The sequence below is a fragment of the Streptomyces kaniharaensis genome (assembly GCF_009569385.1).
Lineage (GTDB): Bacteria > Actinomycetota > Actinomycetes > Streptomycetales > Streptomycetaceae > Kitasatospora > Kitasatospora kaniharaensis.
Map to the genome: position 1 here is coordinate 55430 of NZ_WBOF01000006.1, position 111730 is coordinate 167159.

Here is a 111730-nt window from a genome sequence, read left to right on the forward strand (position 1 = left end):
GGCCCTCGGGCGCGGGACGGCCCCAGGCGGCCATCCGCTCGGCGAAGATCTCGCGGATCTCGGCCCGGTTGCGGTGGATCGCGGGCACCAGGATGTGCGAGGGCCGGTCGTCGCCCAACTGGACGATCAGTTCGGCGAGATCGGTCTCGTACGCGGTGATGCCCTCGGCGGCGAGCGCCTCGTTGAGCCCGATCTCCTGGGTGGCCATGGACTTGACCTTGACGACCTCCGTCTCACCGGTGGCGCGTACGAGCCCGGCGACGATCCGGTTGGCCTCCTCGGCGTCGGCCGCCCAGTGCACGGTGCCGCCGGCCGCCGTGACGGACTCCTCCAACTGCACCAGGTAGCGGTCGAGATGGCGCAGCGTGTGGTCCTTGATCGCCTTGCCGGCGGCGCGAAGCTCGGCCCAGTCGGAGAGTTCGGCGACGGCGCGGGCCCGCTTGTCGCGGATGGTGTGGGTGGCGTGCCGCAGGTTGGCCCGCAACTGCCCGTCCCGGACGGCCTCTGCGGCGGCCTGCGGGAAGGCGGGCATGCCGAGGAACGTGTCCGTCATGCCGGCCTCCAGGGGTCTTCCTCGGTGCTGGCGAGGATCTCGGCCAGGTGCAGCGGGCGCAGCGCCCCGCCCCGGCGGCGGAGCATGCCGCCGAGGTGCAGCAGGCACGAGTTGTCGGCGCCGCACAGGACTCGGGCGTCGGTCCGGAGCGCGTTGGCGATCTTGTCCTCGGCCATGGCCGCCGACACCGCCGCGTTCTTGACCGCGAAGGTGCCGCCGAAGCCGCAGCACTCCTCGGCCCCGGGCAGCTCCCGCAGCTCCAGCCCCCTGACGGCGTGAAGCAGCCGCAGCGGCCGGTTGCCGAGGCCGAGGACGCGCAGGCCGTGGCAGGACGGGTGGTAGGTGACGGCGTGCGGGAAGTACGCGCCGACGTCCTCGACGCCCAGCACGTCGGTGAGGAACTCGGTGAGCTCGTGCACCCGGGGCGTCAGGGCGAGGGCGGCGTCGGCGAGTTCGGTGCCCCGGCCCTCGGCGGCCGCCCTGGCGCCGATCCGGGGGTAGTTGTCGCGGACCATCGCCGCGCACGAGCCGGAGGGTGTCACGACGTGGTCGTATCCGGCGAAGGCGCGCGCCGTCCGGCGGACGAGCGGTTCGCAGGCCCGCCGGTAGCCGGTGTTGTACTGCGGCTGCCCGCAGCAGGTCTGCTCCGGCGGGAAGTCCACGTCCACGCCGAGCCGTTCCAGCAGCCGGACGGTGGCGACCGCCGTGGCGGGGAACAGCGCGTCGTTGACGCAGGTGGCGAACAGCGCGACCCGCATGGGCTCTCCTCTCGTCGGCGTGACCGGCCGGCCCGCCGTGATCGTACCGAGCGGACCGGCGTCGTCGAAGGATCTCAGGCGCCGAGCCAGAGGTCCGGCCCGAAGACCTCGTAGTGGATGTCCGCCGCCGGCACGCCCGCCGCCAGCAGTTGGCCGCGCACCGCGCGGAGGAAGGGCAGCGGCCCGCACAGGTAGGCGGTGGCGCCGGCTGGGATCCCGACGGTGGACAGGTCCACCAGCCCGGTGCGGTCGGCGGGCCAGTCGCCGAGCGGATGCTCGTAGAAGACGTGCGCGGTGGCGTTCGGCAGCTTGGCGGTGAGCTGGGCGAGGTCCGCGCGGAAGGCGTGCGAGAGCTGGTCGCGGTCGCCGTGCACGGAGACGACCTCGCGGGTGGAGCCGGTGTCGGCGAGGTGGGCGAGCATCGCGGTCATCGGGGTGTTGCCGATGCCGGCGGAGACGAGCAGCACCGGGCCGTCGCCGTGGGCGAGGGTGATGTCGCCGAGCGGGGGCGCGAGTTCGACGGTGTCGCCGGTGTCCAGGTGGTCGTGCAGGTGGCCGGAGACCTCGCCGCCCGCCTCGCGCTTGACGGTGAAGCGCAGCGCGCCGTCGGCGGCGCCGGAGAGGCTGTACTGGCGGATCTGCCGGGCGCCGTCGGGCAGTTCGGTGCGGACCGAGACGTACTGGCCGGGGCGGGAGGCGGGCACCGGGCGGCCGTCGGCGGGGCGGACCAGGTAGGTGGTGACGTCCTCGGTCTCCTGGTAGCGGGCGAGGACGGTGTACGGGCGCCAGAGGTCGGCCTGGTCGCCGTCCGGGCCGGCGGCCTCGGCGCGCAGCCGGTCCTCGACGGCGATGAGCGCGTTGGCCATCAGCCAGTAGACCTCGTCCCAGGCGGCGGCGACCTCGGGGGTGACGGCCTCGCCGAGCACGTCGACGATGGCGGCGAACAGGTGCTCGTGGACGATCCGGTACTGGTCGTTGCCGATGCCGACCGACACGTGCTTGTGGGCGATGCGGGCGAGCATCGCGTCCGGCCGCTGGTCGGGGTGGGCGATCAGGGCGCCGGCGAACGCGGCTATCGACCCGGCGAGCGCCTGCCGCTGGGTGCCGTTCGCCTGGTTGCCCCGGTTGAACAGGTCGCGCAGCAGCTCGGGGTGGGCGGCGAACAGCCGGTCGTAGAACCGCGGGGTGATGTCGCCGATGGCGGCGCCGACCACGGGCAGGGTGGCCTCGACGACCTCGGCGGACTTGGCGGACAGCATCAGGACTCGCTCCTAATTGGTATCTCAGATTCGCATTAAAGGTCGCACGCGGGGCGCGACCCCGGGGAGGGCGGATCAGTCGGCGGGTCTGGCGGAGAGGCCCAGCAGCACCGGGCCGGTCGGCGGGGCGACCAGGTCGTCGATGCAGAGCGGGTCGAGCGCGGCGAAGAAGGCCTCCTGCGCGCTCCGCAGCGCCCCGCGCAGCCGGCACGCGGCCCGCAGCGGGCACGGCGGGTCGTCCTCGCAGCCGACCACGTCGCCGACCCCCTCCAGCTTGCGCAGCAGGAGCCCGAGCGACCCGGTCCGCCCGGCGAACGTGAGCACCAGGCCACCGCCCCGCCCGCGCCGCGCCTCGACGACGCCGAGGTGCTGAAGCCGGCTGACCACCTTCGCCGCGTGGGTGTACGGCACGCCGACCGCCTCGGCCACCTCCCGGGTGGTCGGGTTGGCCTCCTCGTCGAGGACGGCCAGCCGCATGGCGATGCGGAGGGCGATGTCGGTGCTCTTCGTCAGCCTCACGTTCGACAGGCTAGCGAATGCGACTCGGGGACTCCAATTTCCTGCACACTCCGGCTTGCAACCCGTCCCGGCCTGGACCGGGCGCGGGTCTGGACGCAATTCTGGACGAAACATCCAGGCTGGACGTACAGTCCAGACATGCCCGCCGAAACCCCCGACCCCCGCGTCCAGGCCTGGTCCCCGGTCTGCCGCGCGGTGGCCCTGCTCCTCGGGCCGTACGCCGAGGTGGTGCTCCACGACGCCACCACGGACACCGTGCTCGCCATCTGGAACCCGATGACCACCCGCGCCCCCGGCGACCCGTCGCTGCTCGGCGAACTGGACGGCCTCGACCCCTCCGCCCCCGACGTCTACGGGCCCTACGAGAAGCTCCTGCCGGACGGACGGCGCCTGTCCTCCGTCAGCGCCGTCCTGCGCGACGGCGACGGACTGCCCTCGGCGGTGCTCTGCGTCAACCTCGACCGCGGCCCCCTCGAACAGGCCGCCGCCCTGCTGGCCGGCTTCGCCGCGCCCACCGCCCCCCGCCCCGAACCGCTCTTCGAGCGTGACTGGACCGAGCGGATGAACGACGTCATCGGCGGCTACGTCCGCGCCCACGGCCGCCCGCTCGAACGCCTCGGGCGCGAGGACCGGCTCGCCGTCCTGCGCGAACTCGACGAGGCCGGGGTGTTCGCGGTCCGTCGCGCCGTCCCCGCCGTCGCCACCGCGCTCAAGGTGTCCCGCTCGACCGTCTACACCCTGCTCGCCGACCTCAAGCAGGAGGCCGGCCACGTGCAGGAGAACCAGGAACCGAGATGACCAAGCTCCCCGACTTCCGCCTGGAAACCTACTTCTCCCGCTGGGAGTTCACCGCCCGCCACCACCTCACCGCCTCCGACGCCGAGACCATGTCGATGGCCGAACTCCTCGCCCTCGCCGGCCCCGAGGACCGCGAGGCCTGGGACACCCTCACCCTCGGCTACACCGAGACCTTCGGCGACGCGGCGCTGCGCCGGGCCATCGCCGGCATGTACGAGCGGGTGGACGCCGACGACGTGCTCTGCTTCGGCGGCGCCCAGGAGGGGCTCAACCTGGCTATGCAGGTGCTCCTCGAACCGGGCGACCACGCCGTGGTGATCACCCCCAACTACCAGTCCGCGGAGACCATTCCGCTCTCCCTCTGCGAGGTCAGCGGCGTCGCCCTGGACGAGCGGCAGGACTGGGCGCTCGACGTCGACGCGGTGGCAGCGGCGCTGCGCCCGAACACCCGGGTCGTCTCGGTCAACTTCCCCAACAACCCCACCGGCAAGGTGATCGACGCCGCCGACTTCGTCCGCCTCGCCGAACTCTGCGACGGGCGCGGCATCCGCCTCTTCTCCGACGAGGTCTACCGCGGTCTGGAGCGCGACCCGGCCTGCATCCTGCCGCAGGCCGCCGACCTCTCCGAGCGGGCGCTCTCGCTCAACGTCACCTCCAAGTCGCTCGGCCTGCCGGGCTTGCGGATCGGCTGGATCGCCTGCCGGGACCGGGAGTTGCGATCCCGCCTGGAGCGGGCCAAGCACTACACCACGATCTGCAACGCGGCGCCGAGCGAGATCCTGGCCCGGATCGCGATCACCGCCCGGGACCGGATTCTGGCGCGCAACCGCGGCATCATTGCCGAGAACATCCCCCGGTTCGACGCGTTCTTCGCCGAGTTCGCCGACCTCTTCGAGTGGCGCGCGCCCGACGGCGGCTGCGTCGCCTACCCGCGCTACCTCGGGGCGGACGGCGTCGAGGAGTTCTGCACGGGGCTGGTCGAGCAGGCGGGCGTCCTGCTGCTGCCGGCGAGCATGTACCACTCCGACCTGACGCCGACGCCGGCCGACCGCTTCCGGATCGGCCTCGGCCGCCGCGACCCGGGCCCTGCCCTGGAGGCCTTCGCGGACTGGCTGAAGGCGCGGAAGTAGCAGCGGGCCGGCGGCCGGGAATGGTCCCGGCGGCCGGCCCCTGGGAGTCGCCGGGGTGGCGGCGACTCAGAACGGGTGCGTACAGGTGGTGACCTGCTTGACCGCGTCCAGCGCCGGGCCGGCGGTGGCGCAGACCAGCTTCAGGTCGTTGGTGACGACGCGCTGGGTGACCGCCCTGGCGGAGCCGAACTTCACGGTGGTCGCCGAGGAGACCGTCTCCCACGGACTGCCCCACGCCTTCTGCGTCTTGACCTCGACCCGGACGAGCGTCAACTGGTTGGGGGCGGCGGAGACCTGGGCGACACCGGCGACACCGCTGGTGTTCGTCTCCTGCCAGACGCACGGCTGGTTGAGGACGGTGGCGCAGGCCACCGGGCTGTTCTCGGTCGTCACCGAAGCCGCCGTGGCCGGCCCGGCCGTCACCGCCGCTATCCCTGCCATCGTGACCATCACAGCTGCGATCCGAGCGCGCATGATTTCAACCTCCTTGGAAACAAAGGGGATCTCACTGGGTGAGACGAGTCTTGCACGGATCGTGGCCATGTCGTATGTGTGTTGCGTCACACTCATGGTGACGGTTCAACTACATGCAGCAATATCGTGGCCGAACGTTCAGCGCGTGGACAGGCTCCCGTGGCGACGGTCTGCCAGAGGGGTGCCGCTCCGTCAGGGAGTGGCGGTCCGTCGGAGAGGCGGCGGTCCGTCGGAGAGGAGTCAACGGGCCGGCGGCAGCGCCCCGGAGTCACTCGTCCGGGTGGCAAGCCGCCGCCCGGACCGATCGGACGGATACCATCGACCCGACCCACGGAGGTGGCGGCGTGGACACGGTCATCGTGCAACTTCCCGACCAGAAGGCCGAGATGAGGCCCGGCGGCAGGCCCGGACTGCTGCGGATGGGCCCGGGCGAGACGGCGGTGTTCGGGCGCGGCGAACCCGGCCGGGCCGTGGCCGTCCCGCTGTCCGACCAGGGCGTCTCCCGGCGCGCGGGCGAGATCACCGCCGCCGAGGACTACTGGCGGCTGTCCAACTTCTCCGCCACCGCCACCTACGTGGTGGAGAACCTGGAGGGCGCGGGCGAACACGTCAAGGTGGCGCCCGGGCGGCTCGGCGCGCCCGTGCCGTTCGAGTTCTCCCGGGTGCTGCTGCCCGCCCTCGGCGAGCCCGCCTCGTTCAAGGTCTTCGCCCCGCAACACGCCTACCTGGAAGGCGAGTCGGCCGGCGCCGAGGGCGAACGCACCGTCAGCCCGTTCGCCCTCGACCCGACCGCCAAGTACTTCCTCGTGCTGCTCGCCCTCTGCGAACCCCGGCTGCGCTCCCCGTCCGCCGCCACCGTGCCCGGCGCGACCGACGTGGTGGCGCGGCTGCGCGCCCTGCCGTCCTGCCGCGGGCTGACCCGCTCGGCGGTCAACTACCACATCGACTACCTGGTGTTCACCAAACTGCGGCTGCGCGAGCCCTTCGACGATGACCGCTGCGGCGGCAAGCGCGAGGAACTCGCTGCCCTGGCACTCAAGTTCGACCTCGTCCGGGAGGAGCACCTGGCCCTGCTCCCGCCCCGGCCGCCGGCCGCCCGGCCGTGACCCGTGCCGCCCGGCCCGGCGACCGGGCGAGCGACCCGCCGGCCGGCTACCTGGTCGCCGGCTACCGCACCGGCGAACTCCTCGGCGCCGGCGCCTGGGGCAGCGTCTACGCAGCCCGCGGCCCCGACGGCACCCAGGCCGCCGTCAAGCTCCTCGGCCCCGCCCGGCTCAGCCCCGGCCAGCGCCGCACCATGGCCCAGATCGCCCACAGCGAGCTGCGCTTCAGCCGCCGCGCCGACCACCCCAACCTGATCCGCACCCTCGCGGTCGCCACCGTCGACGACCCGGCCCACCCCGCACTCGACGGCGCCCTCGCCCTCGTCATGGAACGCGCCGCCCGCAGCCTCCAGGACCTCCTCGCCGCCGCCCGCCCCGGCGCACCCGTCCCCGGCGCGGAACGCATCCTCACCGAGGTCTGCGCGGGCCTGACCCACATGCACCGGGCCGGGTGGGTGCACGGCGACCTCAAACCCGCCAACGTCCTGCTGATGCCCGACGGCACCGCCAAACTCGCCGACTTCGGCCTCACCGCCGAACTCGAAGGCACCCACGCCTACGCCCCGCCGCTCGGCTCACCCGACCACGTCCCGCCCGAGTGGTGGTCCGAACGCACCGGCGCGCGCGGCGTCGCCCTGCGCCCCAGTGCAGACGTCTGGGCCTTCGGGGTGCTCGCCCACCAGCTGCTCACCGGCGGCCTGCACCCGTTCCTCGGCGCCACCGCCCGGGCCCGCTCGCTCGCCGCCCAGGCGTACGCGCGGGGCGCGGCACCGCTGCGGCTGGACGCGGCGCTGCCCAGGCGGTGGCGGGCCGCCGTCACGGCCTGTCTGGCGGCCGACCGGGAGGAGCGGGCCCGGGGGGACCTCCGCGCGCTGGTGGCGGCGGCCACGGCCCGTCCGGCCGCCCCACGGCCGCGCCGGGCGGCTATCGCGGGCCTGGCGGCCTGCGCTGCCGCCGTCCTCGCCCTGACCGGCGCCCCCGAGCCGTTCATGCCCCGGCCGACCGGACGGGCCGTGCCGGGCACGATCCCGGCCGGCTCGGACGTCCCCGCCGCCTACCGCGGCATGATCGAGGACGCCGCCCGGCGCTGCCCCGAACCCGAGATCACCCCGGCGCTGCTGGCTGCCATGCTCAAGGCCGAGAGCGGCTTCGACCCGAGCGCCGCCCGGCCCGAGACCGGCGAGTACGGCATCGCCATGTGGACGCCCGGCGTCTTCAACGCCTGGGCCAAGGCCGCAGCCCACCCCGGCCCCAAGGACTACATGGACCCGGGCGACGCGATCGCCGCCATGGGCAACTACGTCTGCTGGCTCGACCAGCAGTTGAAGCACCGTGGCATGACCCGCGGCCTGCCCGCCCTCGTCGCCGCCGCCTACCGCACCAGCGACAAGACCGTGGCCGAGGAGGGCGGCGTCCCCGCGCGGGTCCGCCCGCACGTCGACCGGGTGCTCCGGTACCTCGCCGACTATGGCGGGTGAACGGGCGCGGCGACATGCAGGGAAGCCCCTGGCCCCGCCGGAAGGTCGGCGAGGGTCAGGGGCTCCGTGGTGCCCGCTAGCGGCTCAGGAGGAGCGGCGGGTGCGGCGGGCGTAGACCAGGCCGGCGCCGCCCAGCACCAGCACGGTGCCGACGCCGGCGACCAGCAGGGTGCCGTCGCTACCGGTGCTGGCCAGCTTCTTGCCGTCCGACGCGGGGGCGCCCTTGATCGGGGTGGGGACGCTGACCTTGGCGGGCATGATCAGCGGCTTGTCCGGGTTGACCGTGGTGCCGGCCGGCGGGGTCTGCACCGGGACGGTGGCGGTCGGCGTGCTCGACGGCGCCGGGCTGCTCGGGACGGCGGTCGGGGCCCCGGTGGCCGGGGTGGTGGGCACGGCGGTGGCGGACGCGGTCGCCGAAGGCGTGGCGGGCTGCGTCGGCGGGACCGGCGGCTTCGGGGCGGCGGTCGGCGTGTCCGACGGCTTGGCGGTCGGGGTGGCGGTGGCGGACGGGGTGTGCGTCGGCGAGCTGCTGGGCAGCGCCGTCGGGCTCTTCGACGGGGTCGCGGTGGCCGTCGGCGAGGGCTCGCCGGTCGGGGCCGGCGTCTTCTTGCCGCCGCAGTCGACCTTGAACACCTTGTGCTTCGGGTTGTTCAGGTTCGGGTCGTCCTCCGGCAGCTCGCCGTCGACCAGCTGGACCGAGGCCCAGTAGAGCTTGTAGTGGCCGTCCGGCAGCTCGATGTCCTCGGTGCGGACATCGCCGTTCTCGTCGACCGGGAGGTCGCCGAACGCGACCTTCTCCTCCTTGTTGCCCTTGACCTCGGCGATCATCCAGATCACGTCCTGGCCGGGGTCGAAGCCGAAGGAGTCCAGGTAGAACGTGCAGACCTTGGGCTCGTTGCGGGTGTCCTCCTGGCCCGTGGCGGCGTCGTGGATCTTCACGGTGCCGTTGTTGCCGGGGGCGCCCTTGCCGCCGGGGGCGGCGTGGGCGGCGGGGGCGAGCAGCATCAGCGCGGCGGCGGTCGGGACGGCGACGAGCGAGCGTGCTGCGGTGGAGCGGATGTGCATGGGTGTTCCATCGGGTGTGGCAGGCCGGGACGAGCCTGCACGGTGGGGAGGGAGCCCTCGGCGGCCGGTCGGCCTTGCGGCCGGTGACGTACGACGGGAGGGGCACAAAAGTTCCCCGAGAGGGACACATGACGCAAGACCTGTTTGTGCTGTTTGCCTGAAATCAGAAGGAAAATCCGACTAGTCTGCTACAACAATCCGATCAACGGGTTGTGGTGAAGTCGTGTTCGCCGATTCGGCGCCGACCCGTCGGCAGCCCGCCGACCGGGGGCCGGTGGCTGGTATTGACCGGTCGTCGGGCCGGGACCGCGTGTCGGGCGGCGATGGCGGCGGTGGTTCTTTATCGTCGATGTCCGCCCAGTCAGCAGCCGATCAGACCCGCGGGAGTGCGCGATGCCAGGCCGAGAGCAGCAGATGCCCGAACCCGGACTCGCACCGGCCCGCACCGAGGATCGCGCGGACGTCGTCGTGGTCGGCGCCGGCCCGGCCGGCTCCACCGCCGCCTACCACCTGGCCCGCACCGGGCTGGACGTGCTGCTGCTGGAGAAGTCGGCGTTCCCCCGCGAGAAGGTCTGCGGCGACGGCCTGACCCCCCGCGTCGTCAAACAGTTGACCGACCTCGGCATCGATGTCTCCGAACCGGCCGGCTGGCTGCACAACCGCGGCCTTCGACTGGTCGCCGGCCACCGCCGGATGGAGTTCGACTGGCCCGAACTGTCCGCGTTCCCCGGCCATGGACTGGTCCGGCGGCGCGCCGACTTCGACGAACTGCTCGCCCGCCGCGCCGCCTCGGCCGGCGCCCGGCTGATCGAACGGGCCAATGTGGCGGGCCCGTTGCTCGACGAGCGGACCGGCCGGATCGCCGGCGTCACCGCCCGGCTCGGCGAGGACCGGCGGCCCGTCGTCTACCGCGCCCCCGTCGTGGTCGCCGCCGACGGCAACTCCACCCGCCTCTCGGTCGCCATGAAGCGCTACCGCCGCACCGACCGTGCGATGGGCGTCGCCTACCGGACGTACGTCACCACCCCCCGCCACGAGGACCGTTACCTGGAGGCCTGGCTCGACCTGCGCAACCCCGACGACCCGGCCCGCCGCCTCCTGCCCGGCTACGCCTGGGTGTTCGGCATGGGCGACGGCACCGCCAACGTCGGCCTCGGCGTCCTCAACACCGCCGGCATCGACCTCGACTGGCGGGACCTGCTTCGCCGCTGGTGCGCCGACCTGCCGCCCGACTACGGCTACACCCCCGACGCCGTCACCGAACCGATCCGCGGCTCCGCCCTCCCCATGGGCCTCAACCGCCAACCCCACTACGCCGACGGCCTGTTGCTGATCGGCGACGCGGGCGGCACGGTCAGCCCGGGCACCGGCGAGGGCATCGCCTACGCCATGGAGTCCGGCCGCTACGCCGCCGAGACGATCGTCCAGGCTCTCGCCCGCCGCACCGACCGCGGTCGCGAACTCGCCCTCCGCGCCTACCCGCAGGCCCTGCGCTCCGCCTACGCGGGCTACTTCGCGCTCGGCCGCCTCGCCGCCGACCTCCTCGGCCGCCCCAGGCTCCTCGGCGCCGCGGGCGCGGCGGGCCTCGGCCGCCCCGCCCTGCTGAAGGTGGCGTTCCGGCTCATGGTCAACCTGACCGAACCCAACTCGAAGGACGCCCTCGACCGGCTGCTCCACCTGATCGGACGGGTGGCACCGGGAAGGTGAGACGCCTCTCTGCCAGGTCGTGTTGACGGGTGATCAACCGATTCGCTCGCCTGGTGCCGGACCGGACAACCGCCGATCGTCGCACCCCGACGTGCGGCGACGGCAGGCCGGTCTTCGCTGCGGAATTCCGTGGCGGGGAGGCCTGAGGGCGGGATAGGAAGGGCGGGTGAGCACCATCGAGACCATCACCGATCAACGGGGCTTCCGCCCCACAGTCCTCGATCTGGGAGACGTCCTCCTGCGCCCGTGGGGCCGCGCCCTCGACCTCCCCGGCGGGACGGTCCCGGCCCTCGTGGCCGCCGCGGCCGACCCGGTGATCAGCCGCTGGAACCCGGTCCCCGCCGCCGACCCGGCCGCCGCCGAGGCCTACCTGGACCGCTGCGACACCGGCTGGGCCGAGGGCAGATCCGCCGCCTTCGCGATCACCGACGCCACGGACGGCACCCTGTGCGGCAACGTCGCCCTGCGCTGGACCGACCGCGAGGACGGGCTCGCGATGATCGGCTACTGGCTCCTCACGGCCGCGCGCGGCCGAGGCATCGCCAGCCGCGCCACCACCGCCGTCACCCACTGGGGCATCACCACCGCCGCCGCGCGCCGCATCGAAATCGCCCACGCCGTCGGCAACGACGCCTCCTGCCGCGTCGCCGAGCGCTGCGGCTTCCCCTATGAGGGCACCCTCCGGGCCTCCTACCGCTTCGCCGACGGCGAGTACCACGACGAACACCTCCACGCCCGCCTCGCCAGCGACCCGGCGTAACCCCACGACCGGCCTCCGGCCCTCTCGTAGACGACGCACAGCCACGGCCGTCGCACGTCGGGCAGCCGAGCCAGCGTGCGGAGGAGAAGGTCGCGGTCGGGCCGGAACAGGGACGGCGGGCGCAGCGGCAGCGGGTCGTCGCGCTGGACACCGTCCGGCAGACCGCCGGCGGCCGGGGCCCGCTGGTGGGCCTGCACCGGCAGCGCGATCCGGGACACGGGGGCGCTCAGCCCGGCACCGCACCCCGCACACGCGAACACCGCCATGCACTCTGCCCCCGCTCACAGCCCTGCGGAGTATCCCGCCTCGCGGGTCGAACACCAACGGGTTTTCCCGACGCCGGCGCGGGCCGCTCGAGAAGTCGACTGGGCGACTCTGCTGGCGAAGTCGCTGGGGGTGGGTGTGGGACAGTAAGTGCCTGTCGGTTGGGGTGGGTTGGCTGTTTGTAGGGGTGGTTGTGCTTCGGCCTGTGGGGGCGTATGGGATTCCGGCGGAGACTGCGGCGTTGGCTCGTAGGGTTCATCCGGGTGGGACCGATGAGATGCGGGTGCGGGACGCGCTGGGCCCGTTGTTCAGCGACGAGGACTTCACCGCGGGGGAGTTCGAGGAGATGTACGCGGACCTGGGGCGGCCCGGTATCTCGCCGGCCCTGCTGGTGATGGTCACGGTCCTGCAGTTCCTGCACAACCTCTCCGACCGGGACGCCGCGGTCGCGGTGGCCGATCGGATCTCCTGGAAGTACGCGCTGGGGCTGGAGCTGGAGTACACCGGTTTCGATGCCAGCGTGTTGTGCGAGTTCCGCGCCCGTCTGGCGTCCGGCGATCGGGCTGATGCCCTGCTGTCGCTGATGCTGGAGCGTTTGAAGGCCGCCGGCCTGGTGCGCTCGGGCGGGCGGCAGCGCACCGACTCGACTCACGTCCTGGCGTGCGTGCGCAGGCTGAACCGCATCGAGTGCCTGGGGGAGGCCCTGCGCGCGGCCCTGGAGGAGATCGCCCGCACCAGCCCCGGCCTGATCGTGCCGCTGCTCGGGCCCGGCTGGGACGAGCGCTACGGCCGCAAGGTCGAGACCAGTAGGCTCCTGCGCCGAAAGAACGCCTCGGCCGCCAGGCTCGCCGAGCAGATCGGCGCCGACGGCCAGAGCCTGATCGCCGCCATCGACGCGGATGCCACCGCCGGGTGGATGAACGACCTCCCGCAGGTCAAAATCATGCGCGAGCTGTGGGATCAGCACTTCGAGGCCACCGGCACCGGCCAACTGCGCTACCGGGACACCAGGGAACTGCCGCCGTCGGCACAGCGCATCCGCTCGCCCCACGAGATCGACGCCCGCTATAGCACCAAGGGCACGCCCGGCGCAGACAGCGTGGAGTGGACCGGCTCCAAGGGCCACCTGACCGAGTCCTGCGACGAGGACTTACCCAACCTGGTCACCGACGTCCACACCACCTGCGCCACCGAACCCGACGTCAGCGCCACCACCCCCATCCAGGACAAACTCATCGACCGGGACCTGAAGCCGGGTGAGCACCTGACGGACTCCGGCTACCCCACCGGGGCGAACATCGGCGCGTCCCTGGAGCGCGGCATCACCCTCATCGCGCCCGTCACCATTCAGACCGGCCGAGGCGCCCACAACGGCACGTTCACCCCCAAGGACTTCCACGTCGACTGGCAGGCAGGCGTCACCCGCTGTCCCGCCGGGGCCACCAGCATCTCCATGCGGCCGAAGAAGAACGGCCTGATCCGCGTTGCTTTCTCCCGCGCGCACTGCAGGCCCTGCCCCATCCGCGCCCAGTGCACCTCCTCCGCCCCCCACCTCGGCCGGAGCCTGGAGATCCATCCCGAACCGATCCACACGGCCCGGATGCGGATGCAGACCGAACAGGACAGTCCCGAATGGCGCGAGACCTACCGGGTCCGCGCCGGGATCGAAGGCACCGTCTCTCAAGCAGTCCGAGGCCCAGGTCTGCGGCGTTCCCGCTATCGGGGCCTCGCCAAAACCCACCTCCAGAACGTTCTCATCGGCATCGCGATCAACATCCGCCGACTCGGCGCCCACTACGACACCACCACCAGATCAGATCGCCGCCCCACCCGCATCCACGCGCTATGCACCCAACACGGCATCGCAACGACGGCCTGACCTAGATCAAATACTTCGCCAGCAGAGTCATCCGGCCGACTTCTCGTGCCCGAAAACGGAGGCCGGCCGGCTGCGCGCCGGGTGGGGCGGAGGCCTAACCTGGAAGGGCGCGTTCCGTGCGCGGTTTCGGCTCCGTACGCGGTCCGGCTCCGCGCCCGGCCTGGAAGGGAAGCGGTGGCCATGACAGTGGTCTCGGCGGCACTCTTCGGTACCGACTGGCGCCCCGCGCTGCCCGGTACCGCGGAGCTGCTGCGCGAGTGCGCCGCCCGGGGCTGGACGGTCGTGCTGATCGGGCAGGGCCCCGTCGGGGCACCCGCGCTCACCGTGACCGCGCCCGGGAGCGACCCCGTCCGGGCCGCCCTCCACCTGGTCGACGGCACCGCCGAGCACGCCGTGTACGTCGCCGCGAGCGTGCGCGAGGTGCTGGCCGCGCGGCGGGCCGGGGTGCCCTGCCTCGCGCTGGAGACCGGCCGGGACACCGGCGTGGAACTGCGGGCGGCGGGCGCGGCCGAGGTCCACCGCGACCCCGCCGCCCTGCTGCGGGTGCTGGACGACAGCCTGCTCGCCCGCCCCCGGGCCTTCGGGCCCGTGGGCGCGGGATCAGGCCGTCCCGGGGGCGGTTAGCGCATGGCCGTACCGGGCAACCGCCCCGGTACGGGGGCACGTCACCGGAAGTGTCGGAGGTGACCGAGATGGACGGACCCGCGTTGAGCGGATGGGAGCGGCGGCTCCTCGAGGAGATCGAGTCCGATCTGCGTCAGGACACCCGCCTCGACCGGAAGCTGAGCACGATGGGTGCCAAGCGGCCGGGCCGGGTCGGGACCGCGCTGCGCGGCGTGGCCCGCCGGGTGCCGGGCGGGGTGGTGCTCACCGCGCTCGTGATGACGGCGATCTGCCTGAGCGTGGGCCTGCGGACCCCGACCGTGGCCGTGGCCATCGCCCTCTCGGTGGTCTGGGCGGCCTCCGTGACCGTCGCCGCCGCCGCGACGGTGCTGCTGCGCCGCCGCTCCGGCGCCCGGCACCGCGACCCGCTCGAACGCCCCGAAGGGCGTGAGCGCCGGCCCTGGGACCAACCGGAGCTGTGATGAGCACCGACCTGTGGGAGTACCGCCCGGGCTCCCACCACGCCGCCGAACTGAGCCTGGCCGGCTACGAGGTCGAGGCGACCGACGGACCGCTCGGCCGGGTCGTCCAGGACGCCGGTGACCACCTGCTGGTCGACGCCGGTCCGTGGGTCCCGGGCTCCCGCGTGGTCGTCCCGGTCGGCCTGGTGGCCCGGATCGACCACCTGGAACTGACCGTCCACCTGGACTGCCCGCGCGCCCGGGTCCGTTCCGCGCCGCCGCCCGCCGCCGTCGACGTCACCGCCCAGGACCCGCGGTGAGCCATGGGCTGGCCCGCCACCACCCTCACCGGCCGCACCGTCGCCTTCCTGGTCGCGCCGTACGGTGCCGAGCAGGTCGAACTGACCTCCCCCTGGCAGGCCGTGGCCGAGGCCGGTGGCACCCCGCGTTTGCTGTCCACGGCGCCCGGTCGCGCGCAGGCCGTCCGGCACCGGGCACCGGGCGACACCTTCGCGGTGGACGACGTCGTCGCCGACGCGGACCCGGAGCGCTACGACGCCCTGGTCCTCCCCGGCGGCGTGGCGAGCCCCGACCACCTGCGGCAGGACCGGGCCGCCGTCGCCTTCGTCCACGCCTTCTGCGCCTCCGGCCGGCCGGTCGCCGCGATCTGCCACGGCCCGTGGACCCTCATCGAGGCCGACGCCGTCCGCGGCCGCACCCTCACGTCTTGGCCCAGCCTGCGCACGGACCTCGTCAACGCCGGAGCCCACTGGGTCGACGAGGAGGTCCACGTCTGCCACGACGGCCCGGGCCCGCTGATCACCAGCCGGAAGCCGGCCGACCTCCCGGTCTTCGAGGACACCCTGGTCACCGAGTTCGCGCACGCCGCCAAGCGGAAGAAGTGACGGCGACTCCGCCAACTTCCCACGCCCGCAGCTCTGTTCGTGTGAGGTGGCGGTGATCGGGTGGCCGGTGAGGGGTGGACGGTGCCGTGGGTGGGGCCGTCAGTCGCCGCGGAGGCGGACGAAGGTCGCGGTGGGCGGGCGGCCGGTGAGGGTGAGTTCGGCGCGGAGGGGCGCGGTGAGGGGGTGGATGGTGCCGTGGGTCGGGTCCTGCGCGGGCGGGGCGAGGAACGGGCGGGCGGCGTCGGCGACCCGACGGGCCTGGACGGGGGTGAGCTGCGGGGCGGTGAGGAGGACGCGGCCGTCGTCGAGTTCGACGACGAGGGCGTGTGGGCGGGCCGCGGAGCCGGTGACGGCGCGGACGAGGGCGTCGACGGTGTCGGCGCGACGGTACTTGACCCACACCCGCCCGGCGCCCTGCGGCCGGTAGGCGGAGCCCGCCGCCTTGCAGACCAGGCCCTCGACGCCGCTGGCGGCGAGGCGGTCCATCCACTCCAGCGCCTCCGCCCGGTCGGTGGTGGCCATGACGGGCTGGATCGGCGGTGGGACGTCGGCGAGGGCGGCCAGCAGGAGCCGGCGGCGGTCGGTGAGCGGCAGGCGGCGGACGTCGCGGCCGGGGAGGGCGAGCAGGTCGAAGGCGATCAGACCGAGTGCGACGTCCTCGCCCGCCCGGGCCTGCCGGGTGCGGAACAGTTCCTCGAAGGCGAACCGGCCGGCCCGCCAGGCGACGAGCTCGGCGTCGAGCACGAGCCCCTCCGGCAGCCGGGCGACGGCGGCGGCGATCGGCGGGAACTCGGGTGCGAGGTCCCGTCCGCTGCGGGACTGCAGGAAGGCGGGGCGGTCGCCACGGGCGAAGGCGACGCAGCGGAAGCCGTCCAGCTTGAGCTCGTACTGCACGCCTCCGCCGCCGAGGCCGTCCGCGGGAGGGACGGCGGTGACGGCGGCCGGGCGCATGACCTCGACGGGCGGCTGGAGCACCTGGCGGGTGCGTTCGGGCGCCGGCGCGGCGGAAAGGGGCCCGGAGGGGAGGGGCCCGGAGGGGAGGGGCCCGGAGGGGAGGGGCCGGGCGTGTTCGGGGTCGAGGAGCGGGGCCAGGAGGTCGCCGTGGGCGGTGATCCGGTCGGGGACGTCGGCGAGGGTGAAGACGAGGTCGCCCTCGGTGTCGGCCCCGGCGAGTTCCTCCCAGGTGAGTGGGGTGGAGACGGTGGGCAGCGGGCGGGCGCGGAGGGTGTAGGGGGCGGCGGTGGTCTTCTTGGCGTTGTTCTGGGACCAGTCGACGAAGACGCGGCCGGAGCGGCGGGCCTTGGCCATGGTGTGGACGACGAGGTCGGGGCGGTCGGCCTCCAGCGCGGCGGCGAGTGCCTTGGCGTAGGCGGAGACGCGGGCGCTCGGGGTGGGTTCGAGCGGGACGAGCAGGTGGAGGCCCTTGGAGCCGGAGGTCTTGACCCAGGCGGTGAGCCCGTCGGCGGCGAGGCGTTCGCGCAGCAGGCCGGCGACCGTCCGGCAGGTGAGGACGGTGGCGCCCTCGCCGGGGTCGAGGTCGAGGACCAGCCGGTCGGCGATCCCGGGCGCGGCCGCGTGCCACTGCGGTACGTGCAGTTCGAGGCAGCCGAGGTTGGCGGCCCAGAGGAGGGCGGCGCCATCGTCGAGGACGACCTGCTGCAGGTCGCCGCTGCTGCTGGGCACCTCGACGGTGCGGATCCAGCGGGGGGTGCCGGCGGGCGGGTTCTTGGCGATGAACACCTCGGCCTCGACGCCGTCCGGGCAGCGCAGGAACGACACCGGGCGGTCGCGCAGGTGGGGGAGGAGGGCGGTGTGGACGGCCGCGTAGTAGCCGAGGACCTCGCCCTTCAGCGTGCCGGTCCGCGGGTAGTAGACCTTGTCGAGGTGGGAGAGCGCGAGGGTGCGCCCGTCCACCACCATCTGCGGCATCGGCCGCCTCCGGAGCCCGTGGGTGGCCCCCGCCTGCCAGTCTGCCCGGGCGGCGGGGCGGGCGCGAGCAGTGCGCCCGTCGGGCCCCGCGCGGGGGCGGACCCCTGACCTGCGGGGACGCGGTCTCAGTCCTGGGCTGCCGGGGGCCGCGGGGCGCCCGGGTAGGTGCCGAAGTACCAGCGGTTGCCCTCCGGGTCGGCGGCGGCGAAGTCGCGCGAGCCGTAGTCGGTCTCGGTCAGTTCGGTGGTGATCCGGGCGCCGGCGGCGACGGCCCGCGCGTGTACGCCGTCCGGGTCCGCCGTGACGACGTAGGCGGTGAAGGTGCCTGGGCGGCCCGGCCGGGCCTCGGCGCCCTCGGGCGTCTCGCGTTCCGAGCCAAGCATCACGCCGCCGCCCTCCGGCCAGGCCAGTTCGGCGTGCGCGACGAAGTCGCCTTCGCCGTACGTGACGATCTCCTGGAAGCCGAAGGCCTCGACCAGGAAGCGGATCAGGGCGCGCGCATCGGCGGCGCGCAGGGTGGGCCAGACCTGCGGCGCGGGTGTTCCGGTCTCCACGGCTGCCTCCTCGGGAGCGGGTGGTGACGGCCGGCCGCCGTCACGCCTCCCACTCTGTGGCCGGCCCACCCGCCCCGCCTTGGACGTTTCGGAACTGCGCCTCCTCCGGTCCCTCCGCCGCCAGCCACGCGGTCGGCGCCGACCCGGCCAGCGCGCGGAACTCCCGTGCCAGATGCGCCTGGTCGAAGTACCCGCAGCGGGCCGCCAGCTCCGCCAGCCGGGGCGGCGGCGCGGATCCGGCCAGCAGGCGGCGGGCCCGGTCGAAGCGGATCACCCGGGCGGCGGCCTTGGGCGTGAGCCCGGTCTCGCGGCGGAAGCGCTCCTGCAGGTGCCGTGCGCTCCACCCGGTCTCCCGGGCCAGCGCCGCCACCGGCAGCCCGCCGCCGCTGCGCCGCAGCGCCTGCCAGGCCCAGCCGACCTCCGGCGGCACCTGCCCGGACGGCCGAGCGGCCCGCAGCAGCGCCCCGTCCAGCAGCGTGAACCGCTCGGCCCAACCCGGCTCGGCCTGCAACTGCTCCCGCAGCCGCCGGCCGGGCCGCCCGAGGACGTCCTCGGCCGGCACGTCGATCCCGGCCAGCTCCCCGGCCGGTAGCCCGAACAGCGCCCGGGCGGCCAGCGGGTGCACGGCGATCTGCACGCCCGACTGCCGCCCGTCGTGGGTGATCAGCGCCGGGGCGGTGTGCAGGCCGCCGAGCAGGGTCGGGTACGTGCCGGGCGGCTGCGCCGGGTCGGGGTGACCGGCGATCACCAGCGGCTCGTCCAGGGTGAGGATGAAGGTCAGGTAAGGGGACGGCAGACCGCGGTGCACGGCGGGCGCGACGCCGCGCTGGCGGTACCCGGCGTACCAGGCGACGTAGGGGCGCAGCGCCGTCGCGGGCCGGGCCCGGACGGCCTCGTCGACCACGCCTTCGCGGGCCGCGCCGGCGGCTTCGGTCGTCACACTCCCAGTATCGGCGGCCGGGGTCGCGGGCGGGCGGGATGTTGCCTATGGTGATCGCACGGTCACACCGCGAGTGCGCGGTGCCGTTGGGGGGAGCGACCGGGGGGAATCATTCACGAAGGAGTCCCCGTGACCACTGCCCGAGACATCATGCACACCGGCGCCCAGTGCATCGGCGCCCACCAGACACTCGCCGAGGCCGCGATGATGATGCGCGACAAGAACGTCGGCGCGCTCCCGATCTGTGGCGACGACCAGAAGCTGAAGGGCATCATCACCGACCGCGACATCGTGGTGCGATGTCTCGCGGAGGGCAAGAACCCGGCCACGATGACGGCCATGGAGCTTGCCGGCCACCTGCACTGCGTGCGCGCCGACGACGACATGGAGATGGTGCTGCGGAAGATGGAGCAGCACCAGATCCGGCGCATCCCGGTGATCGACGGGGAGCGGCTGGTCGGCATGATCAGCGAGGCCGACCTGGCGATGGGCCACCGCAACGGCCAGCGGCTGACGGACCAGCAGATCATCGACTTCATGGACAGCGTCTACATGAAGGCCTGACCGGGCCGGGCGGTACCGGCGGCGGGCCCCGTGCGAACGAGCGCACGGCGGCCCGCCGTTGCCGTGCGGCACGGCTCGGCGGCGCGGTGTCCGTGACCGGCCGGTCCCCCCGTACCGGCCGGGCGCTCCGAGTGTCGCCGACGGCGGGGCGGGCGTCTTGTACAAATGCGCAGCCGCGTCCGGTCGCTGCCGTCCGGCTACCCCGGTGCGCCCGGGCTCAGGACGGCGCTGGTCACCCGCCCGGCGACCCGGTCGGTGGGCTCGGGCAGGGCGGCGGCGATGCGGCGCGAGGCGAGGAACGCACGCGGGGAGCAGCCCACCATCGCGCGGAAGGCCCGGTCGAGGTGCGACTGGTCGTAGTACCCGCAGAGCGCGGCGAGCCCGGCGGCGTCCGGCCGGCCCCCGTGCGAACCGTCCTGCCGCGCCAGGGCGGTGAGCGTGCGCTGGAGCCGGAGGATGGTGGCGGCCTGCTTGGGCGCCACGCCGAGGTGTTGGCGGAAGCGCAGCTCCAGCCGCCGCCGGCTCCACCCGGTGCCCTCGACGAGCGTGTGCACGGGCGCCAGGCCGTGGGTGCGGCGCAGTTCGTGCCAGGTCCAGGCGACGGACGGCTCCCAGGCCGGGCCGTCGGCGATCCGCACGGTGAACCAGTCGTCCAGCAGGGCGAATCGGGCGGGCCAGGTCGGTGTCTCGGCGAGCCGGGCGGACAGCGAGCGCAGCCGCGGGCCGAGGACGTCCCCGGGTTCGGCCCACTGCCCGCCCAGTTCGCCGGCCAGTGGTCCGAACACCCGGTAGGCGCCCTGCGGGGTGAGCGAGACCGCCAACCCGTGCAACAGGCCGGCGTGTTCGGCGATCGTCGCGGTGCGGCGCAGCCCGGCGGCGACGGAACCGAAGGACGCGGCGGGCCGTGCCGGGTCGACCGCGTCTGCGAGCCGCATCGAGCCCTCGAAGGTGAGCGCGAGGGTGACGACGTCGGTCGGCACCTCCAGCCGCCGCCGGGGCCGGAGCAGCAGCATCCGGTAGCCGCGGTAGCCGAGGACGTACGGGCGCAGGGGCGGGGCGGGGGTGCCGAAGGCCATCCCCGTCGTGCCGTGGGTGTGCTGGTCGGTCAACTCGACTCCCGTGGCCGGGGGGTGAGTGGAAGGCGCACGGCCATCGTACGGGTACGGCCGGATTTCGTGGCCCGTCTCGGCACGTGACTACTTCTTTCTCGTCACGCGAGATGGCGGCACAATGGCGGCATGGGAAAGCAGTATGAGCACATCGACGGCCGCCTGCGGGAGTTCATCGAGCGTCAGCCCGTCTACTTCGTCGCCACCGCGCCGATCTCCGCCGACGGGCACGTCAACGTGTCGCCGAAGGGCCGCGCCGGGACCCTCGTCGTGATCGACGAACTCACCCTGGCCTACCTGGACTTCGGCGGCTCGACCGCGGAGACCATCGCCCACCTGCGGGAGAACGGCCGGATCACGCTGATGTGGTGCGCCTTCGACGGCCCGCCGACCGTCGTCCGGGTCCACGGCCGCGGCGAGCCGGTGTTCCGCGACGACCCGCGGTTCGCCGCCCTGCTGGCCCGCTTCGCACCGGACGCCGACGGGCCGGGCCTGCGCTCGATCGTCCTGGTCATGGCCGAACGGGTCAGCGACTCCTGCGGGTTCGCCGTCCCGCTGATGGACTACCGCGCCGACCGGGACCTGCACGCGCAGTACTTCGGCCGCAAGAGCGACGAGGAGTTCAACACCTACTGCGAGGGCAAGCCGTACGTCGGCACCAGCATCGACGGCCTGCCCGCCCTCCCGCTGCCGCTCCCGGCCCGCCCCGCCTGAGCAGGACGGCGGCGCCTCCGCCGCCTCGTAGCCGCCCCTCAGCTCCGGGCGATCATCAGCTTCTCGGGATCGGGGAACGGCACGAACCCCGCCCGGGCGTACACCTCGTGGGCGTCCGCCGTCGACAGCAGGATGCGCTTGAGCGCGTACGGCCGCAGGTGCTCCACCACGGCCGTGGCCAGCCAGGTGCCCAGCCCGCGCCCCCGGTGTGCGCGGTCGACGTACACGTCGCAGAGCCACGCGAAGGTCGCGAGGTCCGTCACGACCCGTGCGAACGCGACCTGCTCGCCGCCGTCCGCCGCGTACACCGCGAACGGCAGCGACGCCCGCAGGGACTGCTCGACCACCTCCCGGCTGCGCCCCAGCGCCCAGAACGCGTCCGTGGAGAGCCAGTGGTGCACCCGGTCGAGGTCGATCCGGGCGGGGTCGGTGTCGAGCTCGTAGCCGTCGCGCTTCCGAAGGATCATGCGTCGGATGGTAGCGAGGGGGCGGCCCAGCCTTCACCGAAGGGATGTTGGATGGAAATCCGCTCAACGGGCGGGCGGGGGCAGAGGTACCGTTTGGTGAGCATCTGTCAACACCGCTAGGGGGAAGCGTCATGGTGACGGGGCGGCAGCAGTTGCAGCGGGGGTACTTCCTGCGCGAGGCCGCCGCGCTGCAGCGGGCCAACACCGGAGGGAGCCGGCGGTTGGACCGGATCGCGTTCGCGGAGGGTGAGCCGGTGGTGGTGGTCGGTACGCCGGGGGCCACGGTGCGGTTGCCGGTCGGGGCCTCGCGGGACGAGCTGTATGCGGCGCTGGCGGAGGACGGGGGATGGACCGTGCCAGACCGTCGGGCGTCGGCCTGGCTGCCGGCGACGGCTCCCGCGCCGCCGCTGGCCGTGTACGCCGATCTGCTGGACGACCTCGGGGATCTCGTCTTCACGCTCACCACGTATCCGGCCGATGTCGGGCGGCCGGAGGTGGCGGCCCGGCTCGACGCCGTGCGCCTGGTCGGCGGGGCGACGGCCGTGGTCGAGGTGTCCGCGCTCGGTGGCAGCCACCGGGTCCGCATCCCGCTGGACTCGGGCGTCCCGCTGGTGGCGGTGCCGTTGGCGATCGCCGAGCGGCTGCTGGCGGCGGGCGAGGGGCTGGGGACGGACTGGGACTACCCGGTGGAGCAGCGGTAGGGCGCCCGGGGTGCGCGAAGGGCCGCCCCACCCGTTTCCGGGTACGACGGCCTCGCGGAGCGGGTGGGCCTTACTTGGTCAGGCCGGCCTTGACGGAGCAGACGGGCCAGGCGCCGGGGCCCTGGGCGGCGAGGACCTTCTCGCCGACGGAGATCTGCTGGTCCTTGGTGGCCAGGTCGGCGCGCGGGGCGAAGGAGGTGCCGCCGAAGGCCGCCCAGGTGCTGGAGGTGAACTGCAGGCCGCCGTAGAAGCCGTTGCCGGAGTTGATGGCCCAGTTGCCGGTGGCCTCACAGGCCGCGACCTTGTCCCAGACCGAAGCCGGCGCGGCGGAGGCGCTGGTGGCCGTGACGAGGCCGGCCACCGGCAGGGCGGTGAGCGCCCCGGCCATCAGAGCCATCCGGACGCGGTTGCGGCGCTTCGGGGTGGCGGTGGTGGTGGCAGCGGCGGTCTCGTTACGGAAGGTCATGGGGTTCCTTTCGGAGGGGTCTGCGAGCGCGCGGAACCAGGCCCTCGGAAGGCCGTCGGTTTCGGGGACACGCGCTCGCGTGGTCCGGGCACCGGTCCTGCTCCGGGGCGGTGAGGCCCGCCGGAGCGGCTTGCTCGGTGCAACGGGTTCGAAGGTACGGGGGCGGTTGTGGCGGGTTCAAGGGTTGGCGCGTTTAGGCATGTCAGAGGGCGGTTACCAGCCGTAAGGATCAAGGAATTGGGTTGATTTCGCCCGTTTTGCACCTATTTACGAGATCAAACAGTCCTTGGAAGTGGCCTGCGTCACCCCGGATGCGGTGTGAGCCCACCCACATCGTCGACCGGGAGTGACGGCCCACCCGCGCCCCGTGCCGGAACGGCCCGGCCACAGGCCGTCCGGCGTGGCCCGCACCACAGCCCTCACCCGGAGTGCCCCGTCTCCTCACTCCGGGTGGCGGGCATAGCCTCGGGGCATGAGCAACGAGAGCGATGCGGAGGCCCTCGGCGGCGCCGAGGAGCCCGCGCCGGCGGTCGCCCCCGCAGGGTTCGAGCTGGGGACGGACGGACCGAAGGTGATCCTGGCCGGGCTGGACGGCTCGGACTCCTCCTGGCGTGCGACCTCCTACGCCGCCGGACTGGCCCGGCGGCAGGGCGCCGTGCTGGCGGTGGCCTACGTGCAGCCCGTCCTCGGCGCGGCCACGGCGCTCGCGGGGGCGGCGGTGGAGGAGACCACCCAGGAGATCGCCGACGAACTGCTGTCGGCCCTGCGCGAGGCCGAGCACCGGGTGAAGGAGGTGTGGCGGGTGGAGTGGCGCTTCCTCACCATGCGCGGCGACCCGTACGGCGGGCTCGCCCGGCTCGCGGACGAACTGCGGGCCGACGCCGTCGTCGTCGGCGCCTCCGAGCAGGCCGGGCACCGGGTGATCGGCTCGGTGGCGGTCCGCCTGGTGAAGGCAGGGCGCTGGCCGGTGACCGTCGTGCCGTAGCGGCCCGCGTGGGCCGACCGCTCCGAGCAGCGGCGCCGCGCGGCGATAGGGTGCATGACCATGACGGACACGCCGGTCACGCACCCCCGCCAGCCCGCCGAGCCGGCCCATCCGTCCGGCAACGACCTGCACCTCGACCTGCCCGCCACCGGCGGGCGCCGCGCGGCCCTGATGGCGGCCCTGCGCGAGGCGATCCGCAGCGGGCGGCTGGCACCCGGCACCAGGCTGCCGCCGTACCGCTCGCTCGCCGCCGACCTCGGCCTCGCCCGCAACACCGCCGCCGAGGCCTACGCCGAACTCGTCGCCGAAGGCTGGCTGACGGCCCGGCAGGGCTCCGGCACCACCGTCGCCGAGCGCGCCGAACCGGCGCCGACCGCCCGGGCCCGCCGGCCGTCCGCCCGCCCCGGCCCCGTCCACGACCTGCGGCAGGGCCAGCCGGACGCCGCCTCCTTCCCACGCTCGGCCTGGCTGGCCGCCGGGCGCCGGGCCCTCACCGCGGCGCCCAACGAGGCGTTCGGGCCCGGCGATCCGCAGGGGCGCCGCGAGCTGCGGACCGTCCTCGCCGACTACCTCGCCCGCGCCCGCGGGGTGCGCACCGACCCGGACCGGATCGTCGTCTGCTCCGGATTCGCCCACGCGCTGCGGCTGTTGTTCGACGGCGCGGGCGCCGTCCTGCCCGCCGAGGCGAACGGGCCACTGGCCGTCGAGGGGTACGGGCTGGCCTTCCACCGCTCGCTGCTGGCCGCCGCCGGAGTCACGACCGTGCCGCTGCCGCTGGACGAAAACGGCGCCCGGATAGGGGAGTTGACGGACAGGCCGGACGTCCGGACGGTGCTGCTCACCCCCGCCCACCAGTTCCCGACCGGCGGGCCGCTGCACGCCGCCCGGCGCGCCGCCGTCGTCGACTGGGCGCGCGGGCGCGGCGGGCTGGTCCTGGAGGACGACTACGACGGCGAGTTCCGCTACGACCGCCAGCCCGTCGGAGCCGTTCAGGGCCTGGACCCGGAGCGGGTGGTCTACCTCGGCACGGCCAGCAAGAGCCTGTCGCCGGCGCTGCGGCTCGGCTGGATGGTGCTGCCCGACCACCTGGTCGACCGGGTGCTCGCCGCCAAGGGCGAACGCGAGGCCTGGGCCAGCGCGTTGGACCAGCTGACCCTCGCCGAGTTCATCGACTCCGGCGGCTACGACCGGCACGTGCGCCGGATGCGACGCCGCTACCGGGACCGCCGGGACCGGCTGGTGGCCGCGCTCGCCGCGAGCGCCCCGCACGTCGCGGTCTCGGGCATCGCGGCAGGCCTGCACGCGGTGCTGCGGCTCGCCCCCGGCACCGAGCGCTCCGTGCTGAAGGCCGCCGCCTACCGGGGCCTGGCCGTGGACGGGCTCGCCGACTACCGGCACCCGGCGCTCGCGGCGGGCGCCGTGCCCGCCCCCGACGGCCTGGTGGTCGGCTACGCGACCCCGCCCGACCACGCCTACCCGGCGGCGCTCGCCGCGCTCTGCGACATCCTGCCGCCGCCGGCCTGATCGTCGGCCTGAACGGGTTCGAGTGAGCGGCGCGCAGGATACGGCCTCGGGCGGCGCCGTGGTGGCGGAACGCGGACACAATGGCCCGCCGCGTCCGCCCGCCGCTCGTCACCCGGTACGGGCCGGGGCGGAGGGGTGCAACGGAAGCGGTACCGCCCCCTACGCTCCATGGTCATGCGCAGAACACACCTGAGGCGTTCCGCTCTCGCCGCGATACCGGCCGTCGCCGCCGGTCTGCTCCTCTCCGCCGCACCCGCCCAGGCGGCCGCCCCGCTGCCGTTCACGGCCGTCGTCGACCGGGGGACGGCCACGCCGGGCAGCTCGTTCACGCTCACGCTGACGCTCAGCAACCCGTACGACACCCCGATCCAGTTCGTCTACCAGAGCGTGCAGCCGACGTACTCGACGCTGCAGGAGAAGGGCCTCAAGTTCGCGGCGAGCGCCTGCGGCACCCAGACCAGCGGGTGCAGTGAGAACGTCCACGGTGGCATCGCCCGCTACAACGTGCCGCTCGCCCCCGGGGCGACCAGCAGCTTCACCGTGACCTACACCGTCGCTCCGGACTCCGCGTGCGGCGCGACCAGCCGGATCGACCTCTACACCTACCTGTACTACGAGTACAACAGTGGCTTGGCCAACAACTCCGGCATCGTCAACCTTCCCGGTACGGCAGTCCCCTGCGTCTGACGCCGGTTCCGTCAAGACCGTCCCCCGTTCTCCGTTCCCCCTTCTCCTGAATCACCGGACAGCTCCTGTTCTCCCGTCAGGTGCCGGCCGCCCCCGTACCGGTACCTGACGGGCTGTCCGTGCAACCCCTCTCGCCCGCGTCTGTCGGTGCCGGATGGCAGGCTGGGCCCATGGCCGAACCATCGCTCACCGACGCCGCCGACGACGGGCACCTGCCGATCCCATACGACCTTTACGCCGCCATCCGGAAGCGGGCGGACGAACGGACCGCCCCGCTCGTGGACGGGCTGATCCGCTCATCGCTCGCCCTGGCCCCGGCCCTCGCGCTGACCCCGGACACCGCCGATGAGTCCGTGGAGGGCCCTGTCGCCGGGCGGCTCGGCGGCCTGCCCGCACTGGCCGACGGCGTCGAGTGGCCCGAGTACGCCGGGCACCCGATGCAGCTGGTCGCCCAACTCGACTGCGCCGGGCTGGCCGGGGCCCACGCGGGCGGGGACGGCGGCCGGTGGCCGCTGCCGGCGGACGGGCTGCTGCTGTTCTTCCACGACGACCGCTTCTCCGACTTCGCCGGCCGGGGCTGCCGCGTGCTGCACGTCCCCGAGGGAGCGCCGCTGCGGCCCGCACCCGCCGGCCGGGACGACTTCCCGCCGCTGCCGGCCGTCCCCGTCCGGGCGCGATGGGTGCTGTCCGCGCCGTCCTACCAGGACCGCGAGCTGGAGGACCTCTTCCCGGACGACTTCATGATCGCCCTCGATCTCTCCTCCGACTTCCGCGACCACCTCCCCCGCCCCGACGTCCGGGTGCTCGGCTGGTGCGACACCGACACCGGGCGGCACGAGGGCCACCGGCCGCTGCTCCAGGTCGAGGGCTCGGCGGCCGACGCGGACTGGGGCGAGGCCGTGAACGTCTCCTTCTGGATCACCGACGAGGACCTGGCGGCCGGCCGCTTCGATCGCGTCCGGCAGGGCGTCGAGGTGGCCTGAGCCACCCGGCAGGCGGGATTCCGGTAACGCGACCTAGGCTGCTGGGAGAGGCCCGCCCGAAAGCGGCACGGCCCCGGAGCGGCACGCCCCGAGAACGGTACGGACGGTCATGGCGGCACAGGCGTCCAGTCGAGCGGAGCCCCCGGTCGGGGAACTGCTCCGCTCGCTGCGCGCGCATCCGTCCCGGATGCCCGAGCAACTGGCGGTCTTCGCCGTCCGGCACCGGGGGCCGCGGGCGGCCCGGCGGATCGCCGATCTCCGCGCCGGCCACCCGGAGGCCACGCCCGGCGAACTGGTGGAACTGGCGGTGGGCCGGGCCCGCCGGGTCGGGGCCGGCGAGGGCTCCTTCGTCGGAGGGCCCTTCGTCTGGCTGGTGCCGTTCGCGTTCTGTACCGCGCTGCTCGAACAGGGCCAGCTGATGCTGGAGATCGCCGCCCTGGCCGGGAAGGATCCCACGGCCTCGGCCCGGACCGCCGAAGTCCTGGTGCTGCAGGGCGCCCACCCGGACGTCACGGCGGCCGAGCGGGCGCTGGCCCGCGATCCCCGGGCGGAGCCGTCGGCCGGCCGGTGGCGCGGGTTCTGGTACCTGATCCGCCGGATGGCCCGGCTGCTGGGCATCACCGGCGAGGACGAGGTCCCACCGCCCGGCCGCTGGCGGACGGCCGGGTCCTGGGCGCTCCTCGGGCTCACCTTCCTGGTCGGCACCGTCGCGCCGCTGGTGTGGCTGCCCTACATGGGGGTGTCGTACGGCAAGGCCACCAACCGGCTGGCCGACCGCGCCGTCGCCTTCCACTTCGGCCCGGCGCAGCGGCCCCGCCAGACCCGGCGGGGCATCGACCCGGGTGTCCTCGCCGCCGGCCTGCGGGCGCTGCTCTCCGTCCTGCTGCCCGTGGCCGCGGTACTGGGGATCCTGCTGGCCGACGTCCGTGCCGGCGGCAGCACGTGGCCGGTGGTGGTGCTCGTCCTGGCCGCGCTCTCCACGGTCGTCGGCGGTCTGTGGTATCGCCGCCATCGCCGCCGTGGCAACGGGAAACCGGAGGAGTGAACCGACGTCTCCCAGGTGATCGGCGCGGACCGGCGCGATCCTGTTCAGATTCACCCTATCGGGGGGTAGTCGGCCACCGCGCGGGTCCGGCCGGGCGCCGGTGATCTAGGGTTCCGGGTGGGCCGCCGGGAGACGGTGCCCCCGCTCGCGAGACTTCGCCAACACCCCCACCAGTAGGCGTATCTGATGATCCGTCATGGCATTTGCCAGGGCGGTTCGGTCCGACCCGACCGCGTGATCTGACCCGATGAATGGAGATCCCTGCCGATGCCCGTGGACACCAGCCCGGAGACACAGCAGGCTCAGCAGCAGTCCCTCGCCACAGCCGCTGCCCGCAACCTCGCCACCACCACCAAGTCCGCCCCGCAGATGCAGGAGATCACCTCCCGCTGGCTGCTCAGGGTGCTCCCCTGGGTCGAGGCCCACGGTGGTGCGTACCGGGTGAACCGGCGGCTCACCTACACCGTCGGCAACGGCGTGGTCGAGTTCGTCAAGACCGGCTCCGAGGTCCGCGTCATCCCCCGCGAGCTGGGCGAACTCGCCCTGCTGCGCGGCTACGAGGACGACGAGGTGCTCACCGCGCTCGCCGACCGCTGCCGCCAGCGCGACTTCGGCCCCGGCGAGGTGCTCGTCACCCAGGGCGAGGCGGCCGACCGGATCTTCCTGATCGCCCACGGCAAGATCAACAAGGTCGGCACCGGCAAGTACGGCGACGAGACCGTGGTCGGTGTGCTCGGCGACGGCGACCGCTTCGGCGACGACGCCATCCTCAACCCGGACGGCGTCTGGGAGTACACCGCGAAGACCGCCACCGCCGGTGTCGTCCTCACGCTGAGCCGCCGCGACTTCGAGCAGATCCGCGACAACGCGCCGAGCCTGCAGGAGCACCTGCAGGAGTTCATGGCCCTGCCGCAGCAGGCCCAGAACGAGCGCGGCGAGGCCGAGATCGCCATGTCGGCCGGCCACCACGGCGAGTTCGAACTGCCCGGCGCCTTCGTGGACTACGAGCTGAAGCCGCGCGAGTACGAGCTGAGCGTCGCGCAGACCATCCTCAAGGTCCACACCCGCGTCGCGGACCTCTACAACCAGCCGATGAACCAGATCGAGCACCAGCTGCGGCTGACCATCGAGGCCCTGCGCGAGCGCCAGGAGCACGAGCTCGTCAACAACCCCGAGTTCGGGCTGCTCCACAACGCCGACTTCGACCAGCGGATCCAGACCCACTCCGGCCCGCCCACCCCGGACGACCTGGACGAACTGCTCAACCGCCGCCGCGACCCCGACTACCTGCTGGCCCACCCGCGCGCCATCGCCGCGATCGGCCGCGAGCTCAACGCTCGCGGGCTCTACCCGCACCACGTCGACCTCGGCGGGCAGCAGGTGCCGGCCTGGCGCGGGGTGCCGATCCTGCCGTGCAGCAAGATCCCGATCACCAAGGAGAACACGAGCTCGATCCTCGTGATCCGTACGGGCGAGGACAACCAGGGCGTCATCGGCCTGCACCAGACCGGCATCCCGGACGAGTACCAGCCCTCGCTCTCGGTCCGCTTCATGGGCATCGACGAGAAGGCGATCATCTCCTACCTCGTCAGCGCCTACTACTCGGCCGCGATCCTGGTGCCGGACGCGGTCGGCGTCCTGGAGAACGTCGAGATCGCGCACGGCCGCCACTGACCGCCGCGCCGCCCCCTGGGCGGCCGAATTTTGCTCCCTGATCCGGCCGGGACCGTAACCGGCCCACCCGAAGATCGTTTGACCTGGCGACGGACGGCCCGCCCGCGGAGGCGGGCCGTCCGCCTGACCGGGGCCGGGTTCGGCCGACTCATTCCGACGACCGTGATTCCTTTCGACGATGCGCTTTCCCGACGATCCGAGAGGTGTGTGGAGCCCATGCCGCAGCCCCGGCAGCCCCGACGGATACCGGTGGACGGCGGAGGGAGCGCCGTACCCGGGCGACGGGTGCGAGTGGCCGGTGTGGCGGTCGGTGCGGTCGCCATGTGCGCGCTGCTGAGCGGCGCGTCCGCGTCCGGCACCGAGCACCACGGCGGGGGGCGCCCGCACGGGCCGGTCATCCACACCTGCGTCTGCACCGACACGCACGTCGAGGTGGCGGTCGGACCGCACGGGACGGACGTGGGCGTCGGGGTGGACGTCCAAGTCGGCGTCAACGTCCACCCGAAGGGCGAGGACGGCGGCGACGACGAGCACGGCCACCACGGCGGGCAGCATCACCAACCGCACCCCTGCCCGACCCCGACCCCGAGCCCCAGCCCGACGCAGACCCCCACGCGCACACCGAGCCCGACACCCCCGCCGAGCCCGTCGCCGACCCACACGCCCTCGCCGACGCCGCCACAGCCGAGCCCGACGCCGGAGCCCACCCCGATGCCCGCGTCACCGGCACCCCCGCCGCCGTCGCCCGCGCCGACGCCGGCCGCGCAGCCCCCCGCGCCGGCCGTACCGAACCCGACCAAGCCACCCGCGCCCCGGACGGCTGCGCCGGATCCCGACCCGGCGGACCCGAGCCCGGCCGCACCGAGCCCGGTCCCGCCGAGCCCCGCGTGGCCGACCCCGGCGCCGAAGGCCGCCTACCACGTGCCGGCGGTCAAGCGCATGGCCGCCCCACCGCACCACCGGGGCAACTCGCCCACCACCACGATGCTGCTGGTCACCGTGCCCGCGGTGATCGCGCTGGCGGCGCTGCGCCCGAGTCGCGGCCAGGGCCGCGGCCGCTCCAGCGGGACCTGACGGCCGCTCCCGCGGGCCGGTTCCCCGATTCCGAATCGGCCCGACCCCGACATCCCCCGTCACCAAGCCAAGCCAGAGAAGGGAGTCCCCATGTCCGAATGGGTGGCGTTGGCCATCGCCATGGCGGCGGCCTGTGCCGTCGTCGTGGTGGTGGTGCTGCTGCGGCATCGCCGGGTGGGCACCGTGAAGAACGCCGACGAGACCCCGGACGTCATCGAGTACATCACGATGATGATCGGCGTGGTCTACGCGATCGTCCTCGGCCTCGCCATCGCGGGCGTCTGGGAGGCGCGCGGTGCCGCCCAGGACGACGTGCTCCGCGAGGCCCAGTCGCTCCAGGAGGTGAGCGAGCGGGCGGTGGTCTACCCGGTGGATGTCCGCGACAAGGTCCGCGCCGACGTGGACGCCTACGTCTCGTACGTCGTCGACACCGAGTGGACGTACATGCGCGAGCACGGCGAGATCTCCGACAAGGGCACCCAACTGCTCGACCAGGTACGCGCGGACGTCGCCACCCGGGCGCCCGCGTCCGAGCTGGAGGCGCAGAACTACCAGTCCGTCATGGACCGGATCGGCCAGGCCGACGACGCCCGTAGCGCGCGCGGCCAGAACGCCGGTCCGACCATGCCCGGGGTGGTCTGGTTCGGCCTGATCTCCGGCGCGGTGGTCACCATCGGCATGCTGTTCGCGCTCCAGATCCGGCGTACGCCGAGGGAGTTGATCCTGGCGGGGTGCTTCAGTGCGCTGATCGCCTTCCTCCTCTTCATGATCTGGGACTTCGACGATCCCTTCGGGCGCAGCGTCTCGGTCACCACCCAGCCGTTCACCGACCTGTTCCCCCAACTCGGCCTCGACGGCAAGGACTGAGGGCGAGGGACTGAGCGCGCGGGGCCGAGGGGCCGTGCGGATCGACAGCCGATCCGCGCGGCCCTCTCCGCGTATCCGGCCGACCGTCAGCGCGGACCGCCGTCCATCACCGCTCCCCGTCCGGGCGTCCGCCCGCTGGACCGCCCCCGGTCACCGAACTCGCGGCCCGGTAGGTTGACCGTTACGGAGCAGGCCCCGAACGGAGGACTCGCCATGGACAGCCAGGACTGGGACGACCGCTACGCCGCGAGCGAGCTGGTGTGGGGCGCCGAGCCCAACATGTGGGTGGTCCGCGAACTCACCGGCCGCACCCCCGGCCGCGCCCTCGACGTCGCCGCAGGCGAGGGCCGCAACGCGATCTGGCTGGCCGCCCAGGGCTGGGAGGTCACCGGGTTCGACTTCTCCGCCGTCGCCGTCGAACGCGCCGAACGGCTCACCGCCGAGCTGCCCGACGAGGTCGCCGACCGGCTCACCTGGCGGCACGACGACGCCCGCACCTTCGAGCCCCCGGCCACCGGCTACGACCTCGTCCTGGTCGCCTACCTCCAGGTGCCCGCGCGGGACCGTCGCACCGCGCTGCGCCACGCGGCCGACGCGCTCGCCCCCGGCGGCACCCTGCTGGTGATCGGGCACGACCTCCACAACCTCACCGAGGGCATCGGTGGCCCGCAGGACCCGCGCGTGCTGTACACCCCGGACGACGTGCTCGCCGACCTCGCGGGCCTCGGCCTGACGACCGTCCGCGCGGAGCGCGTCCACCGCCTGGTCGGCGGTGAACCCGGGCACCGGGGCGGGGGCGGCGGTACGGCCGTGGACCTGCTGGTCCGGCTGGAGCGGGGCGCCGGGTGACCGCCTCCGTCTCCCGTCGCGCCGTGCTCGCCGGCCTGACCGCGGCCGTGCCGCTGGTGCTCACCGGCTGCTCGTCGAAGAAGTCGGCCAAGGCAGCGAACGCGAGTGCCGCCCGGGCGAGCGACCCGGGCGGCGACGCCTTTGTGATGATCGTCCGGCACGGCGAGAAGCCGGACGGCGGCCACCCCGGTCTGGACGGGAACGGCGGCCACGACGGCAAGTCCCTGACCGAGCGCGGCTGGGCCCGGGCCAAGGCGCTGCCGCAGCTGTTCGACCCGCCCGCCGTCGGGCTCCGGCGGCCCGCACGGATCTTCGCCGCCGCCGACGAGGGCCCGCTCGCCGGGGCGCACCGGATGCGGCAGACCGTCACCCCGCTGGCGGCGAAGCTCGGGCTGACCGTCGACACGGCGTACGCCGAGTCGCAGGAGACCGCGCTGGCGGGGGCCGTCCTGGCGGGTGCCCAGCCGGTGCTGGTCAGCTGGGAGCACTCGCGGATCCCGCGGATCGTCGAGGCGCTCGGCGCGGCCGACAACGGTGTGCCGACCGCCTGGCCGGACCGCTTCGATCTGGTCTGGGTGCTCGCCCGGACCGGCGGTGGCGCCTGGACGTTCCAGGAGGTCCGCCAGCACCTGCTGGACGGCGACTCCTGACGGTAGGCCGCAGCGGCCGAGGCAGCGCGCGTCCATCTCTCATCACCGCCTGAGTGTTCATCAACTAGGTTGTGGTGCATGAGGATTCGTACGCTGATCGCCGCGTCGGCCACCGCGGTGGTGCTGGTCGCCGGATGCAGCAGTTCCGGTTCGGACGACGGGCCGGACCCGGACGAGAACCGGCCCACCGGCGCGGGGTCGACCGGCGGGTCCCAGGCGGGGGAGCGCCGCGCCGACGGGGCCGAGCTGCTGTACCGTGCGGACGGCAGGAGGAGCGCGCAGAACCCGGCGTTCGCTCCGGACGGCGGTTCGATGCTGATGACCGAGTTCACCGAGGGCTACAACAAGGGCCCCGCCGCCCTCGGGGTGCTGCCGCTGGAGGGCGACCGCAAGCCGAGGAAGGTGCTGGAGGACCCTGACAAGGCCGCGGTCAACCTCCCCGGCACCAGCTGGAACGCCGCCGCTGGCGCCTTCACCTTCGCCACCGACCGGGACTCCGCCCACGACGAGGTCTGGACGATGAAGCCGGGCGGCAGTCCCGAGCGGGTGACCAGCCACGACGACAACAGCGGCTTCAACGAGCCGAGCTTCTCCCCGGACGGCGAGTGGATCGTATTCCAGCAGAGCTGGGAGCCGGAGCACGCCTCCGTGCACGGAGACGGCGCCGAGCAGGACTCGATCTCCCCGGGCGGCGAGTCGAACCCCGCCTCGCTCTGGCGGATCCCCGCGCCCGGGCTCTGACCCCGGGTGGCTACCGGACGGACACCGTGACGACGGAGTACTGGACGACGGTCAGCGGCACGCTGACCGTCGCCCCGATGACGGTGTACGGCACCGGCTTGGGCGCCGGGTCGGTGCCGTCCGGCGTGGCGACGATGGCGACGGTGACGGCGGTGACGGTGGCGCCGGCCGGCAGGGCGTAGGAGAGCGTGCAGTTGGCGGGCGTGGTGCGGAAGGCGGCCGGGGTTTCTCCGAAGTTGGTGAAGTTCACCAGGTGGACGACGGTGTCGCTGCCCAGCCGGCGGGCCTCCAGGAAGATCCGCCGGTCCCCGGCCAGCGTGACGGCCGGCGGCGCGGTCCGGCGGACGGGCGTGAGCAGTTGGTCGGCCGAGGCCTGGTCGGTGTTGCGGAGGTAGCCGAGCCCGGGCAGAGCCCGGAGGTACCAGCAGGTGCCGGCGCCGTACGCGTTCTGCCGGCTCGCCGGGAGCGGGTCGGCCTTCTTCAGGCCGAGCACGTCCGAGAGCGCGAACTCGCCGCGCCGGGCGCCAAGTTCGTCGAGCGCGGTCGGTGCCGGACCGGTGATCACGATCGTCCCGCCGGCCGCCACGTAGCCGCGCAGGACGGCCGCCTCCGCGTCCGAGACCGCCTGGAGGTTGGGCAGCAGCACCACCTTGAACCGCGCCAGGTCGGCGGCCACGAGGCCGGGGCTGGTGATCGCGTCGAACGGGATGTGCGCGTAGACCAGCGCCTTGACGGTCCCGCGGAACTCGCCGAGGTACGGCATCGTGGCGCAGCTCATCGCCGGTTCGCCGCCGCTCCACCAGTCCTTGATCCCGGCCGGGGGAGTGGCGTTGACGTACATCCCGTTGCCCTCGGTCGGGCCGACGTAGTCCCGGGAGGGGCTGGAGTGGCAGACGCCGACCTCGGCGAGCGAGCCGGCGTCGAAGATCCGCGCCTGGTTGGCTTTGACGAAGCCGTACACGCGGGTGCGCATCGCCGCGTCCACGCCGTCGTTCTTGTAGGGGGTCTTCACCTCGTACGGGTTGCAGCCGGTGGCGATCAGCTGGGAGAGCACCAGGGAGGCGTCGTCCGGGTTGCCAGCCGTAGGCGTCATGGGAAGTCTGTCCTGGTCGACGGACAGCGGCGACCGGTTTCGGGGCGCGGGACATCACCGGCGCAGCCGGAGGACGCGCCGGTGATGTCCTGAGGCGGGGCGGCGCCTTGCCGCGTGCGGCCCTCAGTGCCGGGTCGGGGTGGCCGAGGGGGAGACGGTGGCGCTCGGGGTCGCGCTGGCGGTCGCGCTGGGGGTGGCCGTGGGCGTCGCGGTGGCGCAGCCGGGGGCGGTGGGGGTGGCCGTCGGGGTGGCGGTCGGAGTGCCGGTGGGCGTGGCGCTCGGGGTGGCGGTCGGGGACGGCGTGCCCGTCGGGGTGGCGGTCGCCGTGGGCGTGCCCGTGGCCGTCGCGGTGGGGCTCGGGCAGGCGGTGGGGGTGCCGGTCGGAGTGGCCGTGGGCGTCGCGGTCGGAGTCGCGGTGGCCGTCGGGGACGGAGTGCCCGTCGGGGTGGCGGACGGCGAGGGCGAGCCGGTGGGCGTCGGCGTGGCCGAGGGCGACGGCGCCGCGGTCGGGCTCGGGCTCGGGGTCGTGGTCGGTGCCGGGCTCGGGGCGGTCGTCGGCTGCGGGGACGGGGCCGGCGTGGTGGGCGTGGTCGGCTGTGCGCTCGGCGAGGGCTGCGGCTGGACCGGGGTCGGCCTGCCGGCCGTGGTGCCCGTGGCGGAGGTGCCGGTGCCGGTGGTGATCCCGGTGGGCGTGTCCGGGAAGGAGAGCGGCGGGAGCAGCGGGGCCGGGCGGTCCGGGGAGGTAGTCACGGTGCCGCTGCCGTAGTGGGCCATCCAGTTCTTGACGGTCCGCAGGTACTCGTCCGAGTTGTTGTAGCTGAGGATCGCCCGGTCGAGCTGCGCCGGGTCGGAGAGGTCGCGGCCGTTCGCGCACAGGTAGCGGCCGGCGGCCTCGGCGGCGTCGAAGATGTTGTTGGGGTCGGCCTTGCCCTTGCCGGTGGTGTCGACGCCCCAGGTCGCCCAGGTGGAGGGGATGAACTGCATCGGCCCGACGGCGCGGTCCCAGCGGGAGTCGCCGTCGTAGAGACCGCCGTCGGTGTCCGGTATCGCGGCGAAGCCGTTGCCGTCCAGCACCGGGCCGAGGATGGGGCGGAAGGTCGTGCCGTTGGCGTCGACCTGGCCGCCGTCGGCCTGGCCGGACTCGACCTGGCCGATCCCGGCGAGCAGCTGCCAGGGCAGGTGGCAGCCCGGCGAGCGGGTCGCGAGCGAGGCCTCGGCCTGGCGGTAGGCGGCGAGGACGGTCGCGGGCAGGGCCGGGCCGGAGGCGGCGAACGGCCCGGCGGCGGGCGCGGCCGGCTGGGCACCGGGCGGCTGCGGGAGTGGGACGGTGCCGCCGCCGTCGGCCGGCAGGCCGGTGCCGGTGTTCGGCGCGCCGGTCGGGGTGAGCGTGGTGCCGTCGCCGGCCTCCGTCGCCACGGTGTCGGCTGCGGCGTCGGCCGCGGCGGCCGGGGCCAGCCCGAAGCCCGTCACCTGCGAGCCGGTCAGGGCCGCCAGCGCGGTGAACGCCGCCGCCGCGCCCGTGACCCGCTTGCCCAGCCGCACCTTTCGCCCGCTGTCCGCGCTGCCGAACCTCGCCGCCATGCCGTGCCCCTCCCCGTCGCCGTTCGAACGTCCCGAGAACGAACGGACCGTCATCATCGTGCCTGCCTATGGAGGACGAATCCCCCCGCCGGGATGATTAGTATCACGACGATCCGACAGGACTGAGGTGGCCGTGAGGTGGCCTGCGACCCACCGAGAAGTTGACGCATCGTTGCTCTTGTCGTCGTGGGAAGTTGGCGCGCCCGTCGGCTTGACCTGCGCGGATCGCGGACACCGGGGCCGTCCCCCTACCAGGACGGATGCGTCGGCACCAGGCTACGGCCCCAACTGGGCCCTGGACGGGTGATGTTCGGATGAAAGCGGGCATTCCGGGATGCTCGGCGCGGCATGCTGTGCCGCGTGACCGCGTGGATGGAGGCCCGGATTGTGAGCGCGAACCTGCCGGAGACCGTCGCCAAGGGGCCGGTGGTCCTGCCGGCACCCGCGAGAGTGGTCGACGACCTGGCCCGTGACCTCACCCAGGCGGCGGCCGCCGTCCGGGCGGTGTCGCGGGTCTGCCGCAGCGGTGGTGACGTCGCCGTGGCCGCGTACACCGCCGTGGTGTGTACCGGCCGTTCGGCGGCGCGGGCGCTGGAGGAGGCGGCCGCGTGGTGCCGCCAGGCCCCCGAGGCCGAGGTGCACTCGCTCGCCTGGGCCCGTGTGCCGGGGCACCGGGAGGACCTTCACGAGTACCGCGTCACCCTGGCCGTCAGCTTCCCCGACGACGAGACGGGCGAGCACTGCGGGGACACGCACCTCGCTTCGCGGTGACGCCGTAGGATCATCCGCATGGGTCTTGGGGATACGAGCGATCTGACGAACGGTTCCTCTGGTCATCCTTCCGGTGGCAGCGCCGTCGATGCCTCCGAGCCGCGTGAACTCTCCCGCGCCGCCGCCGTCGCGGCCACCGTGCTGGCGATCGTGTGCGGATCGGCCGTCGTGCTGGCGATGTTCCACTGGCTGGGCTGGAGCGTCCCGGGGGTCGGCTGGCTGGTCGCCAAGGGCGGGATCAAGCTCGCCGTCGGCGGATTCGCCGGGCTCGCCGCCGCCTTCGCCTGGCTCCGCACCCGACTGGGCACACGCCGCGACGCCGGCTGACCGCACCCTCGTGGCGGGTGCGGTCAGCCGGCACCGGATCCGTCAACTCGCCTTCGGGGACTGGCAGGTGAGGTCGTGCTCGGGCGCGCGGTCGTCCAACAGGTAGCGCTCGACGACGTCGGTGACGCACGTGTTGGCCGAGGGGTACTGGCCGTGGTCGCCATTGCCGGCGACGGTGACCAGCCGCGAGCCGCGCAGCGCGCGGTGGGCGCCGAGCGCGGCCTCGTAGTACGTGGCCGGGTCGTGCACCGAGTTCAGCATCAGGACCGTCGGCAGGTGGGCGCCGGTCACCTTGACCTTCGGCGCGGGGGCCGTCGGCCAGGCCGCGCAGACCGCGCTGAAGGCCAGCGTCCGGGCGCCGACCAGCGGCCAGCGCGCGGTGTTCTCGGCGCCGCGCTCGATCCAGGTGTCCATGTCCCGGGTCCACGGGGTGTCGGCGCAGGTCACCGAGAAGTACTCGGCGAGGAACTCCGGGCTGAGGTAATGGCCGAAGACCTTACCGGCGAGGGTCCTGGCCGCCGGATCGGCGCCCTGCCAGTTGTCGACCGCGGTCAGTGCCTGCGCGAGGATCGGGAAGTTGGCCTCCCCGTAGATCGCCCCGATCGCGCCGTTGTCCAGCTGGTTGGGGCCGATGGTCAGGGTGCCCGCGGTGATCGGGTCGTCGTGCAGCGCGGCGCGGCGCTGCTCCCAGTGCGCGTGGACCTCCTCCGGGGTCGAGCCCCAGTGGTAGGTGCTGTCACGGGCTGCGAGCCAGGGCACGAAATCCTCGTCGAAGCGGCGCTGGAAGCTCATCGGCTGGCCCAGCTCGAACTGCTCCCAGGTGCCCTCGAAGCCGATGTTGCTGTCCAGCACCATCCGCTCGACCCGGTGCGGGAAGAGCGTCCCGTAGTAGGCGCCGATCATCGAGGCGTAGGAGGGGCCGTAGTAGCTGATCTTCTTCTCGCCGAGCAGCGCGCGGAACAGGTCGATGTCGTGGGCCGTCTGCTCGGTGGTCAGGTAGGGCAGCAGGTCGCCGCTGCGCTCCTGGCAACCGGCGGCCAGCTTCTGCGCGTTGGCGACGACGCGGTCGATCGCCTCCGGGGACTGGTCGCGGTAGTCGCCGGCCAGGAACTCCTGGAACTCCTCGGGCGTCTGGCACACCGCCCGGGTGCTCTCGCCCACCCCGCGCTGGTCGAAGCTCACGATGTCGTACGCGGCGGCGACCTTGGGGGCGCCGTTGGCCAGGTTCATCGGCCGCATCAGACCCGTCCCGCCCGGCCCGCCGGCGGCCATCAGCAGCGTGCCCTTCCGCTTGGCGGGGTCACCGGCCCGGTGCCGGGAGACGGCGATGGTCAGGTCGGCCCCGGTGCCCGGGTGGTGCCAGTCGCGGGGGACGGCCATGGTGGCGCAGTCCAGGGCCGGCTGCCCGGTGCACGGCTGCCAGCCGAGGGTCTGGTGGGTGTAGCGGGCCGGTGCGGCCTCGGCGTCGCCGGGGTTGCGGGCGTCGTTCGGTGCGGCACTCGCCGTGGCCGGCAGGGCGAGGCCGGCCAGGACTGCGGCGGCGACGGCGAGGGCGGCACGACGGGTGCGGGTTGCTGATGTCTTCACGGGAAAGATCCTGTCCGAGCCGGGCCTGACGATCGATCATGCACGCTTCCGTTTCCGGGGTGGTGCTGGCTACACCCCGACCCGGGCGGCCGCACCCGGTCAGCAGGCGGCGACAGTCCGGCGTGGCGCGGTCGTGGGGAGACGTCAACGGCCCCGGTAGGGTGTGCGGGTGAGTTCTCATCTGGTTGTCGGATACGGGCCCGCGGGGGCGGCCACCGCTCGGCTGCTGGCCGAGCAGGGGCACGAGGTACGGGTGGTCACCCGGTCGGGCCGTGCCCCCGAGCCCGGCATCGAGCACCTCGCGCTGGACGCGGCGGTCCCCGAGCGGCTGACCGAGGCCGCGCGCGGCGCCACCGCGATTCACGGCTGCGCCGCGCCGCCCCTCCATCGCTGGGCCACGGCGTGGCCGCCGCTCGCCTCCTCGCTGTTCGCCGCCGCTGAGGCGACCGGCGCGGTGCTCGTCCTGCTGGGCAACCTCTACGGCTACGGCCCGGTGGACGGCCCCCTCACCGAGGACCTGCCGCTCGCCGCCACCGGCACCAAGGGCCGGGTACGGGCGGCGATCTGGGAGCAGGCACGCGCCCTCCACGAGGCCGGCCGGATCCGGGTGGTCGAGGTCCGCGCCTGCGACTTCTTCGGCCCCGGGGTGACCGACGGCGGCCACCTCGCCGCGCGCGTCGTACCGCGCATCCTGGCCGGCAGGTCCGTCTCGGTGCTCGGCGACCCGGACGCGCCGCACAGCTGGACGTACCTCCCCGACGTGGCCGGCGCCCTGGTCGAGACCGCGGCCGACGAACGCGCCTGGGGCCGGGCCTGGCACGTGCCCACGGCCCCCGCCCGGTCCGTCCGGCAGATGGTCGACGGGCTCGCCGCCGAGGCGAAGACCGGCCCGATCACGGTACGACGGCTGCCTCCGGCGGTGCTGGGCCTGGCGGGGCTGTTCAGCCCGCTGCTCCGCGAACTGCGCGAGGTCCGCTACCAGTTCGACCGCCCGTTCGTGCTGGACGCCTCCGCGTACGAGGCCGCCTTCACGCTGCGTGCCACCCCGGTCGAGGAGCAGTTCCGGGCCACCGTGGAGTGGTGGCGCGCCAGGGTCTGAGGGTGGGTGTCGAACCGCCTTCGGTGGTGCGGGCTTCGGTACGCTGACGGACCGTACCCGTCGTCCTGTTCCCGTCGTCCTGTTCCCGTCGTCCCGGCTCCGGGAGGCCCGATGCTTTCGCTCCGGCGCACCGCCCCGCTCGTGGCGGTGCTCGCGGTCCTGGCCGCCGCGCTCGTGCCGGTCGCGGCCGGTTCGGCGGCGGCACCGGCGGGGCGGCGCCCGTCCGGCCCGGTGGGGAGGACCGCCGCCATGCCCAGCACCGATTCCCGTCTGCTCGCCGGCCGCCGGATCGTCTACTCCTACCCAGGGCCGACCCCGCCGCCGGCCGTGCTCCAGGCTATCCGGGAAGGCCGGGCGGCCGGGGTCATCCTGTTCGGCGAGAACGCCACCAGCCCCGATCAACTGGCGGACGCCGTCGGCCGGTTGCGGCAGGCAGCGGCCGAGTCGCCGGTGCCGGAGCCGCTGCTGCTGATGACCGACCAGGAGGGCGGCAAGGTCCGCCGGCTCCCCGGCGCCCCCGAACTCTCCGCCCGTGCCACCGCGGCCTCGCCCGACCCCGTCGCAGAGGCGAGCCGTTCGGGAGCCGGCGCGGGGCGGAACCTCGCGGACGCGGGCCTCAACGTCAACCTCGCACCCGTGGTCGACGTCTACGACACCCCCGGCAACTTCATCGACCACCACGAGCGCTCGTACGGACAGGACCCGTTCGTGGTGGGGGAGTTGGGCAGCGCCTTCCTGGCCGCGCAGCAGGGCCTCGGCGTCGCCGCCACCGCGAAGCACTTCCCCGGTCTCGGCTCCGCCGCCCGTGACGAGAACACCGACGAACGCCCGGTCACCCTCCCCGTCCCGCTCGCCGACCTGCGTGCCCGCGGCGAGGAGCCCTACCGGGCGGCCATCGCCGCGGGCGTCCGCCTGGTCATGGCCTCCTGGGCGGTCTACCCGGCGCTCGACCCCGAGCGCCCGGCCGGCCTCTCGCCCACCGTCGTCCAGGGCGAACTCCGCAGCCGCCTCGGCTTCCGGGGCGTCACTGTCACCGACGCCCTGGAGGCGGGCGCGCTGGCCCCGTACGGCGACACCGGCACCCGCGCCGTCGCCGCGGCCGACGCGGGCATGGACCTGCTCCTCTGCTCCGCCCGCGATCCGCAGCAGGCCGAGGACGCGGCTGCCGCCGTGGCCGCCGCCCTCGACTCCGGCCGCCTCGACCGGGCCGCCTTCGACGCCGCCCTCGCCCGCATCACCGCCCTGCGGGCCTCGCTCGGCTGAAGCCGATCCGTCGGGCCCCGCCCGACGGCGCCGTCTGCGGAGCGACTCAGCCGCTGAGCAGGGTGCGGAGGTCGACGATGCGGTAGCCGCGGCTCCGGGCGCCGTCGATGATCGCCGGGAGAGCCTCGGCGTCGAGGCACTGGCCGCCGCCCTCTTCGGTGGCGCCGACGTGGAGCTGGAGGATGGCGCCGGGGGTGAGGGCGGCGAGGGCGCGCTCGGTGGCGCGGGCGGCGGTCATCCCGTGCGCGGGGCCGAGGTAGCCGTTGGTGTCGGTGGTGAACTCGAGGTCGGCGAACCCGAGTTCGTTGACGGTGGCGGTCGCCTCGGGCGTTGTCTCGCTGTACGGGAAGCGGAAGAACGGGAGCGGGTCCGTGCCGGCCGCGCGACGGATGGCCGTGTCGGCGCGCTGGACTTCGCCGCGGGCCTGTTGCCGCGTGAGTCCGGCGAACTGCGGGTGGCTGTAGGAGTGGTTGCCGAGGCCGTGTCCGGCGGCGGCGATGGTGCGGACGGCGCCCGGGTTCCGGTCGGCGAAGTCGCCGGTGGGGAAGAAGGCGGCGGGGGCGGCGCGGTCGCGCAGGACGGCGAGGACGGTCTCGAGGCCGGTCTCGTCCCAGGCGGCGTTGAAGGTCAGCGCGACGACCCGCTCGTCGGTGGGGATGCGGCGGATCTCGGCGCCGAGCAGGGACGCGGGCGGCGGGCCGGCGGCGACCAGGGCGAGGAGGGTCGCGGCAGCGGCGAGGAGGCGCTTCATACCGGGTCCAACGACCCGCTCGCCGTCTGGGATGCGTTTGCGCCATTGCAGGTCTGCTTTCGGCCTGGCGCCTCTTTCGAAGGCAGAACCGAGGTCATGGCATGGGAATCGCATGGCAAAGTGTCGTCATGCCACATGTGAAATGGCATATGTGGCACGGTGTATTTCCATGTGCCCACTTGTCCCGTTTGCTCTCGTCCCTTCCGGGAGGAAGTCATGAATCGAACTGCGCTGGCCGTGGCGGCTGCTGCCGCCCTGCTCGCGGCGCCCGCCACGGCGGTCGCCGCACCGGTCGCCGCCGCACCGGCCGCCGCCACTAAAACGACGACCTGCGGCGCCTCCGGCCTCCAGGCCGGTCTGATGACCAAGGTCTGCGCCGACGTCACCGGTGACGACGTCCAGCTCTGGGGGCAGATCTCCCTGGCCGGTCCGCCGAGCCCGGGCACCCCGTGGCCGCCGCGGCCCGAGGAGCTGATCACGAGCCTGTCCGCCGACGTCGTCGGCGGCAACGCGCTCGGCGCGGTGCGCGGGGGCACCGTGTTCACGGTCAGCGCCGTGCGTGTCGGCGGGGTCGGCGGCAAGGTCGCGTGCGGTTCGACCGTGCACGCGAGCTTCAGCGTGTCGTCCTTTTCCCGCTTTTCCGCCCCGGTGACGGTGGACGTCCCCGTAGTCTGCTGACGGAAACGCCATAGTGACGGCCGAGCCCGGGAGCTGGCAGCTTCCCGGGCTCGGCCCTTGCTCGCCACGGGGCGAGGGTGCCGTCACGCCCGGGCACCTGTGGACGCTACCCGGGGCTGTGACGACTTGAAGAAATCTTCATCTGCGATGATGATGCTTGCCGGTCGTGCGGTCCCTGCGCACCCGGCCGCCCACCAGCCGCAGACGAGGGAGAGAGCGGACGATGCCGGTCCCGTTGTACCAGGCCAAGGCGGAGTTCTTCCGCACCCTCGGGCACCCGGTCCGGATCCGGGTGCTGGAGCTGCTCCAGGACGGCCCCCGGCCGGTGCGCGAGCTGCTGGCGGAGATCGAGGTCGAGCCGTCGAACCTCTCCCAGCAGCTCGCGGTGCTGCGCCGCACCCAGCTGGTCACGGCCACCCGCGAGGGCAACACCGTGGTGTACGCGCTCAGCACCCCGGACGTGGCCGAGCTCCTGCGGGCCGCCCGCCGGATCCTGACCGAGCTGATCACCGACCAGGGCGCGCTGCTCACCGAACTGCGCGGGCCCGGCGCCCGCTGAACGGGCCGCTGAGCCGCACGCCCCACCGCATCCCGGCCACCCCCGCCCGCACCACCCGAGGAGAACCCCTGCCATGAGCGAGAACGCCGGCGACAGCACGCGCGAGGAGAAGAGCCGCCGCAAGGCCATGCTCATCCGGGCGGGGGTCTACATCTTCGCCACGCACCTGTTCGCCGGCTTCGTGCTCCTGCTGTTCGCGCTCGGCGACCGCAAATGAGCCGGGTGCCCGCGCGCTACCGGTAGCGTTCGCTGGTACTGGTCCAGGCCTGGACGCCGTCGACCAGTTCCCGGGTGCCGTCGAGGTACCACCGGCCGGCCGGGTGGCGGCCGAGCAGGTCGCGGCGGAGCGCCTCGCTCTCCGTGCACAGCTGCGCGATCCGGGCCCGGACCGCCTCGGCGGCCCGGCTGCGGGTGCAGCCGCTCGCGTGTTCCAGGGCGAGCACGGTGTTGAACGCGGCGGTGCCCTGGCGTTCCTCGCGGTCCAGCGAGTACAGGTCGTTGATCAGGGTGGCGGCGTCGGCGGTGTGGGCGCGCAGGCGGCGCAGGTCGGGGTCGGCGTGCAGTGCGGCGGGCGCGTCGGCACCGTGGACGCGTTCCAGTATGTTCATGAACGGGTAGAGGCAGCTGCCGTGGCGGCGCAGCAGCATCGTTTCGGCAAGGCCGAGGTGAGGGACGGTGCCGTGGGCGCGGTGCTGCGCCTCGGCGGGGAAGGTGGACAGGCAGGCCTGCCACTCGCGGGCGGCCCGGGCTCGCCAGGCGGGGGACGCGGCGGCGGTCTGGCGGTCCCACAGTTCACGCCAGGCCGTGGTGAGTTGGTCCTCGCCGGCGCTCGGCGCGGTTCCGTCCACGACGGCGATCAGCGGCTCCACGACGGCCCGGGCCTCGGCGGGGAGGCACCCGGGCGAGCCGTCGAAGCGGTCGTCGAGGATGGTGTACCAGCCGAGCATGTCCACCAGCAGGTCGAGGTCGGCGCCCCGGGTGCGGGGGAAGGCGCGGCCGATCAACTCGGGCAGGGCGTAGGCCTGGTAGCGGGGCAGCTCGGGCCGGGTGAGCAGACCGTGGCCGACCGCCCACTCGGCGTGCCGGACGGCGGTCGTGGCCAGGTCGCTCTGCGGGCGCGGGAGTCGGGGCGCGGAGACCGGACCCGTCTCACGCGCCCGTGGCCGGTGATCCTCGCGCGGGGCCAGCCGGACTTGCAGGCCCTGTGCCTGGACGGTCGTCCACACCACCTCGCGCGCCCGCGCCCCGGGGACGGCCACCGGCCGCCAGCGGCGCAGGATCGCCGCCGCCGCGACGGTCAGCTCGGCCCAGGCGAACGCCTCGCCGATGCACTTGTGCTTGCCCGCCCCGAACGGCAGGAAGGACTGCCGCCCGGCGCCGCCGTCCTGCCACCGCTCGGGGCAAAAGCGCAGCGGGTCGGGGTAGCGCACCGGGTCGCGGTGCAGCGCGGTGAGGCTGTAGAGCAGCTCGGTGCCGGCGGGGATCCGGTAGGGGCCGAGCTCGACCGGCACCTGGGCGGTGCGCATCAGGAAGGCGTTGGGCGCGTGCAGCCGCACCACCTCCCGCGTGACGCTGTGGGTGTAGCGGAGCCGGGCCAGGGCCTCCGGGGTCGGGACGGTGCCGGCGGGCAGGTGCTCGTCGAGTTCGGCGAGCATGCGGGCCTCGACCTGCGGGTGGCGCAGGAGTTCGTCGATGAGCCAGGTGAGCGTGGTGGAGACGGTCTCGGTGCCGGCGCCGAACATGGTGATCGCCTCGGACCGGACGTCCGCCTCGGTGAGCGGGCGGCCGGTGGCCGGGTCGGTGGCGGCACGCAGCAGGGCGGGCAGCGTGCCGACCGGAGCGTCCTGCCCCGCGTACCCGTCGACGGCCCGGTCGACGGCCCGGTCGACGGCCTGGTCGACGACGTCGTTGAGCACCCGGACGGCGGCGTCGAACCGGCGGTTGACCGGCAGCGGCAGCCGGGCCAGCGCCGGGTGCGGATAGAGGGACTGGACGATCTGGCCCTTCACCAGGTCCGGCAGCGCCCGGTGGAAGGCGAGCGCGGCCTCCTCGCCGAGCCGGGCGCCGAAGAGCGAACGGGTGACGATCTCCAGCGCGAGGTGGTTCATCTCCCTGGCCACGTCGAGGAGCCGGCCCGGCTGCCAGCGTGCGGCCCGTTCCTCGGTGACCTGGTGCATGACGGCCAGGTACCCGGCCATCCGGTCCGGGCCGAAGGCGGGCTGGATCACCCGGCGGCGGTCGCGGTGGGCCTGGCCCTCGGACATCAGCAGGCCGTCGCCGAAGGCCGTCCTGAGGGTGTCCTGGACGGCTCCGCGCGGACAGTCGTAGGCGCGTGCGACGAGCAGGGTGTGGACGAGCGAGGCGTCGGTGACGACGCAGACGGTCCGCGGTCCGAGGCGGACGCGGACCACGCCGCCGTGGCGGGCTAGCGAGCCGAGGAAGCCGAGCGGGTCGCGCAGCAGGGCCACGGCGTGGCCGAGGCCGGGGAGCGCGCCGGGGGCGAGCGGGGGGACGGCCGCGGCGGCTGCGGGTGGGGCGTTCCTCGGGCAGGCGGTGGGTTGAGCGGTGCCGTCCGGTCGCGCGGTCTCGGGCGGTTGCGCGCTGTCGGGCGTTTGCGGGGACACGGGCGGACTCGGGGGCGCGGCCGTCGCCAGCGTCTCGGTCGTCATGACAACTACCTCTCACAGATGGGCCGGTGCGGCGGTACCGCGGGATGCGCCGCCGCGCCGGCCGGTACGTGGGGGACCGGTTAGCGCGGAACCCCACATGCGCCCTTCCCAGAGGGCGCACGCCATGGGCAACGCGCCGGTTGGACGAGCGTTGCGCCGCGCGCGGGTGGATCACCCGAACGGCCGATCGACGGCCCTCGTCCGCCCGACCGCGCCACGGGCCCCGTCCACTGACCCGACGTGCGGGAACGCGGAGTCAAGGGTCTGCCGGAAGCAGGGTCTTTCGGCCCTCGCCGCTGGGCGCCGGGAGGTCCAGCATGGTCCCGGAGAAGGAGGTTCCCTGATGACCCGTCTGCGCCACCGGCCCGCCCTCGACGTGCGCGTGGAGATCCGCGGCGAGCTACCGCACGAGGACGCCGAGTACGTTCGGGCTCAGGCGCTCGATCTGGTCGCCGGGCTCGGCCCCGGCACGCGCTCCGCCCGGGTCCGGCTCACCCGGGTTCGCGACCGGGCGGTCACCCGGCCCGCCCTGGCACAGGCCGTCGCGGAGCTGGACGGCGCCGGGCCGGTCCGGGTGCAGCTCGCCGCCGTCACCGCCCGCGAGGCCGTCGACCTGGTGCTCGGCACCCTGGCCGGGCGGGCCGCCAGGCTGCTGGAGCAGGGCGACATCGGCTTCGCCGCCGTCCACGAGAGCGCCTACCGCCCGCAGTACACCGTTCGCCCGCTCGCCGAACGGCGGATCGCCCGGTGCAAACCGGTCGTCCTCGGCCGCCGCACGACCGAGCAGGCCGCGCGCGAGATGCTGGCGCTGGACTTCGGGTTCCACCTCTTCGCCGACACCGACACCGGCCAGGACAGCCTGATCCACCGCTACCCGCCGGGCGGCGGCCTCGGCCTGCTGCGGGCGGTCCGGGCGGTCGGCCCCTGCGGTGCCGCCACCCTCCCGATCAGCGAGCACCCCGATCCGGCCCACCGCCTCGACCTTGCCGAGGCGGCCCGGCAGCTCTGGCTCACCGGAGGACCGTTCGTCTTCCACACCGACCCTGCCGACGGCCGCGGTCGGGTGCTGTACCGCCGCTACGACGGCCACTACGGCCTGATCACGCCGGTGGCGGACGGCGGCTGAGGGCAGGAAACCCGACGACACCGGTCCGACGCCACGAGACGGGAACCGCGACCCATGGACTGCGACGACGAAGTGATGCTGACCGTCCGGATCAGCGCCGCCGAGCGGGCACTGCTGCGCACCCTGGCGCGCGGCCACGGCGGTGACGTCTCCGACGTGGCGGTGGACGGCCTGCTGGACGTCATCCCCGCCCTGTACGGCGAGGCCGCCACGCTCCGGCTGCGCCGCGTCCTGGCCCGGCCCGCGCCCTGCGCCGTGACGCTGTGGCTGCCCGCGCCGGTCGCCGACCTGCTGCCGCTGCTGGGGGCGCAGGTGTCCGGAGCCGGCGGCCCGGCGACCGGCCCGGCGAGCGCCGCGCTGTCCGCGGCCCTGCGCCTCTGGCTCGCGGGGGACCAGGCCGCGCTGGCCGCCGCGCTGGCCCGGCTGCACCAGGGCCGCGGCGCCCGCCCGGTGGCTCGCCCGGCGCTGGCCGCGGCCTGACGGTCCGTCCGCTCCTGGCATGTTCGGGGCGGGAAATCGCCTGGTCAGAGTACTGTTCAGGGCCGCTCGGCAGGTCTAGCATTCCGGTCACGGCCGCCGGGTTCCACGCCCCTCGGACCCCGGCCGGGGTGGCCGCTGCCACCCCCTGCCGGGGAGCGCATACCCCCCGAATGCGCTCCCCGGCTTCGTCGTTTCCGGAGTCGTTCCAGCGCGCCCGGGTGGCCGCTGCCGGTCCGTCACGAAGGCTCCGGCGCGAACCCGGAAAAATTCCGAAAGAAGTTTCTGTTATTCACTCACGTCCCATCCGCTCTCCTGAGTGTCGGAAGGCCCAGGCGCTGTCACCACAGGGCGCGGGCCGTCGCACGAGGAAAGGAACGCGATGGGACACCGGAGCACGGAACGCCGTCGGCGGAGGCGGAGTCGGTTCACCCGCAGGACGACGCTGGTCGCCGTGGCGGTGGCGGCCGGGCTGGTCGCGGGCGCGCTCGGCATCAAGACGGCGCTCGACCCGGCGGCGAGCCACACCAGTGTCACGGCCGCGGCGAACGGTTCGGTGGACGGTGTGGGCGTGGTCGCCGACGACGGCAGCGGTTCGGGCGAGACCGGGACCGCCGAGGGCGGCAGCAAGCCGGCCGCCCCGAAGCGGGACGAGAAGGCGACTCCGATCAAGGAGATACCCAAGGACCAGCCCGACCGCGGGATGGTCTACGCCGGTCTGAACCTGCCGAGCAACGACCGCTGCGCCGGCTCGCTGGAGGTGTCCGGCGTCTCGCTGTGCAGCCACGGCCCGGACGCGCCGCCCAAGGACGTGGACATCCACAAGGACATCCCGCCGGTGTCCGCCGCGGCCGCCCCGGCCCCCGTGCTCACCCCCGCCGCGAACGCCCAGCCCCCGGCCGCCGCCGACCTGGTGAAGGGTGCGGCGCCCGTCATCGACGCCGGGCAGAAGGCGCTGCTCGCCGACGCCGCGGGCGCCCCGCAGCAGAACACGGCCGGTGCCGCGCCCGCCGGATCGTCCGTCGTCTGTGAGGGCGACGGCAGCAGCGGCAACCGCGTCCAGGTGGTGTACGTGCACACCCCGGGCAACGACCGCTACGCCCAGTACCTGGCCTCGTTCAAGAAGTGGGCGGCCGACGTCGACGTCATCTACAACGAGAGCGCCAAGGAGACGGGCGGCGCCCGGCACGTCCGGTTCGTCACCGAACCCGACTGCAGCGTCTCGGTGCTGAACGTGCAGGTCTCCGACTCCGAGATCGCGGAGTTCAGCGCGAGCAACAGCGCGCTGGCCGCGCAGGGGTTCAACCGCAAGGACCGCAAGTACATGATGTTCACCGATGCCAAGGTGTACTGCGGCATCGGCACCTTCGCCGGTGACGAGCGCCCCGGCCAGGACAACATCAGCAACTTCGGCCCCTCGTACGGCCGGACCGACTCCGGCTGCTGGAGCGGCTCCACCGCCGCGCACGAACTCGGCCACAACCTCGGCGCGGTGAACAACAGCGCGCCCAACTCCAGCAAGGCCGGCCACTGCGTCGACGAGTGGGACCTCATGTGCTACTCGGACGCGCCGTACTACCCGCAGATGAAGACCGTCTGCCCCGACCGTTCGCACGACGACCGGCTCGACTGCAACCACGACGACTACTACAACACCAACCCGGCACCCGGCAGCTACCTGACCACGCACTGGAACGTCGCCAACAACCGCTTCCTGATCGCGGGCAACGGCCCGAACCCGAACCCGACCCCCACCCCGACGTCCACGCCGACGTCCACGAAGAGCCCCACCTCCACCCCGACGCCGAGCACGAGCCCGACCTCGACCCCCTCGCCCACCCACACGCCGTCGCCGACCCCGACGCCGACCGGCAGCCCCACCGCCACCCCGACCGGGTCCCCGTCGCCGACCGCGACCCCGACCTCCGGGACCACCGGTCCTGACGTGACGGTCAGCCAGGTGACGCAGAACTCGGCCATGCTGAGCTGGCCGGCCACCCCGGCCGCCGCCGGCTACGACGTCCTGCTGAACGGCCAGAGCGTCGGCACCGTCCACGCGACCGTGGTCGGCCTGGTCCGCCTCGCGCCCGGCACGTCCTACAGCGTGGCCGTCGCCGCCCGTGACAACGCCGGCAAGGTCTCCAAGCCCGGCCGCACCGTCACCTTCAAGACCGCCGCCGACGGCGGCCGCCCGCAGCCCGGCACCCACTACACCATGGTGAACGGCCTCACCGGCCAGGCCGCCGACCTGTGGGGCAGCTCGATGAACAACGGCACCGTCGCGATCGCCTACCAGCGCACCGGCTACGCCAACCAGAAGTGGGTGTTCGACGACGCGGGTGACGGCACCGTCCGGATCAAGTCCGTCCGCTCCGACAAGTGCCTGCAGCTGGGCGGCGATCCGGTCGCCGGCCAGTACGTCGCGCAGCAGCCGTGCTCCGGCGCCGCCACCCAGAAGTGGCAGCTGACCGCCAACGGCGGCGGGTACAGTCTCACCGCGGCCGGCACCTCGCTGGTGCTCGGGGTCAGCGACCGCTGGTACTACGGTGGTTGGCTGCTGGAGCTCCAGCAGTCGAACAACCAGCCGTACCAGAACTGGACGCTGCAGAAGACCTCCTGATTCCCCCCTCGGGGCCGGGTGCGGTCGCCACCACTCAGGCGGCGACCGCACCCGGCCCCACCGGCATTCCCGCACCCACCCACCCCCCGGAGGTTCACGCCATGCGTACCCGCCCCCTCCTCGCCTCCGTCGCGCTCGCCGCGGCGGCCGTCCTGCCCGCCGCCGCACCGGCCGCCGCCCACGGGGACACCGTCCACCTGGAGATCTCGGGCGCGCAGAACGGTCACGTCACCACCGTCGCCACCTTCGAGAACGACCGTGATCCGGTCACCAAGGAGTTCGCCGGCACGCTCTCCGCGACCTCCGCCGACGGGCGCACGGTCGGACCGTGGCCGATGGTCGCCGTCCCCGAGCACCCCGGGACGTACACCACCCGCGAGACCCTGCCCGCCGGGCACTGGCGGATCACCGTCGACTGCGCGTTCCCCTCCCTCGGGCACGGCGAGCGCGAACTCGACGTCGATGCGGCGGTCATCTCCGACCCCACGTCCGCCATGCCCTCCGTCACGGCGACTCCCGTCGGGCCTCCCATCGTCACTCCCACCGTTACTCCCACCGGGAGTTCCACGGCGGGGCCCGCGGTCCCTCCGAGCGCCACGCCCACCGGCGCCTCACCGACCGTCAGGAGCACCACCCCCGCCTCCTCCTCCGCACCCGACGCAACCCAGGAGGCCGCCCACGAGACGACCTCCGACGCGACCACCTGGGCCGCCGTCGGCACCGCCGCCGCGGCCGTGCTCCTCGTCGTCGCCGGCTTCTGGCTCCGCCGCCGCAACCGTCGTTGACCGCGGGACGGTGGAACCATCGGCTGCGAACCACCGTCCCTGCTCTCGAAACCGGTCGCCACCAGGGGCCGGACGAGTGCAGGGAGCGTCGCGTATGAAGAAGGTCCTCATCACGGGCGGTGCGGGCTACATCGGCAGCACGGTGGCATCCACGCTGCTCGACGAGGGGGTCACCCCGGTCGTCCTGGACGACCTCTCCAAGGGCCGCGCCGAGTTCGTCGAGGACCGGATCTTCTACCAGGGCGACATCGCCGACGCCGCCCTCCTCGACCGGATCTTCGACGAACACCCGGACATCGACGCCACCCTGCACTGCGCCGCCCGGATCGTCGTCCCGGAATCCGTCTCCAAACCGCTGTACTACTACCGGGAGAACGTCGCCAAGACCATCGAGCTGCTGGACTCCCTCCAGCGCAACCGCTGCACCCGCGTGGTCTTCAGCAGCTCGGCCTCCATCTACGCCCCCACCCCCGACGGCCGCGTCGACGAGACCTGCCCGGTGGAGGCCAACAGCCCGTACGCGCGCACCAAGCAGATGATGGAGGAGATCCTCCGGGACTGGACGCGCGGCGAGGGCGCCGAGGAACAGCGCGCCATCGCCCTGCGGTACTTCAACCCGATCGGCGCCGACCCGCAGCTGCGCACCGGCCTCCAGGACCTCAATCCCAGCCACGCCCTCGGCAAGCTGATCGAGGCCCACGGCGACGGCACCCCGTTCACCGTCACCGGCGTCGACTGGGCGACCCGCGACGGCTCCGGCATCCGCGACTACATCCACGTCCAGGACGTCGCCGACGCCCACGTCGCGGCCCTCCTGCGCTTCGACGACGTGATCGCCCCGGCCGCCGCGGACCGCTACCGGATCGTCAACGTCGGTACGGGCGACGGCACCACCGTCCGCGAACTGGTCACCGCCTTCGAACAGGTCGTCGGCACCCGCCTCGACGTCCGCGAGGCCGGCCCCCGCCCCGGCGACGTGCTCGGCTGCTACGCCTCCGTCGACACCGCCCGCGAGCTCCTCGGCTGGGCCCCGCGCCGCACCATCGCCGAGGCCGTCGCCGACGCCCTCGCCTGGCGCGCCAAGTGGTCCGCCCACCTGGCCTCCGCCTGACCCGCACACCATCGAGGCCCGCACGTCCGGAGGGACGTGCGGGCCTCGTGGCGTCACCGGACGGGTGCTACTTCACCGCGGCGCCGGACTTCTGCCAGTTGTCGTGCAGGCGGTCGAGGTAGGACTGGGCCTGGGAGCCGGGTTTGGCGCCGCGGGCGAAGGCGAGCATGTTGCCGGCACCCGTGTTGTAGCCGAGGGCGAGGAGTTCGTCGCGGGTGAGGGTGGTGGCGGGCTTGGCAGGGAGCTGGTCCGCGAGGTCGCGCAGGTGCCAGGCGGCGGCCTGGACGGCGAGGTTGCGGTCGTCGGGGAGTTCCTCCCAGCGGCGGGAGGCGAAGTCGCGGCCCTGCTTGGTGTCGTCGAAGGCGGCGCGGTGCATGTTGGCGATGCCGAAGGAGGCGTCGGGTTTGCTGCGTTGCCAGGCCCGTTCGAGCTCGGGGTCGTGCGGCTTGTACGACTCGTTGTACAGGATCGCCATGAGCAACTGCGGGCTGATCCCGGCCTGGGCGGCGTGGTCGCGGACGGGCGCCGCGTAGTCGGCGGGGTCGTAGTGCCCGGACGGAGCCGACGGAGCCGACGGGGTCGCCGAGGTCGCCGGGGACGCCGGGGTCGCGGAGGCGGCGGACGCGGCCGCAGAGGGGGAGGCTGCGGAGGTCGCCGTACCCGAGTGGCCGCCGCCGCGAATCACGCCCCAGCCGGCCGCCGCGAGGAGGCCGACGGCGAGCCAGCGCCCCCAGCGCGGTCCGTTCCGTTCTTCGCTCACTGCTGGGGGTTCCTCCCTGTTCGCCCGGAACTTCGTTCGGTGCTCGTACTGGCGGACGTGCTCCGTCCTGCCGCCGATCATGCCGCCGACCGTGCCCGGACCTCGTCCGATCACGTCGCCGTGCTCGCGGGCGAGGCCGGTGGCCTTGCACGCGAGACTGCTCAGACTCTCCAACATGGTGACGCTCCGCGCCTCTGACGCGTTCCTGTTGGTGTGCCGACGTGGCGGGGATCATGGCCGTCCTGACGGCGGCTCACCGGGCGGTCCGCCGATGCCGAAGCGCGGCGGATGACTTTTGCCGGGGCGGGTTTGTATGCTCCAGCCCGTCTTCTACATCGCTGTAGAAGTCGGAAGCCGTCGCCAGGACGGTTCCCGTCCGGGTACCCGGAGCGGCGGCGCGCTCGCGCCGTCGCAGGGACGATCGAGGGAAGTGCGCATGGCCGGGCAGCGGGCGAGAACGCCGTACCAGGAGGCGGGCCCGCGCCCCGCCGAGCCCGCCGCCCCCGCCCAGCGGTCGTCCGCCGACGCGGGCGAGCCGGTCGCCGCGCGCGGGATGCGGGCCCGGCGGGTGGGTGCCGCCTCCCGGCGCAGGCAGCAGGCGCAGCGGCGCAGTGGCGTGCCGACGGTGCTGGCGGCGGTCGGCCTGCCGGTGCTCGGCGCCGTCGCGGACGAACTGGGCGGCCCGGGCGTCGGCCGGTACTTCGCGATCGCGGCCGTGCTGGGCACGGCGCTGGCCGCGGCGCTGTGCGGCCGGGCGGGCCGTTGGTGGGTGGTGACCGCCGCGCCGCTCGTGGTGCTGGTCACCGCGGCCGGGACCGAGTACCTGTGGAACGGTGACAAGTACCAGGGCAGGAAGCTCGGCACCGGCGCGCTGCGCTGGGTCGTGGGGGCGTTCCCGGTGATGGCGGCGGCGGTGGGGGCCGCGCTGCTGGTGGTCGTGGTCAAGGCCGTGCTCGATCGCCGCGGGCTGCCGGAGAGCCGGGCCGACCGCGGTGGCACCACCGACCGAAGGAGCCGTCGTGGCTGACCGCATGAGCGAGTTCGTCGTCGAGAAGCGCGGACGGGCGAGTGCCCTCGCCGCGTGCCGGGTGTACCCCAGGCCGGTGACCGGGGGAGAGGTGGTCGCATGAGGACCCGCGGGCGCGCCCCGCGCACCGGCCCCGACCCGCTGGCCGTCGCCGGCCGCACGATCGCCTGTGCCGTGTCGGTCGCCGTGCTCGGTGCCAGCGGCTTCACCTGGTACGAGTACCGCAGCCTCGACGACGGCATGACCAAGTCCGGCGCGCTGGGCGAGGCCAAGAAGAACGCCCCGCCGCACCTCGACAAGTCGGTGAACCTGCTCCTGATCGGCCTCGACAGCCGCAAGGACATGGACGGCAACGACCTGCCCAAGCAGTTCGTCGAGGACGAACTGCACGCCGGCTCCAGCGAGATCGGCGGGTACAACACCAACGCGCTGATCGTCCTGCACATCCCGGCCAACGGCGGCAAGGTGACCGCGCTGTCCGTCCCGCGCGACGACTACGTGCAGACCGTCGGCGCGGACGGCAGGATGCACAAGATCAAGGAGGCGTACGGGATCGCCAAGGAGACCGCCGAGCAGAAACTCTCGAGCAAGGGCCTTTCCAAGGCGGAGCTGGAGCGGCAGAGCCGCGAGGCCGGGCGCTCGGCCACCATCCAGACCGTGCAGAGCTTCCTCGGCATCCCGATCGACCACTTCGCGGAGGTGAACCTGATCGGCTTCTACGACATCGCCAAGGCGGTCGAGCCGATCCAGGTCTGCCTCAACCACCCGGTCGACGATCCGATCATCGCCCGCACGGCGAACCACGAGGGCGGCGGCACCGGTCTCAAGCTCCCCGCCGGGGTCAGCTCGCTCGACGCGGCCAAGGCGCTCTCGTTCGTCCGCCAGCGCCACCACCTCACCAACGGCGACCTCGACCGCACCCACCGCCAGCAGGCGTTCATCTCCTCGGTGGAGTACAAGCTCAAGCAGCAGGGCATCTTCAACGACCTCGGGCAGATGCAGAAGCTGTTCGGGGTGGTGAAGAAGGACGTCGTCATCGACGACGAGTGGAACATCCTCGACTTCGCCCAGCAGGCGCCCAACCTCACCGGCGGCAACGTCGAGTTCAACACCCTGCCGATCGCCGGGTTCAGGACCATCGGCGGGCAGGAGGTCAACACCGTCAACCCGGACCTGATCAAGAAGATCGTCCGGCAGCTGTTCAGCCGCGACCCGGCGCCCGTCCCGGCCGCACCCGCCGACGGCGGCGACTCCGCGGCCCCGTCGCCCAGTGCCTCGCCCGGTACGGCGGCGCCCACGCCGGCGAAGGACAAGGCGACCGTGGACGTGCTCGCCGTGGCGGCGGCCGGCCCCGGCGCGGCGGCCGACGAGTCCAAGGCGCTCACCGAACTCGGCTACCCCGCGGGCCGGGTGGGCGACGCGGCAGGCCGGGCGAAGAACACGACGGTGACGTACGGCAGCGGTGCCAGGGCCGACGCCCAGGCGATCGCCGCCCGCTACGGCGTCACCGCGACCCCCGCGTCCGGCCTGGCCGCCGGGCGGGTCGTGGTCACCCTCGGCAGCAGCCACGCCGGCACCCCCACCGCCACACCCTCGGCGACACCCTCCGCCTCCCCGACCGGCGACGCCGCCACCGACCCGGTCGCCAACCTGCCGATGCAGGGGCCGGCGGTCAAGGCGGGCGGCATTCCCTGCGTGGACTGAGCCCGCGGCGGACGGGCCGGTGCTCCGGCCCGAGGACACCGCCGCCCCGCCGTCCTGGGGCGCCTTGCTGCCACCGGCTGCAACGGCCGGTGGCAGCAAGGCGTGGAGTGTCAGGTCACGGTGGCGGTCGATGTGGTCGTGCACGGCGGCAGCGTGGACGGCGCGGTGGTCGCACAGGTCGCCGTCGGTGTCACCTTCGTGGCGGCGGACGACGTCACGGTTGCGGTGCTGGTGGTGGCCGTCGTCGTGGTGGGCGTGCCCGTGGACGAGGACGACGAGGCGGTCGAGGACGGTGGGCTCGACTTGGTCGCGGGGGAGGACGACGGCTTGCTCGAAGTACTCGTCGATCCCGAGGTCGTCGCCGACGTGGACCCGGAGCTCGTCGTGCCCGAGGTCGACGTCGAGGACGAGGCGGACGGCGTGCCCGGCATCATCGGCGCGGCCGGCGGTATCCCGGGCGCCAGCGGGCCCTTGGGTGGCTCGACCGTCCGGTCGACCACCTCGATCCGCCCGGTCAACCGGGCGAACCAGCCGCCCGTCTCGACGTTGACCAGGATGAGCTCGGTCACCGGCTGCGGCGCCGGCACCACGATGATCAGTGTGGACGGCTGGAAGCCGGTCCAGGCCTTCCCGGTGTACGTGGCGTTCGTCACCAGCGTCGGCGGCTTCAGCGGGTTGCCGCAGGAGCAGCGCACCCGGGGCACTCCCTGCGCGTCCACCAGCACGGCGGTGCCGGCCTGGAGCACGGACTGGTACTCGGTGACGGCGCCGCTCTTGTAGCCGTGGTTGGTCACCCGGGTGTCCACCCGCAGGTAGGCCGTGGTGAGCGAGTGCAGGTAGGCCGGGATCGCGGACTGGTCGATGCCCGCGGCGGAGGCCCAGGCTTTGCCGGCGGCGCCGGCGGAGACCATCGCGGTCAGCCGTGCGGTGTCGCAGGCGGGCTTGGACTTCGTCCCGGCGTAGAGCCCGCTGGACGACCCCTGAACGCTGTGCAGCGCCGGGGCCGAGGTGGTGGTGTGTTTGGGCTGCTGTGGCTGCGAGGTCGTCGGGGCGGCGCTCACCGCGGTGGTCTCCACCGACTGGGTGAACGGGTCCGGGCCGGGATCGGTGGGCGTCTGCAGGGCGACCTCGTTGGCGGCCGGCACCATCTCGTTGTGGCCGCCCTGACCGTTCACGATGAGCACGGTGGCCAGCACGGCCACCGCCACGGTGCCCGCGGCCAGCGCGATCCCGCGCCCCGAACGCCACCACGGCCGGTGCTGCGCACCGCCGGGGCCACCCGAGGGCGGGCCGCCCGGGCCGGACGGCGGGCCGGATGGGCCCGACGGTGGCGGGGGGACGGACGGCGGGCCGGACGCGCCACCGCCCGACGGGCGACCGGCCAGCGGGCCGGACGGGGGACCGTGGGGCGGCTCGCTCGGCGGGCCGGACGGGGGCGGTTGGGAACTCATCGAGGCTCCGTTTCACAGGCGGCCGGCGCGGACAGTCGGCCCGGGAAGCTCCTGCCACTGGCTTCATTTCTCCCCCGAGGCCCAGCCCGTCGCAACAGCAGGTGAGGGGAACGTCGCCGAGCGTGCCCGCCGGGTGTCGGTCACTCTGGAAACCGAACGACTCCGGGAGGCGACATGCAGCAGGCCAGAACCGGCCCGCCCGGCGCCGCGCGCGGCTGGCTGGACGCGCTCGCCGTGGTGGTGGCCGGGTTCGCCGCGATGGCGGTGGTGGCCGCGCTCGGCCTCTGGGCGGCCGGCGCCGACGACCTGCCGGACGGCGGCTTCCCGGCCGTCCTGGCCGCCACACTGGCGCTCGCCGTCGGCGGATCCGTCCAACTCGACGGCGGTGCCGGGCACTTCGCCCAGGTGGACGCCGGCATCACCGCGATGCCGCTGTCCGTCGGTCTGGTCGGCGCGGTGGTGATGGCCGAGGTGTTCCTCCGCCAGCTGCGCTTCCGGGCGGTGGCCGCCGGTGGCGAACTGCTCGGCCGGATCGGCCGCACGGTGGCGATCTGGCTGCTCGCCCTCGTGCTGCTCACCATCGGCGCCCGGCACACCTTCGAAGTCCCGCTCGGCAACGACCTCGTCCAGTCCATCGGCGGCGCGCTCGGCCTGACACCCGAGGTCGGTTTTCACGCGGACGGGCCCAGCACGATCGGGATCGGGCTGGCCTGGCTGCTGGCCGTGCTCGCGGGCACCTTCGCGGTGTCCCGCCGGGCGCCGCTGCCGGGCACCCTGGTGCCGTACCAGCAGGCCGTGCGCCCCGCCGCGTTCGCGCTCTGGCTGGTGCTGCTCGCCTGCGTGGCGATCGGCGTGGTGGCGGCCGTGCTGACCGCGCTCGTCCACGGCAACGCCCGGCACACGATGGCCGTCGTGCTGCTGGCGCTGCCCGACCTGGCCTGGCTGGCGTTCGGGGTCGGGCTCGGCGCCGAGTGGCACGGCCGGCTCACCGGGGCGGTCGGCCTGCCGGTGCCCAAGCCGCTGTCCGAGGTGCTGCGCGCCCCGGACGGGCAGCAGGCCACGGTGAGCCTCGGCACCCTCGCCGAGCACGACCCGCGCGCTTGGTGGCTGCTGCCGATCGCCGCCGTCCTGCTGCTCGCCGCCGGGTTCCTCGCCGCGTACCGCTCGCCGCGGACGGTCCCGCTCTGGCAGCACGCCGTCCGGCTCGCGCTCGCCGCCGCCGTGACCATCGCGCTGATCGGCGCGTGGACCCGGGTGAGCGCCGACTACGGGCTGTCCGTGCTCGGCGTCGGCGTCGACCAGGGCGGGCTCGGCGGCCTGCTCGGCGCCGTCCTCGGCGGTGCCAACCCGCTGGCCGGCCTCGGCAGCGGCAGCCTCACCCTGCGCCTGGACCTGTGGACGGCCGTGCCGCTGGCGGCCGGCTGGGGGCTGCTCGTGGGCGGGCTGGGCGCACTGCTCGCCGCCCGGGTCGGGCGCCGGGGCGAGGTGAGGACGGAGCCGCCGGCCGACATCCCGATGCGCCGGTGAGCGGATGGCCGCGGCGCGGACTCAGAACGCCCGGGCGATCAGCGCGACCGCCGGGGGCACCGCCTGCCCGAGGGCGCCGCGCCACAGCTTCGGTTCCGAGACGAAGAGCACGACCCCGCCGGCGATCATGAACGCGGCGATGTACGTGATCACGGCGCGCCCGGAGATCACGTGCCCGGTGTGCAGCAGAGTCAGGCCCGCTACCAGGCCCAGCGCCAGGAACAAGTTGTAGAACCCGACGTTGAAGCGCCACAGCCGGACCTCCGGCGCGTCCGCCGTGCTGCCGGTGAGCAGGAAGCGCACCCGTGGGTGCCCGTACAGGAAGCTCTCCAGCGGCCACACCACGAGGTGGATCGCGGCGGCGATCATCACGAAGACCTGGCTGACGGCGTTCATGGCGGGCGGCTCCCTTCGGACGGGTCGGACGGGCGGACGGCGGTCCTCACCGCGGCGGCGGGTGGACGACCGGCGCGGCCCAGGCGGGCGGCTCGGGTACGGGGGCCGGTGCGGCGGCGAAGGCCGGTGCCACCGGGACGACCTGGGTTGGCGGCCCGCCCTCGCTCCACGGTTCGGGCGCCGGGGCCCGGGCGGGCGCGACGGCGATGGCGGCGCGCAGCTCGGCGACGAACTGCAGGCAGGACGCGTACCGCTCCTGGGGCGCCTTGGCGAGCGCCTGGGCGACCACGGCCTCGACGGCGGGCGGCAGGTCGGGCCGGTGGCCGCGCAGCGCGGGCGGCGGGTCGTTCAGGTGTGCCCAGAGCAGTGCGAGGTCGCTCTCGCGGCGGAACGGCGGCGTACCGGCCAGCATCTCGAACACCACGCAGCCCAGGCTGTACTGGTCGCAGCGCCCGTCCAGCGGGTGGCCGGAGATCTGCTCGGGCGCCGCGTAGTCGAGCGTCCCGACGATCTGGCCGACGCTGGTCAGCCCGCTGAGCGACAGCGACTTCTTGGTGAGCCCGAAGTCCGCCAGGTACAGGTGCTCGGGGTGCTCGCTGTCGGTGCCGGCGGCCACCAGCACGTTGCCGGGCTTGACGTCCCGGTGGACCAGGCCGTGGTCGTGCGCGGCGTCCAGGGCGGAGGCGATCTGCAGGGCCAGCCGGGCGGCCCGCTCGACCGGGAAGGGGCCGCCCCGGTTGATCAGGGTGCGCAGGTCGCCGCCCTGGACGAAGCGCATGGCGATGAACAGGATGCCGTCGTGCTCCCCGGCCTCGAACACCGGGATGATGTGCGGGTGGTCGATCGCGGCGGCGGCCTCGGACTCGTGCATGAACCGCTGCCGGAACACCTCGTTGCGGGCCAGTTCGGGTGCCAGCAGCTTGACCGCGACGGTCCGGCCGAGCCGCAGGTCCTTCGCCCGGTAGACGACGGCCATGCCGCCGCGGCCGATCTCGCCCTCCAGCCGGTAGCCCGCGACCTTCCGCCCGACCATGCCGGAGGGCAGGCTGGGGGCGGGGCGCGGGTCTGACGGGATCACGGTTCACCCGTCCGGGTGGGGGCGTACGGGCTGTGCGCCGGTGTGGCCGAGGGGGCCGGCGACGCCCGGTCGGTGGCCGCGTAGGTCTGGAGCTGGAGCCCGTCGCAGTAGCACCAGCGGTCGTGCACCGGGTCGAACACCCAGAGCGCCTCGCCGTCGACGACCAGGCCGACCCGCAGACCGCGGGCTTGGTCCCGGAAGGACTCCAGGTCCAGGGCGCCCGTCGCGAGGCTCTCCAGCATCGACCGGTACTGGGCCAGCACGCCCTCGACGTCGGCGAGGGCCGGGCGCGGGTCGGCGGTGCGAGCGGGCGGGGCGCCGGCGGCGGGCGGGACGTCCGGGAGGGCGATCAGCAGGCGGCCGTCCACCCAGGCGGTCCAGCCGTTGGAGCAGAGGACCTGCGCCCAGTCGCCCTGGCGGGCGATGAGCCGCACCGGGAGCAGGGCGTCCAGCCGGACGGAGGGCCGGGCCGGGTCCGGCGCCGCCCAGGTGGCCATCCCGACCGCCGGGGCGACGTGGGTGGGGCGGAACGCGAACTCGAACTCGTCCATGGGCGGCTACATTTCCTCCGCCGCGCGAGCCGGAGCCGGGGGCGCGGCTGCGTGCGGCACTCGCACCACAGGTCGGTTTCCACTCTACCGGCGGGGGCCGGGCCCTTCCCGGCTTCGCCGCCGCGCGTGACGGCGGTGCTACCTGCGCATGATGGCGGGCTCGTGCCGCCGCAGCAGGGCCAGCACGATCAGCCCGTACGCCAGCGAGAGCACGGGCAGCACGGCCATGCCGAACAGCCATCCGGGCCGTTCGTGGCGGAACAACGGATCCGCCGTGAGGGCGGTCGGGAAGGACAGGTTGCGCAGGTCGACCGTGCGGGCCATCGCCGACAGGCCCCAGCGGGAGGGCACCAGCCAGGCGACCTGCTCCAGGCCGGGCACGCCGTGCAGCTTGAGCATCAGGCCGCTGAAGACGATCTGGACCACCGAGAGGAGCACCAGCAGCGGCATGGTGGCCTCCTCCTTGTCCACCAGCGCCGAGACCACCAGCCCGAGCATCATCGCCGAGAACGCGAGCAGCCCCACCGCGATGATCAGCTCGGGGAGCTGCGGCATCACGATGCCGCTCGTCACCGGCGGCGGGGCGCCGGGCGGCACCTTGGGGGAGATCTTCACCCCGGCCAGGCCGACGACGGTGAGCAGTGCGGCCTGACCGACCGTGATCGCGCCGAGCACCACCACCTTGGAGATCAGGTACGCCGAGCGGGACAGCCCGACCACCCGTTCCCGCTGGTAGATCGCCCGCTCCTTGACGAGCTCGCGGACCGAGTTGGCCGAGCCGGTGAGCAGGCCGCCGATGCAGAGCGTGAGGAGGACGTTGATGGCGTTGTCCTGGGAGACCCGCGAGCCGGCGATCACCCGGCACATCAGGCCGATGACGAACGGCAGCACCAGCATGACGGTGAGGAACAGCCGGTCGGCGGCGAGCACCGAGGTGTACCGGCGGACCAGCGTGCCCAGTTGGGAGAGCCAGCTCTGCGGCTTCTCGGGCCCGATGGACGGGGTCGCCGGCCGCGGCGTGGTCACCGACGGCACCGCCCCGGCCGCCACGTACCGCTGGTACTGCGGTGAGGCCCGGAACCGCTGCTGCCAGGCCTCGTGGTCCTCGCTCTCGAATGCCTCGAAGGCCTCCGGCCACTCCTCGAAGCCGAAGAACGACAGCGCCTCGCCCGGCGGCCCGTAGTAGGCGGTCCGGCCGCCGGGGGCGAGCACCAGCAGGCGGTCGCACACGCTCAGGCTCAGCACGCTGTGGGTGACCACGACGACCGTGCGGCCGTCGTCGGCCAGCCCGCGCAGCATGTGCATCACCGAGCGCTCCATGCCCGGGTCCAGGCCGGAGGTCGGTTCGTCGAGGAAGAGCAGCGAGGGCTTGGTCAGCAGCTCCAGGGCGACGCTGACCCGCTTGCGCTGGCCGCCGGAGAGGCTGGCGATCACCTGCTCGGCCCGGTTGTCCAGGCCCAGTTCGTGGATCACCTCGGCCACCCTGGCCTCCCGCTCGTGCGCGGCGGTGTCCCCGGGGAAGCGTAATTCGGCGGCGTAGGCGAGGGCGCGGCGGACGGTGAGCTGGGTGTGCAGGGTGTCGTCCTGCGGCACCAGGCCGATCCGGCGGCGCAGTTCGGCGTAGTCCCGGTAGAGGTCGCGCCCGTCGTAGAGCACCGTGCCCTCGTCGGCGGGGCGCAGCCCGGTGAGCGCGTTGAGGAGGGTGGACTTGCCCGCGCCGCTCGGGCCGGCCACCGCGAGCAGCGCCTTCTCGGCGAGCGGGAAGCCGACGCCGTCCAGCAGCACCCGGTGGTCCGGGCCGACCCGGACGACCAGGTTCTGCACGTCGAGCGAGATCTCGCCGGTGTCGGTGTACTCGACGAGCTGGCCGTCGGCGAGGCAGAGTGCGGAGTGGCCGATGCCGATGATGTCGGCGGGGCCGACCGGTGCCCGCTGCACCGGGCGGCCGTTGAGGTAGGTGCCGTTGTGGCTTTCCAGGTCGACGATCTCGTGGCCGCCGCCGGGCAGTTCGCGCAGTTCGGCGTGGTACCGGGAGACGACCAGGTCGTCCAGGACGAGGTCGTTGTCGTGCGAGCGGCCGATCCGTACCGTGTGGGCGGGCAGCTGGATCACGGCGCTGGGGCTGCGGAAGGTGCCGGAGCTCTGCGGGGCGATCAGGGACGGGCGTTCGCCGGGTGTGGGCGGCGGCACGCCGGCGAAGGTCGCGGACGGGCCGTCGGCCGGGTTGCCAAAGCGCAGCCGGGTGCCGGGGCCGACGTCCTCGCTGCTGATCCGGCGGCCCTCGTCGTAGGTGCCGTTGGTGCTGCCGACGTCCTCCACCAGCCAGTGGTCGCCGATCGTGTGGAGGACCGCGTGGTGCCAGGAGACCCGGGGGTCGTCCAGGACGATCTCGCTGGTCGGGTCGCGGCCGACGTGGTAGGACCGGCCCGGGTCGATCAGCTGCGAGTCGGTGTCGGTGACCAGCACGAGGGGCGGCGCGATGGCAGCGCCCGAGCGCTCTCCCATGCTCGGCAGTCTATCGCCGGGGGCGTGGAGCGGCCTGTTGCGAGGGCGGGATTGGACTGGACCACTTGACCGGTGCGGTACTGCCGTCCGGCCTGCCCGCACACCACCCCAGCCGACCACGCGGGTGGGGGTGTGTGGAACACCGCGCGCCCCCTGTCAGCCGCATGCGCCCCGTCCGTCGGCGGGTGCGGCTCCTGCCGGAGGCTTACTGGTCGCCCCCTCGGTCGGGCAGTTCGCGCACCCCGAGCCGCCGGGCCAGCCGCTCCCGGGCGTGGCGCAGGTTGGAGTGCACCGTCGCCACCGGCCGGTCCAGGTACGCCCCGATCACCTTGACGTGCAGGCCGAGCAGATAGCGCAGGATGACCACGTCCCGCTGGCGGTCCGGCAGTTCGAGGATCGCCGCGTACAGCCGCACCTCGTCCGCCTCGTTGTGCAGCAGCCCGTTCGCCACCTGCTTGAACGCCCCGATCACCGCCGCGAAGGTGACCGCCTCGACCACCACCGGCTCCTCGCCCGCCACGAAGTCGGCGACGTGCCGGTTCGCCAGCCGCCAGGCGTAGGCGGCCGGTTCCTCGAACCGCAGCACCTGCGGCCAGCACCGCGCCAGGTCCTCCTTGACCGCCTTCACTACCAGCGCGACGTCGGCACGGTTGCCTATCCGGGTGAGCGCGAGCGCGTGCCAGGCGGGTTCGTGCGTCTCGCAGAACGCCGAATACGCCAGCTCCATCCGGACGTTGGCGGCCTCGCCCGGCACCGCGACGGAACCGCGGGCACCCTTGTCGATCGTCATCGAGCCTGCTTTCCGTGGCACCGGCTGCTCGCCGGGCCACCCGAGGGTCGGGCTGTGTGCGCCCATCCTCATTCCATCAGCCCTGTCACTCCAGGCTGCAAACCGAATACAGATTGTCATCTCATGGGATTGAGGGGCTGGTTCGGGGGAGTTGGCCTTGATCGGCGGGTGCTGCGGCCCGCTATCGGTCACGGCGCGCGACGCCGAGCGGGCGATGAGCCGATGGGCCCAGCCCCGGGCGGACCGTGCGCGGGCGCCTCCCCGGGCACAGACTGGTGGTGGATCGATGCTGCCCCGAGGCTGGAGAGGCATGCTGCTCGGACTCACCACGGCGCTGGTCGCGACCGTGTGCTTCGGCGTCGCGGCGGTGTTCCAGGCGCGTGGCGCCAGGTCGGCGCCGCGGGCGAACCGGGTGCGGGCGCGGTTGCTGGCGGCGCTGGTGCGGTCGTGGCAGTTCGTGCTCGGCACCCTGCTGGACATCGTCGGGTTCGCGCTGAGCATCGTCGCGCTGCGCAGCCTCCCCCTCTTCCTGGTGCAGGCCGTCACCAACGCCAGCCTCGCCGTGACCGCCCTGGCCGCCGTCTGGCTAATGGGCGCCCGGCTGCGCCGGAGCGACGTGGCCGGGATCGTCGCGGTCGTCGTCGGCCTGACGCTGCTGGCGCTCGGCTCGGGCAAGGAGGGTCAGGACTCCGCCGCGAGCGCGTTCCATTGGGCGCTGCTCGCGACCACCGTCGTCATGCTGCTGCTCACCCTCGTGCTCGTCCGCCGGAGCTGGAATGCCGCGGCGGCGGGCCTGGGCCTTCTCGCGGGGGTGGGGTTCGGGGTCACCAGCCTCGCCGTACGGGTACTGGACGTGCAGAGCCTTGCGCACCTGCTCGCCGACCCGGCCACCTATGCGCTCGTCCTCGGCGGCCTCGGCGGCTATCTCGCGTACGCCCTGGCGTTGCAGCGCGGCACCGTGACCGCCGCTACCGCCGCCGGGACGGTCATGGAAACCTTCGGCCCGGCGCTGGTCGGGGTGACGGTGCTCGGGGACGCCGCCCGCCCGGGCTTCGAGTGGTGTGCGCTGACGGGCTTCGCGGTGGCCGTCGGCGGCACGTTCCTGCTGTCCCGGTTCGGTGAGCTGGAGGGGGAGTCGGCGGAGGCGGTGGTCGCCGGGGCGGGTGGCGAGGCGGAGCCGCCGTCCCGCCCCGGTAGCCCGGACGACGCCGCCGTGCGAAGGTGACTTGCCGGACAAAACGGACGGCAGTTACGTGGCACGGCAGAGCGGCAGGTGCGCGATGGCGGAGGAAGCCCACCGACGACCCCGAAGCGAGGGGCCGTCAGAACGCCCCGTCGCGCTCATCACCGGCGCGTCCTCCGGCATCGGCCGGGCCACTGCGGCCCGCCTCGCCGGCGCCGGCTGGGAGGTGCTGCTGTCCGGCACCGACCGCACCCGGTTGGACGAGCTGGCCGCCCGCACCGGCGGCCGCGCCCTGCCCGAGGACCTGAGCAAGCCGGACGGCCCGGCCCGCCTCGCCGAGGCCGCCCTCGCGGCCGCCGGCCGGGTGGACGCCCTGGTGGCGAGCGCGGGCCTGGGCTGGCGCGGCCCGTACGCGGACACGCCCTCCGACATCCTGGACCGGATGATCGAGGTGAACCTCGCGGCCCCGCTGCGGCTGGTCCGCCTCCTCCTGCCCGGCATGCTGGAGCGCCGCCACGGGCGGATCGTGCTGCTGGGCTCGATCGCCGGCCAGGTGGGCGTGCGCGACGAGTCGGGCTACGCGGCCACCAAGGGCGGGCTGGCGATGTTCGCGGAAAGCCTCTGGTACGAGCTGCGCGGCACCGGCGTGGGGGTGCGGCTGGTGCTGCCGGGGCCGGTGGACACGCCGTTCTTCGACCGCCGCGGCACCCCGTACCAGCGCGAGCGACCCCGCCCGGTGTCGGCGGAGCGCGTCGCGGAGACCGTCGTGGCGACGATCCACACGGAGCGCGACCGCCTGTTCGTGCCGCAGTGGCTGGGCGTCCCGGCGCGGATCCACGGCGCGGCGCCGGGCGTGTTCCGGCGCATGGCGTCCCGCTTCGGGTGAACCGGACGGGCCCGCTGCTGCTGGTCGCCGGCGCCGAGTTCCTGCACCTGGCGCCGGCTGCCGTCCGCCTCCCGGTGCTGCGTCGCACGGTGGCACGCCGGACCGCGGGCCACGGCACCGACCCGGGCCACGTCGCCCTGACCTTCGACGACGGGCCGGACCCGCGCAGCACCCCGTACGTCCTCGACGCGCTGGACGAACTCGGCGCCCGCGCCACCTTCTTCCTGCTCGGCGCGATGCTGGAGCGCGCCCCCGCCCTCGGCCGGGAGCTGGTCGCCCGCGGGCACGAGGTGGCCGTGCACGGCTGGCACCACCGGCGGCAGTGGTACCCGGCACCGGTCCGCGACCTGCGCGAACTGCGCCGTGCCACCGAGGCGGTGGCCGAGCTGTGCGGGGCCCGCCCGCTCTGGTACCGGCCGCCCTACGGGGTGCTGACGGCCGGCCCGGCGCTGGCCGCCCGCCGCCTCGGCCTGCGCCCGGTGCTCTGGACCGCCTGGGGCCGGGACTGGACGGCTGACGCCACCGGCGACTCCGTCTTCTCCACGGCCCGCCCCGGCCTGACCGGCGGCGCGACCCTCCTCCTCCACGACTCCGACTGCACCTCGGCCCCGGGCTCCTGGCGCGCCACCCTCGCCGCCCTCCCGCTCATCGCCGCCCACTGCCGCACCCGCGCCCTCACCCTCGGCCCCCTCCGCGACCACGCCGTCCCGGGGCCGGGCTTCCCGAATTCCGGTCGAGAATCCTCGTGAGGCCGTCCACGCTCACGCCCGTGGTGCCCGCGCCGTGAACTTCCGTGACCGGAGCAGCAGTTCTTCGCAGCTCCTACTCCAGTCCGACCCGTTCCAGCGCCTCGGTGAACCCCGTCTGCCAGGCCTGCGGGTTCGCGCCCACCGAGGGCGGCGGCTCGGGTCGGGTGAGCGCGGCGAGGGCGTTGCGGACCACCTCGGCGGGGCGGGCGGAGGTGACGTCGGCGTGGCCGAGTTCCAGTTCGTGCTGGAGGTTGTCCCGCCCGTGCCCCTGGACGACGTCGAGCAGCAGGAGCCGCCGCCCGAGCGCGCGGGCCTCGCTGCACGTGTCGCCGGAGCTGGTGACCACGAGGTCGGCAGCGGCCATCAGCACCGGGATCCGCTCGGTGTACCCGAACGGGTGCAGGCGCGGTTCCCGTTCCGCGGCCCGCCGCAGCCGCCGCTCCAGTTCGCTGTTGCGCCCGGCCACGGCGAGGACGTGCGGCCCGGCGGCCGCGAGCGTGGAGGCGGCGCGGGCGAGCGGCCCGAGGCCCCACGACCCGGACATCAGCAGCACGCACTCGGCGCCGGCCGGCACGCCCAGCTCGGCGCGGGCCTCGGCCCGGCCCGGCGGCCGGTAGAACGGCCGGCGCAGCGGCGCGGGCAGCACGGCGACGTCGGCCTCGGGGCGGTAGCGGCGCACGGCGCAGGCGGCGACCTCGGAGGTGACGACGAAGAGGTCGGTCCCCTCCTGCACCCACAGCCGGTGCGGCGTGACGTCGGTGCAGAACACGAGGTGCCGGAAGTCCCGCCGCGGCAGCCGGTTGACCGCCGACGTGGCGGTGGCGAACACCGACACCACGAGCTGCGGCCGCTGCTGCGCGACCAGCCTCCGCAGAGCCGGCACCAGTCGCGCGCGGGCCGCCGCCCCGGCGAGCAGCGCGATCCGGGCACCGGGCCGCAGGGCCGAGAAGTGGAAGGCGTCGTAGACCCCGGGCAGGTCGATCAGCCGCCGGAACACCGCCTCCCCGGCCGCGCCCGAGCGCTCTCCGAGCAGGGCCATCGCGTCGACGGTGTCGGTGGTCCAGCCGCGTGCCCGCAGGGTGTCCGCGCAGGCCTGGGCCATCACGTCGTGGCCCTGGCCGAGCGAGCCGGAGATCAGCAGGGCGTGCGGCACCGGCGGCTCCGGGCGCCCGGCGTCCGGGCTCATGAACCGGTGGCGGCCCGGTACCAGTCCGCGTACCGCCCCACGCCGTCGGCGAAGTTGGTGCGCGGCGACCAGCCGAGCAGCCGCTTCGCCTGTGCCGAGGAGATCCGCCGCCCCGCGTAGTCGGCCGTCCGCGCCTCGATGTGCTCGATGGTGACGGGCCCGAGCAACTCGTCCACGGTGTCGGCGATGTCGCGCACCGAGACGCCGGTCGAGCCCTCCAGGGCGAAGGTCTGGTCCTCGGCGGCGGGGGAGAGCGCCCGGACGTGGGCGTCGGCGAGGTCCTCGACGTAGACGAAGTTGCGGCTCTGCCGGCCGTCGCCCGCGATGGTGATCGGTCGCCCGGCCAGCGCTGCCTGCACGAACCGGGCGACGACCAGCTCGTCCCGCATCCGCGGCCCGTACGGGATGCCGTAGCGCAGGATGGTGAAGTGCTGGCCGTACAGCTCGCGGTAGCTGTGCACCAGCATCTCGGCGGCGAGCTTGGTGGCCACGTAGAGGTGTCCGCTGTGCTCCAGCTCGATCGGTACGTGCTCGTCCAGCTCCTGTTCCTCGCCGTCGAGCTGGTCCTCGGCGGTGAGGGCGGCGCCGTACACCCAGACGGTGCTCGCGAGCACCGTGCGGCTGAGACCGCTGCGCCGGGCGGCCTCCAGGACGGTCTCGGTGCCGTCGATGTTGACCCGCACGGCGCGCACCGGGTCGGCGAAGACCTGTTCGACGTCGGCCATCGCGGCGAGGTGGTAGACGACCTCGCGGCCGGCCAGCGCGGAGGTGAGGCCGGGCAGGTCGAGGACGTCGATCCGGGCGTGCTCGGCGTCCGGGTTCAGGTACTTGTCGGTGAGGTCGATCGAGAGGACGTCGTGTCCGGCCGCGACCAGCCGGTCCACGACGTGTGAGCCGATGAATCCGCATCCCCCGGTGATGGCAATCCGCACGTTCTCACTCCTTGTCGGGCGCCGAACCGCTCTGTGCCGAACCGCTCTGAGCCGAACCGCTGTGTGTCAGGGCCGCTGTCCGGCGAGCCGCCGGTGGACGGCCGAGACGGCCTCGATGACCTGCTCGGCCTCGTCCTCGGTCATGTCGGAGTGCACCGGCAGGCAGATCTGCCGCGCGCAGACGTCCTCGGCGACCGGCAGCGGGCCGCGTCGGTAGGGGGCGAGCACCGGCTGGAGGTGCAGTGGCAGGTCGTACACCTCGCCGGACAGCCGCACGCCGTGCTCCTCGGCGACCGCCCGCTTGAACTCGGCGCGTTCCACGCCGGGCGGCAGCAGCGCCACGTACTTGTAGTAGTTGCTGCGGCAGCCGGCCGGTTCGAGCACCGGCTCCAGGCCGTCCAGCCCGGCCAGCGCCGCGTCGTACCGGCGGGCGACCGCGCGACGGGTCTCGATGAACTCCTTGAGCCGGCGCAGGTGCACGGCGCCGACAGCGGCGTTCAGCTCGCTCATCCGCCACGAGTAGCCGGGCCGCACGTGGTGGTTGGTGGTGAACGAGCCCTTGCCCTGGTCGCGGTAGATCCGGGCCTCGTCGCGCAGTTCGGGCGACTCGGTGAGGATCATGCCGCCCTCGCCGCTGGTGGTGACCTTGGTCGGATAGAAGGAGAACGCGCCGGCCAGGCCGAACGACCCGGCGGCGCGCCCGTCGAGGCTGCTGCCGTGGGCGTGCGCGGCGTCCTCGACCAGCGGGATGCCGCGCCGGTTGCACACGGCGCGCAGCGCCTCGGCGTCCGGGGTGATCAGCCCGCCGATGTGCACGAGAACGACGGCTGCCGTACCCGGGGTGAGGGCCGCCTCCAGGGTGTCCGGGGAGAGCGCGAGGGTCGCCCGGTCGACGTCGGCGATCACCGGACGGCCGCCCGCGTGGAGGACGGCGCCCGCGGTCGCGTAGAACGTGACGGCCGGGACGATCACGTCCCGGTCGCGAACGTCGACGCTGCGCAGGATCACCTCCAGCGCCGCCGTGCCGCTGGACACCGCGACGGCGTGAGAGGCGCCGTGTTCGGCGGCGAAGGCCTGTTCGAAGCGTTCGGTCCACGGGCCGAGGGTGAGCGCGCCGGTGGCGAGGATCTCCGCCACCGCCTCGGCGACGGCCGTGCGATCGCTCTCGTCGAACACGATGCGAGCGGCGGGAACGCCCATGGGGCACCTCCGGCAGCGGGCTGGGGTCAGCACCGATCGGGTCGGGTCGGTCCGGGCGTCGGGCAGACGGTCGGGCCAGGCACATCACGCTACTTCGCTCGCCCGCGCGCGGCCTGTCGTCACCGTCCGCACGGGTGACCCGGGCACCCGCGGGCCGTCGGCTGCGCCCGCCGGAGTATCCCGGACTGCTCCCCGCGGAGGCCGCGCGCTCCGCCGTCCGGCGAGGGCGCCTACTGCGTCCGCAGTACGGCAACTGTCTGCGCAGGGACGACGACCGAGGAGGGCCCGGCCATCGAGGATTGGCCACGCTGCGGGCGGACCGCGCCGACACCGGCACCGGCCTCGCCCGCGGCGCGCACTGCGATAGGTGTGCCCGAGCGATCGGCACGCCCGACCGGCGCAGTCCGACCGACCAGCGCGTCCTGTGACCGAGATCCGAAGGAGTCCGCTCTCCCGTGGCCACGTTCCTCTACCGCCTGGGCCGATGGGCCTTCGTCCGGCGCCGGCTGGTGACCCTGCTCTGGGTCGCCGTGCTGGCGGTCGGCGGGGTCCTCGCGGCCACGGCGCCCGCCGCACCCGACGACGGCTTCGCGATGCCCGGCACGGAGGCGCAGAAGGCCTTCGACCTGATGAACGAGCGCTTCCCCGGCGGCCACGCCGACGGCGCCTCCGCACGGCTGGTGTTCGTCGCGCCCTCCGGGCAGAAGATCACCGCCGGCCCCAACCAGCAGGCGGTCGAGCGGACGGTCGCCGAGCTCGCGCACGGCGAGCAGGTCACGGGTGCGGTCAGCCCGTTCAAGGCCGGTGCCGTCTCCAAGGACGGCACCACCGCGTACGCGACCGTCAGCTACTCCGCCAAGGCGGGCGGGCTGTCCAAGGGCGCCACCGACGCCCTGGAACAGGCCGCCCGGCACGGGCGGGACGCCGGGCTCACGGTCGAGATCGGCGGCAACGCGCTGAACGCCAAGCACGAGGCGGGCGGCCACAGCGAGGTCATCGGCATGGGGCTGTCCGCGGTCGTCCTGGTGATCACCTTCGGCTCGCTGGCCGCCGCCGGGCTGCCGTTGCTCACCGCGGTCGTCGGGGTCGGCCTCGGCATGGCCGCGATCACCGCGCTCGGCAGCACGCTCGGCCTGTCCGGCACCACCGGCACGCTCGCGATGATGCTCGGCCTCGCGGTCGGCATCGACTACGCCGTGTTCATCGTCTCCCGCTACCGCGCCGAGCTCGCCGAGGGGCACACCCCCCAGGAGGCCGCCGGGCGGGCCGTCGGCACAGCCGGCTCGGCGGTCGTGTTCGCCGGGCTCACCGTGGTGATCGCCCTCGCCGGGCTCTCCGTGGTCGGCATCCCGCTCCTCGCCAAGATGGGGCTGGCCGCCGCCGGCACCGTCGTCGTCGCCGTCCTGGTCGCGCTCACCATGGTGCCCGCGCTGCTCGGCTTCATCGGCCGCCGGGTGCTGCCCCGCAAGGCCCGCAAGGGCGGCGGCGAGCCGACGAAGGAGAACGGCGGCGCCCGCTGGGCCCGGTTCGTGCTGCGCCGTCCGCTCGCGGTGCTGCTCGTCGGTGTGATCGGCCTCGGCGTTCTCGCCGCCCCCGCGCTCGACCTGCGGCTCGGCCTGCCGGGCGACGAGTCCAAACCCGCCTCGACCACCCAGCGCCGCGCCTACGACCTCGTCTCCGAGGCCTTCGGCCCCGGTTACAACGGCCCGCTGACCGTCGTGGTGGACGCCAAGGGCGCTTCCGACCCCAAGGCCGCCGTGAGCGAGGTCGCCAAGACCGTCTCCGGCCTGCCCGGCGTCGTCACCGTCTCGCCGCCGAGGTTCAACAAGACCGGCGACACGGCCCTGCTCAACGCCATCCCGGCGACCGGCCCGAGCACCGCCGGGACCAAGGACCTCGTGCACGCCATCCGCGGCCACGCGGCCGGCCTGAAGACGGCCACCGGCGCGAGTGTGCTGGTCAGCGGCACGACGGCGATGAACGTCGACGTCTCGCAGAAGCTCAGCGACGCGCTGGTGCCCTACCTCGCCGTGGTCGTCGGCCTCGCGGTCCTCCTGCTGCTGGTGGTCTTCCGCTCCGTCCTCGTCCCGCTGAAGGCCGCGCTCGGCTTCCTGCTGTCGGTGGCCGCCGCGCTCGGCGCGGTCGTCGCGGTCTTCCAGTGGGGCTGGCTCGCCGACCTGATCGGCGTCGAGCAGACCGGTCCGGTCATGAGCCTGATGCCGATCTTCATGATCGGCGTGGTCTTCGGCCTGGCCATGGACTACGAGGTGTTCCTGGTCACCCGGATCCGCGAGGGCTTCGTCCACGGCGAGCCGCCCGGCGAGGCGATCGTCACCGGCTTCCGGCACAACGCCCGGGTGGTCACCGCCGCCGCCTTCATCATGATCGCCGTCTTCGCGGGCTTCGTCGGTTCGAGCGAACCGATGGTCAAGATGATGGGCGTGGGCCTCGCCGCCGCCGTCGCCTTCGACGCCTTCGTGGTCCGGATGACGATCGTGCCGGCCGTCCTCGCCCTGCTCGGCCGCAGGGCGTGGTGGCTGCCGCGCCGGCTCGACCGCCTGATACCGGACGTCGACGTCGAGGGCAGCAAGCTGCACACCGCCGCCCCCGAGCCGGCCCCGGTCCGGGAGTCCGTCGTGGTCTAGTCCGACCCCGTTCGACTCCCCACCGTCTACCGTTGCCGTCAGGGGCCGTCACCGATCGCACCACCCGTCGATCGCGCCGACGGCCCCTGACCCGCGACCCGGAGAGCACCACCATGACCACCACCTGGCAGCGCCTGCGCCAGCACCACCCCCGCCTGATGGACGTCATCGGGGGCACCATCCTGATCGCGGTCACCGGCCTCGGCGCCGTGATCGACCGGAGCGGTCACTTCACCGGCCTCGACCCGCTCACCAGCGCCATCGGGCTGATCTCCGCGGCCGCCGTGTTCGTCCACCACCGCCACCCCCGCGCGGTGACCGCCGTCACGCTGGTCTGTACCATGCTGCTCACCCTGACCAGCCCCCGGCTCACCGTCGCCCTGGCCGCGCCCCTGCTCTGCGCCCTCTACTTCCTCGCCGTCCGCACCGACCGCTCCACCGCCCTGCGCGCGTCCGTCGCCACCGCCGTCCTGCTCACCGGCATGGCGGTACTCGTCGAGTCCGGCGGTCTCGGCGAACGGCTCGGCGTCCTCGCCTGGGCCCTGCTCCCCGGCGCCATCGGCGACTCCATCCGCAACCGCCGCGCCCACCTCGCCGCCATCGAGGAACGCGCCGAGCGCGCCGAACGCACCCGCGAGGAGGAGGCCCGCCGCCGCGTCGCCGACGAGCGCATCCGGATCGCCCGCGACCTGCACGACGTCGTCGCCCACCACATCGCCCTCGCCAACGCCCAGGCCGGCATCGCCGTCCACCTCATGGACAGCCACCCCGCCCAGGCACGCGAGGTGCTCAGCCACATCACCGACGCCACCGGCTCCGCCCTCCAGGAGCTGCGCGCCACCGTCGGACTGCTGCGCCGCGCCGAGGAGCCGGCCCCGCTCGAACCCGCCCCCGGCCTCGACCGGCTCCCCGAGCTGATCCACGCCTTCGAACGGGCCGGCCTCCCGGTCCGGCTCACCGTCGAGGGCGAGGCCCGGCCGCTGTCGCCAGGCATCGACCTGACCGCCTACCGGATCGTCCAGGAGTCCCTGACCAACGTCGCCAAGCACGCCTGCGGCGCCGACGCCGAGGTCACCATCGGGTACCGCGACAGCCGGGTCGCCCTCACCGTCGCCAACGGCGGCTCCTCGCCGAGCGGCCGCCCCCGGCCCGTGCTGCTGCCGAGCCAGGCCCCCGGCGAGGGCGGCTTCGGCCTGATCGGCATGCGCGAGCGCGCCGGCGCCGTCGGTGGCCGGCTCACCGCCGACCACCGCCCCGGCGGCGGCTTCCTCGTCACCGCCGAACTCCCCCTGCGCACCGCCGCCCGAGACGACAAGGACCAGGCATGACCATCCGCGTACTGCTCGCCGACGACCAGGCCCTGCTGCGCGGCGCCTTCCGCGTCCTCATCGACGCCGAGGACGACATGGAGGTCGTCGGCGAGGCCGCCGACGGCCGCGAGGCGGTCGAACTCGCCCGCGCCACCAAGCCCGACGTCGTCCTCATGGACATCCGCATGCCCGGCGCCGACGGCCTCGGCGCGACGGCCGCCATCTGCGCCGACGAGGAACTGGCCGGCACCCGGGTGCTCATCCTCACCACCTTCGAGATCGACGAGTACGTGGCCCAGGCCCTGCGTGCGGGCGCCGGCGGTTTCCTCGGCAAGGGCGCCGACCCGAAGGAACTCCTCGCCGCCGTCCGCACCGTCGCCGCCGGCGACGCGCTCCTCTCGCCCGCCGCCACCCGCGCCGTCATCGACCACTTCCTCGCCCAGCCCGACCCGGCGGCCGCCACCGGCACCGCCGAACGCCTCACCGTGCTCACGGCCCGCGAGCGCGAGGTGATGTCGATGGCCGCCACCGGCCTCACCAACGAGGAGATCGCCGAGCGGATGTATGTCAGCCCGTTCACCGTCCGCACCCACGTCCACCGCGCCATGGCCAAGCTCGACGCCCGCGACCGCGCCCAACTCGTCGCCATCGCCTACCAGACCGGCCTCGTCCCGCCCGGCCGCCCGGCCTGACCGACCGGGTCTCCGGCCTGCGCGAAAACGACCCCCGAACACGTGTGCAGCGAGTAGTCTGCCGATGACTCAGAATGAGGAGGGGTTCGTGGAGACGAAGGAAACGGCGGGCGAGGTGCGGGGACTCCAGCCGTTGCCCGGGCGCACTCATGACGGATCGCAGGCGTTCGAACTGCGCTTGGCGGGACTGCTCCGGCTCGTCGGAGCCGAGGTCCCGCCCGGGCCGGATTTCGCGAACGCGGGGCGATGGGAGGTCCACAAGGCGCTCGCCGGGCGCGCTGACCTGCCGGAGGAGTACTTCGGGGCGCTGCTGGCGGCGGCGGTCTACGACCCCAACCCGAGCTTCAACCGGCGCCTCGTCGAACCGGCCCTGCTGGCGTTCGGCCGGCGCCGCGTCCGGATGGCCCTGCTCGGCTGGCTGGAGACCGGCACCGACGTCGAGCGCGCGGGCGCGGCACGGGCCTGGTACTGGACGGCCCTGACGGTCGACGACGGCAGGACCGCGATCGGCGCCGACGACGGCGCGAGCATCCGGGACGCGTGGCACGCGGCCGCGCTGCGGGAGTTCGTCACCAACGAGAACGTGGACGTGCGCCGCAGCATCCTTCCCGGACTGCCCCTCGTCCTGCGCGCCTACCCGGCCGAGCTGCACCCCCTGGTGGAGCACGCGGTGGAGATCGCCCTGGCGCACCCCGACGAGTACATCCGCCAGCGCGCCGAGACCCAGGTGAGCCTCTGACCGGGGCCAGTCCCTTCCGTGCACAGCCCGTCGGCGCTCAGGCCATGGGCACGGTCGGAGCCGGTGCCGCGGTGGCCGAGGCCGTCCGGCCCGTGGCCGGTCGGCCCGGTTCGTCCACGCTGTGCCAGCATGAGCCGGTGACCGAACGACAGCTTGCCCCCGCCGAGGTCGAGGTCCTGGCACCCGCCCGGATCCGGCTGGCCGAGACCGCAGCACCCGAACTCTCGTCCGACGAGTGCGCGGCGATGGACCGCGCCTGGGCCGAGGCGGTCGAGGCCAACCCGACCTTCTTCGACGGTCCGGTGGCGGTGTGCGCGGGGCTGAGGCCGGACGGCCCGCAGGGCCTCGTCCTCGCCTGGGCGCGGACCACCTACCGCCGGTTCGTCCTTCGCCGGGTGCCCGGCGCTACCGGCTGGCTGCCCGCGCTGTTCGTCGCCGTCGTCCAACCGACCGACGACGGGCGGGTCCTGGTGGGCCGGATGTCCGGGCTGACAGCCCACCCCGGCCGCTGGGGCCTGCCCGGCGGCAACGTCGAACCGCCCGAGCACGGCGACCTCCTCGGCCTCCCCGCTCTCCAGCGCCACGCCGCCCGCGAACTCCTGGAGGAGACCGGTCTCGACACCCGCCCCGAGCACCTGACCCAGTGGCTGGTCGTCCGGGGCGCCAACGGCAACGTGGGTGTCCTCTACCTCGCCCCGCCCCGCCCGGCTGGCGAACTCCGCGACCACTTCACGGCGATGCTCGCCGCCGAACGCGCCCGCGGCGTCGAACTGGAATTCGACGAGATGGCCCTCCTCGCCACCCCGAGCGAGGCCGCAGACCTCACCGGTCCCCAGGTCGACTACCTCCAGCCGGTCCTGCGTCACTACGACGAACACCGCCGCTCCACGGCGGCGCCCGGCGGCGCCGCGTCTGACACTCCCGATCCTCAGCCGGTCCGGACGGTGATGCCGCCGTTGGACGTGCCGAGGTCGAGCCGGTAGCGGCCCGCCGGGTCGTCCGGGACGCCGACGTGGATGTCGCCACTGCTGTTCGAGGTGATGACGTGGTAGGCGGCGGCCGGGACGGTCAGGGTGATGGCGCCGTTGGAGGTCTTCGCGGTGACGTCCTGCGCCTTGCCGGGGGTGAGCCGGATCCGGCCGTTGCTGGTCTGGGCCCGGATGCGGTCGCCCTGGAGCCCGGTGCCCTCGATGGCGCCGTTGGAGGTGTGGACGTCGACCGGCCCGGCCACGCCGTCGAGGGTGATGCTGCCGGAACTCGTCCGCACCGAGACTTCGCCGACCTGGGAGAGGCTGATCTCCCCGGCCGAGGTCTCCCCAGTGATCGGCAGTCCGGCGGGGATCTCCACCGTGTAGCTGGCCGAGCAGTCGTCCCCGCAGCCGCCGAGCACCAGCACGCCGTTCTCCAGCCGGGTGGTGGCGCCGGGGCGGTCGTGCTCGTACCCGATGGTCCGGTGGACGGCGATCTGCGTGGCGCCGGCCTTCCCGTGCACGGTGACGCTCCCGGCGGAGGTGTCCAGCCGAACGGCCGTGACCTTCTCCGTGACGGTGGCGTCGTCGCTGAACTCGGTCCTCGGCGAGCAGGCGCTGAGGCCCCCGACGGCGATCCCGGCGATCACCAGAGCCCCGATGTACCGGCGCTGCCGACCCATGCCCATCCCCCTTGTTGTGCGAATTGTTGTGCGAAACCCGTTGTGCGAGTACCTGTTGTGCGGAACGCGATCTCCCGATCTCCCGAGGACGGTAGTCGCGCGCCGCGGCTCCGGGCGATGGGGCCAGCCCCCCGGTCTTGGTGGAGCAGGCACCACCCCGCGGTCGGTACCTAGGACCCCGCCGCTCGCCCGACGCCGAACGCCCGCCGACAGGCCGGGTCGGATACCCCACCGGGTACACTGGCCAGTCGACAGTCGAGGTGAAAGGCGGCCCGGACATGCAGGTGGACGAGGAGGCGGTCGGCGCCGTCCTGAACCGGCTGCGTCGCGCGCAGGGCCAGTTGGCCGGGGTGATCGCGATGATCGAGGCGGGCCGTGACTGCAAGGACATCGTGACCCAGCTGGCCGCGGTCTCCCGCGCGCTCGACCGGGCCGGGTTCAAGATCGTCGCCAGTGGGATGCGCCAGTGCATGGCCGCCGCCGACGAGGACGCCCCGCCGATGAGCGAGGCGGAGCTGGAGAAGCTGTTCCTCGCCCTGGCCTGAGCCCGTTTCCGAGCCCCTTCCCCGGCGTCCGCCCGTTGCCCGGCGTCCGCCAGATCCCCGCGCTCTTCCGCGCACCCTCCGGCGCGCCCCGTGCTCGTTCGATCTACTGACGATCAAGGTGCCACACGGGGCGGGGCCCACCGCGTTACCAAGGTATGGATCAATCATCGAGTGCGGACGCCCCGGCCGCCGAATCACGGTGGCCGGAGTTCCCGGACTTCGTCGCCTCGCGCGGACGCCACCTGCTGCGCACCGCCTTCCTCCTCACCGGCGGTGACGCCCACCTCGCCGAGGACCTCGTGCAGGAAGCGCTCGGCCGGATCTTCGTCAAGTGGCGGAAGATATCCCGGCTGGACAACCCCAGTGGCTACGCGCAGACCGTCCTGGTCAACACCTTCCTGTCCTACCGTCGCAAGCGCAGCGCCTCCGAGCGCGTCACCGACGAGTTCCCCGACGTCGCAGTGGACGACCCGGACCCGGCGCTCCGGCTGACGCTGCTGCGCGCCCTCGCCGAACTCCCGGCGCAGGACCGCGCCGTGCTCGTGCTCCGCTTCTGGGAGGACCGAAGCGTCGAGGAGACGGCTGCCGTCCTGCGTCTGAGCTCCACGGCCGTCCGCTCGCGCAGCAGTCGCGCGCTGGCCCGGATGCGCGGCGTGCTGGGTGACGGCATCGACGCGGCCGCGCGCCGATCCGGCGGCACCAACGTCGGCACCGACGCCGGCACTGACGGAACGAACGGAACGACCCCCTCCTCCGACAAGGCGGTGCTGCGCCATGCCCACTGACGACGAGTTCGCGGACGACTTCGCCCGCGCCCTGCGCGGCGTCGCCGAGCTGGCGCCCGAGCCCGTGCAGCACACCCTCGCCCTGGCCGCCGAGCAGCGCGGCCGCCGGTGGCGCCGCCGGCGTCGCACCGCCGTCGCGGGCGGGCTGGCGGCGCTGGTGCTGGTCGGGGCCGGCGGCTTCGCGGCCATCGGCCGTGGACCGTTGGGCGGGGTCGGCCCGGCGGCGCCGGACCTGCCGGCGATGTCCCAGGACGAGATGGTCGCGCTGGTCGGCGGCCTGCTGCCGCAGGGGAAGGTGAAGGTGCTCTACGGCGACGTGGCGGGCTCCGACCGGCACCGGGCCTCCCTGGTCCTGATGTTCGACGACGGGGCCGGCGAGAGCGTCATCGACATCTCGGTGGAGCGGACGAAGCAGCGGCCCGACGCGAACGCCTTCTGCCAGGACGGCTTCACCACGCCGCAGGACTCCTGCGACCGAAGCGTCCGGCCGGACGGTTCCGCGCTGGTGGTCGAGCGGCTGCGGGACACCTACAACGCGGACATCCGCAAGTGGGAGGCCGTCTGGGCGGGCCCGGACGGCCGCCGGTTGCAGATCGCCGAGTACAACGGTCAGCCGGCCGTCGCCAACCGGCCGAACCCGCCGCTGGCCGTCGATCAGCTGAGCGCCCTGGCGACCTCCCCGGCGTGGGACCGCGTCTTCGCCTCGCTCGCCCCGGTGAAGGGGGCGCCGAAGCCCGGCGACGCCCCGGCACCGACCCCGTCGCAGGGCCCGTCGAACGCGGAGCTGCTCGCGAAGCTCGTCCCGCTGCTGCCGGCCGGGGCCAAGGTCTCCGGCCAGGATGCCCAGCGCGCCGTGCTCACGGTCACCGTCGAGGGCCGCAGCAGCATGCTGATGGTGGGCGTGGAGCCGCCGTCCCAGCGCGGCCGGGACGATTTCGGGACGATGGACCGCGACCGCACGACCCCTCTGGAGGTCCGCGAGAAGCGGAGCGACGGGGCACTCGTCGTCACCAACCGCTTTGGCAACGGGAAGACCGCGACGGACCAGATCCTGCACTGGACGGCCGACGTGCACTACCCGGACGGCGGCCAGGTGCGGATCTCGGAGTGGAACGGCGAGAACGGTTTCACCTTCAAGCCCGGCACCCCCGCGCTCGACGTGGACCAGCTGAAGGCGATCGTCACGAACCCGGCCTGGCGCTCCTGACACCAGCGCGGCGGCCCGGCCGGGGAGTTGCCCCGTTTGCCGGGTCGCCGTGGCTGCGTCCCGGTCACCGGACGCCTCCGCCACCGAAGAGTCCCAGGTCGGAGGCCGCATCCGGGGAAGCCCGGCGGATCGTCCGGACACCCGCCGCCCCGGATTTCCCGAACCGCCCGACGTTGCGTCATGCGTCGTTCACGTTCCGGTCGCTGACCTTCGGGTGAATGAAGGCATCCGCAGTTGTACAGCCAACTACGGGTCATTCCTCCCAAGCCTCCGTGACCAGCCGCGCGCGGACCCGGCCGCCGACGATCCCCGACGATCCCGGCGGACCGGGCTCCCGGCGGCGGACAGGACGACCGTGGCCACAGGCAGCACCCTGACCCTCACCGCATCCGCCAACCCGACCGAAGGCGACCGGCTCACCTTCCACTGGACCACCGACGCCCCCGACGCCAGGAACTGGGTCGGCGTCTACGACGGCAGCCGGCAGCCCGGCAACGGCTCCTCCCTGCTGTGGAAGTACACGCCGGCCGCCTCCGGCGACGTCCAGCTCGACACCGCCGCGCTGACCGGCGGCCCGTACACCGCCTACCTGCTCGCCAAGGACGGCTACGGCATCCTCGCGCAGACCGGGCCGTTCAGCTTCCGCCCCAAGCCCGCCGTGGTCCGCCCGCACAGCACCGTCGACGCCCTGACCACCGCCGCGGTCGCCCCCGGCGCGGCGGTGACCGTCAAGCTCGGCGGCCTCTGGTCCCGCCCGGCCGGCAACCCGGCCGGCACCGCCGCCTTCCGCAAGGTCGGCGGCGCGGCCTGGGCCTCGGTCGGCGCCGACGGCACCCTCACCGGCACCGCGCCCGCAGCCGGTGGGACTCCCGAGCTGGTCGTCGTCGGCGTCAAGGACAGCGCGGGTGCGACCGACACCGTCACCGTGCTGATCCCGGTCGCGGACCCGGCCGGGCCGCTGCGCCTGAAGACCGTGAGCTGGAACCTGAACAACGCCGGCGCCGGGTACACCGACGCGCTGGAGAAGCAGCTGCGCGTGGTCCTCGCCCAGGGCCTGGACGTGCTGGCGCTCCAGGAGACCGCCGGCACCCAGGCGCAGACCCTCGCGACCGCGCTCGGCTGGTACGCCTACCAGAGCCCGGGCAGCGTCGGCATCCTCAGCCGCCACCCGCTGGCCGACATCACTCCGGCCACGGCCGACCTGCCCGCTGCGGGTGCGACCGTCCGGCTGCCCGGCGGCCGGGCCGTCCGCTTCTGGGCGGCGCATCTCGACGAGGCCGACTACGGCCCGTACGGCGTCCAGGACGGTCGCACCGCCGCCCAGGCCGAGGCCGCCGAGAACGCCTCCGTCCGGCTCAAGCAGGCCAAGGCGCTGGCCGCCGCGGTCAGCGCGGACATCGCCAAGCACACCCCGGTGGTGCTCGCCGGAGCGCTCTCCTCGCCGTCCCACCTCGACTGGACGGCCGCCACCGCGCCCGCGCACGGCGGTGTCGGACCGGTCAACTGGCCCGTCACCAAGGCCCTCCAGGCCGTCGGGCTGACCGACGCCTTTCGCGAGGAGCACGGCAACCCGGCCAAGAACCCCGGCAACACCTGGTCGCCCACCCGCCGGCAGCGCGGCACCAAGTCGGAGCCGCAGGACCGCATCGACTACGTGCAGTACGCGGGCCCGCTGAAGCTGGTCGAGGCTCACACCCTCGTCGCCGACTGGCCGCAGCCCGAGCCGAACAGCGCGGCCAACGAGTGGCCGTCCGACACCGCCGCCGCCGTCGCCACCTTCCAGCTCTGAGAGGCCAGTTCGCCATGTCCGAACTCTCCCGCCGCACCTTCGTCGGCGCCACCGCGGCCGCCGGCGCCGTCGCGCTGACCGGCCTCGCCGCCGCCCCCGCCGAGGCGGCCGCCGCCCCCGAGTCTGACCGGCTCACCGGCACCGTCAAGGACGTCCGGCACGTCGTCGTCCTGATGCAGGAGAACCGCAGCTTCGACCACTACTTCGGCACCCTGGGCGGCGTCCGCGGCTTCGGCGACAAGCAGGCGCTGCGGTTCCCGGACGGCAGCGACGTGTTCCGCCAGCCCGACAGCGGCCGCGGCGACGGCGGCGTCATGCTGCCGTACCGGATGGACACCTCCAAGTACAACGCGCAGAACGCCGGCGGCCTTGCCCACGACTGGGCCACCGGCCACCAGGCGATCAACAACGGCGCGATGAACAAGTGGATCGCCGCCAAGGGCGAGCGCACCATGGGCTACTTCACCCGCGACGACATCCCCTACCAGTACGCCCTGGCCGACGCGTTCACCCTCTGCGACGCCTACTTCACCTCCCTCGCCGGTCCGACCGACCCCAACCGCCTCTACCTGTGGACGGGCACCGCCGGCCCCGGCCGCGACGGCACCACCGGCCCCTGGATCGACAACACCCCGGTCACCGACAACCCCGTCGCCGACTGGACCACCTACGCCGAGCGCCTCCAAGCCGCCGGTGTCAGCTGGCGCGTCTACCACAACCCCAGCAAGGACGACCGCACCGGCGACTACGACGACAACGCGCTCTCCTACTTCCGACAGTTCCACAACTTCCCGAAGGACGACCCGCGTTACGTCAACGCGATGACGAAGTTCGACCCCACCGACTTCGACCGGCACTGCAAGGACGGCACCCTGCCGACCATCTCCTGGCTGGTCGCGCCCTACCTCTTCTGCGAGCACCCGGAGGCCGGCCCGGCGTACGGCGCGCACTGGGTGGACACGGCGCTGCAGTCGCTGATGTCCAACCCGAAGGTGTGGCAGCACACCGTCTTCCTGGTCATGTACGACGAGAACGACGGCTACTTCGACCACATGGTCCCGCCCACCCCCGAGGCGGGCACGCCGGAGGAGTTCACCCACGGGCGGGCGATCGGCCTCGGCAACCGCGTTCCGCTCTGGGTCATCTCCCCGTGGTCGCGCGGCGGTTGGGTCAACTCGCAGGTCTTCGACCACACCTCGGTGCTGCGCTTCATGGAGGTGGTCACCGGTGTCGCCGAGCCCAACATCTCCGCCTGGCGCCGGGCCGTCTGCGGCGACCTCACCAGCTGCTTCGACTTCGCCGCGCCGGACCACTCGATCCCGCGCCTGCCGGACACCAAGGCCCTGATGGCCAAGGCCGACGCGGGCACCAAGCTGCCCGGCGTCGCCCTGCCGGCCGTCGGCGCCCAGTCGATGCCCGTCCAGGAGCGCGGCGAGCGCCCGCACCGCCCGCTGCCGTACCAGCCGTGGGCCGACGCGGAGGTGGACCGGAAGACCGGCAAGGTCACCTGCACGATGACCAACGACGGCTCGGTGGCCTTCCCGTACACCGTCTACCCCAACATCGCCTTCCCGTTCGCGGGCACCCCCTACACCGTCGCCCCCGGCGCCACCGCGACGTACGTCTGGGACGCCGCGGCCACCAACGGCCGCTACGACTTCACCGTCCACGGCCCGGACGGCTTCGTCCGCCGCTTCGCCGGCACCGTGGTCCGCGACGGGCAGGACGGCCAGAACGACGTCGGCGTGCCGATCGTCACCGCCGACCTGCGCGGCAGCGTGCGGCTCACCCTTCAGGTGGCCAACGACGGCCTGACCGGCGTCGCCTTCACCGCCGCCCCCAACGACTTCGCGGGCACCGCGAAGACCGTCTGGGTCAAGCCCGGTCAGCAGGTCGACCTGGCCTGGCCGCTGGACGAGCAGGGCCGCTACGACGTCGTCGTCACCGCCCACACCGGGCAGCGCTTCAGCCGCCGCTACGCGGGCTGGGTGCACTGACCCGTGGCCGGCAGGGCCGGGGGCGCCGAACCGGTGACCCCCGGCCGTGGCTCGGCCGCCCCGACGGACCCCGCCGCTACCGTCGGGCGCATGCAGAAAATCACCACCTTTCTCTGGTTCGACGACCAGGCCGAAGAGGCCGCCGCCTTCTACACGTCGCTCTTCCCCAACTCCCGTATCACCCGGGTCGCCCGCTACGGCGAGACCGGTCCCGGCGCCGCCGGCTCGGTCATGACCGTCGACTTCGAACTCGCCGGCCAGAAGTACACGGCCCTCAACGGCGGCCCGGCGTTCACCTTCACCGAGGCGATCTCGCTCCAGGTGGAGTGCGCCGACCAGCAGGAGGTCGACGAGCTCTGGGCCAAGCTCACCGCCGACGGCGGCCAGGAGGCGCCGTGCGGCTGGCTCAAGGACCGCTACGGCCTCTCCTGGCAGATCACGCCGCGCGTCCTGCTGGACCTGGTCGCCGGCCCGGACCGGGCCAAGGCCGACCGCGTGATGGCCGCGATGATGCGCATGCAGAAGATCGAGATCCAGCCGCTGCTCGACGCGGCCGGGGGCTGAGGCCATGGCCGCACCCGCTGACCACACCACCGCCCACCGCACCGCCGTCTACCTGCGCGCCACGCCCGAGCGCGTGTGGCACGCACTCACCAACGCCGACGAGTCCGGCCTCTACTGGGGCCACCGCAACGTCTCCACCTGGCTGCCCGGCGCCCCCTGGGAGCACCAGCGCGCCGACGACTCCGGGATCGCCGACGTCATCGGCATCGTCGAGGCCGTCGACCGCCCGCACCGCCTGGTCACCAGCTGGTCCCCATCGGAGCAGCCCGGCCCGGCCGGGCCGTCCCGGGTCACCTTCGAGATCCAGGGCTGGCGGGACCTCACCCGGCTCACCGTCAGTCACGAGCGCCTCGCCGACGAGGCCGAGGTGGCGGAGGCGGCCAGGGGCTGGGAGGCCGTCCTGTCCAACCTCAAGACCTACCTGGAGACGGGCCACCCGCTGCCACAGCAGCCCTGGACGATGCCCTGAGTTCCGTTCGGGTTCAGCGCCCGGCCTCTACGGCCGGGCGCCGCCGCTCGCCCCGCACCCACCGGCGCAGCCCCGCGAACCGCGAGAACCGCTCCCGGCTCGCCACCGAGGCCCGGTCCAGCTCCTCCATCAGCCGCCGGCTGCGGTGCTCCAGGTCCAGCTCGTCCAGGATCCGGTCCACCTCCGCCAGCAGCGCGCCGTGCAGCTGCCATGCCTCCGGGTGCTCCTGCACCTTCCGCAACAGCAGGTGGGCGACGTTCTCCCGGCACGTCAGGGCCGCCGCCAGCTCGGCCGCCAGCCGCTGCTCCGCCTCCTCGGCGTTGCGGCTCACCTGGGTGGTCACCAGCACCGCGAAGCTGACCATCGCCCCGCCGACGTGCGTCAGCAGCTCCTCCAGCGCCACCGCGACGTCCGGTGGGAACAGCCGCTCGCCGGGCTCGCGCCGCTTCGCCAGGTCGGTCAGCGAACGGGCCAGCACCCGGATCACCACCACGCAGATCTCCAGCGTGTCCAGTCCGGTGCGCAGCACCAGCCGGGACAGCAGCCCCTCGCTGATCCGCGGGTTGAGCCGCAGGCTGTCCTCGGCCTGGCGCAGCGCCGCGTCCACCTCCGAGATCGCCTGGTCGAGCCGGCGCGCCTCGTGCAGCCGCTCCGCGGCCCGGGCGACGGGGATGGGGCGGCCCAGCTCCTCGGCGATGTCCAGCAGCAGGTGGCGGGCCCGCCGGGCCAGGTCCTCGATCGACTCGCCGGCGGTGTCCACCCAGACCGGCGGGGCGAACAGCAGGTTGAACAGCAGGCCGACGGCGGCGCCGATCAGCGTCTCCAGCACCCGGTCCCAGGCCTGCGAGGCCAGCTTGGTGACGCCCAGGATCAGCATCGCGCTGATCGCGACCTCCTGGACGAACTCCTCGACCCGGACGAACCGGCCGATCGTCAGCGAGGCCAGGATGATCAGTCCGAGGCTCCACCAGGAGAGCCCCACCACGGCGCTGAACCCGATCGCGATCAGTACGCCGACCACCACCGAGTTGACCCGGCGGATGCTGGTCTTCAGCGTCGAGTAGACGGTGACCTGCACCACCAGCAGCGCGGTGAGCGGCGCCGTCAGCGGGGCCGGCTCGTTGCTGAGCTGCGTCGCCACCGCGTACGAGAGGGTGGCGGCCACCGTCGCGCGGACGGTCTGGACGACGAACGGTTCTCGGGCGCCACGGCGGAGGGCGACCGTGAGGGACTCCGGGAGAAGGGCCATGCCGCCCTTCTTTCCCCGCAGCCGCCGTTCACACCGCCGAACGGGCCCGAGGGCACCCGAATGCCCACGCCGAGGTGAGGAGTTGCGGCTACCGGTTCCGGTCCAGGCGCAGCTTCCAGGGCGCCAGCGCGGACTCGACCTGCACGCCGATGCTCATCTTGGACGCGCCCTCGACCCGCTCCTCGAAGCGGATCGGCACCTCGCGGATCGTCATGCCGCGCCTGACCACGCGGTAGTTCATCTCGACCTGGAACGAGTAGCCGTTGCTCTGCACGGTCGGCAGGTCGATCGCCCGCAGCGTGCTCGCCCGCCAGGCCTTGAAGCCCGCGGTGGCGTCCTTGACGCCGAGGCCGAGGATCGTGTTGACGTAGAAGTTGGCCCACGCGGAGAGCGCCTTGCGGTGCCACGGCCACTCCGAGGCCGTCGAACCGCCGGGCACGTAGCGCGAGCCGAGCACCACGGCGGTGTCGCCGGTGAGCAGGGTCTGCACCATCGTGGGTATCACCGAGGCCGGGTGCGACAGGTCGGCGTCCATCTGCACCACCACGTCGGCGCCCTCGTTCAGCGCCCGGGCCATGCCCGCGAGGTAGGCCCGGCCGAGGCCGTCCTTCTCGGTGCGGTGCAGCACGCCGACCGTGCCGTGCGAGCCCGCCGCCAGCTTCTCGGCTATCTCGCCGGTGCCGTCCGGCGAGTTGTCGTCGACGACCAGCAGGTGCAGGTTCGGCACTGGCAGTTCCGCCAGCAGGCCCGCGAGGACCGGAAGGTTCTCCCGCTCGTTGTACGTGGGGACGACGACAACGACCTTGGGGGAGGCCTCGACCATGCTCTGATTCCCTCGCGCGCTCTCCGGCGGCATCCGTGCCCCGCCGGACGGTTGTCCGTGACGACCTGCTGATACGACCGTGCGAGTGTATCCGCGCCGGGCGGTGGCCTCGGCGCCGGGTCACGCCCGGCCCCCCGGGGGCCATCACCCCTCCCACCGGCGGCGGCAGCTGACGGCTACTGCACGCCGTAGACGGCCCCGAGGTTGTCCTGGGCGGGGCGGGTGTGGCCGGCCGGGCCTGCGGCGAAGGTGCGCAGGACGTTCTCGGTGACCTTGCGCACCAGGTCGCCGGCCCGGGCGTCGACGCCGTGGTCAGCGCTGGTGCCCCCGGGGCCGTGCGCGTCGAGTGTCTCCACCCAGCGCATCGTTCCGGTGGCGAACACCCCGGCGCCACTCGGGATGGTGTAGTAGGCGGTGTCGGCGTGTGAGCGGCGGCCCTCGCAGACCACGGGGGAGTGGGCGATCACCTCGATCGGGCGCGGGGTGGGGAAGGCGGTCTCCACCTTGTCGTACTCGACGCCGACCAGGTGCGGGAAGGACGCCCCGGCGGTGACCCCGGTGCCCTCGAACGCCCAGTGGTCGGGCGAGCCGACCACGTACGGGGCGTCCACCGGGTAGCCGTCGTAGATCACGCCGAGCATCGCGCTCTCCGGATCGGCGCCCGGCCCGACCCGGAAGTCGGTGGTCGCCGGAGCGCCCGCCCGGTGGCCCGGGTCCTGCGCCCAGGCGTCCTTGTAGCAGACCACCGTCCGGTCCGGGCCGAGCTCCGTGGGCTCGAACCGGACCCGGCGGAAGCAGCAATTCGCGCCCAGGATCGCCAGGTTGGTCCCGGCGTCCCGGGCCGCGACCACGTTCGCGCGCTGCTCCGGTGACCAGTACTCGTCGTGCCCGAGCGACAGGACGGCGGCCGCGCCGTGCAGCAGCCCCGGCTCGCGGGCCACGTCGATCCCGGTGGTGTACGCGAGCGGCAGGCCGAGCCGTTCGGCGAGCGAGACCAGCGGGGCCTCGTACACCAGGAACAGCCCGGCGCCGTGGTCGTATTCGTAGGGCCGGTCGAAGGTGACCTTCAGCGAGCGGGTGGCGAGGCCCCCGGTCGGGCCGTTGTAGAGGCTGTACCCGCCCCACTCGTTGTACGCCTGCCAGGTCGCCGGGGCGGCCATCACCACCGTCTTCCCGGCGGTGATGGCCGAGCGGACGGTGAGCGGGACGTAGCGCTGGCCCGAGCCGTCCTCGACGTCGAGGCGCAGCAGGTATGCGCCCTCGGGCCAGCCTGCCGTGTCCACTGCGAGGGTCTGCTGCCAGCCGGTCAGGACGGTGCGGGTCGCGCCGTCCACGTGGGGCGCGGGCTGCTTCGTGCCGGGCACGTGCTCGCGGCGCCAGACCTGGCGGGCGCGGGCGCCGCCGTACCAGCCGATCCGGTAGGCGGTGACGGTGAAGGCGGCGGCCGGGGTGGAGACGTGCAGGCCGACCGGTTCGCCCGGCAGCACGCTGACCCGGTCGGCGAAGCCCTCGATCGCGCCGGCCGGGCCCGGGTTGGTGATCTCCCAGTCGGCCGCGCCGGGGAGCGACTGCTCCGGCTTCTCGTCCGCCTTCACGCCGGCCCGCTGCGGGCTCGCGCCGGCGGTGTCGGGTGACGGGTGCGGGGCCGTGGCCGGTGCGGGCCGGCCGGTGCCGCAGGAGGTGACGGCCGCTGCCATCAGGCCCAGGCCCAGAACTCCCCGCCGACTCGGTTCCGTCACACTGGCCTCCGTCGTGTCCGTGCCCGATCACCGTACGCGAGTGCGTCAGGGCATGTTGACATCCTCACCCTCTCCGGGTATCGGGCCGGGAGCGCCGCGCCGGTTGCACGCCGCAGCGCCACCCGCCACCGGAGAGGGCCGTTCGGGGCACCATGGCGCGTCCGGTTGCGCGGCTCCGCGACGGCGGCGGTCCGGTCACTTAGCCTGACCGCGCCGTCCGTCCGGCGGCCAGGGGGTCGGGAGCCGTGAGCGGCCGGCCGAGTCATGGACAGGGGTGTACGTGGTTTCGTCGGGTTCGGTCGGGCCGGGGGTGGCGCCTCCGACGCGCGGCGCGCGGTTCCGGGCATGGCTGCTGGAAGGCCTGGCCGACATGGCCAAGCAGTACCCGGGCCCGCACGCCGAGACACCCGCCGCACACAAGACCGCGCACTGGTGGCGCGTGATGTGCCTGACCGGTGTCGACTACTTCTCGACCCTCGGCTACCAGCCCGGCATCGCCGCGCTCGCGGCCGGACTGCTGTCGCCGATCGCGACGATCGTGCTGGTGATCGTCACCCTGCTGGGCGCGCTGCCGGTCTACCGGCGGGTGGCCCACGAGAGCCCGCACGGCGAGGGCTCGATCGCCATGCTGGAGCGGCTGCTGTCGTTCTGGCGGGGCAAGCTCTTCGTGCTGGCGCTGCTCGGTTTCGCGGTCACCGACTTCATGATCACCATCACCCTGTCGGCCGCCGACGCCAGCGCGCACCTGGTGGAGAACCCGCACCTGACCAGTGCCCTCAGCGGCAGGCAGGTGCTGATCACGCTGATCCTGATCGCCCTGCTCGGCGCCGTCTTCCTCAAGGGCTTCGGCGAGGCGATCGGCGTGGCCGTCGTCCTGGTCGTCATCTACCTCGCGCTCAACGTCGTCGTCGTGGCCAACGGCCTCTGGCACGTCCTCAAGGCCCCGCACGTGATCGGAGACTGGACCGACGCGCTCACCGCCGCGCACGGCAACGCGGCCGCGATGATCGGCGTCTCCCTGACCGTCTTCCCGAAGCTCGCGCTGGGTCTGTCCGGCTTCGAGACGGGCGTCGCCGTGATGCCGCACATCGAGGGCGACCCGGACGACACCGAGGAGAACCCCACCGGCCGCATCCGCGGCACCCGCCACCTGCTCACCACCGCCGCCGTGATCATGAGCATCTTCCTGATCACCACCAGCTTCATCACCACCCTGCTGATCCCCCCCGAGGACTTCAAGACCGGAGGCCCGGCCAACGGCCGCGCCCTCGCCTACCTCGCGCACCAGAACCTCGGCAGCGCCTTCGGCAGCGTCTACGACCTGTCCACCATCGCCATCCTCTGGTTCGCCGGCGCCTCCGCCATGGCGGGCATGCTCAACCTGCTGCCGCGCTACCTGCCGCGCTACGGCATGGTCCCGGCCTGGGCGCGGGCGCTGCGGCCGATGGTGATCGTCCTGACCCTGGTCGGGTTCCTGATCACCTGGATCTTCGACGCCAACGTCGACGCCCAGGGCGGCGCCTACGCCACCGGTGTGCTGGTACTGATCACCTCGGCCGCCATCGCCGTCACCATCGCCGCCCACAAGGCGGGGCAGTCGCGTTGGACGGCCGGATTCGCGGCGATCTCCGCCGTGTTCATCTACACGACGGCGGTGAACATCGGCGAGCGGCCGGACGGTGTCAAGATCGGCGCCTGCTTCATCGGCGCCATCGTGCTCGTCTCCTTCCTCTCCCGGCTCAAGCGCTCCTTCGAACTGCGGGTCACCGACGTGGTCCTGGACGACGTCGCCGAACGGTTCGTCCGGGACTACATGCACCGCCCGCTGCGGCTGATCGCCAACGAGCCGAACAGCCGGGACCTCGCCGAGTACCGCGACAAGATGCGGCAGATCCGGGCCGACAACGACATCCCGGCCGAGGACGACCTGGTCTTCGTCGAGGTCACCGTGCTCGACCCGTCCGACTTCGAGGCCGAACTGAGCGTCCACGGCGAGGTGATGCACGACCGTTACCGGGTGCTGGCGCTGCAGAGCTCCAGCGTGCCGAACGCGCTGGCCGCGCTGCTGCTGCGGGTCCGCGACCTCACCGGGCAGCAGCCGCACATCTACTTCGAGTGGACGGAGGGCAACCCCTTCGCCCAGTTCCTGCGGTTCTTCCTGTTCGGCCAGGGTGAGATCGCGCCGGTCACCCGCGAGGTGCTGCGGGAGGCGGAGCCCGACCGCTCGCGGCGGCCGGCCGTGCACGTGGGCTGAGCGGGGCTCGGCAGGGCGCGGTCAGCGGCGTGAGTCGGTGAGCGCGGAGCCCGTGGCCGGATCGAAGACGTGCAGCCGGTCGGTGTCCACCCACAGCTCCAGTGGGCGGCCCTCCACGGCCCGGGTGTCGGTGCCGATCCGGGCGACGGCCTCGCCTTGGCCGTCGAGCGTGAAGTGCGCGAACACGTCCGAGCCGACCGACTCCAGCACCTCGACGCCCACCGTCACCGTCCGCCCGCCGCGCGGGTGTGCCAGGAGTGCCGCGTCCTCGAAGTGCTCCGGGCGGATGCCCACGGCGACCCGCCGCGGCGCGCCGGCCCGCTCCAGCTGCCGTCGCAGCCGGTCCGCCAGCGGCAGTTCGCCCAGCGCGGTGTGCAGCGCGCCCTGTTCCAGCGTGGCGTCCAGGACGTTCATCGCCGGGGATCCGATGAACCCGGCAACGAACAGGTTCACCGGGTGGTCGTACAACTCCTGCGGTGCACCGACCTGCTGGACGACGCCGTCGCGCATCACCACCACCCGGTCGCCGAGGGTCATCGCCTCGACCTGGTCGTGGGTGACGTAGAGGGTGGTGGTGCCCAGGCGGCGCTGGAGCCGGGCGATCTGGGTGCGCATCTGGACCCGCAGCCGGGCGTCCAGGTTGGACAGCGGTTCGTCCATCAGGAAGGCCTTCGGGGCGCGGACGATCGCCCGGCCCATCGCGACCCGCTGACGCTGGCCGCCGGAGAGCTGCGCGGGGCGGCGCTCCAGGTGGTCGGTGAGGTCCAGGACGCGCGCGGCCTCCTCGACCTTGCGGGCGATCTCCGCCCGGTCCACCCCGGCCAGCCGCAGGGCGAAGCCCATGTTCTGACGGACCGTCATGTGCGGGTAGAGCGCGTAGCTCTGGAACACCATGGCGATGTCCCGCTCCTTCGGGGCGAGGTCGTTGACCACCCGGCCGCCGATCCGCAGGGTGCCCGCGGTGATGTCCTCCAGGCCGGCGATCATGTTGAGGGTGGTGGACTTTCCGCACCCGGACGGGCCGACCAGGATCACGAACTCCCCGTCCCCGACGGTCAGGTCGACGTCCCGGACGGCGACCCCGCCGTCCGGGTAGTGCTTGGTGAGTCCGTCGAGGACGAGCTCGGCCATGCGTCACCCCTTCACTGCGCCGGCGGTCAGGCCGGCCACGATGCGGCGTTGGAACAGCAGCACGAAGACCACGATCGGCACGGTGATCACCATGGCCGCCGCGGCGATCGAGCCGGTCGGCTGCTGGAACTGCGAACTGCCGGTGAAGAACGCGATCGCCGCCGGGACGGTCCGCGCCGCCCGGGTGGAGGTGAGCGAGATCGCGAACAGGAAGTCGTTCCAGCAGAAGATGAACACCAGGATCCCGGTGGTGAACACGCCGGGCGCCGCCAGCGGGGCGATGACCAGCCGGAACGCCTGCCAGGGCGTGGCGCCGTCCACCCGGGCGGCCTTCTCCAGGTCCCACGGGATCTCCCGGAAGAAGGCCGACAGGGTGTAGATCGCCAGCGGGAGGGAGAAGGTCATGTACGGGATGATCAGGCCCGGCCAGGTGTCGAACAGGCTCAGCGCCCGCTCGATGTCGAACAGCGGGGAGACCAGCGAGATCGGCGGGAACATCGCGATCAGCAGCGACATGCCGATCAGCAGCCGCTTCCCGGGGAAACGCAGCCGGGCGACGGCGTAGGCGGCCATGGTGCCGAGCACGACGGCGACGGTGGTGGCGATGAGGGCGATGCCGACGGAGTTGAGCAGTGCGCGCGTGAACTCGGTGGTCCGGAAGATGCCGCGGTAGTTCTCCAGCGTCCAGCGGCGGGGCACGAAGTTGCCGTCGGTGAGGGTGCTCGGGTCCTTGAAGGAGAGCGCGGCGATCCACCAGACCGGGAACAGCGCGTAGAGCACCACGACGAGATTGACGGCCGTCCAGCGTGCGCGGGTCCGCGTGGCGGGTTTCACCGGGGCGTTCACCGGCGGTCACCCTCGCCGCCGGGCGCCGCGGCGCCGAACACCTTGACGAAGACGAGCGCGATCGCCGCCACGCAGAGGAAGATCAGTACCGAGATCGCCGACCCGATGCCGAGGTTCAGCGCGGTGAACAGGTTGTCGTACCCGAGGATGGAGACCGAGCCGGTGTTGTTCGAACCGCCGGTGAGCACGTAGATGTCGTCGAACACGCGGAACGCGTCGAGCGTCCGGAACAGCAGGGCCACCAGGATCGCGGGCTTCATCAGCGGCAGCACCACCAGGCGCAGCCGCTGCCAGAAGCCGGCGCCGTCCACCTGAGCGGCCCGGACCGTCTCCTCGGGCACCAGGGCCAGACCGGCCAGCAGCAGGAGCGCCATGAACGGCGTGGTCTTCCACACCTCGGCCAGGATGATCAGCCCGATCGCCTGCCAGTGGTCGGTGAGCGGCGCGCTGCCCGGCGGCAGGAGGCCGGCCAGGTAGCCGGTGCCGGGCGTCCACGCGTACTGCCAGGAGTACGCGGCGACCACCGTCACGATGCCGTACGGCACCAGCACGGAGGTGCGGACGGCGCCGCGCCACAGGATCGTCCGGTGCATCACCAGGGCGAGCGCCAGGCCGAGCACCAGCTCGATCGTCACCGAGACCGCCGTGATCAGGACGGTCACCCAGAGCGCCTGCCACCAGTACGAACTCGACAGCACGGCCGCGTAGTTGTCGAACCAGACGAACCGGGCGCGCTGCGGGAAGCGCAGGTCGTAGCGCTGGAGGGAGAGGTAGACGGCGTAGCCGATCGGGTAGGCCGTCACCGCCGTCATCACCAGGACGGCCGGGGCGCAGAGCAGCCAGCCGAGGCGGCGCTCCTGCCGGGAGCCCTCGGAGATCTTCGCGCGGGTCGGGATTTCGGCGGTGACGGTCACGGGATCAGCCCCTTCGAGCCGAGTGCGTCCCCGATCTGGCCGTGCAGGGCGGCGACCGTGTGTTCCGGATCCACCGCCGAGGGCGGGGAGAGCGCGTGTGCGATCGCGATCGAGACGTTCTGGTAGGCGGGCGTCTGCGGGCGGAGCGAGGCGGATTCGAGGGCGGCGAGCACCTCGGCGGCGAAGGGGTAGTCGGCCGTCAGCTCGGGGGCCGTGTACAGGCTCCGCAGGGACGGCGGGAGGCCGCCACGGAGCGCGTTGACCAGCTGGTTGTCGCGGTTGCGCAGGCAGAGTGTCGCCTCGCGGGCGAGGTCGGGGTGCCGGCTGTACGCGCCGACGGCGAGATCGATCCCGCCGATCGTGACGGCGGCCGGCCGGTCGGGCGTCACGGCCGGGTAGGGCGCCCACCGGAAGTGCGCGAACAGGTCGGGCCGGTCGGCCTTCATCGCCGGGTAGACGAACGGGTAGTTGACCTCGAAGGCGGCCGTGCCCGACTCCAGCGCGAGCCGGTTCTGGTCCTCCATCTGGTTGGCGAGCGAGGGGTCGGCGGCAGCGGAGCGCGCCAGCTCCCGGATGATCCCGGCAGCGGTGACGGCGGGCGCGCCGAGCGCTGGCGCGGTGGCGTCGGTTGTCAGGACCGCGCCGCCCGCGCTGCCGACCAGGGTGTTGAACCAGACCGTCAGGCCCTCGTACTGAGCCCCTTGGACCTCGATGTCGTGCGGCTTGCCGTCCTTCGCGAGCGCGTCCGCCTGCGCGAGCAGTTCTGCCCAGGTGCGGGGCGGGGAGGGGGTCAGGTCGTCGCGGTACCAGAGGAGTTGGGTGTTGGAGTTGTACGGCGCGGCGTACAGCCGGTCCTTCCAGGTGGCGGTCCTGAGGGCGGCGGGCAGGGTGTCCGCCGTGACCTGTTCCTTCTGCGCCCCCGTCCATTCGCGGATCCAGCCGGCCTCCGCGAACTCCGGTGCCCAGGTGACGTCCAGCCCCATGATGTCCACGCCCGCGTCGTGCGCGGCGAGCCTGCGCACCAGCTGCTGGCGCTGGCCGTCGGCGGTGCGCGGCAGCTTGTTGTACCGGATCGCGTACCGCCCGCCCGAGGCCTGCCCGCAGGTGTCCGCGGCCTGCTGGAGGGCGCCGGAGTCGTCCGGGAAGTTGTACCAGTCGAGTGTCGTCGGGCCCGCGCCGCTTCCGCCGCTCCCGCACGCGGTGAGCGCCAGCGCGAGTGTGAGCACGAGCGCGGCCGGCCGGGCGCGTGGGCTACGGCGTTTCGGCATCTCACTCCCGGGCTCTCGACGGCGCGCAGTCAGCGGTGCGCGGGTCGCCACGCTAGGGCAACGGACGTGCACGGACGACGAGTTCGCCGCCGCGACACGCAGGTGGGCCGTCTTCGGTGGTTGCGCGGTCGGGGCCCGCGCGCCCCCTCGGTACCGGGCCGCGGTCCGTCCAGGGTGCCGGTGGTGTGTGCGCTGCTCAGTCCTCCAGCGCCGCCTCGGCGGCTTCGCGGACGTCCCGGTCGGGGTCGGCGGCGAGGGCCGTCAGGAGGTCGCGGACGCCGGGGGTGGACCAGCCGCAGACAGCCCAGACGAGCTCCTGGCGGACGGCGGGAACGGGGTGGGCGGCCAGGTGGGCGAGGCGCTCCAGAGGGCCGCGGCGGCGCAGGGAGAACCAGTGCAGGGCGGCGCGGAGTTCGGCCGGGTCGCCCGGGGTGCCGGCGGCGTCGATGCGGGCGAGCAGGACGCGGACGGGCGGGGGCGGGCCGTCCAGGGGGTGCGGGCGGCGCTCGCGCAGACGGCGGCTCCCGTACTCGCCGCGGATCCGGCAGCCCGCGCACGTGCAGGGACGGGTGCCGTGGGCGTTCGGCAGGTAGCGCCAGCCGGTGACCTGCGGTGCGGTGCGGATCCGGTGGATCTCGCGGGCGCCCACCGCGCGGGGGAGGAACACCTCCCAGCCGCGCGGATCCGGCAGCGCCCCGATCCGCCGCACCGCCTCGGCGGCCGGCATCAGGCGCTGCGCGTCCTTGGCGCGGTCCCGGTAGTGGCCGGCCAGCACCGGCTGGTCGTCGGCCAGCCGGACGTGCACCGCGACCAGCCCGCCCCGGGTGCCGAACCGGGCCAGCTCGCGCAGCCACTGGTGGGTCAGCGTGTACGACGGCAGCACGGGGAAGCAGTACACCCCGCGCACGCCGTCCTGCCCCCGGCTGTCCGGCCGGATTCCGGACCGGCGGACCCGCGGGGCGTTCGCGGTGGAGGTCAGGTGCACGAACATCGCCATGGAGCGGCATGTTAGGGCCTGGCTTCGGACTCCTGCCCGGGATTTTCCTCGTGCGCCCGGCCGGTGCGGCGGCTGATCAGGGACTCCAGGCCGTCGAGGATGCGGGCGAGGCCGAAGTCCAGGGCCTGGTCGCGGCCGCCCGGTTCGGTCATGGCGACGGCGAGGGCCGGGTACTGGTCGGCGTGCTGCTGGACCAGGCTGGCCAGGACGACGAGGAGTCGGGCCTCGGGGGAGCCGTTCGGCCCGGTGGCGCGGGTCTGCTGGGCGATGCTGCGGACGTGTCCGGCGAGCAGGACGGCGGCGTCCATGCGTTCGGCGCCGGTGAGGCCGCGGCCGTCGAGGGCGGCCACCACCTGTTCCAGCCAGGCGAGTTCCTTCGGCCCCATCACCCGGGGGCCGACGGTGGCGTCCAGCAGCCACGGGTGCCGGACGAACGACGTTGTCAACCGGTGGGCCCAGGCGGTGAGGCGGTCCCGCCAGTCGAGCCCGTCCGGGCCGGCGGGAGGCGCGTCGATCGCGGCCTCGACCATCAGCGCGACCAGTTCGGCCTTGCCGGGCACATAGCGGTAGAGCGACATCTTGGTGTAGTCGAGCAGCCCGGCGACCTTCTGCATCGAGACGGCGCCGAGGCCCTCCGCGTCCGCGATCTCGATGCCCGCCGCGGCGATCCGCTCCAGGCTGAGGGCCGGCTTGGGCCCTCGGGTGGGCTTGGCGGGCGGGCCCCAGAGCAGCCGCACCGTGTCGTTCGCCGCCTCGTTCACGTTCCGCTCCCTTGCCTTCCGGTCGAACTGTGTCTACCGTACACAGCAACGAACAGTGTCTGGTGGACACAGTTTTCTGCCGTCGCGGATGGAGTGGTTCCCATGAGCACCAAGGTCCTGATCTCGGGCGCGAGCATCGCCGGCCCTGCCCTCGCCCACTGGCTGAGCCGGTACGGCTTCGAGGTCACCGTCGTCGAACTGGCCCCCGCGCTGCGCGGCGGCGGGCAGAACGTCGACTTCCGCGGCCGGACCCACCTCACCGTGCTGGAGCGGATGGGCGTGCTCGACGAGCTGCGCGCCCTCGGCACCGGCGGCAGCCCGATGACCTTCCTCGGGCCGGACGGCAGCCGGTGCCTCCACCTGCCCGCCGAGTTCGCCGGCGGCGAGGTGGAGGTCCCGCGCGGCGAACTGGCCCAACTGCTGTTCCGGCACAGTGCCGCGCGTGCCGAGTACGTCTTCGGCGACTCGATCACCGCCCTGGAGGAGACGCCCGGCGGCGTCCGGGTGGCCTTCCGGCGCGGCGCGTCGCGCGAGTTCGACCTCGTGATCGGCGCCGACGGGCTGCACTCCAACGTCCGCCGGCTGGCGTTCGGCCCCGAGGAGCGGTACGTCCGCCACCTCGGCTACTATGCGGCCACCTGGCAGCTGCCCAACTACCTCGGCCTGCCGCCCGGTTCGGTCGGCCTCAACGTCCCGGGGCGGCTCGCCTCGGTCGGCGCCGACCACCGCGACCCGACCCGGGCGGGCGCCTTCTTCCTCTTCGCCTCGCCCGAACTCCACTACGACCGACACGACTCGGCCCAGCAGAAGGAGCTGATCAGGTCGTCCTTCGCGGACCTCGGCTGGGAGGTGCCCCGGCTGATGGAGAGCCTGCGGGAGGCCCCTGAGCTCTACTTCGACTCGATCAGCCGTGCCGACGTGCCGTCCTGGTCGGCCGGGCGGATCGCCCTCCTCGGCGACGCGGCCTGCGGCGCCACCATCGGCGGGATGGGCACCGGCACCGCCGTCGTGGCCGCGTACGTCCTGGCGGGCGAGCTGGCCCGGGCCCGCGGCGACCACCGGAGCGCCTTCGCCCGGTACGAGCACCTGCTGCGCGGCTACGCCCAGGGCTGCCAGAAGGGCGGCGACCGCACCGGCCCGTTCCTGGCGCCCCGCACCGCCATCGGCCTCAGGACGCGCAGCGCGCTGCTGAACCGGCGCTGGATCCTCGACCGGATGCTGGAGCTCGGCAAGCAGGTCAGCAGTGTCGAACTTCCGGACTACAGCGACGAGTTGGCCGCGTAGTCGTGCCGTCAGTGCAGGGGGGAGATCCGGGCGCCGTTGTCCAGGACCGCCTCCACCTGGACGATCGCGCGGGCCGGGCGCTCGACGACGAGGGTGTGGTCGGGAGCAGGGCGGTCGGCGGACCAGTCCGGGCCCTTGACGGTGAGGCGGGCGACGCGGCGGCTGCCGGCGACGAGCAGGAACTCGGTGCCCTGCGGGGAGCGCCACCACGTCGAGCCGACGGTGTCCTGCTCGAGACGGCTGCACGCCCGGCCGGGGCCGCCACCGGTGCGCTGGGGGCCGCGCGCGGTGGGCAGCAGGACGGCGGTGGCGGCGATGCCGTCGCCGTTCCAGCGGTCGGCGCGCAGGCACATCCAGGCGGCCGTGCCCGCGTTCTGGGGGAGCGGCTGGACGGCGAAGGCCCACAGGTCGAGCTGTTTGACGCCCGGTGTGCCGTCCGGGACGGCGCAGCCGCCGCGCGCCCAGGCCTGGAGGGCGTCCGGGCCGGTCGCCTCGTGGGGTTCGTGGGCGGGCGCGGGCTGGGCGCGGTCCGGCGGCGGGGTGTAGGTGAGGTGGGCGGGCACGAGGCCACCGACGTCGGCCAGGACGAAGACGTGCTTCTCGGCGATGACGGGGGAGGAGTGCAGCTGGAGGACGGCGGCGCCCTGGCAGTCGGTGAGGGTGCCGGCCGGGGCGGCCGCGGTGACGCCGTCGTGGTGGTCCAACGGCCGTGCGGGGGCGTCGGGTTGGTCGATCCGCCGGGTCTCGGCGGTGTCCACCCAGGGGGCCAGCAGGTAGCGGGCGGCGGTGCCCTGGCGGCGCAGCACCACCGCGCCGGCCGTCGTCGCGTCGGAGTCGTCGGCGCGGGCGAGGTCCAGGCCGCCGCCGTGCCCGTCGGTGTACTGGGCGAGCCGCTGCCCGTCGTGGAGGACCACCACGGCGGTGCCGTCCACCGTCCCGGCGAACAGGAGCCGGGGCGGGGCGGAGGGCGGCGCGGTGTCCACGCCCGCTTCGGCGCGGGTCTGCGGTCCGGGCCGGGCCCAGGCGGCGAGGGCGCGGCCGAGGAGGGCGGTGTCGTCGCGGCGGTCGCCACGCGCCGGCCAGGCGGGGAAACCGAGCTGCGCGGTGTGCTGCCACTGGTCCGCCGCCACCCGCACCAACCGGGCGGGGTCGGTGGCCGGGTCGGCGGGCGGGGCGGCCTGCGGTCGGACGGCCGGCGCGCCGTCGGACCCGCCGAGGACGGCGGCCGTGGTGGTGAGCCCGAGGACGGCCACGGCGAGCGCGGCGGTGAGAGTACGGCGGCGGCGCAGCAGGTCGGTGGGCTGGACGCGTACGGCACACGGGTCGAAGGCGGACGACTCGGCACCGACGGGCAGACCGGACGCGGCCGAGACGGCCTCCTCGGGCCGCTCGACCCCGGCCCGCCGCAGGACGCCGACCGCGTGCTGCGGCGCCTGCTCCTCCACCGCGAGCAGGGCGAACGCGGCGCGGGCGGGCGCGTCGAGCGTGGCGAGCGCCTGGTCCAGCGCCGCGTCCTCGTCGCTCCCGTGCGGGGTGAACAGCCGCAGCCCCCACACCCGCGGTGCCAGCAGCCGGTGCGCGGGGTGCGGGCGAAGGGCGGCGCGCAGGACGCGGTGGCGCAGCGCGTCGTACACGGGGTCATCGCCGGGGCCCGCCGGCCGGCCGGGGCGGGTCCAACGGGATGGCAGCGCACGCTGGACGGCCGTGTGGGCGGCGAGCACCCTGGTGTGCCGGTCCCGGTCGGCGGGCAGGGCCAGGTACGCCAGCCGGACCAGGCGCCGGTAGTGGCGCACCAGTGCGGCCTCGGCCTGTGCCACCGGGCGCGGCGCGGCGCCCCGGGGCGGCGGCGCCGCACCCTCTGATCCTGCCAACAGGCCCTCCCCGGAGGCGTCCTCGTGTCGTGGTGGACGGTCCAACGAGTCGATCATGTGATGGTTGCGCCGCTCGGGGCAGGAGACCGGCCCGGCGGGGCGGCCGTCGGCGTACCGTGGGACGGCAGGGCCGGAGGTCCCACCCGTTCGGCCCCATGGCCCCTGGCGTTGTGCGCGGCCGGGCGCGATGCTGCGGGTACCGGCCGGGAGGATCCGGCCGGACGAGTGTCGTGGACGAGGTGAACCGGCGTGCGGCATGCCACCGTCGAAACAGTCATGACCAGCCCCGTGGTCCAGGTCTCGCCCGAGACCGGCTTCCGGGACATCGTCGCGCTGCTGACCGAGTACGACATCACCGGCGTCCCGGTGGTGGACACCGACGGCAGACCACTGGGCCTCGTCTCCGAGGCGGACCTGCTGCGCACCCTGGCAGCGCAGGAGGACACGGCCAGCATGCTGCCGGCTCCGGAGTCGGCGCAGCCGGGCCGGGGCGGCGCGGCCACGGCGGCCGACCTGATGACGGCGCAGCCGGTCTGCACCACACCCGACACCAGCGTGGTCGCGGCGGCCCGGCTGATGAGCCGGCACGGGCTGAAACGGCTGCCGGTGCTGGACCAGGACGGCCGGGTGATCGGCATGGTCAGCCGCGGGGACCTGCTGCGGGTGTTCCTGCGCGAGGACCGGGTGATCCGGCGCGAGATCGTGGAGGAGGTGCTCGGCCGGATCGACGGGGTCAGCCCGGCCGAGATCGGGGTGGAGGTGGACCAGGGCCGGGTGGTGCTCAGCGGCACCGTGCCCGAGCCGCACCTGGTGCCGATCGTGCTGAACCTGTGCCGCTCGGTCGACGGTGTGGTATCGGTGACGGACCGGCTCGACTCCGGGGGAGCGCCCGCCGCCGTCGGCTGAGCGCGTTCCCGCCGGGCCGGCGCGACACGCTTCGCATACTACGGAACGCATCGGGTACTCACTCCGTGTGCCCGGTAGTGAGGGTTGCCGGGACAGCGGGGCACCGGGGAGGCGGCCGTGGCAGTCGTGTTCGACGCGGACTTCACTTCGACCAGTCAGTGGACCGCCGGGTGCACCAGCGCCTATCCCCGGATGGGGCCGACCAACCGGAGCGACCACAAACTCGACTACCTCAGCGGCGCGTACTGCCCCGCGGGCGTCTTCGAGGCCACCCGCCGGCCCGCCGACGGGCTCTGGACGTGCAATCTGCTCACCACCGAGGGCAGCCCGGAGGGCTTCCAGGTCTGCACCGGGGACGAGCTGTCGGCGCGCATCACACTGCCCGTGGAGATGGGCGCCTGGCCGTCGATCTGGACCTGGCGGGACGGCGGCAACGAGGTGGACGTGTTCGAGTACCACCCGGACCACCCGGACCTGCTGGAGATGTCCAACCACGTCCGGGGCGGGTTCCGCTACTGGGACGGCGGAGACCGCGGGATAGCCCCGGGCGGGACCTTCCCCATGCGGGTGGTGCTCGGCGCCAACTCGGTGGACTGGTACATCGGTGAGGAACTGGTCTACGCGGATCTGCACGGGGTCGGGCCCGGCTGGCACGCGTACCTGATCGTCAACCTGTCGGTGGCGGACGGGACGTACCACGACTGCCCGCGGCTGGACGGGCCGGACCGGCTGAGCTGGGTCTGCCACAGCCTCCGGGTAGAGCGCTGAGGCCCGTCAGCGCTCGGGCGGGAAGCCGGCGGTGATCGGCCCGCGCGGGCCGGAGCGCTGGAACCAGACGATCCGGCGGTGCGGGCCGATGTGCGCGGGGTGGGTCACGTACAGGTCGTCGCGCGGGGCCGTCTCGTTGCCGGGGGCCAAGGAGGCGTCCACGGCCTCGGCGGCGATCGCGTGCAGGAGGGCCCGGGCGGTGGCCCCGGCGGCGGCCGGGGCGATGGCGAGGGCGGTGAGTTCGGCCCACAGTTCGGTGGAGACGTACGAGATCGGCGAGTTGCCGAGCGCCGGGTGGGGGCGTTCGTCCTCGTGACGACGGAGCACCCCGGCGGCGACGAGCCGCTCGGCGGAGCGCTCGGCGGCCGGTGGGTGGTGGTTCATGGGCGGAACGCTACCCGGTGGGCCCGGCCCCGGGCGCCGGAACGTTTTCTCACGCTTTCTTCAGGACACTTCCGCCGACCGCGGGCGCACGATGGTGGTAGCGCGGCGGTCACCTCGGCGGGCCCTGTCGAGGCCGGAGGAGGAGGTCCAGATGAGGCACTGGCACGGGTTCGGGCACGGCCACGGGCTGAGTGGCTGGGGTATCGGCGTGATGGCGATCGGACTGTTCCTGGTCGCGGCGGTGCTGGTGCTGGCCGCCATCGCCCTGTTCCGGTACGTCTCGCGCTCGCCGCGGCCGGTTCCGCCAGGTGGCCCGGCGGCCGCCGTTCCGGGCGGGCCGAAGGCGTGGGCGCCGGGGCCGACGCCGGAGCAGGTGCTCGCGGAGCGCTTCGCGCGCGGGGAGATCGACGCCGAGGAGTACCGGCTCAGACTCGACACGCTGCGCTCGGCGAACGGGCCGGGTGGCTGAGGCCGGGCCGATCGCCGAGCGCGTGGGTGGGGCCCGCCGCACCGGGTGGGGTGCGGCGGGCCCCTTGTCGTGCCCTGCTCGGGTGTTGTGTCGTGTGCCTACTCGACGACGAGCTCGACCGGGATGTTCCCGCGGGTGGCGCGGGAGTACGGGCAGACCTCGTGCGCCTGCTTCACCAGCAGCTCGCCGTTCTCGCCCGCGAGCGCCTCGGGCAGCTCGACGCGCAGCACCACGGAGAGCCCGAAGCCGGCGCCGTCCTTGCCGATGCTGACCTCCGCGGTGACCGAGACCTCGCTGGTGTCGACCCGGGCCTGCCGGCCGACCAGGCCGAGGGCGCTGGCGAAGCAGGCCGCGTAGCCGGCCGCGAACAGCTGCTCGGGGTTGGTGCCCTGACCGCTGCCGCCGAGCGCGGGCGGCATCGCCAGCGCGAGGTCCAGCTGCCCGTCGGAGCTGACGGCGCGGCCCTCTCGGCCGTTGGCGGTGGCGGCTGCGGTGTAGAGCGCGTCCATGGTCCGTTCCCTTCTGTCCCTTGCGGGCGGCCTCCCCGGGCCGCCCTCGCAACAAGTAGAGCACGCAATTCAATTGCGCACAACTGAATGGCGCAAACGTGATCGGTACCATGGGGGCATGACCAGCTTTCCCGGGCTCCCCGGCATGGCGGACGAGGAACTGCTCCGCCTCGACCAGCAGATCTGCTTCTCGCTGAACGCGGCCTCGCGCGCCTTCGGCGGCGTCTACCGCGTGCTGCTCAAGGACCTCGGGCTCACCTACCCCCAGTACCTGGTCATGCTCGTGCTCTGGGAGGACGGCGAACTGCCGGTCAAGCGGATCGGCGAGCGCCTGCGGCTGGACTCCGGCACGCTCTCGCCGCTGCTCAAGCGGCTGGAGGCGGCCGGGCTGGTGCGCCGCGAGCGCAGCCCGGAGGACGAGCGGTCGGTCACCGTCGCGCTCACCGCTGAGGGCGCCGCGCTGCGCGAGCGGGCCGGGCAGGTGCCGCGCCGGCTGCTCACGGCGACCGGGCTGCCCGTCGAGGACCTGGCCGCGATGCGCGCGCTGCTGGACCGGGTGACGACCGCGCTGGACACGGCCGCCGTGGAGCCGGTCGAGTAGGCGCGCCTGCCGGAGGCCGGGCGCTGCGTGAGCTGCGGAGGAGTTCGGCGGTCCTGCCGACGCTGCCTCGACGGCCTTGCTGGCGCTGCGGAGAGCCAGGGGTGCTGGCGGGCTCGGACGGCTCGGGCGAGAGGCAGATGCGGATCCGGTGACTACGCCTCACCGGACGGCCGCGGGATTGTCAGTGATCGCGCGTAGGTTCATGGACATCCCCGGCCGGTCCGGCGCGGGGTTTGTCCCGTGATGTCGTCTGCTGCGAAGGAGCTGGTGTGGTGTCGGAGACGGATTACCGAGAGGCGTGGGAGGCGTCGAGCACGGCGCGCATCCTCCCGCCCGCCCGGCCGCGCAAGCTCGCCAAGGTCCCGTTCGTCGAACTGGCCGACGGCCGGCTGCAGGGCGTGGTCTCCAGCGGCTCGGACATCGAGCGGGTCTACGTCTCGTCGATCGCCGCGGGCGACTACGCGTTCGCCTGCAGCACCAACAACAACCGGCCCTGCGGCGGCGCGCGCGGCTCGTTCTGCAAGCACCTCGTGGCCCTGGTCGACGAGGCTTCGCTTCAGTACGGCGCCGAGCGGGTCGCCCGCTACCTGCGGGTCGAGACGCCGGACGGCGAGCCGACCGCGCAGGCCCTCACGTCCGCGATGACCGCCACGCGCCCGGCCAAGGCCGACGCCACGGCCGCCGCGCCCGTCTTCAGCCGCTTCCTGCGACACCTCGCCTACCTCGAACTCGCCGCCGCCACCGCGCCGTTGCCCGAGCTGCAGTGGTTCCCGCCGACCCGGACGGCGGCCGCCTGATGCGCGCCGACCTCCTCCTCGAACCCGTCCCCGGCCTCGACGAGGCCCTCACGGCCGTCACCGCCTTCGACCGGACCCTGGCCGCCGGACTGCTGCGCCCCTCGCCCGCCCAGGGCGCGGGCCTCGCCGCGCTCGCCGACGCCGTCGTCGCCTCCCCGCTGGCCGCCCGCACCGCCGAGGCGGCCGACCGGGCTGCGGCCGGCACCGCTGGCGAGGACGACTTCCTCGTCCTCGCCGCCTCCCGCACCGCCCTGCTCGGCGCCGTCCACGACGCGCTCGCCGACCGGATCGACGACGCGACCGGCCGGCCCCGCCCCGCCGACAGCGCCGTGCCCGCCGCCGACGGCCCACAGGCCGTCAACCTGCTCGCCGCCGCCCGCTCCTGGCTCGCCGACCTCGCCCGCGCCGGCTGGCAGGGCCTCGACCACGAGCTCGTCGCCGGTGCGGCCCCGATCGTCTCCGCGATGCTCCCCGACCCGGTGCTGCGCCGCCCGGCCACCCTCCTCGACGGCTTCGCCGCCGAACTCGCCGCCTCCTGCCCGGGCACCGCCCTGGACCGGATCCCGCTGCGCCGCTGGGCCGACCTGTGGTCCCGTGCGCTGCTGCTGACCGAGCCCGGCGCCCTCGGCGCCCCCGCGACGGACACCGTCACCGGGCGCCTGCTGCCCCTCGGCGTCGACCTGCACGAGCATGCGACAGCCGCGCAGGCCCAGGTGCACGCGGTGTTCGAACCGGCCGACGGCAGCGCGCCGCGCCTGGTCCGGGCGAGCGTCGCGGTGCCCAAGCCGGACACCGTCGTCGGCGCCGGCGTCTGGCAACTGCTGCGCCCGCACCTGTCCCTGCTGGCCGCGGCCGGCGAGGGACGCGCGATGGACCTCACCGACATGCCCGTCACCGCCGAGGGTGACCTGCTCTGGAACGACGCGCACGCCCGCCCCGGCGAGCCCGCGGACGCCTTCGCCACCGCCCGGATCGCCCTGCCCACCGCCGTCGCGGCCACGACCGCCCCGCTGGACCGGCACCCGGCGCGCATCACCGTCCCGGTGTTGCTGGAGGGCTACACCGTCCACCAGGACGCCGATGCGGTGACCTTCACCGTCACCGGGCAGCCGGTCACCGTCGACACCGACCGCATACCGGCCGCCGGGCCGCTCGGCCCCGAGGCCGTCGCCGCGTCCAGTGCCTGCATCGGCCTGCTGCGCTGGGACGCCGGGCAGTTCACCGTCCAGCCGCTGGCCGTCGAGACCACCGTGAAGCGCAAGACCGTCGCCGTGCACGCCGGGGCCTGGGCGGGCGGCACCGCCGACAAGAACGGCGCCAAGGCCGAGAAGGCCGCCACCGAGGCCGTCGCGATGCTGCGCGAGCGCGCGGGAAGGCTGCTGCGGAAATGACCGACCAGCAGACCACCGCGGTGGACGCCGACGAGAACCGCCGCCAGGCCCTCTACTGGCGCCTGCTCGCCCGGCTCTTCGACAGCGAGGAGCAGGCCGCGCTCGAATCGGCGAGCCTGGCCGTCGTCGAGGACATCGGCCTGCCGCCCGCCCTGCTCGACCCGGCCGCCTCCGTCGACTCGATCGTCCAGCGCCACCCGAGGCTGGCCGCCGAGTTCGACGGGCTGATGGCACCCGACCCCGACGAGGAGGACGGCGAGCGCGATCGCGCGCTCGAGGTGCGACGCGCGGCGCTGGTGTCGAAGGTGCTGCTCAACGTCTTCGCCACCGGCTCCGGCACCGTCACCGCCGGGCAGCTCTCCCGCTGGCAGTCCGACGCCGGCTGGCTGGAACGCGCCCTCGGTTGCGAGCCCGGCGGGCTGCGCGGCGGCCGGCCGGGCCCCGGCCCCCTCCCCGGACTCGGCACCGGCGGCCGCCGGACGACCCCCGACCTCGGCACCCTCATCCCGCAGATCGGGCCCGACCTCGCCGGCATCGAGGCCGACCTGGTCCGCCGCATGCGCCTGCGCGAGGTGCTCGCCGACCCGAAGCTCGCCGCCCAGCTCACCCCGAGCATGTCGCTCATCGAGCAACTGCTGCGGGACAAGAACAACCTGTCCGGCGTCGCCCTCGCCAACGCCAAGGCGCTGATCCGCCGCTTCGTCGACGAGGTCGCCGAGGTGCTGCGCACCCAGGTGGAGAAGGCCAGCGTCGGCAGCCTGGACCGCTCCGTCCCGCCCAAGCGGGTGTTCCGCAACCTCGACCTCGACCGCACGATCTGGAAGAACCTCACCAACTGGAGCCCGGAGGAGGAGCGGCTGTACGTCGACCGCCTCTACTACCGGCACACCGTCCGCAAGACCACACCCCAGCGGCTGATCGTGGTCGTCGACCAGTCCGGCTCGATGGTCGACTCGATGGTCAACTGCACCATCCTGGCCTCGATCTTCGCCGGACTGCCCAAGGTGGACGTCCACCTCATCGCCTACGACACCCAGGCGATCGACCTCACCCCCTGGGTGCACGACCCCTTCGAGACCCTGCTGCGCACCAACCTCGGCGGCGGCACCGACGGCACCGTGGCCATGGCACTCGCCCAGCCGAAGATCGCCGAACCGCGCAACACCGTCGTGGTCTGGATCTCCGACTTCTACGAATGGCGCACCGAGGAACTGCTCGCGAGCATGACCGCGATCCACCGCTCGGGCGCCAGGTTCATCCCCGTCGGATCGGTGACCAGCGCCGGGCGCGCCAGCGTCAACCCGTGGTTCCGCGAGCGGTTCAAGGACCTCGGCACCCCGGTGATCTCCGGCCACATCCGCAAGCTCGTCCACGAGCTCAAGACCTTCCTCACCCAGTAGTCAGAAAGGCCCTACCGACATGTCCGACCTGCTGCGCGCCCCCGCCGAGATCAAGTACGCCGAGGAGCTGGACTGGCTGGAGTCGATCGACGACGGCCCCAAGCCCTTCTCGTGGCGGCTCTCCCCGAAGATGGTCCGCCTGTTCATCCTCGGCTCCGAGCGCGCCGACGGCCTCGACCGCGAGATATCCCAGAAGTGGTTCGGCGACCAGAGCTTCGTCGAGCGCTCCATCGTCACCCTCGCCTCCGACCGCGGCCTGCTGCTCATCGGCGACCCGGGCACCGGCAAGTCCTGGCTGGCCGAGCTGCTGGCCGCCGCGATCTGCCGCAACTCCACGCTCGTCGTGCAGGGCACCGCCGGCACCACCGAGGACCACATCAAGTACTCGTGGAACGTGTCCATGGTCATCGCCAAGGGCCAGTCCCGGGAGTCGATGATCCCCTCGCCGATCATGACCGCGATGGAGGGCGGTGTCATCGGCCGCTTCGAGGAGCTGACCCGCTCCACCAGCGACGTGCAGGACGCGCTGATCTCCATCCTGTCCGAGAAGTACATCTCCGTACCGGAGCTGGACAGCGACAACATCGTCTTCGCCAAGCCCGGGTTCTCCGTCATCGCCACCGCCAACAGCCGCGACCGGGGCGTCAACGACCTCTCCTCCGCCCTCAAGCGGCGCTTCAACTTCGTCCGCATCCCGGTCGTCACCAACAAGCGCAGCGAGGCGGAGATCGTCCGCTTCCGCACCGAGGAACTGCTGCGCCGCCACCAGATCGAACTGGACGTGCCGCCGAACCTGCTCGACGTCCTGCTGCAGTCCTTCGCCGACCTGCGCGCCTCCGCGGCCGCGGCCGCCAGCGACGACGAGAAGCTGGAGTCCGCGCTCTCCACCGCCGAGCAGATCGGCGTCCTGGAGGACGCAGTCCTGCACAGCAACTTCTTCGGCCAGCGCGCCCTCACCGCCCGCACCCTCGCCTCCTCCCTGGTCGGCTCGCTCACCCGGCGCGAGCCCGAGGACCTCGCCATCCTCAACAAGTACCTGCACGGTGTGGTCGAGCCGCGCAGCAAGGACGAGGGCGGCGACTGGCCGGAGTTCCTGGAGGGCGGCCGCGACGCGATCGCCACCCTGTCGTGACCGCCGCAGCGAAGGGGGTCTTCGACCCGCTGCGCACCCAACTCCAGGAAGCCGCAGCCGCGTTCGCCGACGGCCCGGACGCCCTGGAGGGCATCCTGCTCGGCATCGTCGACGACGTCGACCGCGCGGTGCGCGAACCGCTGGAGATCTTCCCGGTCTGCCACCACTCGCCGGCCTCGGCCACCGCGATGGCACGGCGCCTGCGCGAGAAGCAGCCCAAGGTCGTCTACCTGGAGCTGTGCGAGGACATGGCTCCGCTGCTGTCCGAGCTGCGCAACTGCCGCCTCCCGGTGGCGGTCCAGTCCTTCGCCACCGAGGTGGACGGCTTCCCGGCCGACTGGTCGCCGCTCTCGGTGGTCGCCCCGATCACCGAGGCCTCCGCCGAGTACCAGGCCATCGCGTACGCCCTGGACACCCCGGGCGTCGAACTGGTCCTCGTCGACCGCTCCTCCGACCACGTCTTCCAGTGGGAGCCGCGCGAACCCGAAGCGCCCTCGACCGACGAGGACGCCGCGATGCACGGCGCCGCCGTCGGCATCGAGATCGGTGAACTGCGTCCTCGCTTCGCGGAGCTGGAGGAGCACCTGCTGCGCCACGGCCGGGTGCGGCACTGGTCGGAGTGGTGGCACCAGTACGTCGAACTGCCGCTCGGCGACGCCGACCACGAGACCTACCGCCAGGTCATGCTGCTGATCGGCAGCCTGTTCCGGCGGCTGGCCCCCGGGGACCGGCGGCGCGTGCGGGTGGACGAGGACCGCGAGCGCTACATGTGGACCAGGATGCGCGAGCACCTCGCCGCCACCGGCACCGACCCGGCGGACTGCCTCTACGTCTGCGGCGCCTTCCACGCGGCCAGCCGCGTCGAGGAGTTCGGCTTCGACGGCAGCGACACCTTCGAGATCAGCCCGCGCACCGCCACCACGTGGCGGCACGGCCTGATCCCGTCCAGCCACGCGGCGATCGAGGCGCAGTTCGGCCTCGCCGGCGGCTCGGTGTCGATCGCCGCCACCGTCTGGGCGAAGAACCTCGAGCGCACCGGCGTCACGCCGTACCGCCTGGAGGGGCAGACGGGCACCCGGAAGAGCACCAAGAAGAACGTCAAAAAGAAGGCGGCCGCAGCCCTGCCCGCGCCCGCCGTGGAACCGTCGGACCAGCTGTCCGGCTTCCTGCAACGACCGCCGGTCCTCGACCGTCTCGACGAGGCCGAACTGCTCGGCTGGTCGGTGGACATCGTGCGCGCCGCCCGCCGCAACGGCTACCTCGCCTCCACCGCTGACGCGATCGCCGTGTTCGAGACGTCGATCCTGCTGGCCGGGATGCGCGACCGCGCCCGCCCCACGCCGTACGACTTCCAGGACGCGGCCGTCACCTGCATCGAGAAGGACACCGTGCCGGGCCGGCGCGACGTCCGCCGCCTGGTCGAGATCATGATGGGCGGCGACCGGATCGGCCAGGTCGGCTACGACGCGCTCCCGCCGCTCGCCCGGGACGTCCACGACCGGCTCGCGCCGCTCGGGCTGAACCTCGAACAGCGCGGAGTCCGCCGGGCCCTGCTCGACATCGCCGCCCAGCCCGAACTCGGCCGCTGCTCCGACGTGTTGTGGATCCTGCGCTACCTGCTGCCGCAGGGCGCCGCCCGCCCGATCATGGGGGAACGGAAGCTCGGCGAGCGTTCGATCCAGGAGTCCTGGGATCTCGCTCTCGGTACCCACCAGCGGGCGCTCATCGAGCTCGGCTACGAGGGCGTCAGCATCGAGCAGGTGCTGGAACAGCGGCTCCGGCGCGCGGCCTACAGCCCGCAGGCGACGGTGGCCACCGTGCTGGAGGCGGTCGAGGACGCGACGCTCCACCTGCGCGGCGGCCGGCTCGCCGAGGAACTGGGCACCCGCGCCCTGGAGGTCCTCGCGAGCGAGCGCAGCGTCGACGGCGCGCCCGAGGTGCTCCGCCGGGTACGGCGGTTGCTCGCCTACTACCGGACCAGCGAACCGGCGCTCCCGGCCTGGATCGAGTCCTTCGTCCGGACCGGGTACGCGCACTACTGCACCCTGCTGCCGACCTCGTTCGCAGACGAGGACGCGACGGTCCGCCAGGTGGCCGCGATGCTGGGCTTCCTGTTCAGCATGGAGAGCCTCGCGCTGTCGCTCGGCTGCGACCGGACTCAGCTGGAGCTCGCGGTCGCCCAGTCGCACCCGGATGAGCCGTCGAAGACGGCGCTGCTGTGGGCGGCGCAGGTGCAGCTCGGCCGGCTGTCGCGGGAGGAACTGCGGGACCGCTGCGCGGAGTTGCTCGGCAACCCGTTGGTGCTGCCGGCCTACCCCCGCTACCTCAGCGGGTTCGTGCAGGCGCTGGAACCGGTCCCGGGCCTCACCGACTTCGTCGTGGAGGCGGTGTCGACGGCCTTCGCCCGGCTGCCCGACCCGGTGCTGCTGCCCTGGCTGCCGACGCTGATCAGCACACTGCGCTCCGGCGGCGCCGAACTCGCCCCGCTGTTGATCCGGGAGGCCGGGCGGATCGTCCCCGGCCGGCTCGCGGCGCTGGACGCCTGGGTGCCGCCGTGGCGGGCGCAGCCCGGCCCGGAGGCCGTCAGGCCGGTGCGCGCCGCACGGGGTGTCGCGCTGCTCGCGGAGCATCCGGCGACGACCGATGCGCTCGCGGAGCTGCTGGGCTGTGAAGGCGGCTGGCAGCCTGCCGACCCCGGGCCGACGGGCGCCGCGCTGCTCGGGCGGTATCCGGACACGGCGGCGGCGCTGGGCGTGCTGCTGGCCGGATAGGGGACGGCCCCCGCTCGCACGTGGTGTGCGGGCGGGGGCCGTCGCCGTCGCTAGCTCTTCTTGCTGCTAGCCCTTCTTGGAGATGAAGTCGAACAGGCCCGCCGCGACGTCGTCGAGGTACGGTCCGGCCTGGTACTTGTCGTCGCCGTCATTGCCGACGGAGACGTTGCTGACCAGGGCCGGCTTGCCGTCCTTGGCCGACAGCCAGCCGCCGCCGCTCGAACCGCCCGTCATCGAGCAGCCGATCGCCAGCATCGGCGGGCGCGCGGGGTCGAAGGACATCCGGGAGGGCTTGCCGCCCTGGCAGTGGTTCAGCTCCCGGCCGTCGAACGGGGGAGCGGCCGGGTAGCCGTAGTTGGTGATGTTCAGCTGGTCACGCGGGGCGTTGAACCAGACCGGCAGCGCGCCGCC

Annotated in this window: 107 protein-coding genes and 1 pseudogene (2 of these 108 cut by a window edge); 66 read left to right on the forward strand and 42 right to left on the reverse strand. The window is 73.7% G+C overall.

The window, feature by feature from the left end; genetic code table 11:
• The 4 genes from F7Q99_RS37360 to F7Q99_RS37375 all read right to left on the reverse strand — a co-directional run.
• On the reverse strand, nt 1-553 hold the start of the coding sequence (locus F7Q99_RS37360) for a lactate utilization protein B (protein ID WP_153471107.1). Its footprint begins 863 nt before the window's first position; the window shows 553 of its 1416 coding nt (coding positions 1-553); the start codon lies at nt 551-553; its stop codon lies beyond the left edge, outside the window.
• On the reverse strand, nt 550-1311 hold the full coding sequence (locus F7Q99_RS37365; protein ID WP_153471110.1) for a (Fe-S)-binding protein: 762 nt from the start codon (nt 1309-1311) through the stop codon (nt 550-552). The genes F7Q99_RS37360 and F7Q99_RS37365 overlap by 4 nt, the downstream gene beginning before the upstream one ends.
• Before the next feature lie 74 nt (nt 1312-1385).
• Complete coding sequence (locus tag F7Q99_RS37370) at nt 1386-2570, reverse strand: globin domain-containing protein (RefSeq protein WP_153471113.1); 1185 nt, start codon at nt 2568-2570, stop codon at nt 1386-1388.
• Between the two features lie 75 nt (nt 2571-2645).
• Nucleotides 2646-3089, reverse strand: coding sequence for an RrF2 family transcriptional regulator (locus tag F7Q99_RS37375; protein WP_326847537.1), 444 nt, complete (start codon nt 3087-3089; stop codon nt 2646-2648).
• A gap of 138 nt (nt 3090-3227) precedes the next feature.
• Between F7Q99_RS37375 and F7Q99_RS37380 the strand changes: the two genes are divergently transcribed.
• Nucleotides 3228-3887: a helix-turn-helix transcriptional regulator gene (locus F7Q99_RS37380; RefSeq protein ID WP_153471119.1), complete on the forward strand. Its 660-nt coding sequence runs from the start codon at nt 3228-3230 to the stop codon at nt 3885-3887.
• The gene (locus F7Q99_RS37385) at nt 3884-5017 is read left to right on the forward strand and encodes an aminotransferase class I/II-fold pyridoxal phosphate-dependent enzyme (RefSeq protein ID WP_153471122.1); all 1134 of its coding nucleotides are present in this window, start codon (nt 3884-3886) and stop codon (nt 5015-5017) included. The genes F7Q99_RS37380 and F7Q99_RS37385 overlap by 4 nt, the downstream gene beginning before the upstream one ends.
• 66 nt (nt 5018-5083) lie before the next feature.
• Here the strand turns inward: F7Q99_RS37385 and F7Q99_RS37390 are convergent, their stop codons facing one another.
• Nucleotides 5084-5491, reverse strand: a complete 408-nt coding sequence (locus F7Q99_RS37390; RefSeq protein ID WP_153471125.1) for a hypothetical protein — start codon at nt 5489-5491, stop codon at nt 5084-5086.
• A 344-nt stretch (nt 5492-5835) separates the two neighbouring features.
• On the opposite strand from F7Q99_RS37390, the gene F7Q99_RS37395 reads away from it, so the two are divergent.
• Nucleotides 5836-6597, forward strand: a complete 762-nt coding sequence (locus F7Q99_RS37395) for a serine/threonine protein kinase (protein ID WP_326847538.1) — start codon at nt 5836-5838, stop codon at nt 6595-6597.
• Nucleotides 6594-8072, forward strand: a complete 1479-nt coding sequence (locus tag F7Q99_RS42930) for a serine/threonine-protein kinase (protein ID WP_326847539.1) — start codon at nt 6594-6596, stop codon at nt 8070-8072. Before F7Q99_RS37395 ends, F7Q99_RS42930 begins: the two co-directional genes overlap by 4 nt.
• Nucleotides 8073-8156: 84 nt before the next feature.
• On the opposite strand, the gene F7Q99_RS42935 is transcribed toward F7Q99_RS42930, so the two are convergent.
• Nucleotides 8157-9137 (reverse strand): LPXTG cell wall anchor domain-containing protein, encoded by a 981-nt coding sequence (locus tag F7Q99_RS42935; protein WP_153471131.1) that lies wholly within the window; start codon nt 9135-9137, stop codon nt 8157-8159.
• A gap of 414 nt (nt 9138-9551) precedes the next feature.
• On the opposite strand from F7Q99_RS42935, the gene F7Q99_RS37410 reads away from it, so the two are divergent.
• The 7 genes from F7Q99_RS37410 (at nt 9552) to F7Q99_RS37440 (ending at nt 15716) form a co-directional block, all read left to right on the forward strand.
• Complete coding sequence (locus tag F7Q99_RS37410; RefSeq protein ID WP_153471454.1) at nt 9552-10844, forward strand: geranylgeranyl reductase family protein; 1293 nt, start codon at nt 9552-9554, stop codon at nt 10842-10844.
• Nucleotides 10845-11010: 166 nt separating this feature from the next.
• The gene (locus F7Q99_RS37415) at nt 11011-11604 is read left to right on the forward strand and encodes a GNAT family N-acetyltransferase (RefSeq protein WP_326847540.1); all 594 of its coding nucleotides are present in this window, start codon (nt 11011-11013) and stop codon (nt 11602-11604) included.
• A 547-nt stretch (nt 11605-12151) separates the two neighbouring features.
• The gene (locus tag F7Q99_RS37420) at nt 12152-13747 is read left to right on the forward strand and encodes an IS1182 family transposase (RefSeq protein ID WP_195911113.1); all 1596 of its coding nucleotides are present in this window, start codon (nt 12152-12154) and stop codon (nt 13745-13747) included.
• Between the two features lie 180 nt (nt 13748-13927).
• Nucleotides 13928-14371, forward strand: coding sequence for an HAD family hydrolase (locus tag F7Q99_RS37425; protein ID WP_153471134.1), 444 nt, complete (start codon nt 13928-13930; stop codon nt 14369-14371).
• A 68-nt stretch (nt 14372-14439) separates the two neighbouring features.
• Nucleotides 14440-14832 carry a hypothetical protein gene (locus F7Q99_RS37430; protein WP_153471137.1) on the forward strand — a complete coding sequence of 131 codons (393 nt, stop codon included), beginning with the start codon at nt 14440-14442 and terminating at the stop codon, nt 14830-14832.
• Nucleotides 14832-15131, forward strand: a complete 300-nt coding sequence (locus F7Q99_RS37435; RefSeq protein WP_153471140.1) for a PRC-barrel domain containing protein — start codon at nt 14832-14834, stop codon at nt 15129-15131. Before F7Q99_RS37430 ends, F7Q99_RS37435 begins: the two co-directional genes overlap by 1 nt.
• Before the next feature lie 3 nt (nt 15132-15134).
• Nucleotides 15135-15716 (forward strand): type 1 glutamine amidotransferase domain-containing protein, encoded by a 582-nt coding sequence (locus tag F7Q99_RS37440; RefSeq protein WP_153471143.1) that lies wholly within the window; start codon nt 15135-15137, stop codon nt 15714-15716.
• A gap of 99 nt (nt 15717-15815) precedes the next feature.
• Here F7Q99_RS37440 and F7Q99_RS42280 read toward each other — a convergent pair whose 3' ends face one another.
• The 4 genes and pseudogenes from F7Q99_RS42280 to F7Q99_RS37455 all read right to left on the reverse strand — a co-directional run bounded on the left by F7Q99_RS42280 (nt 15816) and on the right by F7Q99_RS37455 (nt 19139).
• Nucleotides 15816-16667, reverse strand: a complete 852-nt coding sequence (locus tag F7Q99_RS42280; protein ID WP_230211319.1) for an ATP-dependent DNA ligase — start codon at nt 16665-16667, stop codon at nt 15816-15818.
• A gap of 96 nt (nt 16668-16763) precedes the next feature.
• Nucleotides 16764-17645 (reverse strand): annotated as a pseudogene (gene ligD / locus F7Q99_RS42285) (non-homologous end-joining DNA ligase); the annotation flags it as partial.
• A gap of 125 nt (nt 17646-17770) precedes the next feature.
• Nucleotides 17771-18199 (reverse strand): VOC family protein, encoded by a 429-nt coding sequence (locus tag F7Q99_RS37450; protein ID WP_326847541.1) that lies wholly within the window; start codon nt 18197-18199, stop codon nt 17771-17773.
• Nucleotides 18200-18239: 40 nt separating this feature from the next.
• Entirely contained in the window at nt 18240-19139 is a 900-nt protein-coding gene (locus F7Q99_RS37455) for a helix-turn-helix domain-containing protein (protein ID WP_326847542.1), read from the reverse strand.
• Nucleotides 19140-19268: 129 nt separating this feature from the next.
• Here F7Q99_RS37455 and F7Q99_RS37460 point away from each other — a divergent pair, with 129 nt between their 5' ends.
• Entirely contained in the window at nt 19269-19703 is a 435-nt protein-coding gene (locus tag F7Q99_RS37460; protein ID WP_326847543.1) for a CBS domain-containing protein, read from the forward strand.
• A 197-nt stretch (nt 19704-19900) separates the two neighbouring features.
• Here F7Q99_RS37460 and F7Q99_RS37465 read toward each other — a convergent pair whose 3' ends face one another.
• On the reverse strand, nt 19901-20812 hold the full coding sequence (locus tag F7Q99_RS37465; RefSeq protein ID WP_153471149.1) for a helix-turn-helix domain-containing protein: 912 nt from the start codon (nt 20810-20812) through the stop codon (nt 19901-19903).
• A gap of 129 nt (nt 20813-20941) precedes the next feature.
• Between F7Q99_RS37465 and F7Q99_RS37470 the strand changes: the two genes are divergently transcribed.
• Nucleotides 20942-21526: a pyridoxamine 5'-phosphate oxidase family protein gene (locus tag F7Q99_RS37470; RefSeq protein ID WP_153471152.1), complete on the forward strand. Its 585-nt coding sequence runs from the start codon at nt 20942-20944 to the stop codon at nt 21524-21526.
• A gap of 38 nt (nt 21527-21564) precedes the next feature.
• Here F7Q99_RS37470 and F7Q99_RS37475 read toward each other — a convergent pair whose 3' ends face one another.
• Entirely contained in the window at nt 21565-21993 is a 429-nt protein-coding gene (locus F7Q99_RS37475; protein ID WP_153471155.1) for a GNAT family N-acetyltransferase, read from the reverse strand.
• A 131-nt stretch (nt 21994-22124) separates the two neighbouring features.
• On the opposite strand from F7Q99_RS37475, the gene F7Q99_RS37480 reads away from it, so the two are divergent.
• On the forward strand, nt 22125-22694 hold the full coding sequence (locus tag F7Q99_RS37480; RefSeq protein ID WP_153471158.1) for a hypothetical protein: 570 nt from the start codon (nt 22125-22127) through the stop codon (nt 22692-22694).
• A 70-nt stretch (nt 22695-22764) separates the two neighbouring features.
• On the opposite strand, the gene F7Q99_RS37485 is transcribed toward F7Q99_RS37480, so the two are convergent.
• A complete protein-coding gene (locus F7Q99_RS37485; RefSeq protein WP_326847544.1) occupies nt 22765-23160 on the reverse strand; it encodes a transglycosylase family protein in 396 nt (131 codons plus the stop codon).
• Between the two features lie 472 nt (nt 23161-23632).
• Here F7Q99_RS37485 and F7Q99_RS37490 point away from each other — a divergent pair, with 472 nt between their 5' ends.
• The 11 genes from F7Q99_RS37490 (at nt 23633) to F7Q99_RS37540 (ending at nt 34239) form a co-directional block, all read left to right on the forward strand.
• Entirely contained in the window at nt 23633-24145 is a 513-nt protein-coding gene (locus F7Q99_RS37490) for a universal stress protein (RefSeq protein WP_153471161.1), read from the forward strand.
• 60 nt (nt 24146-24205) lie between these two features.
• Nucleotides 24206-25669, forward strand: a complete 1464-nt coding sequence (pdxR, locus tag F7Q99_RS37495; RefSeq protein WP_153471163.1) for a MocR-like pyridoxine biosynthesis transcription factor PdxR — start codon at nt 24206-24208, stop codon at nt 25667-25669.
• 174 nt (nt 25670-25843) lie between these two features.
• Nucleotides 25844-26356 (forward strand): hypothetical protein, encoded by a 513-nt coding sequence (locus F7Q99_RS37500; RefSeq protein ID WP_153471166.1) that lies wholly within the window; start codon nt 25844-25846, stop codon nt 26354-26356.
• Nucleotides 26357-26526: 170 nt separating this feature from the next.
• Nucleotides 26527-27339 (forward strand): DUF1963 domain-containing protein, encoded by an 813-nt coding sequence (locus F7Q99_RS37505; RefSeq protein ID WP_153471169.1) that lies wholly within the window; start codon nt 26527-26529, stop codon nt 27337-27339.
• Nucleotides 27340-27526: 187 nt separating this feature from the next.
• Nucleotides 27527-28384: a hypothetical protein gene (locus F7Q99_RS37510; protein WP_153471172.1), complete on the forward strand. Its 858-nt coding sequence runs from the start codon at nt 27527-27529 to the stop codon at nt 28382-28384.
• Between the two features lie 267 nt (nt 28385-28651).
• Entirely contained in the window at nt 28652-30058 is a 1407-nt protein-coding gene (locus F7Q99_RS37515; RefSeq protein ID WP_153471175.1) for a family 2B encapsulin nanocompartment shell protein, read from the forward strand.
• A gap of 216 nt (nt 30059-30274) precedes the next feature.
• The gene (locus F7Q99_RS37520; RefSeq protein ID WP_153471178.1) at nt 30275-31132 is read left to right on the forward strand and encodes a hypothetical protein; all 858 of its coding nucleotides are present in this window, start codon (nt 30275-30277) and stop codon (nt 31130-31132) included.
• Between the two features lie 90 nt (nt 31133-31222).
• Nucleotides 31223-31999 (forward strand): bestrophin-like domain, encoded by a 777-nt coding sequence (locus F7Q99_RS37525; protein ID WP_153471180.1) that lies wholly within the window; start codon nt 31223-31225, stop codon nt 31997-31999.
• A gap of 213 nt (nt 32000-32212) precedes the next feature.
• Nucleotides 32213-32848: a class I SAM-dependent methyltransferase gene (locus tag F7Q99_RS37530; protein ID WP_153471183.1), complete on the forward strand. Its 636-nt coding sequence runs from the start codon at nt 32213-32215 to the stop codon at nt 32846-32848.
• The gene (locus F7Q99_RS37535) at nt 32845-33498 is read left to right on the forward strand and encodes a histidine phosphatase family protein (RefSeq protein WP_326847545.1); all 654 of its coding nucleotides are present in this window, start codon (nt 32845-32847) and stop codon (nt 33496-33498) included. The genes F7Q99_RS37530 and F7Q99_RS37535 overlap by 4 nt, the downstream gene beginning before the upstream one ends.
• Before the next feature lie 78 nt (nt 33499-33576).
• Nucleotides 33577-34239, forward strand: coding sequence for a TolB-like translocation protein (locus tag F7Q99_RS37540; protein WP_153471186.1), 663 nt, complete (start codon nt 33577-33579; stop codon nt 34237-34239).
• Between the two features lie 10 nt (nt 34240-34249).
• Here F7Q99_RS37540 and F7Q99_RS37545 read toward each other — a convergent pair whose 3' ends face one another.
• Together F7Q99_RS37545 and F7Q99_RS37550 are read right to left on the reverse strand one after the other, a co-directional pair.
• On the reverse strand, nt 34250-35332 hold the full coding sequence (locus tag F7Q99_RS37545) for a type 1 glutamine amidotransferase family protein (protein ID WP_153471189.1): 1083 nt from the start codon (nt 35330-35332) through the stop codon (nt 34250-34252).
• A 123-nt stretch (nt 35333-35455) separates the two neighbouring features.
• The gene (locus tag F7Q99_RS37550; RefSeq protein ID WP_153471192.1) at nt 35456-36913 is read right to left on the reverse strand and encodes a lytic transglycosylase domain-containing protein; all 1458 of its coding nucleotides are present in this window, start codon (nt 36911-36913) and stop codon (nt 35456-35458) included.
• Nucleotides 36914-37273: 360 nt separating this feature from the next.
• Between F7Q99_RS37550 and F7Q99_RS37555 the strand changes: the two genes are divergently transcribed.
• Both F7Q99_RS37555 and F7Q99_RS37560 read left to right on the forward strand, forming a co-directional pair.
• Entirely contained in the window at nt 37274-37684 is a 411-nt protein-coding gene (locus F7Q99_RS37555; protein ID WP_153471196.1) for a hypothetical protein, read from the forward strand.
• A gap of 18 nt (nt 37685-37702) precedes the next feature.
• Nucleotides 37703-38011: a hypothetical protein gene (locus F7Q99_RS37560; RefSeq protein WP_153471199.1), complete on the forward strand. Its 309-nt coding sequence runs from the start codon at nt 37703-37705 to the stop codon at nt 38009-38011.
• Between the two features lie 42 nt (nt 38012-38053).
• On the opposite strand, the gene F7Q99_RS37565 is transcribed toward F7Q99_RS37560, so the two are convergent.
• Nucleotides 38054-39598, reverse strand: coding sequence for an alpha/beta hydrolase (locus F7Q99_RS37565; RefSeq protein ID WP_326847546.1), 1545 nt, complete (start codon nt 39596-39598; stop codon nt 38054-38056).
• 169 nt (nt 39599-39767) lie between these two features.
• Between F7Q99_RS37565 and F7Q99_RS37570 the strand changes: the two genes are divergently transcribed.
• Nucleotides 39768-40697 carry an NAD-dependent epimerase/dehydratase family protein gene (locus F7Q99_RS37570; RefSeq protein ID WP_326847547.1) on the forward strand — a complete coding sequence of 310 codons (930 nt, stop codon included), beginning with the start codon at nt 39768-39770 and terminating at the stop codon, nt 40695-40697.
• A gap of 111 nt (nt 40698-40808) precedes the next feature.
• Nucleotides 40809-41960, forward strand: a complete 1152-nt coding sequence (locus F7Q99_RS37575) for a glycoside hydrolase family 3 N-terminal domain-containing protein (RefSeq protein ID WP_153471202.1) — start codon at nt 40809-40811, stop codon at nt 41958-41960.
• Nucleotides 41961-42006: 46 nt separating this feature from the next.
• Here the strand turns inward: F7Q99_RS37575 and F7Q99_RS37580 are convergent, their stop codons facing one another.
• Nucleotides 42007-42711 (reverse strand): polysaccharide deacetylase family protein, encoded by a 705-nt coding sequence (locus tag F7Q99_RS37580; protein ID WP_153471205.1) that lies wholly within the window; start codon nt 42709-42711, stop codon nt 42007-42009.
• A 216-nt stretch (nt 42712-42927) separates the two neighbouring features.
• On the opposite strand from F7Q99_RS37580, the gene F7Q99_RS37585 reads away from it, so the two are divergent.
• The 3 genes from F7Q99_RS37585 to F7Q99_RS40670 all read left to right on the forward strand — a co-directional run bounded on the left by F7Q99_RS37585 (nt 42928) and on the right by F7Q99_RS40670 (nt 44165).
• Entirely contained in the window at nt 42928-43389 is a 462-nt protein-coding gene (locus F7Q99_RS37585; RefSeq protein ID WP_153471208.1) for a hypothetical protein, read from the forward strand.
• A 223-nt stretch (nt 43390-43612) separates the two neighbouring features.
• Complete coding sequence (locus F7Q99_RS37590) at nt 43613-43948, forward strand: ArsR/SmtB family transcription factor (RefSeq protein ID WP_153471211.1); 336 nt, start codon at nt 43613-43615, stop codon at nt 43946-43948.
• A 73-nt stretch (nt 43949-44021) separates the two neighbouring features.
• Nucleotides 44022-44165 (forward strand): DUF6126 family protein, encoded by a 144-nt coding sequence (locus tag F7Q99_RS40670; RefSeq protein ID WP_195911412.1) that lies wholly within the window; start codon nt 44022-44024, stop codon nt 44163-44165.
• 16 nt (nt 44166-44181) lie between these two features.
• Here the strand turns inward: F7Q99_RS40670 and F7Q99_RS37595 are convergent, their stop codons facing one another.
• Nucleotides 44182-46617 carry a cytochrome P450 gene (locus tag F7Q99_RS37595; protein WP_153471214.1) on the reverse strand — a complete coding sequence of 812 codons (2436 nt, stop codon included), beginning with the start codon at nt 46615-46617 and terminating at the stop codon, nt 44182-44184.
• A 343-nt stretch (nt 46618-46960) separates the two neighbouring features.
• On the opposite strand from F7Q99_RS37595, the gene F7Q99_RS37600 reads away from it, so the two are divergent.
• The 5 genes from F7Q99_RS37600 to galE all read left to right on the forward strand — a co-directional run bounded on the left by F7Q99_RS37600 (nt 46961) and on the right by galE (nt 52736).
• Nucleotides 46961-47743, forward strand: a complete 783-nt coding sequence (locus F7Q99_RS37600) for a sigma 54 modulation/S30EA ribosomal C-terminal domain-containing protein (RefSeq protein WP_153471217.1) — start codon at nt 46961-46963, stop codon at nt 47741-47743.
• Between the two features lie 54 nt (nt 47744-47797).
• Nucleotides 47798-48223 (forward strand): hypothetical protein, encoded by a 426-nt coding sequence (locus F7Q99_RS37605; protein ID WP_153471220.1) that lies wholly within the window; start codon nt 47798-47800, stop codon nt 48221-48223.
• Nucleotides 48224-48674: 451 nt separating this feature from the next.
• Entirely contained in the window at nt 48675-50840 is a 2166-nt protein-coding gene (locus F7Q99_RS37610; RefSeq protein WP_153471223.1) for an RICIN domain-containing protein, read from the forward strand.
• A 101-nt stretch (nt 50841-50941) separates the two neighbouring features.
• A complete protein-coding gene (locus F7Q99_RS37615; RefSeq protein ID WP_153471226.1) occupies nt 50942-51625 on the forward strand; it encodes a hypothetical protein in 684 nt (227 codons plus the stop codon).
• 94 nt (nt 51626-51719) lie between these two features.
• Entirely contained in the window at nt 51720-52736 is a 1017-nt protein-coding gene (gene galE / locus F7Q99_RS37620; protein WP_153471229.1) for a UDP-glucose 4-epimerase GalE, read from the forward strand.
• A 67-nt stretch (nt 52737-52803) separates the two neighbouring features.
• Here galE and F7Q99_RS37625 read toward each other — a convergent pair whose 3' ends face one another.
• Entirely contained in the window at nt 52804-53673 is an 870-nt protein-coding gene (locus tag F7Q99_RS37625) for a lytic transglycosylase domain-containing protein (RefSeq protein ID WP_407697916.1), read from the reverse strand.
• Nucleotides 53674-53932: 259 nt separating this feature from the next.
• On the opposite strand from F7Q99_RS37625, the gene F7Q99_RS37630 reads away from it, so the two are divergent.
• Both F7Q99_RS37630 and F7Q99_RS37635 read left to right on the forward strand, forming a co-directional pair.
• Entirely contained in the window at nt 53933-54523 is a 591-nt protein-coding gene (locus tag F7Q99_RS37630; protein WP_153471232.1) for a DUF6542 domain-containing protein, read from the forward strand.
• Nucleotides 54524-54622: 99 nt separating this feature from the next.
• Nucleotides 54623-56227, forward strand: a complete 1605-nt coding sequence (locus F7Q99_RS37635) for an LCP family protein (protein WP_230211303.1) — start codon at nt 54623-54625, stop codon at nt 56225-56227.
• Between the two features lie 110 nt (nt 56228-56337).
• Here the strand turns inward: F7Q99_RS37635 and F7Q99_RS37640 are convergent, their stop codons facing one another.
• On the reverse strand, nt 56338-57678 hold the full coding sequence (locus F7Q99_RS37640) for a DUF6777 domain-containing protein (RefSeq protein ID WP_153471235.1): 1341 nt from the start codon (nt 57676-57678) through the stop codon (nt 56338-56340).
• A gap of 174 nt (nt 57679-57852) precedes the next feature.
• Between F7Q99_RS37640 and F7Q99_RS37645 the strand changes: the two genes are divergently transcribed.
• Nucleotides 57853-59205: a streptophobe family protein gene (locus tag F7Q99_RS37645; RefSeq protein ID WP_153471238.1), complete on the forward strand. Its 1353-nt coding sequence runs from the start codon at nt 57853-57855 to the stop codon at nt 59203-59205.
• Between the two features lie 21 nt (nt 59206-59226).
• Here F7Q99_RS37645 and F7Q99_RS37650 read toward each other — a convergent pair whose 3' ends face one another.
• The 5 genes from F7Q99_RS37650 to F7Q99_RS37670 all read right to left on the reverse strand — a co-directional run bounded on the left by F7Q99_RS37650 (nt 59227) and on the right by F7Q99_RS37670 (nt 64525).
• A complete protein-coding gene (locus F7Q99_RS37650) occupies nt 59227-59601 on the reverse strand; it encodes a DUF1304 domain-containing protein (protein ID WP_153471241.1) in 375 nt (124 codons plus the stop codon).
• 46 nt (nt 59602-59647) lie between these two features.
• Nucleotides 59648-60634: a serine/threonine-protein kinase gene (locus tag F7Q99_RS37655; RefSeq protein WP_153471477.1), complete on the reverse strand. Its 987-nt coding sequence runs from the start codon at nt 60632-60634 to the stop codon at nt 59648-59650.
• Nucleotides 60635-60675: 41 nt separating this feature from the next.
• Nucleotides 60676-61230 (reverse strand): SH3 domain-containing protein, encoded by a 555-nt coding sequence (locus F7Q99_RS37660; RefSeq protein ID WP_153471244.1) that lies wholly within the window; start codon nt 61228-61230, stop codon nt 60676-60678.
• Nucleotides 61231-61368: 138 nt separating this feature from the next.
• Complete coding sequence (locus tag F7Q99_RS37665; RefSeq protein WP_153471247.1) at nt 61369-63735, reverse strand: ABC transporter ATP-binding protein/permease; 2367 nt, start codon at nt 63733-63735, stop codon at nt 61369-61371.
• A 205-nt stretch (nt 63736-63940) separates the two neighbouring features.
• On the reverse strand, nt 63941-64525 hold the full coding sequence (locus F7Q99_RS37670; RefSeq protein WP_153471250.1) for an RNA polymerase sigma factor: 585 nt from the start codon (nt 64523-64525) through the stop codon (nt 63941-63943).
• Between the two features lie 310 nt (nt 64526-64835).
• Here F7Q99_RS37670 and F7Q99_RS37675 point away from each other — a divergent pair, with 310 nt between their 5' ends.
• Genes F7Q99_RS37675 through F7Q99_RS37685 form a run of 3 tightly spaced genes read left to right on the forward strand, consistent with a single transcriptional unit; the run spans nt 64836 to nt 67343 of the window.
• On the forward strand, nt 64836-65750 hold the full coding sequence (locus F7Q99_RS37675; RefSeq protein WP_195911413.1) for a DMT family transporter: 915 nt from the start codon (nt 64836-64838) through the stop codon (nt 65748-65750).
• Nucleotides 65751-65805: 55 nt separating this feature from the next.
• A complete protein-coding gene (locus tag F7Q99_RS37680; protein WP_153471255.1) occupies nt 65806-66594 on the forward strand; it encodes an SDR family NAD(P)-dependent oxidoreductase in 789 nt (262 codons plus the stop codon).
• Nucleotides 66591-67343: a polysaccharide deacetylase family protein gene (locus F7Q99_RS37685; protein ID WP_326847548.1), complete on the forward strand. Its 753-nt coding sequence runs from the start codon at nt 66591-66593 to the stop codon at nt 67341-67343. Before F7Q99_RS37680 ends, F7Q99_RS37685 begins: the two co-directional genes overlap by 4 nt.
• Before the next feature lie 73 nt (nt 67344-67416).
• Here the strand turns inward: F7Q99_RS37685 and F7Q99_RS37690 are convergent, their stop codons facing one another.
• From F7Q99_RS37690 to F7Q99_RS37700, 3 genes are all read right to left on the reverse strand, one after another.
• Nucleotides 67417-68529 carry an MGDG synthase family glycosyltransferase gene (locus F7Q99_RS37690; RefSeq protein ID WP_153471258.1) on the reverse strand — a complete coding sequence of 371 codons (1113 nt, stop codon included), beginning with the start codon at nt 68527-68529 and terminating at the stop codon, nt 67417-67419.
• Complete coding sequence (locus tag F7Q99_RS37695) at nt 68526-69461, reverse strand: NAD-dependent epimerase/dehydratase family protein (protein WP_326847549.1); 936 nt, start codon at nt 69459-69461, stop codon at nt 68526-68528. The genes F7Q99_RS37690 and F7Q99_RS37695 overlap by 4 nt, the downstream gene beginning before the upstream one ends.
• Nucleotides 69462-69527: 66 nt before the next feature.
• Entirely contained in the window at nt 69528-70661 is a 1134-nt protein-coding gene (locus F7Q99_RS37700) for a DegT/DnrJ/EryC1/StrS family aminotransferase (RefSeq protein WP_153471261.1), read from the reverse strand.
• Between the two features lie 455 nt (nt 70662-71116).
• Between F7Q99_RS37700 and F7Q99_RS37705 the strand changes: the two genes are divergently transcribed.
• From F7Q99_RS37705 to F7Q99_RS37725, 5 genes are all read left to right on the forward strand, one after another.
• Nucleotides 71117-73306 (forward strand): MMPL family transporter, encoded by a 2190-nt coding sequence (locus tag F7Q99_RS37705; protein WP_326847550.1) that lies wholly within the window; start codon nt 71117-71119, stop codon nt 73304-73306.
• Between the two features lie 113 nt (nt 73307-73419).
• Nucleotides 73420-74634, forward strand: a complete 1215-nt coding sequence (locus tag F7Q99_RS37710; protein WP_153471264.1) for a sensor histidine kinase — start codon at nt 73420-73422, stop codon at nt 74632-74634.
• Complete coding sequence (locus F7Q99_RS37715) at nt 74631-75308, forward strand: response regulator transcription factor (RefSeq protein WP_153471267.1); 678 nt, start codon at nt 74631-74633, stop codon at nt 75306-75308. Before F7Q99_RS37710 ends, F7Q99_RS37715 begins: the two co-directional genes overlap by 4 nt.
• A gap of 88 nt (nt 75309-75396) precedes the next feature.
• Complete coding sequence (locus F7Q99_RS37720) at nt 75397-76047, forward strand: hypothetical protein (protein ID WP_326847551.1); 651 nt, start codon at nt 75397-75399, stop codon at nt 76045-76047.
• Nucleotides 76048-76184: 137 nt separating this feature from the next.
• Nucleotides 76185-77030, forward strand: coding sequence for an NUDIX hydrolase (locus F7Q99_RS37725; RefSeq protein ID WP_326847552.1), 846 nt, complete (start codon nt 76185-76187; stop codon nt 77028-77030).
• Here F7Q99_RS37725 and F7Q99_RS37730 read toward each other — a convergent pair.
• A complete protein-coding gene (locus F7Q99_RS37730) occupies nt 76976-77698 on the reverse strand; it encodes a DUF4097 family beta strand repeat-containing protein (protein WP_153471273.1) in 723 nt (240 codons plus the stop codon). The two genes, F7Q99_RS37725 and F7Q99_RS37730, sit on opposite strands and share 55 nt — an antisense overlap.
• Nucleotides 77699-77976: 278 nt before the next feature.
• Between F7Q99_RS37730 and F7Q99_RS37735 the strand changes: the two genes are divergently transcribed.
• The 7 genes from F7Q99_RS37735 to F7Q99_RS37765 all read left to right on the forward strand — a co-directional run bounded on the left by F7Q99_RS37735 (nt 77977) and on the right by F7Q99_RS37765 (nt 85054).
• Nucleotides 77977-78243: a metal-sensitive transcriptional regulator gene (locus F7Q99_RS37735; RefSeq protein WP_153471276.1), complete on the forward strand. Its 267-nt coding sequence runs from the start codon at nt 77977-77979 to the stop codon at nt 78241-78243.
• Between the two features lie 155 nt (nt 78244-78398).
• Nucleotides 78399-79028 (forward strand): SigE family RNA polymerase sigma factor, encoded by a 630-nt coding sequence (locus F7Q99_RS37740; protein WP_153471279.1) that lies wholly within the window; start codon nt 78399-78401, stop codon nt 79026-79028.
• Nucleotides 79018-80235, forward strand: coding sequence for a hypothetical protein (locus tag F7Q99_RS37745; RefSeq protein ID WP_153471282.1), 1218 nt, complete (start codon nt 79018-79020; stop codon nt 80233-80235). The genes F7Q99_RS37740 and F7Q99_RS37745 overlap by 11 nt, the downstream gene beginning before the upstream one ends.
• Nucleotides 80236-80590: 355 nt before the next feature.
• Entirely contained in the window at nt 80591-82024 is a 1434-nt protein-coding gene (locus F7Q99_RS37750) for an endonuclease/exonuclease/phosphatase family protein (RefSeq protein WP_326847553.1), read from the forward strand.
• A gap of 14 nt (nt 82025-82038) precedes the next feature.
• Nucleotides 82039-84021 carry a phosphocholine-specific phospholipase C gene (locus tag F7Q99_RS37755; RefSeq protein ID WP_153471285.1) on the forward strand — a complete coding sequence of 661 codons (1983 nt, stop codon included), beginning with the start codon at nt 82039-82041 and terminating at the stop codon, nt 84019-84021.
• A 90-nt stretch (nt 84022-84111) separates the two neighbouring features.
• Complete coding sequence (locus F7Q99_RS37760) at nt 84112-84585, forward strand: VOC family protein (protein ID WP_153471288.1); 474 nt, start codon at nt 84112-84114, stop codon at nt 84583-84585.
• Nucleotides 84586-84589: 4 nt separating this feature from the next.
• Entirely contained in the window at nt 84590-85054 is a 465-nt protein-coding gene (locus tag F7Q99_RS37765; protein WP_153471290.1) for an SRPBCC domain-containing protein, read from the forward strand.
• A 13-nt stretch (nt 85055-85067) separates the two neighbouring features.
• On the opposite strand, the gene F7Q99_RS37770 is transcribed toward F7Q99_RS37765, so the two are convergent.
• The 3 genes from F7Q99_RS37770 to F7Q99_RS37780 form a co-directional block, all read right to left on the reverse strand.
• The gene (locus F7Q99_RS37770) at nt 85068-86303 is read right to left on the reverse strand and encodes an FUSC family protein (protein ID WP_153471293.1); all 1236 of its coding nucleotides are present in this window, start codon (nt 86301-86303) and stop codon (nt 85068-85070) included.
• An 88-nt stretch (nt 86304-86391) separates the two neighbouring features.
• Nucleotides 86392-87126, reverse strand: a complete 735-nt coding sequence (locus tag F7Q99_RS37775) for a polyprenol monophosphomannose synthase (protein WP_153471296.1) — start codon at nt 87124-87126, stop codon at nt 86392-86394.
• 176 nt (nt 87127-87302) lie between these two features.
• Complete coding sequence (locus F7Q99_RS37780; RefSeq protein ID WP_195911414.1) at nt 87303-88865, reverse strand: N,N-dimethylformamidase beta subunit family domain-containing protein; 1563 nt, start codon at nt 88863-88865, stop codon at nt 87303-87305.
• A 370-nt stretch (nt 88866-89235) separates the two neighbouring features.
• Between F7Q99_RS37780 and F7Q99_RS37785 the strand changes: the two genes are divergently transcribed.
• Nucleotides 89236-91119 (forward strand): APC family permease, encoded by a 1884-nt coding sequence (locus tag F7Q99_RS37785; RefSeq protein ID WP_230211304.1) that lies wholly within the window; start codon nt 89236-89238, stop codon nt 91117-91119.
• 21 nt (nt 91120-91140) lie between these two features.
• Here F7Q99_RS37785 and F7Q99_RS37790 read toward each other — a convergent pair whose 3' ends face one another.
• The 6 genes from F7Q99_RS37790 to F7Q99_RS37815 form a co-directional block, all read right to left on the reverse strand.
• The gene (locus tag F7Q99_RS37790; protein WP_153471299.1) at nt 91141-92250 is read right to left on the reverse strand and encodes an ABC transporter ATP-binding protein; all 1110 of its coding nucleotides are present in this window, start codon (nt 92248-92250) and stop codon (nt 91141-91143) included.
• A gap of 3 nt (nt 92251-92253) precedes the next feature.
• Nucleotides 92254-93084 carry a carbohydrate ABC transporter permease gene (locus F7Q99_RS37795; protein WP_326847568.1) on the reverse strand — a complete coding sequence of 277 codons (831 nt, stop codon included), beginning with the start codon at nt 93082-93084 and terminating at the stop codon, nt 92254-92256.
• An 8-nt stretch (nt 93085-93092) separates the two neighbouring features.
• Complete coding sequence (locus tag F7Q99_RS37800) at nt 93093-94010, reverse strand: carbohydrate ABC transporter permease (protein WP_326847554.1); 918 nt, start codon at nt 94008-94010, stop codon at nt 93093-93095.
• Complete coding sequence (locus F7Q99_RS37805; RefSeq protein WP_153471303.1) at nt 94007-95278, reverse strand: ABC transporter substrate-binding protein; 1272 nt, start codon at nt 95276-95278, stop codon at nt 94007-94009. Before F7Q99_RS37805 ends, F7Q99_RS37800 begins: the two co-directional genes overlap by 4 nt.
• 196 nt (nt 95279-95474) lie before the next feature.
• Entirely contained in the window at nt 95475-96275 is an 801-nt protein-coding gene (locus F7Q99_RS37810) for a HEAT repeat domain-containing protein (RefSeq protein WP_195911415.1), read from the reverse strand.
• A gap of 11 nt (nt 96276-96286) precedes the next feature.
• Nucleotides 96287-97036 carry a TetR/AcrR family transcriptional regulator gene (locus F7Q99_RS37815; protein WP_326847555.1) on the reverse strand — a complete coding sequence of 250 codons (750 nt, stop codon included), beginning with the start codon at nt 97034-97036 and terminating at the stop codon, nt 96287-96289.
• 102 nt (nt 97037-97138) lie between these two features.
• On the opposite strand from F7Q99_RS37815, the gene F7Q99_RS37820 reads away from it, so the two are divergent.
• Nucleotides 97139-98320 (forward strand): FAD-dependent monooxygenase, encoded by a 1182-nt coding sequence (locus F7Q99_RS37820; protein ID WP_153471306.1) that lies wholly within the window; start codon nt 97139-97141, stop codon nt 98318-98320.
• A gap of 8 nt (nt 98321-98328) precedes the next feature.
• On the opposite strand, the gene F7Q99_RS37825 is transcribed toward F7Q99_RS37820, so the two are convergent.
• Nucleotides 98329-100191 (reverse strand): hypothetical protein, encoded by a 1863-nt coding sequence (locus tag F7Q99_RS37825; RefSeq protein ID WP_153471308.1) that lies wholly within the window; start codon nt 100189-100191, stop codon nt 98329-98331.
• A 276-nt stretch (nt 100192-100467) separates the two neighbouring features.
• Between F7Q99_RS37825 and F7Q99_RS37830 the strand changes: the two genes are divergently transcribed.
• Together F7Q99_RS37830 and F7Q99_RS37835 are read left to right on the forward strand one after the other, a co-directional pair.
• Nucleotides 100468-101097: a CBS domain-containing protein gene (locus tag F7Q99_RS37830; RefSeq protein ID WP_153471311.1), complete on the forward strand. Its 630-nt coding sequence runs from the start codon at nt 100468-100470 to the stop codon at nt 101095-101097.
• A gap of 117 nt (nt 101098-101214) precedes the next feature.
• Complete coding sequence (locus F7Q99_RS37835; protein WP_153471313.1) at nt 101215-101865, forward strand: LamG domain-containing protein; 651 nt, start codon at nt 101215-101217, stop codon at nt 101863-101865.
• Nucleotides 101866-101871: 6 nt separating this feature from the next.
• On the opposite strand, the gene F7Q99_RS37840 is transcribed toward F7Q99_RS37835, so the two are convergent.
• Nucleotides 101872-102249: a hypothetical protein gene (locus F7Q99_RS37840; protein ID WP_153471316.1), complete on the reverse strand. Its 378-nt coding sequence runs from the start codon at nt 102247-102249 to the stop codon at nt 101872-101874.
• A gap of 151 nt (nt 102250-102400) precedes the next feature.
• Here F7Q99_RS37840 and F7Q99_RS37845 point away from each other — a divergent pair, with 151 nt between their 5' ends.
• Nucleotides 102401-102718, forward strand: a complete 318-nt coding sequence (locus tag F7Q99_RS37845) for an SHOCT domain-containing protein (RefSeq protein ID WP_153471318.1) — start codon at nt 102401-102403, stop codon at nt 102716-102718.
• A 98-nt stretch (nt 102719-102816) separates the two neighbouring features.
• Here the strand turns inward: F7Q99_RS37845 and F7Q99_RS37850 are convergent, their stop codons facing one another.
• Nucleotides 102817-103227: an organic hydroperoxide resistance protein gene (locus F7Q99_RS37850; RefSeq protein WP_153471321.1), complete on the reverse strand. Its 411-nt coding sequence runs from the start codon at nt 103225-103227 to the stop codon at nt 102817-102819.
• A gap of 118 nt (nt 103228-103345) precedes the next feature.
• Here F7Q99_RS37850 and F7Q99_RS37855 point away from each other — a divergent pair, with 118 nt between their 5' ends.
• The 6 genes from F7Q99_RS37855 (at nt 103346) to F7Q99_RS37880 (ending at nt 111319) form a co-directional block, all read left to right on the forward strand.
• A complete protein-coding gene (locus F7Q99_RS37855; protein ID WP_230211305.1) occupies nt 103346-103828 on the forward strand; it encodes a MarR family winged helix-turn-helix transcriptional regulator in 483 nt (160 codons plus the stop codon).
• A 272-nt stretch (nt 103829-104100) separates the two neighbouring features.
• Complete coding sequence (locus F7Q99_RS37860; protein WP_326847556.1) at nt 104101-104625, forward strand: hypothetical protein; 525 nt, start codon at nt 104101-104103, stop codon at nt 104623-104625.
• A complete protein-coding gene (locus F7Q99_RS37865) occupies nt 104625-106016 on the forward strand; it encodes a hypothetical protein (RefSeq protein WP_153471511.1) in 1392 nt (463 codons plus the stop codon). The genes F7Q99_RS37860 and F7Q99_RS37865 overlap by 1 nt, the downstream gene beginning before the upstream one ends.
• The gene (locus tag F7Q99_RS37870) at nt 106013-107416 is read left to right on the forward strand and encodes a VWA domain-containing protein (RefSeq protein WP_153471326.1); all 1404 of its coding nucleotides are present in this window, start codon (nt 106013-106015) and stop codon (nt 107414-107416) included. The genes F7Q99_RS37865 and F7Q99_RS37870 overlap by 4 nt, the downstream gene beginning before the upstream one ends.
• A gap of 19 nt (nt 107417-107435) precedes the next feature.
• Nucleotides 107436-108548, forward strand: a complete 1113-nt coding sequence (locus F7Q99_RS37875) for an ATP-binding protein (protein WP_153471329.1) — start codon at nt 107436-107438, stop codon at nt 108546-108548.
• Nucleotides 108545-111319, forward strand: coding sequence for a hypothetical protein (locus F7Q99_RS37880; RefSeq protein ID WP_326847557.1), 2775 nt, complete (start codon nt 108545-108547; stop codon nt 111317-111319). The genes F7Q99_RS37875 and F7Q99_RS37880 overlap by 4 nt, the downstream gene beginning before the upstream one ends.
• Nucleotides 111320-111385: 66 nt before the next feature.
• On the opposite strand, the gene F7Q99_RS37885 is transcribed toward F7Q99_RS37880, so the two are convergent.
• Nucleotides 111386-111730, reverse strand: the 3' end of a protein-coding gene (locus F7Q99_RS37885; protein ID WP_153471332.1) for a trypsin-like serine peptidase. 915 nt of this gene lie beyond the right edge of the window; the window shows 345 of its 1260 coding nt (coding positions 916-1260); its start codon lies beyond the right edge, outside the window; its stop codon occupies nt 111386-111388.

Bases quoted from the DNA above. Each gene is read 5' to 3' on its own strand.
- F7Q99_RS37595 (WP_153471214.1), bottom strand. From the start codon at position 46,617: ATGACGACCGAGACGCTGGCGACGGCCGCGCCCCCGAGTCCGCCCGTG.
- F7Q99_RS37600 (WP_153471217.1), top strand. From the start codon at position 46,961: ATGACCCGTCTGCGCCACCGGCCCGCCCTCGACGTGCGCGTGGAGATC.
- F7Q99_RS37785 (WP_230211304.1), top strand. From the start codon at position 89,236: ATGGCCAAGCAGTACCCGGGCCCGCACGCCGAGACACCCGCCGCACAC.
- F7Q99_RS37850 (WP_153471321.1), bottom strand. From the start codon at position 103,227: ATGGACGCGCTCTACACCGCAGCCGCCACCGCCAACGGCCGAGAGGGC.
- F7Q99_RS37740 (WP_153471279.1), top strand. From the start codon at position 78,399: ATGGATCAATCATCGAGTGCGGACGCCCCGGCCGCCGAATCACGGTGG.
- F7Q99_RS37380 (WP_153471119.1), top strand. From the start codon at position 3,228: ATGCCCGCCGAAACCCCCGACCCCCGCGTCCAGGCCTGGTCCCCGGTC.
- F7Q99_RS37525 (WP_153471180.1), top strand. From the start codon at position 31,223: ATGTCCGAATGGGTGGCGTTGGCCATCGCCATGGCGGCGGCCTGTGCC.
- F7Q99_RS37575 (WP_153471202.1), top strand. From the start codon at position 40,809: ATGCTTTCGCTCCGGCGCACCGCCCCGCTCGTGGCGGTGCTCGCGGTC.
- F7Q99_RS37820 (WP_153471306.1), top strand. From the start codon at position 97,139: ATGAGCACCAAGGTCCTGATCTCGGGCGCGAGCATCGCCGGCCCTGCC.
- F7Q99_RS37730 (WP_153471273.1), bottom strand. From the start codon at position 77,698: ATGGGTCGGCAGCGCCGGTACATCGGGGCTCTGGTGATCGCCGGGATC.
- F7Q99_RS37675 (WP_195911413.1), top strand. From the start codon at position 64,836: ATGCTGCTCGGACTCACCACGGCGCTGGTCGCGACCGTGTGCTTCGGC.
- F7Q99_RS37490 (WP_153471161.1), top strand. From the start codon at position 23,633: ATGAGCAACGAGAGCGATGCGGAGGCCCTCGGCGGCGCCGAGGAGCCC.
- F7Q99_RS37770 (WP_153471293.1), bottom strand. From the start codon at position 86,303: ATGGCCCTTCTCCCGGAGTCCCTCACGGTCGCCCTCCGCCGTGGCGCC.
- F7Q99_RS37475 (WP_153471155.1), bottom strand. From the start codon at position 21,993: ATGATCCTTCGGAAGCGCGACGGCTACGAGCTCGACACCGACCCCGCC.
- F7Q99_RS37700 (WP_153471261.1), bottom strand. From the start codon at position 70,661: ATGGGCGTTCCCGCCGCTCGCATCGTGTTCGACGAGAGCGATCGCACG.
- F7Q99_RS37665 (WP_153471247.1), bottom strand. From the start codon at position 63,735: ATGGGAGAGCGCTCGGGCGCTGCCATCGCGCCGCCCCTCGTGCTGGTC.
- F7Q99_RS37540 (WP_153471186.1), top strand. From the start codon at position 33,577: ATGAGGATTCGTACGCTGATCGCCGCGTCGGCCACCGCGGTGGTGCTG.
- F7Q99_RS37370 (WP_153471113.1), bottom strand. From the start codon at position 2,570: ATGCTGTCCGCCAAGTCCGCCGAGGTCGTCGAGGCCACCCTGCCCGTG.
- F7Q99_RS37430 (WP_153471137.1), top strand. From the start codon at position 14,440: ATGGACGGACCCGCGTTGAGCGGATGGGAGCGGCGGCTCCTCGAGGAG.
- F7Q99_RS37790 (WP_153471299.1), bottom strand. From the start codon at position 92,250: ATGGCCGAGCTCGTCCTCGACGGACTCACCAAGCACTACCCGGACGGC.
- F7Q99_RS37830 (WP_153471311.1), top strand. From the start codon at position 100,468: ATGACCAGCCCCGTGGTCCAGGTCTCGCCCGAGACCGGCTTCCGGGAC.
- F7Q99_RS37580 (WP_153471205.1), bottom strand. From the start codon at position 42,711: ATGAAGCGCCTCCTCGCCGCTGCCGCGACCCTCCTCGCCCTGGTCGCC.
- F7Q99_RS37385 (WP_153471122.1), top strand. From the start codon at position 3,884: ATGACCAAGCTCCCCGACTTCCGCCTGGAAACCTACTTCTCCCGCTGG.
- F7Q99_RS37505 (WP_153471169.1), top strand. From the start codon at position 26,527: ATGGCCGAACCATCGCTCACCGACGCCGCCGACGACGGGCACCTGCCG.
- F7Q99_RS37840 (WP_153471316.1), bottom strand. From the start codon at position 102,249: ATGAACCACCACCCACCGGCCGCCGAGCGCTCCGCCGAGCGGCTCGTC.
- F7Q99_RS37855 (WP_230211305.1), top strand. From the start codon at position 103,346: ATGACCAGCTTTCCCGGGCTCCCCGGCATGGCGGACGAGGAACTGCTC.
- F7Q99_RS37435 (WP_153471140.1), top strand. From the start codon at position 14,832: ATGAGCACCGACCTGTGGGAGTACCGCCCGGGCTCCCACCACGCCGCC.
- F7Q99_RS37655 (WP_153471477.1), bottom strand. From the start codon at position 60,634: ATGGTCGGGCGGAAGGTCGCGGGCTACCGGCTGGAGGGCGAGATCGGC.
- F7Q99_RS37560 (WP_153471199.1), top strand. From the start codon at position 37,703: ATGGGTCTTGGGGATACGAGCGATCTGACGAACGGTTCCTCTGGTCAT.
- F7Q99_RS42935 (WP_153471131.1), bottom strand. From the start codon at position 9,137: ATGCACATCCGCTCCACCGCAGCACGCTCGCTCGTCGCCGTCCCGACC.
- F7Q99_RS37530 (WP_153471183.1), top strand. From the start codon at position 32,213: ATGGACAGCCAGGACTGGGACGACCGCTACGCCGCGAGCGAGCTGGTG.
- F7Q99_RS37365 (WP_153471110.1), bottom strand. From the start codon at position 1,311: ATGCGGGTCGCGCTGTTCGCCACCTGCGTCAACGACGCGCTGTTCCCC.
- F7Q99_RS37635 (WP_230211303.1), top strand. From the start codon at position 54,623: ATGAGGACCCGCGGGCGCGCCCCGCGCACCGGCCCCGACCCGCTGGCC.
- F7Q99_RS37500 (WP_153471166.1), top strand. From the start codon at position 25,844: ATGCGCAGAACACACCTGAGGCGTTCCGCTCTCGCCGCGATACCGGCC.
- F7Q99_RS37755 (WP_153471285.1), top strand. From the start codon at position 82,039: ATGTCCGAACTCTCCCGCCGCACCTTCGTCGGCGCCACCGCGGCCGCC.
- F7Q99_RS37865 (WP_153471511.1), top strand. From the start codon at position 104,625: ATGCGCGCCGACCTCCTCCTCGAACCCGTCCCCGGCCTCGACGAGGCC.
- F7Q99_RS37845 (WP_153471318.1), top strand. From the start codon at position 102,401: ATGAGGCACTGGCACGGGTTCGGGCACGGCCACGGGCTGAGTGGCTGG.
- F7Q99_RS37735 (WP_153471276.1), top strand. From the start codon at position 77,977: ATGCAGGTGGACGAGGAGGCGGTCGGCGCCGTCCTGAACCGGCTGCGT.
- F7Q99_RS37870 (WP_153471326.1), top strand. From the start codon at position 106,013: ATGACCGACCAGCAGACCACCGCGGTGGACGCCGACGAGAACCGCCGC.
- F7Q99_RS37425 (WP_153471134.1), top strand. From the start codon at position 13,928: ATGACAGTGGTCTCGGCGGCACTCTTCGGTACCGACTGGCGCCCCGCG.
- F7Q99_RS37390 (WP_153471125.1), bottom strand. From the start codon at position 5,491: ATGCGCGCTCGGATCGCAGCTGTGATGGTCACGATGGCAGGGATAGCG.
- F7Q99_RS42280 (WP_230211319.1), bottom strand. From the start codon at position 16,667: ATGCGCCCGGCCGCCGTCACCGCCGTCCCTCCCGCGGACGGCCTCGGC.
- F7Q99_RS37745 (WP_153471282.1), top strand. From the start codon at position 79,018: ATGCCCACTGACGACGAGTTCGCGGACGACTTCGCCCGCGCCCTGCGC.
- F7Q99_RS37645 (WP_153471238.1), top strand. From the start codon at position 57,853: ATGCAGCAGGCCAGAACCGGCCCGCCCGGCGCCGCGCGCGGCTGGCTG.
- F7Q99_RS37650 (WP_153471241.1), bottom strand. From the start codon at position 59,601: ATGAACGCCGTCAGCCAGGTCTTCGTGATGATCGCCGCCGCGATCCAC.
- F7Q99_RS37805 (WP_153471303.1), bottom strand. From the start codon at position 95,278: ATGCCGAAACGCCGTAGCCCACGCGCCCGGCCGGCCGCGCTCGTGCTC.
- F7Q99_RS37585 (WP_153471208.1), top strand. From the start codon at position 42,928: ATGAATCGAACTGCGCTGGCCGTGGCGGCTGCTGCCGCCCTGCTCGCG.
- F7Q99_RS37510 (WP_153471172.1), top strand. From the start codon at position 27,527: ATGCCCGAGCAACTGGCGGTCTTCGCCGTCCGGCACCGGGGGCCGCGG.
- F7Q99_RS37615 (WP_153471226.1), top strand. From the start codon at position 50,942: ATGCGTACCCGCCCCCTCCTCGCCTCCGTCGCGCTCGCCGCGGCGGCC.
- F7Q99_RS37630 (WP_153471232.1), top strand. From the start codon at position 53,933: ATGGCCGGGCAGCGGGCGAGAACGCCGTACCAGGAGGCGGGCCCGCGC.
- F7Q99_RS37485 (WP_326847544.1), bottom strand. From the start codon at position 23,160: ATGACCTTCCGTAACGAGACCGCCGCTGCCACCACCACCGCCACCCCG.
- F7Q99_RS37875 (WP_153471329.1), top strand. From the start codon at position 107,436: ATGTCCGACCTGCTGCGCGCCCCCGCCGAGATCAAGTACGCCGAGGAG.
- F7Q99_RS37640 (WP_153471235.1), bottom strand. From the start codon at position 57,678: ATGAGTTCCCAACCGCCCCCGTCCGGCCCGCCGAGCGAGCCGCCCCAC.
- galE (WP_153471229.1), top strand. From the start codon at position 51,720: ATGAAGAAGGTCCTCATCACGGGCGGTGCGGGCTACATCGGCAGCACG.
- F7Q99_RS37520 (WP_153471178.1), top strand. From the start codon at position 30,275: ATGCCGCAGCCCCGGCAGCCCCGACGGATACCGGTGGACGGCGGAGGG.
- F7Q99_RS37680 (WP_153471255.1), top strand. From the start codon at position 65,806: ATGGCGGAGGAAGCCCACCGACGACCCCGAAGCGAGGGGCCGTCAGAA.
- F7Q99_RS37550 (WP_153471192.1), bottom strand. From the start codon at position 36,913: ATGGCGGCGAGGTTCGGCAGCGCGGACAGCGGGCGAAAGGTGCGGCTG.
- F7Q99_RS37440 (WP_153471143.1), top strand. From the start codon at position 15,135: ATGGGCTGGCCCGCCACCACCCTCACCGGCCGCACCGTCGCCTTCCTG.
- F7Q99_RS37660 (WP_153471244.1), bottom strand. From the start codon at position 61,230: ATGGACGAGTTCGAGTTCGCGTTCCGCCCCACCCACGTCGCCCCGGCG.
- F7Q99_RS37775 (WP_153471296.1), bottom strand. From the start codon at position 87,126: ATGGTCGAGGCCTCCCCCAAGGTCGTTGTCGTCGTCCCCACGTACAAC.
- F7Q99_RS37590 (WP_153471211.1), top strand. From the start codon at position 43,613: ATGCCGGTCCCGTTGTACCAGGCCAAGGCGGAGTTCTTCCGCACCCTC.
- F7Q99_RS37710 (WP_153471264.1), top strand. From the start codon at position 73,420: ATGACCACCACCTGGCAGCGCCTGCGCCAGCACCACCCCCGCCTGATG.
- F7Q99_RS37545 (WP_153471189.1), bottom strand. From the start codon at position 35,332: ATGACGCCTACGGCTGGCAACCCGGACGACGCCTCCCTGGTGCTCTCC.
- F7Q99_RS37515 (WP_153471175.1), top strand. From the start codon at position 28,652: ATGCCCGTGGACACCAGCCCGGAGACACAGCAGGCTCAGCAGCAGTCC.
- F7Q99_RS37690 (WP_153471258.1), bottom strand. From the start codon at position 68,529: ATGAGCCCGGACGCCGGGCGCCCGGAGCCGCCGGTGCCGCACGCCCTG.
- F7Q99_RS37410 (WP_153471454.1), top strand. From the start codon at position 9,552: ATGCCCGAACCCGGACTCGCACCGGCCCGCACCGAGGATCGCGCGGAC.
- F7Q99_RS37625 (WP_407697916.1), bottom strand. From the start codon at position 53,673: ATGTTGGAGAGTCTGAGCAGTCTCGCGTGCAAGGCCACCGGCCTCGCC.
- F7Q99_RS37470 (WP_153471152.1), top strand. From the start codon at position 20,942: ATGGGAAAGCAGTATGAGCACATCGACGGCCGCCTGCGGGAGTTCATC.
- F7Q99_RS40670 (WP_195911412.1), top strand. From the start codon at position 44,022: ATGAGCGAGAACGCCGGCGACAGCACGCGCGAGGAGAAGAGCCGCCGC.
- F7Q99_RS37765 (WP_153471290.1), top strand. From the start codon at position 84,590: ATGGCCGCACCCGCTGACCACACCACCGCCCACCGCACCGCCGTCTAC.
- F7Q99_RS37715 (WP_153471267.1), top strand. From the start codon at position 74,631: ATGACCATCCGCGTACTGCTCGCCGACGACCAGGCCCTGCTGCGCGGC.
- F7Q99_RS37760 (WP_153471288.1), top strand. From the start codon at position 84,112: ATGCAGAAAATCACCACCTTTCTCTGGTTCGACGACCAGGCCGAAGAG.
- F7Q99_RS37810 (WP_195911415.1), bottom strand. From the start codon at position 96,275: ATGGCGATGTTCGTGCACCTGACCTCCACCGCGAACGCCCCGCGGGTC.
- F7Q99_RS37670 (WP_153471250.1), bottom strand. From the start codon at position 64,525: ATGACGATCGACAAGGGTGCCCGCGGTTCCGTCGCGGTGCCGGGCGAG.
- F7Q99_RS37605 (WP_153471220.1), top strand. From the start codon at position 47,798: ATGGACTGCGACGACGAAGTGATGCTGACCGTCCGGATCAGCGCCGCC.
- pdxR (WP_153471163.1), top strand. From the start codon at position 24,206: ATGACGGACACGCCGGTCACGCACCCCCGCCAGCCCGCCGAGCCGGCC.
- F7Q99_RS37480 (WP_153471158.1), top strand. From the start codon at position 22,125: ATGGTGACGGGGCGGCAGCAGTTGCAGCGGGGGTACTTCCTGCGCGAG.